Origin of the sequence: Klebsiella sp. WP4-W18-ESBL-05, from assembly GCF_014169075.1 — a bacterium.
In the GTDB taxonomy this organism is placed as follows: domain Bacteria; phylum Pseudomonadota; class Gammaproteobacteria; order Enterobacterales; family Enterobacteriaceae; genus Kluyvera; species Kluyvera ascorbata_B.
Window position 1 is genome coordinate 4,629,270 of record NZ_AP022057.1, and the last position, 115,343, is coordinate 4,744,612.

Genomic DNA, 115,343 nt, shown 5'->3' on the forward strand with positions numbered 1-115,343 from the left:
TCGCGCGCCCCGAAAGCCTGCCCGGAATGGGCCTCCACCGCGTAGGCAAAGCCGTCCAGCGCATAGGCTGTAAACGTCAGCATGGTCATCAGCACCGCGTTTACCGCCACCACGTCGCCGCCGAGGCGCGCACCGAAAACGGTCACCGCACCAAAGCACAGCTGTAACAGCAGGGAACGCAGCATAATGTCGCGGTTCAGCGCCAGCAGACGGCGAATGTTGCCGCGCCAGGCGTTTTTCAGCATCAGCCAACTGATGCCCCGCATCACCAGCACCTTGCGGACCATCACCAGCCCGACCAGCAGCGTGGCGTATTCGGCAAGCGCCGTCGCCAGCGCCGCCCCCTGTACGCTCATGTGCAGCCCCATCACCAGCCATAGGTCGAGCACGATATTCAGGACATTGCCCACCACCAGTAAAACAACCGGCGCACGAGCGTACTGTACGCCCAGCAGCCAGCCCAGCAGCACAAGGTTAGCCAGCGCCGCGGGGGCGCTGAGCCAGCGGATGGTCAGAAAACGCCGCGCCTGCTCCGGCACCTCGCCGCTGCCGCCAACGATGGAGAGCGCCAGATTGATCAGTGGCGTTTTCAGCAGAATAATCAGCAGCCCGGCCCCCAGCGCCAGCATGAGCGGCTGCACCAGCGCGCGAGCCAGCGCCTGCGGATCCTTCGCACCAAACGCCTGTGCCGTCAGACCGGTCGTGCTCATGCGCAAAAACAGCAGCAGCATAAACAGGAAGCTGGTCGCGGTCGCGCCAATCGCCACGCCGCCCAGATAAACAGGGCTATCGAGATGACCAATCACGGCGGTGTCCACCAGCCCGAGCAACGGGACGGTAATGTTGGAGAAAATCATGGGTAGCGCAAGGCGCCACAGGGCCTTATCGGCGGAGGTAAGTAGCGGCATGAGTGTCGACCAGAAAGGAAAAAGACGGCGATACGGGGCGTATCGCCGTCATGAGAAAGCGGGTGTTACAGCCATTCGCCGTTGCGAATAACGCCAACGGCCAGTCCTTCGATCGAGAAATTCTGCTGGCGCAGATCGACCACGATAGGTTTAAATTCGCTGTTTTCCGGCAGCAGTTCGACGACGTTACCCTGTTTTTTCAGGCGTTTCACCGTCACTTCTTCATCAATGCGCGCGACCACAACCTGGCCGTTACGCACGTCCTGCGTTTTATGCACGGCAAGGAGGTCGCCGTCCATAATACCGATGTCTTTCATCGACATGCCGCTGACGCGAAGCAGGAAGTCGGCGCTGGGTTTAAACAGCGAGGGATCGACCTGATAATGACCTTCGATATGCTGCTGCGCCAGCAACGGCTCACCCGCCGCGACGCGGCCCACCAGCGGCAGGCCCTCTTCTTCTTCCACCAGCAGGCGGATACCGCGAGAAGCGCCGGATACAATCTCAATGACACCTTTACGCGCCAGCGCTTTCAGGTGCTCTTCAGCCGCGTTCGGGGAACGGAACCCCAAGCGCTGAGCAATTTCCGCACGCGTCGGCGGCATGCCCGTCTGGCTGATATGATCCCGGATGAGATCAAACACCTCTTGCTGCCTGGTCGTTAACGCTTTCATTCCGCCCCCTGGGTGTATATACAGTTATGCTGTGAGTATATACAGCTAGTGTCTATTTTGAAACCATAAAACGCACGAAATCAGGCAGTTTTCACAGCTTTAGTGGAAATGCGCCCACAGCAGCATGCCCCAGGTGATCAGCGCGACAAAAATCGCCAGCAGCACCGCCGCCGACCCCATGTCTTTTGCCCGTCCGGACAGTTCGTGATACTCCGAGCCAATGCGATCGACTACGGCTTCCAGCGCACTATTGAGAATTTCCACTATCATCACCAACAGGACGGAACCGATAAGCAGCACGCGGGTAATCGCATCGACATCCAACCAGCAGGCGATGATAATCGCCAGCACCGACGCGACGCCCTCCTGGCGGAATGCGGCTTCGTTGATCCACGCCGCGCGAAATCCTTTCCAGGAATAGCCCGCTGCTTTGATGATTCGGGTGAGCCCGGTGGTATTATTGGCCATCTCAAGAACCTTTTTTGTTATTACGTCAATGACAATGCGAGTTATGCAGCGGTAGAACAGAAATTCTGCTGACTTTCTGATATTCTTGCCGCGCATTTGCATGATTAACCAGAGGCTTTACATCGTTTATGTCCGGCTGGCCACGAATTTACTACAAATTACTGAATTTACCATTAAGCGTACTGGTAAAAAGCAAGTCTATTCCGGCAGAACCTGCCCAGGAACTGGGGCTCGATACGTCGCGCCCGATTATGTACGTCCTGCCTTATAACTCTAAGGCCGACTTGCTGACGCTGCGCGCCCAGTGCCTGGCGCATGATTTACCCGATCCGCTTGAACCGTTGGAAATCGACGGCACTCTGCTGCCGCGCTACGTGTTTATTCACGGCGGCCCGCGCGTGTTCACTTACTACACGCCAAAGGAAGAGTCGATCAAGCTGTTCCACGACTATCTCGATCTGCACCGCAGCAATCCGGACCTGGATGTGCAAATGGTGCCGGTTTCCGTGATGTTCGGGCGCTCTCCGGGCCGCGAAAAAGGCGAGGAAAATCCGCCGCTGCGTATGCTCAACGGCTTCCAGAAATTCTTCGCCGTCTCCTGGCTTGGTCGCGATAGCTTCGTGCGCTTCTCGCCGTCTGTGTCGCTGCGCCGCATGGCCGACGAACACGGCACCGATAAAATCATCGCCCAGAAGCTAGCACGCGTTGCCCGCATGCACTTTGCCCGTCAGCGCCTGGCTGCGGTTGGCCCGCGCCTGCCGGCACGTCACGACCTGTTCAAAAAGCTGCTGGCTTCGAAAGCCATTGCGAAAGCGGTCGAAGATGAAGCGCGCAGCAAAAAAATCTCCCATGAAAAAGCACAGCAGAATGCGATTGCGCTAATGGAAGAAATTGCGGCCAACTTCTCCTACGAGATGATTCGCCTGACTGACCGTATCCTCAGCTTCACCTGGAACCGTCTATACCAGGGCATTAACGTCCATAACGCCGAGCGCGTACGCCAGCTGGCGCACGACGGCCATGAAATTGTCTATGTGCCCTGCCACCGTAGCCACATGGACTACCTGCTGCTCTCTTACGTGCTCTATCATCAGGGCCTGGTGCCGCCGCATATTGCCGCCGGTATCAACCTGAACTTCTGGCCAGCCGGTCCGATTTTCCGTCGTCTGGGCGCGTTCTTTATTCGCCGTACCTTTAAGGGTAACAAGCTTTACTCCACCGTGTTCCGTGAATACCTTGGCGAGCTGTTCAGCCGCGGCTATTCCGTCGAGTACTTCGTGGAAGGCGGGCGCTCGCGTACCGGCCGTCTGCTGGACCCGAAAACCGGCACCCTGTCGATGACCATTCAGGCGATGCTGCGCGGCGGTTCCCGACCTATCACCCTGGTGCCGATTTACATCGGCTACGAGCACGTGATGGAAGTGGGTACCTACGCCAAAGAGCTGCGCGGCGCGACGAAAGAAAAAGAGAGCCTGCCGCAGATGCTGCGCGGGCTGAGCAAGCTGCGCAACCTCGGCCAGGGCTATGTCAACTTCGGCGAACCGATGCCGCTGATGACCTACCTGAACCACCACGTGCCGGAATGGCGCGAGTCTATCGACCCAATCGAAGCCGTGCGTCCGGCATGGCTGACGCCGACCGTCAACAAGCTGGCAGGCGAGCTGATGGTGCGTATTAACAACGCCGGTGCGGCGAACGCGATGAACCTGTGCTGCACCGCGCTGCTGGCCTCGCGCCAGCGTTCGCTCACCCGCGAGCAGCTGACGCAGCAGGTAGAATGCTACCTGGCACTGATGCGCAATGCGCCGTATTCACCGGATGCCACCGCGCCGAAAGCCACCGCCAGCGAGCTTATCGACCATGCTCTGCAGATGAATAAGTTCGAAGTCGAGAAAGACACTATCGGCGACATCATTATTCTGCCGCGCGAGCAGGCGGTGCTGATGACCTATTACCGCAACAACATCGCGCACATGCTGATCATGCCGTCGCTGCTGGCGGCCATCATGACCCAGCATCGTGAGATCTCTCGCGAGCAGGTGCTGAGCATCATTGGTACGCTGTACCCGATGCTCAAAGCCGAGCTGTTCCTGCGCTGGGATCGCGAGGCGCTGCCGTCGGTGATGGACACCCTGATTGCCGAAATGGTCCGTCAGGAGCTGATTACCGAGCAGAACGGCAACCTGCGGATTAACGCTTCGCACTCCCGCACGCTGCAACTGCTGGCCGCTGGCGCACGCGAAACGCTGCAGCGCTATGCGATCACCTTCTGGCTGCTGAGCGGCAACCCGTCGATGAACCGCAGCACGCTGGAGAAAGAGAGCCGTACGCTGGCACAGCGTTTGTCGGTGCTGCACGGCATCAACTCGCCGGAGTTCTTTGATAAAGCGGTGTTCTCCTCGCTGGTGCTGACGCTCCGCGATGAGGGTTATATCAGCGACAGCGGTGACGCCGAGCCGGAAGAGACGATGAAGGTTTACCAGATGATGGCGGGCCTGATTACCTCGGACGTGCGCTTGACGATTGAGAGCGTAACGCAGGAAGAGGCGGCGCAGTAAAAACAAAAATCCCCGGTCAGAAAGCCGGGGATTTTTTTATCGCGTGGTGACCGAATGCCACGCCTGATGGCGCTGCGCTTATCAGGCCTACACACGCGAGTGGCAGCGTAGCCCGAATAAGGCGTTTACAGGCCGCATTTAAAACTGCCAGTAGCTCATCGCCAGGCCAATAAACAGCACCAGCCCCACGTAGTTATTGTTCATAAATGCCTGGAAGCACGGGCCGCGTTCGCGGTGGCGAATCAGCTTCTGTTGGTAGACAAACAGCGCACCGGCGATCAGAATTGACCAATAGAACGCCCAGTGTAGCCCGTTCAACCAGCCGATCGCGGCCATTAATACCAGCACACAGGCTTGCAGAATGCCAATAATCAGCCGGTCATTGTCACCGAACAGAATCGCCGTGGATTTGATACCGATTTTCACGTCATCGTCACGGTCTACCATCGCGTACTGCGTGTCGTAAGCCACCGCCCACAGAATATTCGCCAGCAGCATCAGCCAGCAGCTCAGCGGCAGCGTCTCGCTCACCGCCGCAAAGGCCATCGGAATTGACCAGCCAAATGCCGCGCCCAGCACCACCTGCGGCAGATGGGTATAACGTTTCATAAACGGGTAAACCCACGCCAGCGCCAGCGCCGCGATTGACAGTAAAATGGTCATCGCGTTGAGCGTCAGCACCAGCAGGAAGGAAAGCGCCACCAGCACGATAAACAGCGTACGGGCCTCTTTCTCCGTGACCGCCCCGCTCGGCAACGGTCGATTTGCCGTCCGTTTGACGTGACCGTCAAATTTACGATCCGCATAGTCGTTCACTACGCAGCCCGCGGCGCGCATCAGCCATACGCCCGCCACAAAGACCGCCAGGATCCACAGCGGCGGCACACCCGGCGAGGCGACCCACAGCGCCCACAGCGTCGGCCACAGCAGCAGCAGCGCGCCGATCGGTTTGTCCGTGCGCATCAGCCGATGGTAGGCCAGCAGCTTATTCTGCTTCAGACTCCACTCCATTCTTTTTTTCCTCTCAGTACAGCGGCGATGCCGGTAAAAACAGCTCGGTTAACAGCAGCGGTTTACCGCTTAAGCGGAGGCGGGAACGACGCCCCCACAGCGCATCATGACGACCTATCTCAATAAAATCTCGCGTCAGCGTTGACGACGTAAACAGGTAGCGACCCAGCGGCGTTTGCCCCAGGTTTTGCAGCGCCAGCTCCGGCCCGCAGAGGGTCGACTCTGGCACCACGGTGCGCCCGGCAAGCCACGGTTCACCGCCGACGCACAATAATATTTCCCGCAGCCAATAGCGAGCCTCTTCTGGCAGCAGATGCTGCTCAGCCGCCAGCGCGTCGCGGCTGACAAATTCTTCATTTAATAGCGTGACGCTGACGGGTTTCCCGAACTGCTCAAACCGTTTGGTCATGGAATCTTCCAGCATCAGCCAGTCGCGCTGAGCGGGTTCAAGCGGGGGAATGACGTCAAAATAGCGCAGCGCGCGTAGTTGCGTCAGTGCAGAGTGCGACATGCCTGTCTCTCCAATACAAAGCGTTTCGCCATTGTATCGCAGAAAGTCGCGTGAGGGGGTGCAGGAATGGTCAAATACGATCATTAGCGCAACAGCAGTGCAACAGTTTGCGTTGCGCGATAAAAAAGGTGCGCCCACAAGGGCACACCGAAAGGCTTCGCCTAAACATCAGCGCTGCGGGGAGAACTTACCCCTTGCCTTTTACAGCGCCGATAAAGGTGGAACGAGCAGATTTAGAGCCCAGGCGCTCGGCTTCATTCATCAGCTTGAGGGCTTTATCGATATCCCCTTTCGCTACCGCCTGTTTAATGCCGTTGTTGAAATAGCTTTCCGTATCATCCAGCATCGGTTCCGCCTTCGCCGCTGGCGCTGGCGCAGGTGCTGCAACTGGGGCTGCCGCTGGCGCGCTGTAGGCCGGTGCCGCCGTGTTGCCGACGGTGACCGGCGCCGGGCCGGAAGAGCCGAACAGCGGGCCAACCAGCACGCTGGAGCTGCTGTTGGTTTTCACTTTCAGCTTCACTAAGCCGTCGGTAATGTGTTTGGCTACCGGGTCCGGAATATCCGGTACGGCGTTACCGGTGCCTTTCGCGTAGGCTTTTGCCGGGTCCAGCAGAGTCGTGGTCTGCTGGAGATCTTTCTCGGTCGTAAAGACCAGGACATACAGCTTCTGCTGGCCCAGCGCTGGCGTCAGGCGCATCACCCCTTCCAGACGGTCGGCGCTCATCACGCCCGGTGCCTGGTAGGTGAAGTAGCTGCTAGGGAAGAAGGCAGAAGGCGTCATGTTCTGATCGAGAATCAGCACGTTTGGCGCAAATACGTTAGTTTGCTTGTTGACTTCACTGGTCAGGGTCAGCGTCAGTTCACCGATGTTAGCCGGGACGCTGTAGGCCGCCACGTTGCCGGTGATACCAGGAACGTTCAGGCTCTGACCGCCGGTCGCAAGCTGGGTGGACTGCACTTTGGATTGGTCGACCGGCGTCCAGGTCAGCTGCTGAAGCGCAGAGGTTGGAATCGTCGGGGCGGCGCTGGTGTTTTGTGGCACATAGTTGACGTCGGCGAGGCTGATGCCCGGGACGCTCGCCATTAATCCAGCAGATAAGCAGAGAGCAACGAGACTTTTTTTCATTTTCATTATGATGACCTCAGAATGCGGAGTTCTAGCGGTAGCCAGGCAATAGCGCGCTAAACCTCAAGGAACAGAGGGGCTTATGCCCCTCGTCGGTTGTTACGTCAGGTTAGTGCTGAATTACCACCAGATTTCCATCTGAGCACCGAAGGACCACTCATCGCTGTCGCCACGGCTGTAGGTTTTCGCGCTGGTATCTTTGTAAGCAATACCGTTGTCATAACCCCATTTCTCATCCCACTTCGCGTAGGTTGCGAACACGCGGATGGCCGGACGGGACCAGATGCTGTCGCCAGCCTGCCACTGTTGCGCCAGGGTGATTTTGTACTGGTTGTTGGTGTCGCCGGTACGCTGAGACTTCACGTTGTCGTAACCCACTTCCATCAGGGTACTCATGATTGGCGTCCATTTGTACATTGGACGAACGCCGACGGTCCACCACTTGGTGCCGTTACCGTCGTCACGGTCGATATTCTGGTACATACCGACGTACATCAGGTCAACTTTGTCGCCCAGGGAGATTGCGCCGTGGTCGAGGATACGCCACATGTCGCCATCGTTATTGATCTTGTTGTTTACAATACCGATTTCGGTATCTTTGTTGTAATCGTTACCGGTGAAGGAGCCTTGAGACTGGCCTTTACCCTGAGTGGTCATCGAGTCAGTTGCGTACTGAACAACAAACTTGTTGTAGCCTTTCAGCATGCTCTGAGTGTGTTCTGCAGTGAACATCCAGCCGTCTTTTGACGCGCCGTCAGCGAGGCTGTAGCCGTCGGTGTAGTTCGCACGACCGTAGTCAACGCCCAGCTCCAGCACGCCGTCCGGGTTGGTTTCCAGACCGGCTAAACGAACGTCAAACACGTCGTTGGCGGTATCTTTATAGTTCTTGTAGGTGTCGTTGCTGGTGAAGATGTAAGAACCACCGGCTTCCTGAGAACGGGTCGCTGCCAGAGACAGTTTACCGAAGCCCAGATCGACGTTTTCGATACCTGCACCAGGACCCGAGATATCCCAGTAGTAGAAGTCGATCATGTGAACGTCATGACGCTGGTAGAAACGCTTACCGGCCCAGATGGTGGAGCCTGGCAGCCAGTCGATCAGGTTTTTACCCTGGACGTTCGCTTCACGGAACGCTGGGTCAGTCGGTTCCCAGTCGTTCTGCTGTGCGACGGAGTAAGCCACGTTGGTGTCGAAGTAGAAGCTCTTATCGCCTTCTTTCCACACTTCCTGGCCTAATTTCAATTCGGCATAGGTTTCACATTCGTTACCCAGACGGTATTTACTTTGAGCACCGGTTGCCTGGAAACACTGTTGTTCGCCACCGCTACCCGTCCAGCCGATGCCGGAACGCGCGTAGCCATGAAAATCTACGGCCATTGCCTGAGCAGACATAATGCCTGCTGCGACGGCAACCGCCACGGGGAGTTTGCGCAGAGTAATCATCATTCTATCTCCTGAGATCATTGCTTTTCTTTTTTAACATTTCACCCCGTATCGCCTTATCGCTAGCGACGTGGGGGTTAGATGTTTGCTTTTTATGGGGCCTTTAAACGCCGGGCTCTTTATGCAGCCGACGACATGCGGTGCCATCCTCACGGAACAGATGACAGCGCTCTGGCGGCAAGCCAATGGCGAATGTGGCACCCTCTTCTACCAACACCACGTCGTTCTGGCGGTAAACCAGGTTCTGACGAATGGCGGGGATCTGGATATGAATTTGCGTTTCGTTGCCCAGCTGCTCGACAACATGCACCACGCCTTCCAGCGTCACATCGGCGATGTGGCTCGGCATCAGGTGCTCCGGGCGAATGCCCAGCGACATGTTGGCGCCAACCTGCACGTTGTTACTCTCAACCGGCAGCCAGATTTGCTGATGGTTTGGCAGCTCAACCTGGACCTGTTCGATGGCGGTGGCGGTGACTTTGACCGGCAGGAAGTTCATCTTCGGCGAACCAATAAAGCCCGCGACAAAGCGATCGGCCGGATAGTGATACAGCTCAAGCGGTTTACCGACCTGTGCAACGCGACCCGCGTCCAGCACCACGATTTTGTCGGCCAGGGTCATGGCTTCGACCTGATCGTGGGTCACGTAAATCATCGTGCGGCCCAGACGTTTATGCAGACGGGAGATTTCAATACGCATCTGTACGCGCAGCGCGGCGTCCAGGTTAGAAAGGGGTTCATCCAGCAGGAACACGCGCGGCTCGGCCACCAGCGTACGGCCGATAGCGACACGCTGACGCTGACCGCCGGACAGGGCCTTCGGTTTACGTTCCAACAGATGGGCTAATTGCAGAACTTCAGAAACCTGATTAACGCGCTGGTTGATCACTTCTTTTTTAGCGCCGGCCAGCTTCAGGCCAAAAGACATGTTCTCGGCAACGGATAAATGGGGGTACAGCGCATAAGACTGGAACACCATCCCCACGCCGCGTTCGGCGGGCGGAACATCGTTCATGCGGGTTTCACCGATGAACAGATCGCCGCTGGTGATGGTTTCGAGACCCGCGATCATACGCAGCAACGTCGATTTGCCGCAGCCGGACGGCCCGACAAACACCACGAACTCCCCTTCCTGGATATCGAGGTTGATATCTTTTGATACCACCACGTCGCCCCAGGCTTTCGTTACATTGCGTAGCTGTACGTTCGCCATGCCCTTCTCCCTCGTTACAACTTGTCACCAAACGACACATTCAAGATGAACCTGACTATGCAACACACATCATTGAGGTGAATCCTCCACCCCCCCTGTTTTTTATGGGGGAGGAGACGGGAGGATGAGAAGGCGCGCTCTGCCCCCGGCGGCGCAGCCTCCGAACGAAAATCGTGACGGGGCCGACAAAAAACGGCGCTTTTTTTTGTGCGCTGGGACTCATAACCGGGGTTTATGTTACAGCGATCACATTAATCACCCTCGGGGCGTAGAGGTCAGGAGGATGGAAAGGGGTTGCTAAAAAAGGAAACTCAACGACGTTAAACCACCTCTGTGTATCCACGAGTACATCACCTAGAAAGGACGGGATATATGAAAATCAAAACTGGCGCTCGCATCCTCGCGCTGTCCGCATTGACCACGATGATGTTTTCCGCCTCTGCTTTGGCAAAAATTGATGAGGGAAAGCTGGTTATCTGGATCAACGGCGACAAGGGCTATAACGGCCTGGCCGAGGTAGGTAAGAAATTCGAGAAAGATACGGGCATTAAAGTGACCGTAGAACATCCGGATAAGCTGGAAGAAAAATTCCCACAGGTTGCCGCAACCGGCGACGGCCCGGATATCATCTTCTGGGCGCATGACCGCTTTGGCGGCTACGCGCAGTCTGGTCTGCTGGCGGAAGTCACCCCGGACAAAGCCTTCCAGGACAAACTCTATCCGTTCACCTGGGACGCCGTACGCTACAACGGCAAGCTGATTGCTTACCCGATTGCGGTAGAAGCGCTCTCCCTGATTTACAACAAAGACCTCGTGCCTAACCCGCCGAAAACCTGGGAAGAAATTCCTGCGCTGGATAAAGCGCTGAAGGCGAAAGGTAAATCTGCGCTGATGTTTAACCTGCAAGAACCGTACTTCACCTGGCCGCTGATTGCCGCCGACGGTGGCTACGCGTTCAAATTTGAGAACGGCAAGTACGACGTCAAAGACGTGGGCGTGGACAACGCTGGCGCGAAAGCGGGCCTGACCTTCCTGGTTGACCTGATCAAAAACAAACACATGAACGCCGATACCGATTACTCCATTGCTGAAGCCGCCTTCAACAAAGGCGATACCGCGATGACCATCAACGGTCCGTGGGCGTGGTCAAACATCGACAAGAGCAAAATCAACTACGGCGTGACGCTGCTGCCAACCTTCAAAGGCAAGCCGTCTAAACCGTTCGTCGGTGTTCTGAGCGCCGGTATCAACGCCGCGAGCCCGAACAAAGAGCTGGCGAAAGAGTTCCTCGAAAACTACCTGCTGACCGACCAGGGCCTGGCAGAAGTGAACAAGGACAAGCCGCTGGGCGCCGTTGCGCTGAAATCCTTCCAGGATCAGTTAGCCAAAGACCCGCGTATCGCGGCCACTATGGATAACGCCCAGAAAGGCGAAATCATGCCGAACATCCCGCAGATGTCTGCATTCTGGTATGCCGTTCGTACCGCCGTTATCAACGCCGCCAGCGGTCGTCAGACCGTCGATGCTGCGCTGAAAGACGCGCAGGGTCGTATCACCAAGTAATGCTGTCGATGTGCCTGATGGCGCTTCGCTTATCAGGCCTACGGAGGATTGTAGGCCGGATAAGGCATTTATGCCGCCATCCGGCACTTCTCCGGCCAGGAAGTTTCACCGTTGTAGAGGAAGATCCCCATGGATGTCATTAAAAAGAATCATTGGTGGCAAAGCGACACGCTGAAATGGTCAGTGATTGGTCTGCTGGGCCTGCTGGTGGGTTACCTTGTAGTTTTAATGTACGCACAAGGGGAGTACCTGTTCGCCATCATGACGCTGATTTTAAGCTCAGCGGGCCTGTATATTTTTGCCAACCGTAAAACCTACGCCTGGCGCTACGTTTACCCTGGCATGGCCGGGATGGGGCTGTTCGTCCTGTTCCCGCTGATTTGTACCATCGCCATCGCCTTTACCAACTACAGCAGCACCAACCAGCTCACCTTCGAGCGCGCCCAGCAGGTACTGATGGACCGTTCTTATCAGGCGGGCAAAACCTATAACTTCACCCTCTTCCCGGCGGGCGATGAGTGGCAGCTGGCCCTCACCGACGGCGAAAGTGGTAAAAATTATCTGTCCGACGCTTTTAAAATTGGCGGCGAGCAGAAGCTGCAGTTAAAAGAAACCGACGCCCTGCCAACCGGCGAGCACGCGCCGCTGCGCGTCGTTACCCAGAACCGCCAGGCGCTGAATCAGCTCACCGCGGTACTGCCGGATGAAAGCAAAGTGACCATGAGCTCACTGCGCCAGTTCTCTGGCACCCAGCCGCTGTATACGCTGGCCGACGACGGCCTGCTGACCAACAACCAGAGCGGCGTCAAATATCGCCCTAACAGCGATATTGGTTTCTATCAGAGCGTTAACGCCGACGGCAGCTGGGGCAGCGAACAGCTGAGCCCGGGCTACACCGTCAGCATCGGCTGGGACAACTTCACCCGCGTCTTTACCGACGAGGGCATCCAGAAGCCGTTCTTCGCTATCTTCGTCTGGACCATCGTCTTCTCGGTGCTGACCGTTATTCTGACCGTGGCCGTTGGCATGGTGCTGGCCTGTCTGGTGCAATGGGAAGCGCTGAAGGGCAAAGCCATTTACCGCGTGCTGCTGATTCTGCCGTACGCCGTGCCGTCCTTTATCTCGATTCTGATTTTCAAAGGGCTGTTCAACCAGAGCTTTGGTGAAATCAACATGATGCTGAGCGCGCTGTTCGGTATCAAACCGGCCTGGTTCAGCGATCCGACCACCGCCCGCTCGATGATTGTTATCGTCAACACCTGGCTGGGTTACCCGTACATGATGATTCTGTGCATGGGCCTGCTGAAAGCGATTCCGGACGACCTGTACGAAGCCTCGGCAATGGATGGCGCCGGTCCGTTCCAGAACTTCTTTAAAATTACGTTCCCGATGCTGATTAAGCCGCTGACGCCGCTGATGATTGCCAGCTTCGCCTTTAACTTTAACAACTTCGTGCTGATTCAGCTGTTGACCAACGGCGGTCCGGATAGACTCGGCACCACCACACCGGCCGGCTATACCGACCTGCTCGTGAGCTACACCTACCGTATCGCCTTCGAAGGCGGCGGCGGTCAGGACTTCGGCCTGGCGGCGGCGATTGCCACGCTGATCTTCTTGCTGGTAGGGGCACTGGCTATCGTGAACCTGAAAGCCACGCGCATGAAGTTTGATTAAGGGAGACAACGAACATGGCTATGGTACAACCCAAATCTCAGAAACTGCGTCTCTTTACCACGCACCTGCTGCTGCTGATTTTCATCGCGGCGATTATGTTCCCGCTGCTGATGGTTATTGCTATCTCGCTGCGCGAAGGGAACTTCGCCACCGGCAGCCTGATCCCGGAAAAAATCTCCTGGGAGCACTGGAAGCTGGCGCTGGGCTTCAGCGTTGAGCACGCCGACGGTCGCGTCACGCCGCCACCGTTCCCGGTGCTGCTGTGGCTGTGGAACTCGGTGAAAATCGCCGGCATCACCGCCATCGGTATCGTGACGCTGTCCACGACCTGCGCCTACGCCTTTGCCCGTATGCGCTTCCCGGGCAAAGCGACGCTGCTGAAAGGCATGCTGATTTTCCAGATGTTCCCGGCGGTGCTGTCGCTGGTTGCCCTGTACGCGTTGTTTGACCGTCTGGGTCAGTACATTCCGTTTATCGGTCTGAACACCCACGGTGGCGTGATCTTCGCCTACCTCGGCGGTATTGCGCTGCACGTGTGGACGATTAAAGGCTATTTCGAAACGATCGACAGTTCGCTGGAAGAAGCAGCCTCACTGGACGGCGCGACGCCGTGGCAGGCTTTCCGCCTGGTACTGCTGCCGCTCTCCGTACCTATTCTGGCGGTGGTGTTTATCCTGTCGTTTATCGCCGCCATTACCGAAGTACCGGTTGCATCGCTCTTGCTGCGTGATGTGAACAGCTACACCCTGGCCGTGGGTATGCAGCAATACCTCAACCCACAAAACTATCTGTGGGGCGACTTTGCCGCAGCGGCTGTCCTTTCCGCCATCCCTATTACCGTCGTCTTCCTGCTCGCGCAGCGTTGGCTGGTAAACGGCCTCACGGCCGGCGGCGTGAAGGGCTAAGTTTCATCGTTAATGCCACTGTTATCATCCTCAACTTGTACGAACCCTAACTTGTGACTGTTTGGCGCTCTTCGGAGCGCCTCTTTTTTTGCCTGTCTATCGGAAGCTGGTCGGATACTTCAACGCCCCCGTCCGGCAACCTGCGCGATATTGCCCTATGGCGCTGCGCTTATCAGGCCTACTCGCGTTTGAGGCGCTTCGAGTTACACAACCACAGCGTAATCACCAGCAGCAGAATGGCGGCAGAATAAATCAGCACATCCAGCGGAGACTTATGGTCGACGATAATCAGCCGCACAATCGCGGTGATGCCAATATAGACAAAATAGCGCAGGGGAAAATGGAAGCCTGACTGAAAGTACTTCACAATCAGCGCGATAAATTCGAAATAGAGGAAGTAGACCACCAGCCCCTCCACCAGTTCGTACTTGCTGGTGCGCTCCGGCGCAAACAGTACATCGGCCAGATGTACCGTCTCTTTACCAAGAAAAACAATCAGGATCAGGCCCAGGCTGAGCAAGCCCAGGTTCAGGACGGTCTGCAAAATTGTGGAGATAAACTCTACGCGTGGGCGAGTCAGTGACATCATAGCAAGCACCTCTTTCGCTGGGCCGAGATCTTTGTATAGCGCAAAAGTGTGATCCAGATCTAGTTTTTCTGGTCAACTTTTCACCGCCATGCGGCCCGTCGTATCCGGTTATTCAAGCCCGGATCGGGTATCTGAGGCGGTACCTTGGTGCATTTTTGCGTGATAAACGGCTTAAAGAGAATAATTTTCTTTATATTGCCTCTGGCAAGGAAAAATAGAGTAAGTTTTTCCTCATAAAAGCACCTAAATTAACCTTATAAATAACAGGTTTATTTGGGGGCATCACCGCATGCGTTACGTCTCTCCTTCCCTTTTTATCCAGTGGCTCAAGCAAGAAGTTACGCCTGCATTAGGCTGCACCGAACCGGTGGCTATCGCATTTACCGCAGCCTATGCCGCCCGCTATCTGCCCGGCCCCTGCGAGCGCATCAGCGGATTTATTTCCGCCAATCTGTATAAAAACGCCATGGGCGTCACCATTCCTGGCACGACCGTTTCGGGCGTAAGCCTGGCCGCCGCCATTGGCGCCTTTGGCGGTCATGCTGATAAAGGCTTACGTGCGCTGGAAGGGATTACCGAGCACCACGTTGAATTAGCCAACGCGTTAATCAACACAGGCAACGTCACGATTAACGTGGAGGACACGTCCGATTTTATTCACCTCGACCTGACGCTGCTCGCCGCCGGGCAGTCCTGCCGCGTGGTGGTCAAAGGCACCCACACGAACGTGGTGGCGCTCTATCTGAACGATGAACCGCTGGCGCTGGAACAGCCTGACGGGAAGGCCGCGAACCCTCACGCGCTGCCAACCTTCAGCCTGCGGGACGCGTTCGATTTTATTACCGCAGCACCCGCGGAAGAGATCGCGTTTATCCTCGAAGCAGGCCGCCTGAACTCGGCGCTGTCGCAGGAAGGTAAACGCAAAAAATACGGTCTGAATATTAACGGCGCTTTCGCCGATGCGGTGAATAAAGGGCTGATGAGCAACGATCTGATGAGCAAAGTGATCATTGATACCGTTGCCGCCTCCGATGCCCGCATGGGCGGCGCACCGGTCATTGCGATGTCTAACTTCGGCTCCGGCAACCAGGGGATAACCGCGACGATGCCAGTCGTGACCGTCGCAAACCATCTCAATGCCGATGAAGACACTCTGGCGCGCGCGCTGGCCCTATCGCACCTGACGGCCATCTCCATCCACTCGCGCTATACCCGTCTGTCCGCGCTTTGCGCCGCCTCGACGGCGGCCATGGGCTCGGCGGCAGGCATGGCCTGGCTGTTCACCCGCGATCCCGATGTCATCAACGCCGCGATTACCAACATGGTTAGCGACATTACCGGCATGATTTGCGACGGCGCGTCTAATAGCTGTGCGATGAAAGTGTCTTCGGTGGTTTCCAGCGCCTTCAAAGCGGTGCTGATGGCAATGCAGAACAGCTGCGCCAGCGCTAACGACGGCATTGTATGCCGCGACGTAGAGCAAACCATCAATAATTTGTGCCGGCTGGTGGTTCACCCGATGACGCATACCGACAAAGAGATTATCAGCATTATGGTGGACAAGTCGTTTCCACGCGACGCCGTGCTCGTCGACAGCGTCGCGCATTGGACCCACGAGGCAGTCGTCAGCGGAAGTTCTGGCTCTTATCGCCGGTCATGTTGTACAGCTCGAACTGACGTCCCAGCATCTGACCACCGTCGCGCGTCAGCGGCGTCCAGCCAACGACCGCACGGCTGCGGGTTGGGCCGGAGGTGAAGAGATCCATCGGGATATTCACATAGACCCCTTTGGTGAACTGCCCTTCGCCATACTCATCCGCAGAGACGTTGGTAATGGTGGCGTATGCGCCAACCACAATGCCGCTGTCGAAGTGTTTCGAGATATCCAGCGTGCCGCCTTTATCTCCCGCCAGATACTGCCCGACGCTGGCTTTCACCAGCACATCCTGAGCAAACGACGGCGTCCAGTAGGCGGTCAGGTGCCCGGTCTTCACGCTGTAGTCGGTAAACTTCATCATGTCCTGCGCGCTGCGCCAGTCACGCTGCTTCACGTAGTTGGCGTTCAGGCCAAAGGCCCAGTTGCTGTCCACCGGACGATAGAGCACTTCCGCCCCCGCGCCGCCGTACATGGTTTCCAGATAGCCGCCGTAGACCTGGCCGTAGAAATCATTGCCCAGAGACTGGAAGTAGTTGGCCTGCAGGTTATTCACGTAGACATCGTTTTCCACGTATTCGCGGATGTGCGTACGCACGCGCGGCAGCGCCGAATCCTTCGGCGGGTTGGTGTAATTAAACTTGCCGTAGTTATTGGCGAGGTTAGCGAACAGGCTACCGCTGGTCAGCAGGTGGTCAGTCACCCACCAGTCAGCCGAGCCCATGACGCCGACCTGGTACATATAGAAACTTTCCGGCCCGCCGATCGACTGGCTCAGCACCGGATCGATATGGAAATCAAAGCGCGATTTGTCGATATACCAGCCCTGCTCGGTTTTATCCGGCACGATCGGCGCGACGCGTTTTTGCACCAGCGGCGTCTCCTGCCCCAGCGGCTCCCCGGCGAGATGCCGTTGCAGGCTTGCTACATCGGTTTCCGTGGTCACTTCCGGCAGATTCAGCCGCGTCTCGGTAATGCGGATCGTGCGGATCCCTTCCGGAAGATCGTTGGCGATGATCCGATTGGCGCGTTCGATCCCTTCCCGCGAATCACGATACTTCACCTGCTCACCGGTGACGTACAGCGTGTCGCCCTGCACCTGAATTTTCGGCGCCGCAAAGCCCGCGTTGTACTTAAGCTGGGTCAACTGGTTTGCCACTACCGAATGCTGGAGGATAGGGTCCTGCGGCTGAGGTCGATAGGTCGGGCGCGCGTTGTCGTTATAGGACGGACGCAGATCGTTAAAGTTGGTGCGCAGGGTAAAGCCGAACATCACCGTATTGCCACGTTCGTAGCTGAGGTTCACATCGGCCCAGTCGGCAACACGATAAATAGCGCCGACGTTAATTTTGCTCTTTTGATCGAGCTTGCCAGCAAAGTCCTGCTGGTAGTTGTTGCCTTCATACTCCAGCTTCAGGCGCAGCGGCTGCCACGGCGTCTGGTACTCAATACCGCCAAAGTAAGCCGCCGGGCCATGGAGCATCTGGCTGCCATCAACCGAGCCCGCTTTACGATAGCGATTATCGCGGTAGCAGTATTTGTCGCTGTAGGAGCAGAACGGGTTGGTGGCGTTACCGCTGGTGCCGAGATAGCCCCAGCCTAAGCCGAGAGTAAAGTCGAACGGCCCCCAGGCTTTGCTGGCAACAATATATTCCGAGTCAAACAGGCCGGTACCGCCAATGTCGCGCGCGCCGACCGCCACCTGCGGCATCCAGTAGCTCTCTTCCCACAGGCGCAGCTTCACGTCGAAGGCTTTATCTTTGTAGGTTTGCGAGCCGGAGAAGGCATCCACGCTGCTGTAGTCTTTGGTGCGCACATCGGTATAGCGCAGCGTGGTTTCCAGCCACGGGAAAAGCTGGGCAGAGGCGGAGTAATAGCGGTACTGATCGTTATCGCGATAGTTCAGGCTGAACTCGCCGTCGCGCGCCATGCGTGCCGTTGGGGTTTGCAGCAGGCCTACGCCGCCAAAGTCTGACTGCGAGGGGCCGATAGGGGCGGGAAACGTTTCCGCATGGCACGCCGCGCTAACCGACAGGGCCAGCAGGCTGTAAAGACAGGCTTTTTTCATTATTCAGGTCTCCGCTGCGACAGGGAGCGAAGGATTTCAGCGTTCAGCGCTTCGTATTTTTTCGTCCACAGTGAGTCGGCAAAGCCGACAAACAGAATGCTGCCGGGCATCGGTTCAACGTGCCGCTTATTCCAGTACGCCACCGGCGCTTTTTGCGTGCGCCCGTCCGGGTAAATCACCCAGGCGTAGCTGCGATCCGCGCCGCTGAGCAGGCTGATATCATCGAGATAGCTGGCCGCGTCGCGTCCCGGCGTGAAAGGGATTTTTCCCGGTTTATCCACCAGACCAACCAACGTGATGGTGGAAGGTTCACGCCCCAGCCACAGGGTGTAATGGCCTTCGAGCGGCGGGTTATTTTTGCTGCGGACCCGCACGGTGTCAGGGTCCAGCGGCACCAATAAGCGCCCGGTCACCGGGATGGCCTGCAGTTGGTTGCGCAGGGCATTTATCGCCCCCGCCTCGCTGCCGCCCTCATCCGCCGCAAGCGCGGCCAGTTCTGCCAGCAGCGCCTGATGTTCACGCTCGGCTTGAGCGGCGGCCAGCGGAGAGGTGATCGCCGCGCCGGGCCACCAGCTTCCCGCCAGCCTCGGTTGCCCGACCAGGTCGGCCAGTCGTTCGGCGTGGGTTAAAGTCAGCGGCTTTTCAACGCCCGCCATATGAACCTCGACGGTACCTGCCGCCTGGGCGGCAAAGGAGATAGCGCTTAGCATGGCGGCGATAATTAACGGTTTTTTCATGATTTCGCCGCCTTGATAAGCATGGTTTTTACCGGGAAGGTTCCTGCGCCGAGATATTGTTCTGACTGGCGAATTTGCCCTTCGCTGTCGACCCAGTAGCGGTTGCGCCAGCTCGCTTCAGAGGTAGTCACCTCCTCTTCCAGCACACGTACGGCGGTGTCCTGGCCTGACAGGGTCAGCGTATCGTTGCCGTCCCAGTGGAAGGTGGACGTGGCGGTGGCATAGCGCACCTGCTGATGCTCGGTCCAGCCCATGGTCCGCGTCCAGCGCGCGCCGTCGGTTATCTGGTTCGCGCGGGCCAGCGGGTCGTTGTCGAGATTATTCATCGTGAGCAGGTTGTCGCCCGCCAGCTTGGTTTTTACCAGGCGTCCATGCTGTGTCACCAGCATTGCCCGGTCCTGCGTCAGCCATTTCTGCTGACCTTCTTCGGAATACGCCAGCACCACGAAGATCTGCGGTCCGCCGTTAAGCTGCATATATTGGCTGGCGTATGGCATGGTCTGGATTTCGTCGTCGGTAAGCTGTACGCCCGACTCACCAGATACGCTTTGCCAAAGCGATTTCCCCAGTCCCTTGGTGCTGGGTGAACACGCCTGAAGCAACAGGCAAATAAGGGGAATAACAAGTCGCTTCACGACGCTTCTCCAGGGGCAAAATAACCACACCGAAGTGTGGTTAGGATTAACGTACCGTTTTTATTGAGTACGGGTGGTCGTTGTCGTACTGGTCGTGGTGGTGGTCCCGGTGTTGGAACCATCGCCGCCAGCCGCTGCCAGCGCCATACCGACCGCAGAACCTACGGTGCTGGCGCTGGTGGCGGTTGAACTCCCGGCCGACACTGACGTTGCTGCTGCACCAGCTGCTTCACCTGTTTCAATCGGTGCCGCGCTGGCGCTTGCCGCAGCAAACGCCGATATGGCAAAAATGCCATAGAGGATTTTCTTCATACGTATTCCCTTCATTAGATGAATGGATATGTACCTGAGAATATTCAGGCGTCATCGAGTATACACAACCAAATGAACGGAATTCGGTGATGGGAAATAAGGGGAGGTTTTTTCGGAAAATATGAAAATGAAAGATAAGAAAATAAAATATCAATAAATAACAGCGTGTTATCTATTAATTTAAGAATGGCAATATACGGTTAATCCGAAACATACATCTGGGATAGGTGATATTTAGGATTATGCTCAATATCAATATAATTCAGAAAATGAGGATATACGGAATTATCTGACAAAAAAATGCCGGCATTACGCCGGCATTGAGAATATATAACCTTACGCGCGCCAGGATTTATAACGGTTGATCAGACCGTTGGTGGAGCTATCGTGGCTGTCGATGGCGTTATCATCGTTCAGCTCCGGCAGGATGCGGTTAGCCAGCTGTTTACCCAGCTCTACGCCCCATTGGTCGAAGGTGAAGATGTTCAGGATAGCGCCCTGGGTGAAGATTTTGTGCTCGTACAGGGCAATCAGCGCACCCAGGCTGTACGGGGTAATTTCGCGCAGCAGGATGGAGTTGGTTGGACGGTTGCCTTCGAACACTTTGAACGGTACCACGTAGTCCAGGGTTGCTGGGTCTTTACCCTGGTCACGGTATTCCTGCTCAACCACTTCGCGAGATTTACCAAACGCCAGCGCTTCGGTCTGGGCAAAGAAGTTAGACAGCAGCTTCGGATGGTGGTCAGTCAGCGGGTTGTGGCTGATGGCCGGGGCGATGAAATCGCACGGAACGATTTTGGTCCCCTGGTGAATCAGCTGATAGAACGCGTGCTGGCCGTTGGTGCCCGGCTCACCCCAGATGATTGGGCCAGTCTGGTGTTCAACCTTGTTGCCGTTACGGTCAACGTACTTGCCGTTGGACTCCATGTTGCCCTGCTGGAAGTACGCGGCAAAGCGATGCATGTACTGGTCGTACGGCAGAATCGCTTCAGTTTCGGTACCGTAAAAATTGTTGTACCAGATGCCGATCAGCGCCAACAGTACCGGCAGGTTTTTCTCCGCCGGCGTGGTGGAGAAGTGCTTGTCCATCGCGTGCGCGCCGGAGAGCAGCTCAACGAAGTTGTCGTAACCCACGGACAGAATGATAGACAGACCAATCGCGGACCACAGAGAGTAGCGGCCGCCAACCCAGTCCCAGAACTCGAACATGTTGGCCGTATCGATACCGAATTCAGACACCGCTTTACCGTTGGTAGACAGCGCGGCGAAGTGTTTTGCCACGTGCTTCTGGTCGCCTGCGCTTGCCAGGAACCAGTCGCGCGCGCTGTGGGCGTTGGTCATGGTTTCCTGAGTGGTGAAGGTTTTAGACGCCACCAGGAACAGCGTGGTTTCCGGGTTCAGGTTTTTCAGCGCTTCGGCGATGTGGGTGCCATCGACGTTAGAAACGAAGTGCATGTTCAGGTGATTTTTGTACGGGCGCAGCGCTTCCGTCACCATGAAGGGGCCGAGGTCGGAGCCGCCGATACCGATGTTCACCACGTCAGTGATGGATTTGCCGGTGTAGCCTTTCCACTGACCGGAGATGATCGCTTCAGAGAAAGCTTTCATCTTCTCCAGCACGGCGTTCACTTCCGGCATCACGTCTTTGCCGTCAACGATAATCGGGGTATTGCTACGGTTACGCAGCGCCACGTGCAGCACGGCACGGTCTTCGGTGCGGTTGATCTTTTCGCCAGAGAACATGGACTTGATGGCACCGCTCAGATCGGTCTCTTTGGCCAGATCCAGCAGCTTAGCCAGGGTCTCTTCGGTGATGCGGTTTTTGGAGAAATCGACCAGCATCTGATCGTCGAAGGTGGCGGAAAACTTGCTGAAACGGTCGCCATCTTCGGCGAACAGTTGCGCAATGGTAACGTCCTTCATTTCATCGAAGTGTTTCTGTAGTGCCTGCCACGCAGCGGTCTGCGTTGGGTTAATGTTTTTCATTAGCAATACCCTTCTGATTTAAAAATCGTAACTGTCCTCGATTGTAGCGCCTGTCACAAAAAATTGTGATGGTTTTAATGTCATCCCCCTAAGGGATGAGAAAATTGCGCATAAAACAGACAAAAGTATAGCCTTCATAAGCCGCATTACTGTGGGGCTATGGCGCATGAAAAATCCGCATAACCCCAGCGTTGACAAGCGACCCGCTAACCCTTTATTTATAAATGTACTACCTGCGCATGCGCAGGCCAGAAGAGGCGCGTTGCCCAGGTATACGGTGTTGGAGGAACCCATCCTGTGAAAACACCTGAAGGGGAGCAACGCCGAGATGGCTGAACAACAGGTTACGTTCAACATCGGCTACAGGGGCTGAATCCCCTGGGTTGTCACCAGAAGCGTTCGCAGTCGGGCGTTTCGCAAGTGGTGGAGCACTTCTGGGTGAAATCGTAGTTGTTTATCGCTCTGCGCCCACCCGTCTTTCGCTCTTCCCTTGTGCCAAGGCTGAATAATAAAAATCCCCTGACACGAGGTTCATATGACAGCAGCAGTAGTCGTCGCCAAGTTTGGCGGTACCAGCGTAGCCGATTTTGACGCTATGAATCGTAGCGCCGATGTGGTGCTTTCCGACGCCAACGTGCGTCTCGTCGTGCTGTCTGCCTCCGCAGGCGTCACCAACCTGCTGGTTGCGCTGGCCGAAGGGCTGGAGCCAGCCGAACGCGTGGCTAAGCTGGACGCCATTCGCGCCATTCAGTACGCCGTGCTGGAACGGCTGGCAAACCCTGCCGTCATTCGCGATGAAATTGAACGCCTGCTGGAAAATCTCGCGACGCTGGCGGAAGCCGCCTGCGCAGAAACGTCTACCGCGCTGACCGACGAACTGGTGAGCCACGGCGAGCTGATGTCGACCTTATTATTCGTTGAAATTCTGCGTGAACGTCAGGTTCAGGCGCAGTGGTTCGACGTGCGTAAAGTCATGCGCACCAGCGACCGCTTTGGCCGCGCCGAGCCGGACGTGGCCGCGCTGGCCGAACTGGCCGCGCAGCAGTTAGCGCCACGTCTTGAAGAAGGCCTGGTGATCACTCAGGGCTTTATCGGCAGCGAAAGCAAGGGTCGTACCACCACGCTGGGCCGCGGCGGCAGCGATTACACCGCCGCCCTGCTTGGCGAAGCGCTGCACGCCACCCGCGTCGATATCTGGACCGATGTTCCCGGTATCTACACCACCGATCCGCGCGTGGTGCCTGCGGCGAAACGTATTGATGAAATTGCCTTTGAAGAGGCCGCCGAGCTGGCGACCTTCGGCGCGAAGGTTCTGCATCCGGCCACGTTGCTGCCAGCCGTACGCAGCGACATTCCTGTGTTTGTCGGCTCCAGTAAAGATCCCAAAGCGGGCGGCACGCTGGTGTGCAACGAAACCGCCAATCCGCCGCTGTTCCGCGCGCTGGCGCTGCGCCGTAAGCAAACGCTGCTGACGCTGCACAGCCTCAACATGCTGCACTCACGCGGCTTCCTCGCGGAGGTATTCGGCATCCTCGCACGCCATAATATTTCGGTGGATCTGATCACCACCTCAGAGGTCAGCGTCGCGCTGACGCTCGACACGACCGGCTCAACGTCAACCGGCGACACCCTGCTGACGCAGTCGCTGCTGATGGAACTGTCGGCGCTGTGCCGTGTGGAAGTCGAAGAAGGCCTGGCGCTGGTGGCGTTGATTGGCAACGACCTGTCCAAAGCCTGCGGCGTGGGTAAAGAGGTGTTCGGCGTACTGGAGCCGTTCAACATTCGAATGATTTGCTACGGCGCGTCCAGCCATAACCTGTGCTTCCTGGTGCCGGGTGCGGAAGCCGAGCAGGTGGTACAGAAGCTGCACCATAATTTGTTTGAGTGAGTAGACGTCAACGCCCGATGGTTCTTAGGCCATCGGGCATTTTCAGCGCATCACCGTATCATATAACAGTCTGTCCAGCGCCCGGACATCCCCTTCCCGGCTGTCTGGTAAGGTCGGTGGGATTTCTCCTCTCTCCAGTTCGCCGCGGATAAACGCATGTAACAATGGACAACGCGGACCATACTCAGCCTCACCTGACCGCTGTTTGCGCGCCAGCAATTCGTCGATTTCCTGACGCAATGGCGCATCCAGTTCACTTCCCGCCAGCAGCTCGGCAAAACGCATCGGCGGTACGCCCTTGCCTGCTTCCACCCAACGTACAGCCAGCAGCGGCCGAATGACGTAGAAGTACTTCTTCAATCGCACGTCGTCACCTTGCAGATAGCCACGGAAGTTTTTCCGCGCCATCGAGTAGTAGTGCCAGCGGGCACGTAGCGGAGAAAACCATTTGGGCACCAACGCTTTCAGCGCCGAAATGGTCACTTCATCCTGCTGATAGACCACCGGCGAATCCAGCCACTCGATAAGCGTCGGGTTTGCGCCTTTGAGTAACCCCAGCGCCTTGCGCCATTCCCAGCCGCACACGTCCAGCTCATCATCTATCGGCAGCTCGATAACATCGCGTGGCGCTTCGACCCGCAGATACCATTCAGGGGGATGAACATAGAGAAATCGCACGTCGTAATCGCTGTCCGGCGAAGCAAATCCCCAGCCACGGCTGCCGGACTCACAGGCATACAGCACCCTGACGCCATAGCGCTGCTCAACCTCTTTTAGCTGGCGCAATACCCGTTCGCGCATTGCGCCGTCCACTGTGTTGTCGCTCATTATTCTTATCCTTTTATGTTCACAAGACCGTGCAGCACCTGATCCAGGCCCCCGAACACCGAGATTTTATCGATGCGCTCAGCAACTCTTTCGAGGGTTTCCAGTTCTTTTAAGCGCAGCGCTACCGGGTTGTTTTCCATCACTTTTGCCGTATTTAACAGCGATCGCGTGGCGGCAGTCTCTTCACGACGTCGGATCACGTTGGCCTGGGCGGATTTTTCCGCTTCAACCAGTTGCGATAAAATAGCCTTCATATCGCCGGGCAGGACAATATCCTTCACCCCCAGTGAAGCCACCTCAATACCAAACGGCGTCATACGGGCTTTCACCTGCGCGCTCACCACTTCATCGATCACCTGCTTATCTTCCAGCAATTCGTCCAGCGTGCGCGTTCCCACCGCTTCACGCAGCGCAAACTGCAACTCTCGGTAAAGGTGATCCAGTGGTTTCGTCAGTTGACCAAATGCCAGCAGCACATCGCGATAACGCCAGTTCGCCGCCAGGTTTAAACGCAGGTTGACCTTATCTTTGGTCAGGATCTCCTGACCGCCAACCTCCAGCACCTGCAAACGGGTATCCACCACTTCCGCTTCAATCAGATGGTTTACCTTCCAGTATGCGGTTAGCCCCGGCGGCAACAGCGCCTGGGTTTCGCCATCAATTTTCAGTACACCGACGTGCCACGCCGGGATCTGCACCGTTAAGATAGCTTCGCGACCTTTCACCGCACCGCTGCGACGGGGCTGTAACACCGCGTTCATCACGTCAACAGGAACCAAAACCTGACGTGTATCCATCCGTACCAGCTTCAGCGCTTCATCGGCCTGCCAGTACAGACGGCGCGTTGCCGGTGGCAAAATTTCCTGCAAGACGCCGTTCACATACAGCGCACCTGCTTCAGTATCGGTTAAATCAGCTACCACACAGTACTGCTCCACCCATGTAGGCTGGAAGCGACGTAAATACTCCGCGAGCGCTTCCGGAATTTCGCTGCCATCGGTATTGATTACCAGAACGTCCGGAGTGTTAAACCATGGCAAACGGTGTTCACCTGCATCCAGTACCTGATAGTAATCACCCTGTCGGGATAACAGGCCAAGCTGGCCTTTACGAATAGTGATTTTTTTCATCATTTTTTATTCCTTATTGTGAGTCAGGCGCGGGTGCAGGGGCGAAGCGACAGGGGAATTCCCTTTTGCCTGTCACACGGCATCATTACCGGCAGCCTGTTCTGGAGCGTGCTAACTGCACATCACTCCGCTTTATTTCTATGATTAACAACCCGTTTTCATTCGGGGATGAAATTGGGAATCGAACCCACTGTGTGTCATCGGCTGACGGAACGCGCCCGGAAAACAGCCTGTACCGTTCCTGACGTGCCGGCGGGGTTTAACCCCCTGCGCTTTCAGCGTGATTGACGTAAGAGTTATTGCCAGAAGCGTGCCAGGAATTAAAACAGGCATATTTAATTTTTAATTAATTGATTTTTATAATTTTAATTATTAACGCCAATAATGGCGGTTGTCTCGACGGGTTAATTTTTTTATCTTTTATTCTCTTATTTATCTTTTTGGATAAACCATGAAGAAGCGACGGGTAGTGATTGGCGTATTGGGAACGGTGCTCGATAAGCGCGGCAAGCGGGCCAATCGGTTTAAGAAGTGGCGACCCACGGTTGGGCTATGCCAACAACCCGATTTCCCTGTCGACAGGCTGGAACTCCTCCACCAGCCACGCGATGAGAGCATGGCGCAACGGTTGATTGAAGACGTCGCGCTGCTTTCGCCGCACACCCAGGTTCGCCCGCATGCCGTCACCATTAACGATCCGTGGGACTTTGAAGAGGTCTACGCCGCGTTTCTCGACTTTGCCACGCATTATGAATTTGATACGGAAAACGAAGAGTATCTGGTGCACATCACCACCGGCACTCACGTGGCACAAATCTGCTGGTTTTTGCTGACGGAAGCGCGCTACCTGCCCGCCAGCCTGCTGCAAACCGGCCCGGCGCCACGCGGTTCATCCGATGAGGCCGTCGCCGCTGGCGTCTGCTCGGTTATCGATCTCGATTTAAGCCGCTACGCCACGCTCACCAGTCGTTTTCAGCGCGAACAGCAGCAGTCGGTCTCTTTTCTGAAAGCCGGGATTGATACGCACAACGCCACCTTCAATAAACTGATCGATCGCATTGAGCGGGTCGCTCTGCGTTCGACCGACCCGATCCTGCTCACCGGCCCTACCGGCGCGGGCAAATCCTTCCTCGCGAAACGCATTTTCCAGCTACGCCAGTCGCGGCATCTGGTAGCGGGAAAACTGGTGGCGGTTAACTGCGCGACCCTGCGCGGCGACAATGCGATGTCCACGCTGTTCGGTCACGTGAAGGGAGCCTTTACCGGTGCGCTCACGGCGCGTAGCGGATTACTGCGAGAGGCCAATGGCGGCGTGCTGTTTCTCGATGAGATCGCCGAATTAGGGCTGGATGAGCAGGCCATGCTACTCAAAGCAATTGAAGAAAAAACCTTTTTCCCGTTTGGGTCAGACAAAGAAGTACGCAGCGATTTTCAGCTGATTGCCGGCACCCATCGCGACATGCGGCAATGGGTCGCTGAAGGCCGTTTTCGCGAGGATCTCTACGCGCGTATCAACATGTGGTGCTTCGCCCTGCCCGGTCTGGCGCAGCGGCGGGAAGATATCGCGCCGAACGTCGAGTATGAGCTGCAACGTTTCTCCAGCAGCAAACAGACGCAAATCCGTTTCGATAAAGAAGCCCGCGCTTCCTATCTGGCATTTGCCTGCTCCCCACAGGCGCAATGGCGCGGCAACTTTCGCGAGCTAAGTTCATCCATCGCGCGCATGGCGACGCTTGCCGAACAAGGTCGCATCACCTTATCCCTTGTCGAAGAAGAGATTGCGCTGCTAAAGGAGAGTTGGCAGATAGCCACTCCGCAGCCTGAACTGAATATGGACATTGACCTGTTCGATCGCCGCCAGTTAGAAACGGTACTGGAAGTGTGCCGCCGCTGCGCGTCGCTGTCGGAAGCCGGACGCGAACTGTTTGCCGTCTCGCGGCAGAAAAAAGCCAATCCCAACGATGCAGACCGCCTGCGCAAATATCTCGCTCGTTTCGGGCTAAGCTGGGAAAATCTCCGCAGCGCAACATGAACATAATTTGTTTGAATAATATCCCATCACGCGATAAACAATAACTATAGCCGGGCTCGAACCCGGCTTTTTTATAACAACACAACATCTTTAAATCGCAAGGAATACAACATGCTCGCCGTTCTCACCCGGCTGTTCCCGCTTTGGGCGCTGCTGCTCTCCGTTATCGCTTATTTCACCCCCACGACCTTCACGCCGATTGGCCCGCTGGTCCCCTCGCTGCTGATGCTGATTATGTTCGGCATGGGCGTGCACCTGAAGATTGACGATTTCAAACGTGTGTTATCGCGCCCGGCGCCGGTGGCTGCGGGGATATTTCTGCATTACCTGGTGATGCCGCTTGCCGCCTGGCTGCTGGCGCTGATTTTCCATATGCCGCCGGAGCTTTCTGCCGGGATGGTGCTGGTCGGCAGCGTCGCCAGCGGCACGGCATCTAACGTGATGATCTATCTGGCGAAAGGTGACGTGGCGTTGTCCGTTACCATCTCGTCGGTCTCCACGCTGGTCGGCGTGATCGCGACGCCGCTGCTGACGCGCCTGTACGTTGATGCGCATATTCAGGTCGACGTGATGGGAATGCTGTTGAGTATATTGCAGATTGTGGTCATTCCGATTGCGCTGGGCCTGGTCATTCACCATCTGTTCCCCCGCGTGGTTAAAGCGGTCGAGCCTTTCCTGCCCGCCTTTTCCATGGTGTGCATTCTGGCCATCATCAGCGCCGTGGTAGCCGGTTCTGCTGCGCATATCGCATCGGTAGGGTTTGTGGTGATTATCGCGGTCATTCTGCATAACACAATCGGTCTGCTCGGCGGCTATTGGGGCGGACGGCTGTTCGGCTTTGATGAGTCGACCTGCCGCACGCTGGCGATTGAAGTCGGCATGCAAAACTCTGGCCTCGCGACAGCGCTGGGTAAAATCTACTTCGGCCCGCTGGCCGCACTGCCTGGCGCGCTGTTCTCAGTGTGGCATAACCTGTCGGGATCGCTGCTGGCGGGATACTGGTCAGGAAAGCCAATCGAAGATAAAAAAGACAAATAACGCTCGAGAGTCGGCCCGATAAGCGGAGCGCCATCGGGCTAAATAACGCACCTTGCCGGATGGCGGCGTCAACGCCTTATCCGGCCTACAAAGATTTGCCCCTTTGCCGTACACTGGGTTAACTATCCGATTGAGGGCACTCCCTATGGCACTCCCCCGCATTACGCAAAAAGAGATGACCGAGCGCGAACAGCGCGAGCTGAAAACCCTGCTCGACCGCGCGCGCATCGCACATGGCCGCCCGTTGACGAACGCGGAAACTAACGGCGTGAAAAAGGAGTACATCGATAAGCTGATGGTACAGCGCGAAGCGGAAGCGAAAAAAGCCCGCCAGTTAAAGAAACAGCAGGCTTATAAACCGGATACCGAGAGTTCATTTTCCTGGTCGGCGAACACGCCGACACGCGGCAGGCGTTAACGCCCTTTCTTTTTCCGCCCCGGTGCGGTGAAACGTTTACCGTTGCCCGCCGGGCGCGCCGGTTTCTCGCTGGTTTTTTCCATCTTCACCACCGGGCGTTTGATCCCCGCGGTTTTCGGCTTGGCCTTGGCTTTTGGTTTCGCCTCGGAAGAGGAGTTCTCAATCAGCTTAAACAGGTCAATCAGCTCATCGTCCGTCAGATCGCGCCACTCGCCCAGCGGGATACCCGTGAGGCTCACGTTCATAATGCGCGTACGCTCAAGCTTCGTGACTTCATAGCCAAAGTGTTCACACATGCGGCGAATCTGGCGATTCAGCCCCTGCACGAGGGTAATACGGAAGACAAACGGCGCTTCTTTCTTCACTTTGCACTTTTTGGTCACGGTGCCGAGAATCGGTACGCCCGCGCCCATGCCGCGAATAAACTCATCGGTGACCGGCTTATCAACCGTGACCAGATACTCTTTTTCGTGGTCGTTGCCGGCGCGCAGAATCTTATTCACCAGATCGCCGTGGTTGGTGAGAAAAATCAGCCCCTGGGAGTCTTTGTCCAGACGGCCTATCGGGAAGACGCGTTTGCTGTGGTTAACAAAATCCACAATGTTATCGCGCTCGCCGTCTTCGGTCGTGCTGACGATGCCGACAGGTTTATTCAGCGCAATCAGCACTAAATCATCCGCTTCACGCGGCTCAATCAACCGACCGTTGACCTTCACAACGTCGCCCGGCATAACCTGGTCGCCAATGGTGGCGCGTTTACCGTTGATAAAGACGTTGCCCTGTTCGATAAAGCGATCCGCTTCGCGACGCGAACAGATACCGCTTTCGCTGATGTATTTATTTAATCGGGTTGATGAGTCTGGCAGCATAAATTCTCCTTTGGCAGCGGAATATACCTTACCTTACGGGTGAGAAAAAATAGTCCGTCGCAAATCGTTGTACATATCACGCCAGATTTGCACAAACGTGCAATTACCCAACCGAGAATATCGAGCAAATACGCTTGAACTCCTTATACAGCGGCGCTATACCAGATCCATACCCTGACCACGACGTTTTGCACATATGTGCAGGAGCCCCTTCGATGGAAAACAGCAACGATATCCGTCTTATCGTGAAAATTGCTCAGCTCTACTATGAACAGGAGATGACGCAGGCGCAAATTGCGCAGTCGCTGGGGATTTATCGCACCACCATCAGCCGCCTGCTCAAACGCGGGCGCGAGCTGGGGGTGGTGACTATCGCCATTAACTATGACTACAACGACAGCCTGTGGTTAGAAGAGCAGCTTAAACAGATATTTGGCCTGAAGGAGGCCGCCGTCGCCCCGCAGGAAGCCGAGCTCGGAGCCTATGGCGCACCGCTGGTGGAGCGCCTGCTCTCGGCTAACGCCATCATTGGCTTCGGCTGGGGTCGCGCGGTCAGCATGCTGGTCGAGGCCCTCCCCACCGCCAGCCAGCCGCGCCAACATGTCTGTGTTCCGATCGTCGGAGGACCGTCGGGCAAGCTGCCGAGCCGTTACCACGTCAACACGCTCACCTACGCTGCCGCTGAACGTCTGAAGGCGGAGTCTTATCTCGCGGACTTTCCGGCCCTGCTGGATAACCCGACGATTCGCAACGGCATCATGCAGTCACAGCATTATCAAACGCTGGCGGGCTACTGGCAGAAGCTCGACGTCGCGCTGGTGGGCATCGGCTCGCCGGCGATTCGTCATGGTGCCAACTGGCAGGCATTTTACGGTAACGCGCAAAGCGATGAACTGATTGCCCGCGGGGTGGCTGGCGACATCTGCTCACGCTTTTTCGATAGCGATGGCGCAACGGTGCTCACCGACATGCACGAGAAAACGCTTTCTATCCCGCTCTCCACGCTACGCCAGGCACGTGACATCGTTGGCATTGCGGCCGGAGAAGAGAAGTACGACGCCATTCTTGGCGCGCTGCGCGGTAAACACATCAACACACTGGTGACCGACCGGGCCACCGCTGACTATTTAGTACGAGGACACGCTCATGATTAACCGTGATACCCAACTGTGCATGTCGCTGGCCGGACGCCCCGGCAACTTCGGCACCCGTTTCCATAATTTTCTGTATGAAAAGCTGGCACTTAACTTTATCTATAAGGCGTTTACCACCCAGGATATTGAAGCCGCAGTGAAAGGCGTACGCGCCCTGGGTATTCGTGGCTGCGCGGTCTCTATGCCGTTTAAAGAGAGCTGCATGCCGTTTCTGGATGCTATCGATCCGTCGGCAAACGTCATCGACTCAGTGAATACTATCGTCAATGACGATGGCCACCTCACCGGATTCAATACCGACTACATCGCGGTGAAAAGCCTGATCGCCAGCCATCGTCTGGATACCTCTGCCCGGGTAATGATTCAGGGTAGTGGCGGCATGGGCAAAGCGGTGATTGCCGCTTTCCGCGACGCGGGATTTAGCGATGTCATTATTGCGGCTCGTAATGAGGTTAACGGCACGGCGTTAGCAAAACAGTACGGCTTCCGGTGGCAGCCACGGCCGGAAGCTGAGGGTATCGACATTCTGGTTAACGTCACGCCTATCGGTATGGCGGGCGGTAAAGAGAGCACGCAGCTTGCTTACAGTGAAGCCATGGTGACACGCGCCAGCGTGGTCTTCGACGTGGTGGCTTTGCCCGCAGAAACGCCGGTGATTCAACTCGCCCAACGCCTGGGGAAAAAGACGATTAGCGGTGCTGAAGTGATTGCCCTCCAGGCGGTGGAGCAGTTTGTCATGTATACCGGCGTGCGCCCGGACGATGCGCTGATTGCAGAGGCAGCGGCGTTTGCCAGAGCGGGGTAACGCGCATCAAAGATGCGTCTGCCGGAGGCGTAGCCAAAGCTCACTTTCAGCACACCGCCTGCAACACCGTGAACTGCATCAGTAAGCTGACCGGTACAGGATGATAACATGCCGCCCTGATTGATAGTTTTCTGATTAATAGGAGAAATGATGGACTTACTTCTGCTGAGTAACTCAACGCTGCCGGGCAAAGCCTGGCTGGAACACGCGCTGCCGTTAATTGAGGCACGGCTGAACGGCCGCCGCCGCGCGGTGTTTATTCCCTTTGCTGGCGTCACGCAGACCTGGGATGAGTACACGGCAAAAACCGCTGCCGTGCTGGCTCCGCTGGGCGTGTCGGTCACCGGCATTCATACCGTGGCGGACCCGGTATCGGCAATTGAAAACGCCGAACTGATCATTGTCGGCGGCGGCAATACCTTCCAGTTGCTTAAAGAGAGCCGTCAACGCGGCCTGCTGGCGCCAATTGTTGACGTGGTCAAACGCGGCGCGCTGTATATCGGTTGGAGCGCAGGGGCGAATCTGGCCTGCCCGACCATTCGGACCACCAACGATATGCCCATTGTCGATCCGCAGGGCTTTGATGCACTGGGCCTGTTCCCGCTGCAGATTAACCCCCACTTCACCAACGCGCTGCCTGAAGGTCATAAGGGTGAAACCCGTGAACAGCGTATTCGCGAGCTGCTGGTCGTCGCGCCAGAATTAACGGTGATTGGGCTGCCGGAGGGCAACTGGATTGAGGTCGCGCAGGGTCATGCCACGCTCGGCGGGCCAAACACCACCTACGTGTTTACCGCCGGAGAAGACGCGATCGCGCTGGAAGCCGGCCACCGCTTCTAAACGCTATTGCCGGATAGCGGCGCGATAGCCTTATCCGGCCTGCAGTGAACGCGACCTGCAGGGCGGATAAGCGCAGCGCTATCCGGCGCGGATTCCGTTAGTAATCATCGCGCTCGTCGTCTTCGTCCGGCTGCTCCAGCACGCTGTAGGCCACCGAACAGAACAGCGAGTTCAGCCGCTGCATATCCCCCAGCAGCGCCAGATGCAGGGTACTGGTCTCAATACTCTGCACGTTCTGCTGATGCAGTCGATCGACGTGCGCATGCGCATAGCGGCGGTTCATGATACGGAAACGGTGCTTGCTGCGGCGCAGACGGCGGGCGCTGGTCATGTCGCCGGAGAAGAAGACCGACATTGCCAGCTGCAGGTTTCCGAGCAGCAGTTCGTACAGCGCGTCCAGTTCTTTAAGGCCTTCTACGGAAAACGCGCGGCGCGCAGCCAGCGATTTATCGGCAATTTCGCTGCCCATTCGCTCAATAATATCCGACGCCTGCTCCAGGTTGAGCGACATCTCGATAATCTCCGCCCAGCGGCGAGACTCCTCTTCCGCCAGTTCATCCTTCGGCATTCGCGCCAGATAGAGCTTGATGGCGGTGTAGAGCACGTTGATATCGTCCGCCTGCTTGCGCAGGTTTTTCTCTTCGCGCGGCTCGCCGTTCATCACCTTTTTGAGCCCTTCCAGCATCTGCTCGGTGGCATCGCCGATGCGCAGGGTTTCGCGCGCGGCATTGGCCAGCGCCAGCGTAGGGGTGTCGAGCGCGGTCACGTCCAGATGCTTCGGCTTCAGGCTGCCCTCCAGCTCTGGTTCATCGCGGATCATACGTTTACACAAACGCGCCATCGGTTCGGCGAACGGTACCATCGCCACGCAGCGAATCAGGTTGTAGAAGACGTGGAAATAGATAACCAGCTCTGATTCCGCCAGCGGAAGCTTGTGCAGCGTGTCGGCCAGCACGTGAACGAACGGCAGAATCAGCAGGCTGCCCACCAGCTTAAACAGCAGGCTTCCCAGCGCCACACGGCGCGCGGCGGCGTTGGCGGCGCTGTTGTTGAGCATCGCCAGCAGGCCGGAACCGAGGTTGGCGCCAATCACCAGACACAGCGCAACCGGGAAGGAAATCACACCAGCGGTGGTCAATGTCGCGGTCAGCAGCACGGCGGCCAGGCTGGAATAACTGATGATGGCGAACACCGCGCCAATCAGCGCATCCAGCAGAATATCGCCGGTCAGCGAGGCGAAGATCACCTGCACGCCGTTGGCCTGGGTGATCGGCGTGACCGCCTGAACGATCAGCTCCAGCGCCAGTAGTATCAGGCCAAGGCCGATGCCGACGCGGCCAAGCTGGCCTTCTCGGGTTTGTTTACGACCCAGGAAGAAGGTCACGCCGATAAAAATCAGCAGCGGCGACAGCCACGAAAGATCGAATGTCAGGATTCGCGCCATCAGCGCGGTCCCGACGTCGGCCCCGAGCACGATAACCAATGCTGGCGTCAGCGCGACAAGGTCCTGAGCAACAAACGACGTCACCAGCATGGTGGTGGCGTTGCTGCTCTGCACCAGCGCCGTCACGCCAATACCCGCGCAGAAAGCGAGCGGCTTTTTCTCTACGCTACGGCTCAGTACGGTACGCAGGCGCGCGCCGAAGACGCGCATCACGCCGGTACGGACGATATGGGTTCCCCACACCAGCAGGGCGACGGCGGAAAGCAGGTGTAGCAGCGTTAACACGGAATCGGGTTCTCCTTATTGTTATAGGTTCCAGAGGCAAGCGGTGTTGGCATCATGCCTGATGGCGCTGCGCTTATCAGGCCTACAAACCCGTAGTACCTTTATCAGGCCGACAGAATTTCCCCGTAGGCCGGATAAGGCGTTTACGCCGCCATCCGGCAAGCCGCGCAGGCGAGCCTCCTTTCAGTATAAGGGTTTACGCGCCAGAAAGAGACAGGGCGCTCATTGAGCGCCCTGTTTGTTGTAAGGAAAGATGACGATTTTGTGAATTAATCGGCATCGTAGCCGAGGTTTGGCGCCAGCCAGCGTTCCACTTCCGCCACGCTCATTCCTTTACGCTGCGCGTAGTCTTCCACCTGATCGCGTTGAATTTGCGCCACGGCGTAGTACTTGCTGTCCGGATGACTGAAGTACCAGCCAGAGACGGACGCTCCGGGCCACATGGCGAAGGATTCCGTCAGCTTCATGCCGGTGTGTTTTTCGACATCCAGCAATTCCCAGATAGTGCCCTTCTCGGTGTGCTCCGGGCAGGCCGGGTAGCCCGGCGCCGGGCGAATCCCCTGGTAGTTTTCACGGATCAGCTCGTCGTTACTCAGGTTTTCGTTCGGTGCATAGCCCCAGTAAACCTTACGCACGCGCTCATGCAGATACTCGGCAAAGGCTTCCGCCAGACGGTCGGCAATCGCTTTCACCATGATCTTGTTGTAGTCGTCGTGCTGCGCTTCAAACGCCTCGGCCAGCGCATCTTCTTCCAGGCCGCCGGTCACGGCGAAAGCACCAATATAGTCGGCTTTGCCCGAGGTTTTCGGCGCCACAAAGTCAGACAGGCAGTAGTTAGCAAAGCCGACTTTCTCGGTCTGCTGGCGCAGATGGCGGCTGACGGTCAGCACATGGGTACGCGTTTCGTCGCGATAGATTTCCACGTCATCGCCCACGCGGTTGGCCGGGAACAACCCGACGACACCACGAGGGTTGAGGGTTTTCTCGGCGCTGAGCTGATCCAGCATGTCGTTCGCGTCTTTGAACAGGCGCTTCGCCTCTTCACCCACAACTTCGTCTTCAAGGATGCGCGGGAACTTGCCGGCCAGCGACCAGGTCATAAAGAACGGCGTCCAGTCGATGTAGTTGCGCAGGGTTTCAATGCTGGCTTCCACTTCCTGCACGCCCAAACGGTGCGCCACCGGCGGCGTGTAGCTGTCCCAGTCAAACGCCAGATCGTTTTCACGCGCGGCAGCCAGCGTCACCGGCGGGGTACGCGGTTTCTTACGCCCGTGTTGGATACGCACGGTTTCGTACTCTTTACGCGTGCGCGCGACAAAGTCATCGTGCTGGGTGTCAGAGAGCAGCGCGGCGACGACGCCAACGGTACGCGAGGCGTTCTGCACGTAAACCGTCGGGCCGCTGTAGTTCTGCTCAATTTTCACCGCCGTGTGCGCTTTCGAGGTCGTCGCGCCGCCAATCAGCAGTGGAATGGTAAAGCCCTGGCGCTCCATCTCTTTCGCCACGTTAACCATTTCGTCCAGCGACGGAGTAATCAGCCCGGACAGGCCAATCAAATCCGCATTGACCTCTTTGGCGGTTTTGAGAATTTTGTCCGCCGGCACCATCACGCCAAGGTCGATGATTTCGTAGTTATTACACTGCAGCACCACGCCGACGATGTTTTTGCCGATGTCGTGCACATCGCCTTTCACCGTCGCGATGACCATTTTGCCGTTGCTGGAGCCTTTCTCTTTGCTGGCCTCAATGTACGGCTCAAGATAGGCCACCGCCTGTTTCATCACGCGGGCGGATTTCACCACCTGCGGCAGGAACATTTTGCCCTCGCCGAACAGGTCGCCGACCACGTTCATGCCGTCCATTAGCGGCCCTTCAATCACCTCGATAGGGCGCGCGGCCTGCTGGCGAGCCTCTTCAGTATCCAGCTCAATAAATTCGGTTATGCCTTTCACCAGCGAGTATTCGAGGCGTTTTTTCACGTCCCAACTGCGCCATTCGGCCTGCTGTGCGTTTGCGCTGTCGTCGGTTTTGCTGCCGCGATATTTCTCGGCCAGCTCCAGCAGACGTTCGGTGCCATCGTCACGACGGTTAAGGATCACATCTTCAACCGCATCGCGCAGCTCGGCGGGCAGGTCGTCATAGATAGCCAGCTGCCCGGCGTTGACGATCCCCATATCCATGCCGTTGCGAATGGCGTAGTAGAGGAACACCGCGTGAATGGCTTCACGAACCGGATCGTTACCACGGAACGAGAACGACACGTTGGAGACACCACCGGAGATCAGCGCGTGCGGCAGTTCGCGTTTGATGTCTTCACAGGCACCGATAAAGTCCTGCGCGTAGTTGTTGTGCTCTTCAATGCCGGTTGCCACGGCAAAGATGTTCGGGTCGAAGATGATGTCTTCCGGCGGGAAGCCGACTTCTTCGGTCAGAATTTTGTACGCCCGGCGGCAAATCTCAATTTTACGCGCGCGGGTATCGGCCTGGCCGACTTCATCAAAGGCCATCACCACCACTGCCGCACCGTAGCGACGTACTTTTTTCGCATGCTCGATAAACGGTTCAATGCCCTCTTTCATCGAGATGGAGTTGACGATGCCTTTGCCCTGAATGCACTTCAGCCCTTTTTCGATGACGTCCCATTTTGAGGAGTCGATCATAATCGGCACGCGGGCAATGTCCGGCTCACCGGCAATCAGGTTAAGGAAACGCACCATCGCCGCTTCGGCGTCGAGCATCCCCTCATCCATGTTGATATCGATAATCTGTGCGCCGCTTTCCACCTGCTGGCGGGCGACGTCCAGCGCTTCGCTGTATTTCTCTTCTTTGATCAGGCGCTTAAACTTCGCGGAGCCGGTAACGTTGGTCCGTTCGCCGACGTTCACAAACAGGCTGTCGTCGCCAATGTTCAGCGGTTCGAGGCCAGACAGGCGGCAGGCCACCGGGATTTCCGGCAGTTTGCGCGGCGGCAAGCCATCAACCGCGCGGCTCATCGCGGCGATGTGTTCCGGCGTGGTGCCGCAGCAGCCGCCGACCACGTTGAGGAAGCCTGCTTCCGCCCATTCGCGAATTTGTGTCGCCATGGTGTCGGCATCGAGATCGTATTCGCCAAAGGCGTTCGGCAGCCCGGCGTTCGGGTGCGCGGTAACGTAGCATTCGGCAATGCGCGACAGCTCCTGCACATACTGGCGCAGCTCGTCCGGGCCTAAAGCGCAGTTCAGACCAAAAGTCAGTGCATCGGCGTGGCGCAGCGAGTTGTAAAACGCTTCGGTGGTTTGACCGGAGAGCGTGCGGCCAGAGGCGTCGGTGATGGTGCCGGAAATCATGATCGGCAGGTCGACGCCCAGCGCTTCAAACTCTTCTTTAACGGCAAACACCGCCGCTTTGGCGTTGAGGGTGTCAAAGACGGTTTCAATCAGGATCAGGTCGCTACCGCCTTCCACCAGCGCTTTGGTGGATTCGCGATACGCTGCCACCAGTTGATCGAAGGTGATGTTACGGTAGGCCGGATCGTTGACGTCCGGTGAAATAGAAGCCGTGCGGTTAGTCGGGCCAAGCACGCCCGCAACGTAGCGCGGTTTATTCGGCGTACGTGCGGTCCATTCGTCTGCCGCCGCGCGCGCCAGCTTCGCCGCCGCAAAGTTGATTTCCGCCGACAGGGATTCCATCTGGTAATCCGCCATGGCGATGGTCGTCGAGTTAAAGGTATTGGTTTCGATGATATCCGCACCCGCCTCGAAGTAGGCGTTGTGGATAGCCGAAATCACCTCCGGCTTGCTGAGTACCAGCAGGTCGTTGTTACCCTTCAGGTCGCAGGGCCAGTCGGCAAAGCGTTCACCGCGAAAATCCTGCTCGCTTAAACGATAGCCCTGGATCATGGTGCCCATGCCCCCGTCCAGAACCAGGATACGTTCATTTAACTGCCGACGTAATTGTTCAACTTTGCTGCTCACACGCACTCCCGACCACGCTCAACGAAACCCAGAAAAAAGGTAATAAAGCATACTGGCATAAACTGGGGTGGCGGAAAAGGAAACAACCGTCTACATGAGACATGTTCAGCATGACTCATCGGAGCAGTAGAATCGGAGGTTGTATTATAATCAATAAAAACGAAAACTATTTCCACGATACAGAAAGGAGTTGCGATGGTCGCCAACGTTCCTGCTAAACGCGGTAGAAAACCCGCCCCTGCTACCGCCGCCGCCGCAACAGGCCAGGTGCAGTCGCTGACGCGCGGCCTGAAGCTGCTGGAGTGGATTGCCGAATCACATAGCAGCGTGGCGCTGACCGAACTTGCGCAGCAGGCCGGGCTTCCCAATTCCACTACCCACCGTCTGCTGACGACCATGCAGCAGCTTGGCTTCGTGCGTCAGGTCGGGGAACTGGGCCACTGGGCGGTAGGCGCGCACGCCTTTATCGTCGGCAGCAGTTTTCTGCAAAGCCGCAACCTGCTGGCGATTGTCCACCCCATTCTGCGTCAGCTGATGGAAGATTCCGGCGAGACGGTTAACCTGGCGGTACTCGATAAGAGCGACCATCAGGCCATCATTATCGATCAGGTGCAGTGTACGCAGCTGATGCGGATGTCCGCGCCGATTGGCGGTAAGCTGCCGATGCACGCCTCCGGCGCGGGTAAAGCGTTTTTATCCCAGCTGAGTGAAGAGCAGGTCACCGGGCTGCTGCACCGTAAAGGCCTGCACGCCTACACCCACGCCACGCTGGTGTCGCCGGTACATCTGAAGGACGACCTGGCCCAGACGCGCAAGCGTGGCTATTCGTTTGATGATGAAGAACATGCGCTGGGGCTGCGCTGCGTGGCGTCTTGCATTTACGACGAGCACCGCGAACCGTTTGCGGCCATCTCCATTTCCGGGCCGATTTCGCGCATTACCGACGACCGGGTCACCGAGTTTGGCGCAATGGTGATTAAGGCGGCGAAAGAGGTGACGCTGGCGTACGGCGGCATTAAATAAACAAAATGCCCCTGAGGGGGCATTTTCGGCAGGCCTGATAAGCGTAGCGCCATCAGGCAGAACGGCGCGCATTGCCGGATGGTGGCGCAAGCGCCTTATCCGGCCGACGGTCGAGTTCATAACGCACGCTAAACCGCTGGCGGCGGCGGTAGGCGTAAACGTCCTCTACATGCCCATTCTTGATACGCGTCTGCAGGCCACGCCAATAGTCAGCGCTGAATAGTTCGGCGTGCATCTCTTCAAACAGCGGCCCGATACGCGGGTCGGCGCACAGCCAGTGGCGAAACTCTTCCGGGAAGACATCGCCCGGCGAGACGCTGTACCACGGTTCGCTGGCCAGTTCGTCTTCCGGGTAGCGCGGCGGCGGGATCGTGCGGAAATTTACCTCTGTCATATAGCAAATTTCATCGTAGTCGTAGAACACCACGCGCCCGTGCCGGGTGACGCCAAAGTTCTTAAACAGCATGTCACCGGGAAAAATATTGGCCGCAGCGAGCTGGCGAATGGCATTGCCATACTCTTCAATTGCATCGCGCAGCAGCTGCCCTTCAACCTGCTCCAGCCAGAGATTAAGCGGCACCATCCGCCGCTCAATATACAGATGGCTGATCGCGATTTTATCCCCCATATCGACGATTTTCGCCGGTGCTTCCTGCAATAACAGCGCCATCAGCGCCGGATCTATCTGCCGCTTATCCAGCACGAAGTTTTCAAACTCCTGGGTATCCGCCATCCGCCCCACGCGGTCATGCTCTTTGACCAACTGGTAGCAGGCGCGGACGTGCGCGGCGGTCATCTCTTTTTGCGGCGCAAAACGGTCTTTAATGACTTTAAACACGCGATCAAAACCCGGCAGCGTGAACACCAGCATCACCATACCGCGAATGCCCGGCGCTTCAATAAACCGCTCGTCGGTGCTGGCGATATAGGTCAGGTATTCGCGATAGCTTTCGGTTTTGGCATGTTTCTGACAGCCAATGGCCATATACAGCTCGGCGGTGGTTTTGCCAGGCAGGATTTCACGCAGCCACTCCACCAGTGCGGCGGGCAGCGGTGCGTAAACCATAAAATAGGAGCGCGCGAAGCCGAAGACAATACTGGCCTCTTCGGTCGTCGTCAGGCAGGTATCAACAAACAGCTCCCCTTCATCGGTACGATGAATGGGGATCAGGAACGGTAGCGTGCCAGAGGGGGTAATGAGCTTGCCGATAAGCCAGGCCGCTTTGTTACGATAAAACAGCTCGTTCGCAATGTGCAGGTGGGACTGACGCAGGGTTTCTGCGTCCAGCGTTTCGCCGAGGTGCGCCATGATATACCCGACGTCGCGAGATTTATTCTGCCACGGCAGGCGCAGCGGCAGATCACTCAGCATTTTGAAAATCACCGCTTCCCAACCAGCATCGGGAAAGAAGTCTTTCGCCAGCGGCCGGGGGATCGCCCGAAAGCGGCGCTCCGGCTGCGAACTGAAAATAAATAACCGCTCGGGACTTAACGAGCGGTGGTCAAATAACCGGCAATACACGGAGTTAAAAAAGCTCTCCGCAATCTCGAAGCGCGGGTAATCCGGTAGCAAACGGGTGTACTGCGCCTTGACGCGAAGCAGGACATCCGCGTCGGTACTTTTGCCATCGGTGATGCAGCGCAGCTGTTCGACCACCAACCCCACGTGATGGTCATACAGATGAATTCGGCTTTTCATCGCCTGCTGTACGGCGTGCCAGTCGGCCTGTTCAAAACGCTGCTGTGCGCCGGAGGTAACTTCCAGAAAACGCCCGTACTGGGCATCAAATCCCTGCAAAATGGTCTGCGCAATCAGTAATTCCAGGCCTCGCGTCATCATTATTCCCCATCCGGCATAGAGTCATGCCGGATGGCGCATTCGCTTATCCGGCCTACATATCGTTGTAGGCCCGGTAAGCGCTGCGCCACCGGGCATTAATCAGAACTGCGACTCTTCGGTTGAACCGGTCAGCGCGGTCACCGAGGAGGTTCCGCCCTGAATAATGGTGGTGACATTATCGAAGTAGCCGGTGCCCACCTCCTGCTGGTGAGAAACAAAGGTGTAGCCATCTTTCGCCGCCGCGAACTCTGCCTGCTGAACCTTTTCAACGTAGTGCTTCATCCCTTCGCCCTGCGCGTAGGCGTGCGCCAGGTCGAACATGTTGAACCACATGCTGTGGATACCGGCCAGTGTGATGAACTGGTATTTGTAGCCCATGTCAGACAGCTGCTGCTGGAAGCTGGCGATGGTTTTGTCGTCCAACTTTTTCTGCCAGTTGAACGACGGCGAGCAGTTGTAGGCCAGCAGTTTGCCAGGGTATTTCGCGTGGATAGCATCGGCAAAGCGCTTCGCCAGTTCCAGGTCCGGCGTGGAGGTTTCACACCACACCAGGTCAGCATAGGGTGCGTACGCCAGGCCACGGCTAATCGCCTGCTCAATGCCTGCGCGAGTACGGTAGAAACCTTCACTGGTGCGCTCGCCGGTAATGAAGTCGCTATCGTACGGGTCGCAGTCGGAGGTGATAAGGTCCGCCGCGTCGGCATCGGTACGGGCAATCAGCAGGGTCGGTACGCCCATGACATCAGCCGCCAGGCGCGCGGCGACCAGTTTCTGAACCGCTTCCTGCGTGGGGACCAGCACCTTGCCGCCCATATGACCGCATTTCTTCACTGACGCCAGCTGATCTTCGAAGTGCACTGCCGCTGCACCGGCCGCAATCATCGATTTCATCAGTTCAAAGGCGTTCAGCACGCCGCCAAAACCCGCTTCTGCATCGGCGACGATCGGCAGGAAGTAATCCACATAGCGCGGATCGTTCGGCTCAATACCGTTTGCCCACTGGATCTGATCCGCACGACGAAAAGTGTTATTGATCCGATCGACCACCGCGGGCACCGAGTTGGCCGGGTAGAGCGATTGATCCGGGTACATGCTGGAAGCGAGGTTCGCATCTGCCGCCACCTGCCAGCCGGAAAGATACACGGCTTCAATACCGGCCTTCGCCTGCTGTAAGGCCTGACCACCGGTCAGCGCGCCGAGGCTGTTCACATAGCCTTTCTTCGATTCACCGTGCAGCAGACGCCACATTCTGGCCGCGCCCAGCTGTGCCAGCGTACATTCCGGATTAACGGAACCGCGCAGCTTCACCACTTCTTCTGCGCTGTACGGGCGCTTGATGCCTTCCCAACGCGGCTGTGTCCATTCTTGTTGTAATTCTTCGATTTGTTGAGTACGGGTTTTCATGTGCAGATGCTCCATATTGTTATGTGGTGAATGAGTTACGCCAGCAGGCGGTAGCCCGGCAGAGTTAAGAAGTCGATGAGTTCATCAGAGGTGGTGATCTGCTCCATCAGGCGCGCCGCATCGTCGAAGCGTCCGCCGTTGAAGCGGGCTTCGCCCAGTTCGTCTTTAATCACCTGCAGTTCTTCCGCCAGCATCTGGCGGAACAGCGGCTTGGTCACCGGTTTACCGTTGCTGAGAGTTTTCTGATGATGGATCCACTGCCAGATGGAGGTACGCGAGATTTCAGCGGTCGCCGCATCTTCCATCAGGCCATAAATCGGTACGCAGCCGTTGCCGGAAATCCACGCTTCGATGTACTGCACCGCAACGCGAATATTGGCGCGCATCCCCTCTTCGGTTCGCTCACCGTCGCACGGCGCCAGCAGCTGTTCAGCGGTTATCGGCGCATCATCGGCGCGGGAAACGCTGAGCTGATTTTGACGATTGCCCAGCACCTCGTTAAACACGGCCATGGCGGTATCCGCCAGCCCCGGGTGGGCCACCCAGGTGCCGTCGTGACCGTTGTTGGCCTCCAGCGCTTTATCGGCTTTGACTTTATTCAGCACCTGCGCATTACGCTCAGCGTCTTTGTTCGGGATAAACGCCGCCATGCCGCCCATCGCAAACGCGCCGCGCTTGTGGCAGGTTTTAATCAGCAGTCGTGAATAGGCGCTGAGGAAGGGTTTATCCATCGTGACCACTTGGCGGTCCGGCAGCACGCGATCCGGGTGGTTCTTCAGCGTTTTGATGTAGCTGAAGATGTAGTCCCAGCGCCCGCAGTTCAGACCAACAATATGGTCACGCAGGGCGTGCAGAATTTCGTCCATCTGGAAGACGGCAGGCAGCGTTTCAATCAGCAGCGTAGCCTTGATGGTGCCGCGCGGCAGGTTGAAACGGTCTTCGGTATAGCAGAAGACATCATTCCACCAGGCGGCTTCCTGCCAGGCCTGCGTTTTCGGCAGGTAGAAATAAGGGCCGCTGCCTTTTGCCAGCAGCGCTTTGTGGTTGTGGAAGAAATACAGCGCAAAATCGAACAGGCTGCCCGGGATCGCTTCGCCGCGCCAGGTCACGTGCTTTTCGGGCAGATGAAGGCCACGCACGCGGCAAACCAGCACCGCCGGGTTCGGTTGAAGCTGATAGATTTTGCCCGCTTCGTTGGTATAGCTGATGGTGCCGTTGACGGCGTCGCGCAGGTTGATCTGCCCTTCAATCACCTTGTTCCAGTCCGGAGCCAGTGAGTCTTCAAAATCAGCCATGAACACTTTCACGTTGGCGTTCAGGGCATTGATCACCATTTTGCGTTCAACGGGCCCGGTAATTTCAACGCGACGATCCTGCAGGTCGGCAGGAATGCCGCGCACCTGCCAGTTACCTTCACGAATGGAAGCTGTTTCCGAAATAAAATCAGGAAGTTTGCCGTCGTCAATATCCTGCTGCTGCTGAATACGTGCGGCCAGCAGTTTATTGCGCTTTGGCGTAAATCGAGTCACCAGTTCGGTCAGAAACTCCACCGCTTCCGCCGTCAAAACCTGCTTTTCCTGCTCGCCAGAAGGCTTCAGAAAAGCCAGTTCATCGGTTGTTGTGGCCTGTTGTGTCATGGTGCAGCTCCTCATTAGTGATCCGAATAGTTTCCCCGACTGATGAACGGACGATCGTTGCGTCGTTTTCGCTCAATGTTTTTAAGCCTAATCGCAAAAAATAAAAAATCAAAAACGATTTCCATTTTTAATTAAAATTAATCGCAACATATTGATTGGATTGAATTTAAAAATTCATATTTATGTGGGGTAGTTTTCGAAAACAAAAAAGGCACCCGAAGGTGCCTGTTTAAGAATGCTGAAACGCTTTAGGATCGTGAAGAGTAGCGGATCAATCCAGCGTGGGGTTCATATTCCGCAGATCGTACGGTGTGATCTGGTAGACGTAGTAGTTGAGCCAGTTCGCAAACAGCAAATTGCCATGGCTGCGCCAGGTGGCATGCGGTTTGTTTTGCGGGTCATCTTTCGGAAAGTAGTTATAGGGGACCTGTGGGTCCAGACCCGCATCCACGTCGCGGAAAAACTCGCTCGCCAGCGTATGTGCGTCGTACTCCGGATGACCGGTAACGAAGGCAATACGTTTATCTTTACTGGCAAACAGGTAAGCATCACCCTCCGCAGTTTCTGCAAGAATTTCCAGGTCGGTAAAATCGCGAATCAGTTTCGCCGGGAAGTCCGCGTAGCGAGAATGCGGCGCCAGGAAAGTATCATCAAATCCGCGAGTCAGCAGGGCATGTGGATGAAGAATATGATGCTCATAGACGCCGGAAAGTTTATCGTCGCGAGTTTGCTTTGGTATTCCGTAGAGAATATTGAGTGCGGCCTGTACAGCCCAACAGACAAAGAGCGTCGAGGTGACGTGATCTTTTGCCCACTCCAGCACCTGCTGGATCTGCGGCCAGTAGGCGACGTCGTTAAACTCAACCAGGCCGAGCGGCGCGCCGGTGACGATCAGACCATCGAAATTCTGGTCGCGAATGTCGTCGAAATTACAGTAAAAGTTGTTCAAATGCTCGGTTGGCGTATTACGCGATTCACGCGCATCGATGCGCAGCAGCTGGATGTCCAACTGTAGCGGCGAGTTTGATAGCAAGCGTAAGAACTGGTTTTCTGTCTCTATCTTCTTCGGCATCAGGTTCAGGATCAGCACCTTCAGAGGACGAATTTCCTGACCTGTAGCACGCGATGTCGTCATTACAAAGACGTTCTCATCACGCAAGAAATTGACGGCTGGTAGCTCGTCCTGCACCCGAATCGGCATAACCTTATTACCTCACAGCATACGTATAAACGTTTAGACATCCAGACAGCTAACGATACCCAGAATTCAACAAAATGTCGAGCCTGCATGTTCAAGGTGAGAAAGTTTCAATTACCCTGCGGTAGAATGCGGAAACGATTCTGAGAGGGATATTAAAGTGATTATACGACGTTCAGTGCACCATGAAGGCGAACAGCTGATCGCGATCTGGTGCCGTTCGGTTGATGCCACGCATCATTTTCTTTCCGCGCAGGACAGAACAGCGATTGAAACACAGGTACGCGCGTTTTTGCCCGGTGCCCCGCTATGGGTGGCTGCGAATGCTAATGATACGCCGGTAGCATTTATGCTGCTGTCAGAGCATCACCTGGAGGCGCTGTTTGTCGATCCTGATGTGCGTGGTAGCGGTGTTGGGCGTCAACTGGTTGAACATGCGCTGTCGCTGATTGCCGATTTAACGACGGATGTGAACGAGCAGAATGCGCAGGCCTTAGGGTTCTATCAGAGGATGGGATTTGATGTTACCGGGCGATCGGAGACGGATGACCATGGCCGGCCTTATCCGCTACTGCATTTGCGTCACAAACTGTAGGTCCGTAGGCCGGATAAGGCGAGGCCGCCGTCCGGCAATATCCACAATGCCGCATCCCACAAAACGCAGACGCAAAAAAGCCCATCCGTCAGGATGGGCTTCTTCACTTAATTGATGCCTGGCAGTTCCCTACTCTCGCATGGGGAGACCCCACACTACCATCGGCGCTACGGCGTTTCACTTCTGAGTTCGGCATGGGGTCAGGTGGGACCACCGCGCTACGGCCGCCAGGCAAATTCTGTTATTAACCCGCTTTTCGCCGGTCAATGTAATCTGTAATCAATGCTGAAAATCGTCTCAATTTCGCCAAAACATCTTCGGCGTTGTAAGGTTAAGCCTCACGGTTCATTAGTATCGGTTAGCTCAATGTATCGCTACACTTACACACCCGACCTATCAACGTCATCGTCTTTAACGTTCCTTCAGGACTCTCAAGGAGTCAGGGAGAACTCATCTCGGGGCAAGTTTCGTGCTTAGATGCTTTCAGCACTTATCTCTTCCGCATTTAGCTACCGGGCAATGCCATTGGCATGACAACCCGAACACCAGTGATGCGTCCACTCCGGTCCTCTCGTACTAGGAGCAGCCCCCCTCAATTCTCCAGCGCCCACGGCAGATAGGGACCGAACTGTCTCACGACGTTCTAAACCCAGCTCGCGTACCACTTTAAATGGCGAACAGCCATACCCTTGGGACCTACTTCAGCCCCAGGATGTGATGAGCCGACATCGAGGTGCCAAACACCGCCGTCGATATGAACTCTTGGGCGGTATCAGCCTGTTATCCCCGGAGTACCTTTTATCCGTTGAGCGATGGCCCTTCCATTCAGAACCACCGGATCACTAAGACCTGCTTTCGCACCTGCTCGAGCCGTCACTCTCGCAGTCAAGCTAGCTTATGCCTTTGCACTAACCTCCTGATGTCCGACCAGGATTAGCTAACCTTCGTGCTCCTCCGTTACTCTTTAGGAGGAGACCGCCCCAGTCAAACTACCCACCAGACACTGTCCGCAACCCGGATTACGGGTCTACGTTAGAACACCAGCCATTAAAGGGTGGTATTTCAAGGTTGGCTCCACACGAACTGGCGTCCGCGCTTCAAAGCCTCCCACCTATCCTACACATCAAGGACCAGTGTTCAGTGTCAAGCTATAGTAAAGGTTCACGGGGTCTTTCCGTCTTGCCGCGGGTACACTGCATCTTCACAGCGAGTTCAATTTCACTGAGTCTCGGGTGGAGACAGCCTGGCCATCATTACGCCATTCGTGCAGGTCGGAACTTACCCGACAAGGAATTTCGCTACCTTAGGACCGTTATAGTTACGGCCGCCGTTTACCGGGGCTTCGATCAAGAGCTTCGCGTTGCCGCTAACCCCATCAATTAACCTTCCGGCACCGGGCAGGCGTCACACCGTATACGTCCACTTTCGTGTTTGCACAGTGCTGTGTTTTTAATAAACAGTTGCAGCCAGCTGGTATCTTCGACTGATTTCAGCTCCATGGGTAAACCACTTCACCTACATATCAGCGTGCCTTCTCCCGAAGTTACGGCACCATTTTGCCTAGTTCCTTCACCCGAGTTCTCTCAAGCGCCTTGGTATTCTCTACCTGACCACCTGTGTCGGTTTGGGGTACGATTTGATGTTACCTGATGCTTAGAGGCTTTTCCTGGAAGCAGGGCATTTGTTACTTCAGTACCGTAGTACCTCGTCATCACACCTCAGCGTTAAAAAGAGTCCGGATTTACCTAAACTCTCCGCCTACATGCTTAAACCGGGACAACCGTCGCCCGGCTAACATAGCCTTCTCCGTCCCCCCTTCGCAGTAACACCAAGTACAGGAATATTAACCTGTTTCCCATCGACTACGCCTTTCGGCCTCGCCTTAGGGGTCGACTCACCCTGCCCCGATTAACGTTGGACAGGAACCCTTGGTCTTCCGGCGTGCGGGTTTTTCACCCGCATTATCGTTACTTATGTCAGCATTCGCACTTCTGATACCTCCAGCACCCCTCACAGGACACCTTCAACGGCTTACAGAACGCTCCCCTACCCAACAACACATAGTGTCGCTGCCGCAGCTTCGGTGCACAGTTTAGCCCCGTTACATCTTCCGCGCAGGCCGACTCGACCAGTGAGCTATTACGCTTTCTTTAAATGATGGCTGCTTCTAAGCCAACATCCTGGCTGTCTGAGCCTTCCCACATCGTTTCCCACTTAACTGTGACTTTGGGACCTTAGCTGGCGGTCTGGGTTGTTTCCCTCTTCACGACGGACGTTAGCACCCGCCGTGTGTCTCCCGTGATAACATTCTTCGGTATTCGCAGTTTGCATCGGGTTGGTAAGTCGGGATGACCCCCTAGCCGAAACAGTGCTCTACCCCCGAAGATGAATTCACGAGGCGCTACCTAAATAGCTTTCGGGGAGAACCAGCTATCTCCCGGTTTGATTGGCCTTTCACCCCCAGCCACAAGTCATCCGCTAATTTTTCAACATTAGTCGGTTCGGTCCTCCAGTTAGTGTTACCCAACCTTCAACCTGCCCATGGCTAGATCACCGGGTTTCGGGTCTATACCCTGCAACTTAACGCCCAGTTAAGACTCGGTTTCCCTTCGGCTCCCCTATACGGTTAACCTTGCTACAGAATATAAGTCGCTGACCCATTATACAAAAGGTACGCAGTCACCCCATAAAGAGGCTCCCACTGCTTGTACGTACACGGTTTCAGGTTCTTTTTCACTCCCCTCGCCGGGGTTCTTTTCGCCTTTCCCTCACGGTACTGGTTCACTATCGGTCAGTCAGGAGTATTTAGCCTTGGAGGATGGTCCCCCCATATTCAGACAGGATACCACGTGTCCCGCCCTACTCTTCGAGTTCACAACCTGTGCATTTTGGTGTACGGGACTATCACCCTGTACCGTCGGACTTTCCAGACCGTTCCACTAACACACAAGCTGATTCAGACTCTGGGCTGCTCCCCGTTCGCTCGCCGCTACTGGGGGAATCTCGGTTGATTTCTTTTCCTCGGGGTACTTAGATGTTTCAGTTCCCCCGGTTCGCTTCATTACGCTATGTATTCACGTAATGATAGTGTGACGAATCACACTGGGTTTCCCCATTCGGAAATCGCCGGTTATAACGGTTCATATCACCTTACCGACGCTTATCGCAGATTAGCACGTCCTTCATCGCCTCTGACTGCCAGGGCATCCACCGTGTACGCTTAGTCGCTTAACCTCACAACCCGAAGATGTTTCGTAAAACACCATCGTGTTGCGAAAATTTGAGAGACTCGAACACACCGCTTATCTGTTCTTATTACGGAGAACAGACACAGTGTGTCGTTTCAATTTTCAGCTTGATCCAGATTTTTAAAGAGCAAATATCTCAAACGTCACCCGAAGGTAAGTTTTGAGATATTGGGGTCGGCGACTTTCACTCACACTAACCAGCAAGTGGCGTCCCCTAGGGGATTCGAACCCCTGTTACCGCCGTGAAAGGGCGGTGTCCTGGGCCTCTAGACGAAGGGGACACTGAAGTCTCAATCGCAAGACGCCTTGCTATTTACTTTTCATCAGACAATCTGTGTGAGCACTTCAAAGAACGCTTCTTTAAGGTAAGGAGGTGATCCAACCGCAGGTTCCCCTACGGTTACCTTGTTACGACTTCACCCCAGTCATGAATCACAAAGTGGTAAGCGCCCTCCCGAAGGTTAAGCTACCTACTTCTTTTGCAACCCACTCCCATGGTGTGACGGGCGGTGTGTACAAGGCCCGGGAACGTATTCACCGTAGCATTCTGATCTACGATTACTAGCGATTCCGACTTCATGGAGTCGAGTTGCAGACTCCAATCCGGACTACGACATACTTTATGAGGTCCGCTTGCTCTCGCGAGGTCGCTTCTCTTTGTATATGCCATTGTAGCACGTGTGTAGCCCTACTCGTAAGGGCCATGATGACTTGACGTCATCCCCACCTTCCTCCAGTTTATCACTGGCAGTCTCCTTTGAGTTCCCGGCCGAACCGCTGGCAACAAAGGATAAGGGTTGCGCTCGTTGCGGGACTTAACCCAACATTTCACAACACGAGCTGACGACAGCCATGCAGCACCTGTCTCAGAGTTCCCGAAGGCACCAAAGCATCTCTGCTAAGTTCTCTGGATGTCAAGAGTAGGTAAGGTTCTTCGCGTTGCATCGAATTAAACCACATGCTCCACCGCTTGTGCGGGCCCCCGTCAATTCATTTGAGTTTTAACCTTGCGGCCGTACTCCCCAGGCGGTCTATTTAACGCGTTAGCTCCGGAAGCCACTCCTCAAGGGAACAACCTCCAAATAGACATCGTTTACGGCGTGGACTACCAGGGTATCTAATCCTGTTTGCTCCCCACGCTTTCGCACCTGAGCGTCAGTCTTCGTCCAGGGGGCCGCCTTCGCCACCGGTATTCCTCCAGATCTCTACGCATTTCACCGCTACACCTGGAATTCTACCCCCCTCTACGAGACTCAAGCTTGCCAGTTTCAAATGCAGTTCCCAGGTTGAGCCCGGGGATTTCACATCTGACTTAACAAACCGCCTGCGTGCGCTTTACGCCCAGTAATTCCGATTAACGCTTGCACCCTCCGTATTACCGCGGCTGCTGGCACGGAGTTAGCCGGTGCTTCTTCTGCGAGTAACGTCAATCACTAAGGTTATTAACCTTAATGCCTTCCTCCTCGCTGAAAGTACTTTACAACCCGAAGGCCTTCTTCATACACGCGGCATGGCTGCATCAGGCTTGCGCCCATTGTGCAATATTCCCCACTGCTGCCTCCCGTAGGAGTCTGGACCATGTCTCAGTTCCAGTGTGGCTGGTCATCCTCTCAGACCAGCTAGGGATCGTCGCCTAGGTGAGCCGTTACCCCACCTACTAGCTAATCCCATCTGGGCACATCCGATGGTGTGAGGCCCGAAGGTCCCCCACTTTGGTCTTGCGACGTTATGCGGTATTAGCTACCGTTTCCAGTAGTTATCCCCCTCCATCGGGCAGTTTCCCAGACATTACTCACCCGTCCGCCACTCGTCACCCGAGAGCAAGCTCTCTGTGCTACCGTTCGACTTGCATGTGTTAGGCCTGCCGCCAGCGTTCAATCTGAGCCATGATCAAACTCTTCAATTTAAGTTTGATGCTCGTGAATTAAACTTCGTAATGAATTACGTGTTCACTCAGAGACTTGGTATTCATTTTTCGTCTTGCGACGTTAAGAATCCGTATCTTCGAGTGCCCACACAGATTGTCTGATAAATTGTTAAAGAGCAGTGCAACACGGCTTTCGCTCACTGTTGCGAGGTGGCGTATATTACGCTTTCCTCTTTCAGAGTCAACCCTGATTTTCAGGATTTTTTCTCTTCAACCTAACCGGCTAGTTGCTGTGAAGTGATTCACATCCGCCGTGTCGATGGAGGCGCATTATAGGGAGTTTCCCTGAGGCCGCAACCCTTAAATTGCAGAAAAATGACTGACTGCTGCATTCCACAGCAGAACCCCGCCTTATACCCATTTACACACAGAGTTATCCACAAAAATAAGGATCTCTTTCGAGAGTCACCTGGTTTTATCCCTCATCTATAGAGATGAAATAATGGAATTGAGGTAAAGAGAAAAATTCGCGAGCGTTGCGCAAACGTTTTCGTTACAATGCCCCCGCAAAACAAGGATGCCCCGTAAGGGGCGTTAGCTGAGTTTTTAGCCAAGAATTCACCTAACGCTCTCTGTAATAGTCAAATCCAGGGGATTTACCATGCAACAACGTCGTCCAGTCCGCCGCGCTCTGCTCAGTGTTTCTGACAAGGCCGGTATCATCGAATTCGCCCAGGCACTTTCCGCACGTGGTGTGGAGCTGCTGTCTACAGGTGGCACTGCGCGCCTGTTAGCAGAGAAAGGTCTGCCGGTAACCGAAGTTTCCGATTACACCGGTTTCCCGGAAATGATGGATGGACGCGTGAAGACCCTGCATCCGAAGGTCCACGGCGGCATCCTCGGTCGTCGCGGCCAGGATGATGCCATTATGGAACAACACCACATTACTCCTATCGATATGGTTGTCGTTAACCTGTATCCGTTCGCCGAGACCGTCGCACGCGAAGGCTGCTCGCTGGAAGATGCAGTAGAGAACATCGATATCGGCGGCCCGACCATGGTGCGCTCCGCCGCGAAGAATCATAAAGATGTGGCTATCGTTGTGAAGAGCAGCGACTACGACGCCATTATTAAAGAGATGGATGCCAACGACGGTTCTCTGACCCTCGACACCCGTTTCGATCTCGCGATTAAAGCCTTCGAACACACCGCCGCTTACGACAGCATGATTGCCAACTACTTCGGTAGCATGGTTCCGGCTTACCACGGCGAAAGCAAAGAAGCCGCCGGTCGCTTCCCACGTACGCTGAACCTGAACTTCATTAAGAAGCAGGATATGCGCTACGGCGAGAACAGCCACCAGCAGGCTGCCTTCTATATAGAAGAGAATGTTAAAGAAGCCTCCGTTGCCACTGCGCAGCAGGTACAGGGCAAAGCACTTTCCTACAACAACATCGCCGATACCGATGCGGCGCTGGAGTGCGTGAAAGAATTCAACGAGCCAGCCTGTGTGATCGTTAAGCACGCTAACCCGTGTGGCGTAGCAGTAAGTACCTCTATTCTCGACGCTTACGACCGTGCCTACAAAACCGACCCGACCTCCGCGTTCGGCGGCATCATCGCCTTTAACCGCGAGCTGGATGCTGAAACCGCGCAGGCGATCATCTCCCGCCAGTTCGTGGAAGTGATCATCGCGCCATCCGCCACCGAAGAAGCACTGAACATTACCGCTGCCAAGCAGAACGTTCGCGTGCTGGTCTGCGGCCAATGGGCGCAGCGCGTTCCGGGCCTGGACTTCAAGCGCGTGAACGGCGGCCTGCTGGTTCAGGACCGTGACCTGGGTATGGTGAGCGAAGCTGAACTACGCGTAGTGACCAAACGCCAGCCGACCGAGCATGAGCTGCGCGATGCGCTGTTCTGCTGGAAAGTGGCGAAGTTCGTTAAATCCAACGCCATCGTTTATGCCAAAGGCAATATGACCATCGGTATTGGCGCAGGCCAGATGAGCCGCGTTTACTCCGCGAAAATCGCCGGGATCAAAGCGGCCGACGAAGGCCTGGAAGTGAAAGGTTCTTCTATGGCTTCCGACGCTTTCTTCCCGTTCCGCGACGGGATTGATGCCGCTGCTGCTGCCGGTGTGACCTGCGTTATCCAGCCGGGTGGTTCTATTCGCGATGACGAAGTGATTGCCGCCGCCAATGAACACGGCATTGCGATGGTATTTACCGACATGCGCCACTTCCGCCATTAATCCACGGAGCAGACGATGAAAGTATTAGTGATTGGCAACGGCGGGCGCGAGCACGCCCTGGCGTGGAAAGCGGCGCAGTCGCCAAAAGTCGAAACGGTATTTGTCGCCCCGGGCAATGCGGGCACCGCGCTGGAACCCACGCTGCAAAACGTGGCCATCGGCGTAACCGATATTCCAGCGCTGCTGGCCTTTGCCCAGAACGAGAAGATCGATCTGACCATCGTTGGCCCGGAAGCGCCGCTGGTGATTGGCGTGGTTGATGCCTTCCGCGCCGCCGGTCTGAAAATCTTCGGCCCAACCGAAGGCGCCGCGCAGCTGGAAGGCTCTAAAGCCTTCACCAAAGATTTCCTCGCGCGCCACCAGATCCCAACGGCGGAGTACCAGAACTTCACCGAAATCGAACCTGCGCTGGCTTACCTGCGCGAGAAAGGCGCGCCGATCGTTATCAAAGCCGATGGCCTGGCCGCCGGTAAAGGCGTTATCGTGGCGATGACGCTGGAGGAAGCCGAAGCCGCGGTTCATGACATGCTGGCCGGCAACGCGTTTGGCGACGCGGGCCACCGCATCGTGATTGAAGAGTTCCTCGACGGTGAAGAAGCGAGCTTTATTGTCATGGTCGACGGTGAGCACGTGCTGCCGATGGCCACCAGCCAGGACCACAAGCGCGTGGGCAATGGCGATACCGGCCCGAACACCGGTGGGATGGGTGCCTACTCCCCTGCTCCGGTAGTGACTGACGAAGTCCACCAGCGCACCATGGAACGCATCATCTGGCCAACGGTGAAAGGCATGGCGGCGGAAGGTAACACCTATACCGGTTTCCTGTACGCGGGCCTGATGATCGACAATCAGGGCAACCCGAAGGTTATCGAGTTTAACTGCCGCTTCGGCGATCCGGAAACCCAGCCGATCATGCTGCGCATGAAGTCCGATCTGGTGGAGCTGTGCCTCGCCGCCTGTGACGGCAAGCTGGATGAGAAAACCTCCGAGTGGGACGAACGCGCCTCGCTGGGCGTGGTCATTGCCGCCGGAGGTTATCCGGGTAATTACAATACCGGCGATGAGATCCACGGTCTGCCGCTGGAAGACGTCGCTGACGGTAAAGTGTTCCACGCGGGTACCAAACTGTCTGCTGACGATCGCGTGCTGACCAACGGCGGTCGCGTGCTGTGCGCCACCGCGCTGGGCAACACCGTGGCGGAAGCGCAGAAACGCGCCTACGCCCTGATGACCGACATCCGCTGGGACGGCAGCTTCAGCCGTAACGACATCGGCTGGCGCGCCATCGAACGTGAGCAAAACTAACGGCTGAGCTTAGCCAGCAGCGTTTTGCGCGTAATACCTAACTGACGGGCGGCTTCGGTTTTATTGCCGCCCGTTTTTTCCAGCGCCGCCAGAATCACCTCTTTTTCAACTTCCACCAGCGGCTGAATGACGTCATCAGCCGATGAGCATGCCGGAACCGGCGTCCCGACAATCGCCAGCGGCAGCTCGCGCTCAGAAATATACTCTCCCGTCAGCAGCACAACCGCCCGCTCCACCGCGTTTTCCAGCTCGCGGATATTTCCCGGCCAGTCATAGTGAATCAGCAAATCCATCGCCTGCGGGGTAAAGCCCTGTACCGACTTACGGTTTCGTTCGCCGTAGCGCCGCAGAAAATGATGTGCCAGCTGAGGAATATCCTCACGGCGCTGGCGCAGCGGCGGCATCTCGATGGCGACCACGTTCAGGCGGTAGTAGAGATCCTGGCGAAAGCGCCCGGCATTCACCTCTTCAGCCAGGTCTCGATGGGTAGCGGCAATCAGCCGTACATCGACGGAAAGGGTCTGATTGCTGCCAACGCGCTGCACCTCACGCTCCTGGATAGCCCGCAGCAGGCGCACCTGCATCAGCGGCGAAATATCGCCAATCTCATCAAGAAACAGCGTGCCACCGTCGGCTTCGACAAAACGCCCTTCCCGGCGTTTATCAGCGCCGGTAAATGCGCCCTTCTCGTGGCCAAACAGTTCCGATTCCAGCAGCGACTCATTGAGCGCCGCGCAGTTCAGCGTCACCAGCGGCTTATCGCCGCGCAGGCTGAGGGCATGCAACGCGCGCGCCACCAGCTCTTTACCGGTGCCCGATTCGCCGTGAATGAGCACCGTCGCATCCGACGGCGCCACCAGCGCAATATTGTGTAACAGCGCCCGCATGGCCGGGCTATCGCCCACCATGCCAGACTGCGGCGCAGATTCCACCGCCGCGCTTTCCGGCTGGCGTGTGTGTGCTAAAGCCGCTACCAGCGTCTGCTGCAGGCTATCGAAATCGAGCGGTTTCACCAGGTAATCCAGCGCACCGGACTTGAGCGCCTCAACCGCTGTCCCCACGCTAGAGTAGGCGGTCATGATCAGCACCGGAATCGACGGGTTGTAGGCTTTAATCTCTTTCAGCGTTTCAATGCCGTCCATTTCCGCCATGCGGATGTCGCAGAGCACCAGATCGAACACCCGCTCGCGTACCTGCACCAACGCCTGTCGCCCGTTATGGGCCAGCGACACTTCATATCCCCAGCCCCGCAGCAGCGCCTGTAAGATTGTGCAGTGACTGGTGTCGTCATCGACCACCAGAATCGTCACGTTCTCTGCCGTCATCCTTGTTCATCCTTTTGTTGCCCGTTGGCCGGCAGGTAGAGGGTAAACGTCGCGCCCTTGCCTGGCGCGCTCGTCACCTGAATCGTTCCGCCGTGTTGCTCAACAATATTCTGTACCACCGCCAGCCCGAGCCCGGTACCGTCGGCTTTGGTCGTGAAGTATGGCGTGAAAATGGCCTGTTTTTGTTCTTCCGTCATCCCTTTGCCGCTGTCCGTGACGCTCAACATCACCCGCCCGTCGCCCGCCTCGCTAAGCGCTACCGTAATCGAGCCATCGCGGCCAATGGACTGAATGGCGTTAAGATAAAGGTTCAGCAGCACCTGGTTGAGCCTGTCCGGGTCGGCCTGAATACGGCACAAGCCAGGTTGAGCGCTAAAATTCAGCGTTACTGCCCGGCTTAGCGCATCCTGGCTGACCAGCTGAAGCGAATGGGCAACCACTTCATTTAAATCCACTGGCTGCCATTTTAAATGTGCAGGCTTCACCAGCTCCAGCAGCTCGCTCACCACCCGATTCAGGCGATCGGCCTCTTTCGCCATCACCTGCGCCAGCTCGTGCGACTCGCCGCCTGCCGGGGTTCGCTCGGCAAAATACTTCGCTAACCCTTTAATGGATGAAAGCGGGTTACGAATTTCATGCGCGACCCCGGCCGCCAGATGCCCCAGCGCCACCAGCTTTTCTCGACGGTGGGTGGCGTCCTGTAGCAGCCGCTGCGAACGCTGATAACGACGAAACCAGAAGCGGGCAAGAAGCGTCGCCAGCATCACCAGCGCGGCGGCGCACAGCATCACGACCATATTACGCAGCCCGCGCGCGCGCTCGGCGTCGAGCTCGCGGGCATCAAAAGCGATAAAAATAATCTGCGGCACTTCGGCCGACTCCCGGCGCGTCATCATGCGCATATGATGGCCACGGGCCGGATCGAGCGGGCGAAACTGGCGATAAATTTCCAGCGCGGGCTCCGGCGCCGCAATGCGTCGCCAGCGTGTCTGCTCACCCGCCTGCAGCGCGCGCATCTCATCCGGGGTATAGCGAATTTTCCCCACCTGCTCGGGATCGCTATGGGCCATCACCTTCCCCTGCTCGTCGACAACGGCAAACCACAGCACCCCAGGCTGCCAGGCCATCTCCTCCAGCATGGCCTGCAGTTGGGCGTGATGCATACGCATTCCCATGCCAACGCGGGTGCCGGACTCCAGAGCACGAATCAGCACGCTGCCTTTTTCCAGCAGCGTTTGCTGGGCGGCGGCGTTCTCGCGGCCATAGTCACGCACGATCAGCGCGGAGAACAGACATACCACCAGCACAATCACGCCGGTCAGCAGCCAGCTCAGGCCCGTAGCAATCGTATCCCTGGATAATCGTATTGGGTTCATGGGGCTTCCTTGGTTTTTGCGTTGCTATCCCTCAGCAGAAATCATGCCATCTTTCCGCGCCCGCAGCCCGGCCAGCGCGCACAAATGGGCGAGTTAAACGGGTAAAAATGACTCGCCTGGATACACAATGCGGGTCATTTTTACTCGCCGATCGCAAGCCATCGAGGCCCGCGCCGCAGTGTGCGGGCGATGACAAGCTGGCACAGAAGATGCAATGACTAAGATGACCACACTACAGGAGAATTCACCATGAAACGGAACAAGAATCTGGCTTTTGCACTCTTCGCTTTTGCCGCACTGACCTTCACCAGCGGCGCGGCGCTCGCGGGCCCCCATCACTGGAACAATAATGCCGGCAACGGCGGTGGCTACAGTCAACTAACCGATGCGCAGCAGGCGACCGCCCAGAAGCTGCACAACGATTTCTACAACCAGACCAGCGCGCTGCGCCAGCAGTTGACCTCAAAGCGCTATGAGTACAACGCGCTGCTGACGGCAGAGAAACCCGATAGCGCGAAAATTGAAGCGGTCGCGCAGGAGATGGAAGGCTTAAGCCAGAAGCTGGATCAGCAGCGGGTGAAGTTTGATGTTGCGATGGCACAGGCCGGTATTCCCCGCCACGGCGGCGCAGGCGATGGCTGCCGGGGCGGCGGGTACAGCGGCGGCGGGCATAGGGGTGGCATGCACCGCGGGTAAGGCTCAGAAGCTTTTTTCTGTCGGCTGCCAGGTACAGTAGTCTTCATTCGCCACCAGCAGCAGCTGGGAGCCTTCCGGGGCTTCCAGCCAGGCGATGCTGACCTCGGCGGAAGAGCGGCTCTGACGGCTGGCAATATGCCCTAACGCGCGGGCATCGAAGTCGGGTTTTACCGTCTCGCCTTCGCAGGTCGTTACCGATAAATCGGCGTGCCAACGCCCCTGACGCAGCACCACTTTCCCCAGCCGCAGCGCGTCGCTGGTCTGGCGGATCTGTTCGGCGCGATAGCGATAGAGCGCCACCTGGTCGCTGGAGAGCTGCTGCTTCTGCCCGTCGACTTCACGCTGCATAAAGCTCAGTTCGCCGTTACGGTCGAAGCGGGCGCGAATATGTTCGGCAGGTTTGCCGTAGATGTTCAGTTCAATCAGCTGCAGCATGTCGTTCTGCCAACGGTACTCGCTGGTTGAGGTGCTGCCACTGTGCCACGGGCTAAATGCGGCAAGCAGGTGCGTTTCGCCGCCGCTATCTTTACGCCAGATGCGCACCGCGCCCTGGGTATCCGCATAGCCGCTAGCGGTAAAGGGAGGCAGCGCGCTGTTGTGGCTACAGGCGGTCAGCAATAAGACACCCGCAAGCCCCGCAAAACGGCGCCAGATGAACGAAAGGGGCGAAACCGCCCCTTCTTTAAAACTGTTCACTGCCACGCAGCCTTACTTAACAGCGTCTTTCAGTGCTTTGCCAGAAACAAATGCCGGCACGTTAGCTGCAGCGATTTTGATTTCTTTACCGGTCTGCGGGTTGCGGCCAGTACGCTCAGCGCGGTGGTTCACTTTGAAGGTACCGAAACCAACCAGTTGTACAGCATCGCCTTCTTTCAGAGACTCAGTAATAGCAGCCAGGGTGGATTCCAGAGCAGCTTTAGCCTGGGTTTTAGACAGTTCAGCCTTGTCCGCAATTACATCAATCAGTTGAGTCTTGTTCATAAGTTATCCTTACAATGTGTTTATCGCTTGCTAAGCATCGAGTGCGACGAAAATGCCAGAAAAGCACTCTCCTGCATACACGCACCGATAGCCACTTTTTTTCGCCCTCCAAATGTAGACCAGACGGGGGGCAGATGTGAAGCCTTCAGGCGTGACAATTCAGGCGGTAAATCACGTTTTATTGTCTCATTGCTGAAAAATTATACCAATATTGCTTTCAGCGGCCTCTCGGAGGTCTGCGCGCAGCCCTTTAATCAGTTCAATATCGCGTTCTTCACATTCGGCCAAAAGGCGGAAAATCTCCCACTGAATGTCCCATTCCTGCTCTACAGCGGGGTTCAAACGCAGCTCTTCATCGGTCATTTCGCGACCGGCCTGGGTCATTTCCAGCATGGCGACGGTGGTAATCGAACTCTTACTGACTTCAATCGCATGTTCGAGCGTTTCACCGCTCAGACGCGAATGTATTAATTCGCTCAATGCAACACAGGCATCGATCGCCGGATAGACGCCGTACATGTCGTAGTCGTCTGCCGCCGGAATCGCCTCTTCCAGCTTTTCAAGCTGGCTGTCGAAGTTTACCTTCGCGTCTTTGACCGTCAGGGTTTCCCAGATGAGATCGAGAATGCGGCGGTACAGCTGTGGCTCACCAAATTCCGACTCTTTGCAGAACATGGCGTAGTTCGGGTACATGCGTTCGCACAGGCAAGCCATAAAGGTGACGTGCTGCCAGCTTTCCAGCTTCTCCAGACGCAGATGAATCGGGTTTTGTAACATGATGAGCTCTCAAATACGGAAATTAGACGCAGTTTACCCGATATGGGGCATTTTTGCTGCAAGCCGCGTAAAAGCCGGGCGTTCAGATGCCACCGCATCTGCCCAGCGCGTAGGTTCCGGCAGGCGATAGCCGTTCATGCAGCGTTGTACCCACGCCAGCGCGCTATCCAGACTCACGCGGTGGCCCGTGGAGATAAACAACGGGTTACAGCGCGCTTTGCTGCGCCAGACCCATGCCAGCTGTTCGCCTTTATCCAGCAACGGCGCTAACGCTCCGGGTTCGGCAGCGAGCGGCTCAAACTGGCCGCACAAGCGTTTCTTCGCCACGCCAATCGTCGGCACGTCCACCAGCAGGCCAAAATGGCTGGCGACGCCCAGACGGCGCGGGTGAGAGATGCCGTGACCGTCAACGAACAGCAGATCGGGCTTGTGCGAGAGCTGCTGCCAGGCGGCCATCAACGCGGGAGTTTCACGAAAGGAGAGAAAGCCTGGAATGTAAGGCATGGTCGTGGCGATACGCGCCACCTGGTATTCAACCAGCTCCAGCGAAGGGTATTTCAGCAAAACCATCGCGGCCCGCGTCACTTCGCCGCCCTGCTCAAAGCCCACGTCCGCCCCGCCGATCAGATCCGGCGGATCGTTTTGCAGGCGATCCTCACGGATCGCTGAAGAGGCCAGTTCAAGCTGCTGCGCGCGCAGCGACGCGAGATCCATTAGCGGTGATACGGCGCCGACAGACGGTGCACCGCTTCAACAAAGACGCCCGCGTGTTCCGGCGGTACGTCCTGATGAATGCCGTGGCCCAGATTGAAGACGTGGCCTTCGCCTTGACCAAAACCGGCCAGAATCGTCGCCACTTCTTCTTCAATGCGGGCCGCTGGCGCATACAGCATAGACGGGTCCATATTGCCCTGCAGCGCCACTTTGTGGCCTACGCGGCGACGCGCATCGGCGATATCGGTCGTCCAGTCGAGGCCCAGTGCGTCACAGCCGGTTTCCGCCATCGCTTCCAGCCACTGACCGCCGCCCTTGGTGAACAGCGTCACCGGCACGCGGCGGCCGTCGTTTTCACGCAGTAAGCCATCGACAATTTTGTGCATGTAGTACAGAGAGAACTGCTGATAATCGCGGCCGGTCAACACCCCGCCCCAGGTGTCAAAAATCATCACCGACTGCGCGCCAGCTTTGATCTGCGCGTTCAGGTACAGCGTGACGCTCTGCGCCAGCTTATCCAGCAGCAGATGCAGCGCCTGCGGATCGGCATACATCATCTTTTTAATCACGGTGAAGGCTTTGCTGCTACCGCCTTCCACCATGTAGGTCGCCAGCGTCCACGGGCTGCCGGAAAAGCCGATCAACGGGACTTCACCCTTCAGCTCACGGCGGATGGTGCGCACCGCGTTCATGACGTAGCCCAGCTCACCCTCCGGATCCGGAATCGGCAGCTTTTCCACATCAACTTTGCGGGTGATGGGCGAGGTAAAGCGCGGACCTTCCCCGGCTTCGAAGTACAGCCCCAGCCCCATTGCATCGGGAATGGTCAGAATATCCGAGAAGAGGATCGCCGCATCCAGCGGGAAGCGGCGCAGCGGCTGCAGCGTTACCTCGCAGGCCAGCTCTGCGTTTTTACACAGCGACATAAAGTCCCCAGCCTGCGCGCGCGTAGCTTTGTACTCCGGTAAATAGCGGCCCGCCTGGCGCATCATCCATACCGGGGTCACATCAACGGGCTGGCGCAGCAGCGCACGCAGATAACGATCGTTCTTCAGTTCGGTCATTTTTACATTCCTTTAGCGTTGATGCGCCCATTGTAACATGTCAGTCGTAGTCGGCCCGACACATTGCCACCGTATCTTCAATCAGCCGACGCGCCACGGTGCCCGGCGGCGGTAAAAGCGGAAGGTCGTCATAGCGATACCAGTTGGCATTGAGCAGCTCTTTCGGGTCGATGACGATGTCGCCGCTGTCGTATTCCGCCATAAACGCCGTCATCAGCGACTGCGGGAACGGCCACGGCTGCGAGGTAATGTAGCGCAGGTTTTTCACCGTGATGCCGCTCTCTTCCATCACTTCACGCGCAACCGCCTGCTCTAAGGTTTCGCCCACTTCAACAAAACCGGCCAGCACGGTATGCACGCCGTTGCGATGGCGAACGTGCTGGGCCAGCAGAATGGAATCATCACGACGAATAGCAACAATAATGCAGGGGGCGATTTGCGGGTAGTAGCGTTCGCGGCAGTGGCTGCACAGCATCGCCCATTCTGTTTTACTTGGGTGCATTGTGTGACCGCAGTAGCCGCAGAATTTATGCGAGCGGTAAAACTCCGCCAGCTGCACGCCGCGCCCGGCCAACTGGAACAGCCCAACGTCCTGATCCAACACCTGGCGAACCGACCCCATATCATGACGGCGCGCCTGCTGAACCAGCCAGACCGGCTCCCCTTGCCATTCACCAATCCGCAGTGCGCGCTGACCCACAAGATCGAAATTTACCGCTTCGCCATATGGTAATTCGCCTGCCGGCAGCCATAATTTTTGTTCGTGACTAACGATCCACCAGCCGCGATCCGATTTTTCAATTATACGATCCATATCTCTTGCGCTACCTTTGCTTCACAGGCATGTTATTAACATAATATTTACATATTGACGTGAGCAGATTTTCACTTACCGATGCGGGAGTCAACCTATGTTAAACCAGTTAGAGAGCCTGACAGAGCGTGTAAAAGGACACCATAGACTGGTCGACCGCTGGCTGAATATTCGTAAGCACCTGCTCGTGGCTTACTACAATCTGGTTGGCCTTAAGCCTGGCAAAGAATCGTTCATGCGTCTTAACGAGAAAGCGCTGGATGACTTTTGTCAGCGTCTGGTCGATTATCTTTCTGCCGGTCATTTCAGTATTTATGAACGCATTATCCATAAAATGGAAGGCGAGAGTCCGCTTTTAAACGCCGGAAAAATCTGGCCGCTGCTGGATGCTAACACCCAGCAAATTATGGACTACTACGATTCCACGCTGGAAAACGCCATCGACCAGGATAACGTTTATGCCTTCCAGCAGGCGCTGTCTGATATTGGCGAAGCGCTGGAGGCACGTTTTTTACTGGAAGATCAGCTCATCATGCTGACGTTTAATGCGCTCGATGGGGGCGAAATGAAACGCCCGGCTTGAGATTTACTGCATTAACGAGTAGTTTACATTCATTACCTCTCATCTGAGGTTACTTCTTGTCGGAGTGCCCAGTGCGCAAGCACGGGCTGAGACCGTTAATTCGGGATCCGCGGAACCTGATCAGGTTAAGACCTGCGAAGGGAACAAGAGTCAATCTACAACCGTATCGCCCCTGGGCGATCGCCTCTCTTGCTTCATCCGTCGTCTGACAAGCCACGTCCTTACTTTTTTGGAATGAGCTATGTCTGCCACTACTAAACCATCACGCCGCGAACAGCGCGCGCAAGCCCAACACTTTATCGATACCCTGGAAGGGACCGCCTTCCCTAACTCAAAACGCATTTATATTACCGGTTCGCAGCCGGATATCCGCATTCCGATGCGCGAAATCCAGCTGAGCCCGACGCTGATTGGCGGCAGCAAAGACAACCCGCAATTTGAAGACAACGAAGCCGTGCCGGTGTACGACACCTCCGGGCCGTATGGCGATCCTGACGTGGCGATTAACGTCCAGCAGGGCCTGGCGAAACTGCGCCAGCCGTGGATTGCGGCGCGTAACGACAGCGAAGAATTAGACGACCGCAGCTCCGCTTACACCAAAGAGCGCCTGGCCGACGATGGCCTGGACGGGCTGCGTTTCAGCGGCCTGCTGACGCCAAAGCGCGCCAAAGCCGGAAAGCGCGTGACCCAGTTGCACTACGCCCGTCAGGGGATCGTCACGCCGGAGATGGAGTTTATCGCCATCCGTGAAAACATGGGCCGCGAGCGTATTCGTAGTGAAGTACTGCGCCACCAGCATCCGGGGATGAACTTTGGCGCTCGTCTACCGGAAAATATCACCCCGGAATTCGTGCGTGATGAAGTCGCTGCGGGCCGGGCGATTATTCCCGCCAACATCAACCACCCGGAATCCGAGCCGATGATCATCGGCCGCAACTTCCTGGTGAAGGTGAATGCCAACATCGGTAACTCGGCGGTCACTTCCTCTATCGAAGAAGAGGTCGAAAAACTGGTGTGGTCGACCCGCTGGGGCGCAGATACGGTGATGGACCTCTCCACCGGTCGCTATATTCACGAAACCCGCGAGTGGATCCTGCGTAACAGCCCGGTGCCGATCGGCACCGTACCGATCTACCAGGCGCTGGAGAAGGTCAACGGGATCGCCGAAGATCTCACCTGGGAAGCGTTCCGCGATACGTTGCTGGAACAGGCCGAACAGGGCGTCGACTACTTCACTATCCATGCCGGCGTACTGCTGCGCTACGTGCCGATGACCGCTAAACGCCTGACCGGAATTGTCTCGCGCGGCGGTTCAATTATGGCGAAATGGTGCCTCTCGCATCACAAAGAAAACTTCCTGTTTGAACATTTCCGCGAAATTTGTGAAATCTGCGCCGCCTACGACGTCTCGCTCTCTCTCGGTGACGGCCTGCGCCCGGGTTCGATTCAGGATGCCAACGACGAAGCGCAGTTCTCCGAACTGCATACGCTGGGCGAGCTGACCAAAATCGCCTGGGAATACGACGTGCAGGTGATGATTGAAGGCCCAGGGCATGTGCCGATGCATATGATCCAACGCAACATGACCGAAGAGCTGGAGAGCTGCCACGAAGCGCCGTTCTACACCTTAGGGCCGTTGACGACAGATATCGCGCCGGGCTATGACCACTTCACCTCCGGCATTGGCGCGGCGATGATCGGCTGGTTTGGCTGCGCGATGCTGTGCTACGTGACGCCAAAAGAGCACCTCGGCCTGCCGAACAAAGAAGACGTGAAGCAAGGGCTGATTACCTACAAGATTGCCGCTCACGCCGCCGACCTGGCGAAGGGGCACCCGGGCGCGCAGATCCGCGACAACGCGATGTCGAAAGCGCGCTTCGAATTCCGCTGGGAAGACCAGTTTAACCTCGCACTCGACCCGTTCACCGCCCGCGCCTACCACGATGAAACCCTGCCACAGGAGTCCGGCAAGGTCGCCCATTTCTGCTCCATGTGCGGGCCGAAGTTCTGCTCGATGAAAATCAGCCAGGAAGTACGCGACTACGCCGCCGCGCAGACTATTGAAGTGGGAATGGCAGATATGTCGGAGAACTTCCGCGCCAAAGGCGGTGAAATCTACCTCAAAAAAGAGGAGGCATAATGTACCAGCCTGATTTCCCGACCGTGCCGTTCCGCCTCGGGCTTTACCCGGTGGTGGACAGCGTGGCGTGGATTGAACGCCTGCTGCAGGCGGGCGTACGCACGATCCAACTGCGCATTAAAGATAAGCGTGATGAAGAGGTCGAAGCCGACGTCATGGCCGCCATTGAATTGGGGCGTCGCTATGACGCCCGCCTGTTTATCAACGACTACTGGCGGCTGGCGATTAAGCACAACGCTTACGGCGTGCATCTGGGCCAGGAAGACCTTGAAACCACCGATCTGAAGGCGATTCAGGCGGCGGGGCTACGCCTGGGTGTCTCCACTCACGATGATATGGAGATCGACATCGCGCTGGCGGCTAAGCCTTCTTATATCGCACTCGGCCACGTTTTCCCCACGCAAACCAAGCAGATGCCTTCCGCTCCGCAGGGGCTGACGCAGCTGGCAAGTCATATTGAACGACTGGCAGATTACCCGACCGTCGCCATTGGCGGCATCAGCCTGGAACGTGCGCCCGCAGTGCTGGCAACCGGCGTCGGCAGCATTGCCGTGGTCAGCGCCATTACCCAGGCGGCTGACTGGCAGGCAGCCACAGCGCAGCTGCTCGACATAGCGGGAGTCGGCGATGAATGACCGCGACTTTATGCGTTACAGCCGGCAGATCCTGCTCGGCGATATCGCGATTGAGGGCCAACAAAAGCTGCTCGACAGCCATGTACTGATTGTCGGTCTGGGCGGATTAGGCTCGCCTGCCGCGCTGTATCTGGCGGGAGCGGGCGTCGGCACGCTGACGCTGGCGGACGATGACGACGTTCATCTGAGCAATCTGCAACGGCAAATATTGTTCACCACCGACGACATTGCTCGCCCGAAAGCGCTGGCGGCGGAATGCCATCTGGCGCGTCTTAACCCGGACAGCGAGCTGGTCGTCCTTGAGCAGCGGCTGACGGGCGATGCGCTGCGGCACGCTGTCGAGCGGGCCGACGTGGTGCTCGACTGTACCGACAACATGGCCACGCGTCAGGAAATTAACGCCGCCTGCGTGTCGCTGAATACGCCTTTGGTGACCGCCAGCGCCGTCGGTTTCGGCGGCCAGTTGATGGTGCTCACGCCACCGTGGGAACAAGGTTGTTACCGCTGCCTGTGGCCGGATGATGTCGAACCTGAGCGCAACTGCCGTACCGCCGGTATCGTCGGCCCGGTTGTCGGCGTGATGGGCACCTTGCAGGCGCTGGAAGCCATCAAACTGCTTAGCGGCATTGCGACGCCCAGCGGCGAGTTACGCCTGTTTGACGGTAAAACCAGCCAGTGGCGCAGCCTTGCGCTGCGTCGGGCCAATGGCTGCCCGGTATGCGGAGGGCAACATGCAGATTCAGTTCAATGATGAGCCGATGCAGTGCGCCGAGGGACAAACCGTCAGCGGGCTGCTCACCGAGCTTAATCAGCTTAAACCGGGCGCGGCGCTGGCGCTCAATCAGCAGATCCTGCCGCGCGAGCAGTGGCAGCAGCAAATCGTGCAGGAAGGCGACCAGATCCTGCTTTTTCAGGTTATTGCAGGGGGTTGATATGTTACGTATTGCCGACAAAACGTTTGATTCACATCTGTTCACCGGTACCGGAAAATTTGCCTCATCGCAGCTGATGGTCGAGGCGATTCGCGCCTCCGGCAGCCAGCTGGTGACGCTGGCCATGAAGCGCGTGGATTTGCGCCAGCATAACGATGCCATTCTGGCCCCGCTTATCGACGCGGGCGTGACGCTGCTGCCTAACACCTCCGGAGCGAAAACCGCTGAAGAGGCGATTTTCGCCGCCCAACTGGCGCGTGAAGCGCTGGGCACAAACTGGCTGAAATTAGAAATCCACCCGGATGCCCGCTGGCTATTGCCGGACCCAATTGAAACGCTAAAAGCCGCCGAAGCGCTGGTGAAACAGGGCGTTGTGGTGCTGCCCTACTGCGGCGCGGATCCGGTACTGTGCAAGCGGCTGGAAGACGTGGGCTGCGCGGCGGTGATGCCGCTCGGCGCGCCTATCGGCTCTAACCAGGGGCTGGAAACCAAAGCGATGCTGGAGATTATTATCCAGCAGGCGACCGTGCCGGTGGTGGTTGATGCAGGCATCGGCGTGCCCAGCCACGCCACGCAGGCGCTGGAAATGGGCGCCGACGCGGTGCTGGTCAACACGGCGATTGCCGTGGCGGACGATCCGGTGATGATGGCCACCGCTTTCCGTCTGGCGGTTGAAGCGGGCCTTCTGGCGCGCCAGGCCGTCCCCGGCAGCAAAAGCTCGCTCGCGCAGGCCACCAGCCCGTTGACGGGATTTCTGGAGGCACTGGCATGAATACCTTCACCGACCGCTGGCGACAGCTGGAGTGGGACGACATCCGCCTGCGTATCAACGGGAAAACCGCCGCTGACGTGGAACGCGCCCTCAACGCTTCGCAGCTTAGCCGCGATGATTTGATGGCGCTGCTCTCGCCTGCCGCCGCCGACTATCTGGAGCCGCTGGCACAGCGGGCGCAGAAGCTCACCCGTCAGCGCTTTGGCAACACCGTGAGCTTTTACGTTCCGCTGTATCTCTCAAATCTCTGCGCCAACGACTGCACCTACTGCGGTTTCTCAATGAGCAACCGTATCAAGCGTAAAACGCTGGATAACGCAGAAATTGCTCGGGAGTGCACGGCCATCCGTGAGCTGGGTTTTGAGCATCTGCTGCTGGTCACCGGTGAACATCAGGCAAAAGTCGGGATGGACTATTTTCGCCGCCACCTTCCGGCTATTCGCCGACAGTTTGCGTCACTGCACATGGAAGTTCAGCCGCTGGCGACCGAGGAATACGCCGAGCTGAAGGCGCTGGGGCTGGATGGCGTGATGGTTTATCAGGAGACCTATCACGAAGGAATGTACGCTCAGCATCACCTGAAAGGCAAAAAGCAGGACTTTTTCTGGCGTCTCGATACGCCGGACCGTTTGGGCCTGGCAGGCATGGATAAAATTGGCCTCGGTGCGCTGATAGGCCTGTCTGACAGCTGGCGGGTCGACTGTTTTATGGTCGCCGAGCACCTGATGTGGCTTCAGCAGCGCTACTGGAAAAGCCGCTATTCAATCTCCTTCCCGCGTCTGCGGCCCTGCGCGGGCGGCATCGAGCCGGCATCGCTGATGGATGAACGGCAGCTGGTACAGACGATTTGCGCCTTTCGTCTGTTCTCACCGGATACCGAACTATCGCTGTCCACCCGCGAGTCTCCCTGGTTCCGTGACCGCGTGATCCCGCTAGCCATCAATAACGTCAGCGCCTTTTCCAAAACCCAGCCCGGCGGCTACGCCGACGATCGCCCGGAACTGGAACAGTTCTCGCCGCACGATGCCAGAACCCCTGCCGAAGTCGCCAACGCGTTAACCGCGCGCGGGCTACAGCCGGTATGGAAAGACTGGGACAGTTGGCTCGGACGAAGCGCACCGCGCTAAAAGTGAGCTACACTGATTCAGGGCGACGTGCTTCAAGCGCCGCCCTTCACCCAATCCTAACAAACGAATATTTCATAAAAAACGGTATTTACTAGCAATTTAATCTATACATATAGATTAAATACTCATGTTTACATCGATAAAGTATAATTATTGAGTCATAAATATGTGTATACGATTGCGGTACCTGCTCTCTCTGGTTTTCTGCAATTCACTCCGGGAATGGAAACCATGATGAGTTCTCACAGCAGGCGGCTGTCGTTTACAGCGCCTATTTTTATCAGTTTTGCCGGCATCATCCTGTGCTTTGTGATTATTGCCACGCTGGTCACTATCATTCAACGCAATGATATTATTCGTGATTATCACAGTATTAACCGCAATTTCACCCATAACCTTGCGGTCAATTACACGGAATCCATTCTGCATGAAAACGATTATATTCTGGGGCGTGCGACAACCTTTTTAGCCCGTAATGATGAGCTGAACAGACTCGTCAATATCGACCCCGAGCAAGGGCTGCAATCCATGATGCAGCTGCTGTCCATGATGCCCACCGTCTCTTCGCTGTCGATCGCCGATACGCAAGGCCATTACCTGCGCGCACCGCAGGCGATTGAGCGCCCGAATGCGCCGGTTTTTGATGCCTCAACCCGCCCGTGGTTCGTGCATCAGGGCGATGTCGGGATCTTCAGCCGCTATACCCAGCCCTACACCGATTTCTTCACGCAGCAACAGACCGTGACGCTGGCAAAACCGGTTATTTCGACCGACGGCAAACTAAAAGGCACGCTGGCGTTCCACTTTGATCTCACCGCCATGAGCCATACGCTGCGGCAGATGCGCTCGCCGGTGCAAGGCGAGTTCTTCATCGTCAACCGCCAGGGACAGGCGCTGCTGCATCCGGACAGCGGCAAGCTGTTCCAGACGGTCGTGTCTGAACAACTGCTTAACGGCATGACCGCTGGCGAAGGAGAAGTGTTCGATAAACCCAGTCGTACCTGGTATTACTACTATTCCTTCACCAACCCTGACTGGTTTGTGATCTATAAAGTTTCCGGCCATACCCTCAGCATGCTGGCGCAGCATGAAAGTATCATCATCTCGTGGGGCTTCGCGCTGGCAGGTCTGATTATCATTACCTTCGGCCTGTACCTGCGGCACGCCTCACGCGGCATCCTGATGAATATCATTAACGCCATCAAGACAGGTGATACCCAACGAGCGCCGGGCCTGGAGGTGATGCTGCATAAAGCGATTGAGACGAATAAAGCGCGCGAGCGGGCCTACGTGCGCCAGGCGACCGTCGACTCGCTGACCGGCTGTAAGAACCGCTGGGCCTTCGATACCGACATCGCTAAGCTGATGAACGAGCGACAGTCGTTCGCACTCGCGCTGGTCGATATCGATAACTTCAAATCCATTAACGATACCTGGGGTCATCTGAGCGGGGATATTGTCCTGCGCAGCGTTGCCCGTGAAGGGATCGCTATCCTGCAGGCACATGGTCTATCGTTGTATCGCTACGGTGGCGAAGAGTTTGCGGTTATTTTCACCGCCGAACACGTTGCCGAAGCCGCCGCCCTGCTGGAGCTATGGCGGTTGAACGTGGCTAACCGGTCATGGCGTGAAGAAGGCCTGCATGTCACCTTCAGCGCCGGGCTGGGCGAATGGCATATGGAGACGTTGGATCACCTGGTCTCGAGCGTTGACGAAGCGCTTTATCGCGCCAAACGCCAGGGGAAAAATCGCATCGAACGTACCTCAACCTCCTGACTTTCCCCCTCGATAACGAAAGACCCGCGCCGCGGGTATTTTTGTCTTTGCGCCACGCTAAAAAATGTAACCGGTTTCAGACTTTTGCGACAATCTTTGTGATGCCTTACACACAATCGCTGCAAAGCGGTTGTTGATCGTTTCAGCTCGCGATAAACATGGTTAATCACGGGTCATGAGGGAGCATTATGAAGAATATCGTTTTATGCTGCGCTGCAGGTATGTCCACCAGCATGCTGGTTCAACGCATGAAGGACGCAGCTCAGAAAAAAGGGGTTGAAGTCTCAATTAAAGCCGTACCGGTGGCCGAATTCAAAGCGAATATCAACGAGGCAGACATCGTTCTGCTCGGCCCACAGGTCAAGTATGAGCAGGCTAAGCTACAGGCGCTGGCCGACCCGCTGGGCAAGAAAGTCGCGGTCATCGATATGATGGATTACGGCATGATGAAAGGCGATGTCGTGCTTGAGAAAGCCCTTAAGTTAATGGAGTGAGGAAGACGTGGAAGATTTAGAATCAATCATCATGGAACTGCTGGTGAACGCCGGTGCCGCACGTAGCTCCGCATTAACCGCGCTGCAGCTCGCGCGTAAGGGTGACTTCGAAGGCGCAGAAAAAGCGATGGAAGAGTCCCGCGAGTTCGTGAAGCTGGCACACGGTATCCAGACGCAGCTGATCGGCATCGACGAAGGCACGGGCAAGCTGCCGGTTAACCTGATTACCGTTCATTCTCAGGATCACCTGATGAATGCGATGGTTATCCAGGATCTGGCCACCGACATGATTGAACTGTACCGCCGTATTCCTCTGGTGAGCTAAACGCACGATGACGGAATAAAAAAGGCACCCACCAGGGTGCCTTTTGCATTTGTAGCATTTGTAGGCCGGATAAGGCGAAGCCGCCATCCGGCAATTACGGAGCAGCAATAAAAAAGGCCACTCCGAAGAGTGGCCTTTTCAACTTATCGCACTAGCGTGAACGATTAGTCGTTGTCGGAACCGCCCAGACCTGCGTTCAGCAGCTCTGCCAGGCTCGCGGTCGCTTCTTCAGCGCTAACCTGCGGCGCGACAGAAACTTCACCCGCCGCGCGGCGACGGATGCGATCCTGGTGGTACGCATAACCGGTACCGGCCGGGATCAGACGACCCACGATAACGTTCTCTTTCAGACCGCGCAGTTCGTCGCGTTTGCCCGCAACGGCTGCTTCGGTCAGCACGCGAGTGGTCTCCTGGAACGAGGCCGCAGAGATGAACGACTCGGTTGCCAGAGACGCTTTGGTAATACCCAGCAGATCGCGGGAGAAGGTTGCACCCACTTTGCCGTTCGCTTCCAGTTCGCGGTTAGCAATCTTGACGCGGGAGTATTCAACCTGCTCGCCTTCCAGGAAGTCGGAGCTACCCGCGCTTTCGATGGTGGCTTTACGCAGCATCTGACGAACGATAACTTCGATGTGCTTATCGTTAATCTTAACGCCTTGCAGACGGTATACGTCCTGCACTTCGTTAACGATGTAACGAGTTACAGCATGTACGCCACGCAGACGCAGGATGTCGTGCGGTGCTTCCGGACCGTCGGAAACCACGTCACCACGTTCTACACGTTCACCTTCGAACACGTTGAGCTGACGCCATTTCGGAATCATCTCTTCGTACGGATCGCTACCGTCTACCGGGGTGATAACCAGACGACGTTTACCTTTGGTTTCTTTACCGAAGGAAATGATACCGCTGATTTCAGCCAGGATTGCCGGCTCTTTCGGACGACGTGCTTCGAACAGGTCGGCAACGCGCGGCAGACCACCGGTGATGTCCTTGGTACCGCCGGATTCCTGCGGAACACGGGCCAGGGTGTCACCAGAACTGATCTGAACGCCATCGTCCAGCTGAACAATCGCTTTGCCCGGCAGGAAGTACTGAGCAGGCATATCGGTGCCTGGGATCAGAACGTCGTTGCCCTGGGCATCAACAATTTTCAGCGCCGGACGCAGGTCTTTACCACCGGCAGTACGCTCTGCAGAATCCAGAACCACCAGAGAAGACAGGCCGGTCAGCTCGTCGGTCTGACGAGTAATGGTCTGGCCGTCGATCATGTCAGTGAAGCGAACAAAACCGCTTACTTCGGTGATAACCGGCATGGTGTGCGGATCCCAGTTTGCAACGGTTTCGCCGCCGGCAACCTGTTCGCCATCACCTTTCGCCATAACAGAGCCGTAAGGCACTTTATAGCTCTCTTTGGTACGACCGAATTCGTCGATCAGCTTCAGCTCGGTGTTACGGGAAGTGATAACCAGTTTACCGCTGGAGTTCACAACCGACTTCGCGTTGCTGAGCTTAATGCTACCTTTGTTTTTCACCTGGATGCTGGATTCAGCAGCCGCACGAGATGCCGCACCACCGATGTGGAACGTACGCATCGTCAGCTGTGTACCCGGCTCACCGATGGACTGTGCCGCGATAACGCCGATAGCCTCACCTTTGTTGATGATGTGGCCACGCGCCAGGTCACGACCGTAGCAGTGCGCACATACACCAAAGTCGGTGTCACAGGATACAACGGAACGTACTTTGACGGAGTCAACGGAGTTGGTTTCCAGCAGGTCACACCACTGTTCGTTCAGCAGGGTGTTGCGTGGAACCAGGATATCCGCCGTACCCGGCTTCAGAACGTCTTCAGCGGTTACACGACCCAGTACGCGATCGCGCAGCGGCTCTTTAACGTCACCACCCTCGATAACCGGGGTCATGGTGATGCCTTCCAGCGTGCCGCAATCGTCTTCAGTAACAACCAGGTCCTGTGCCACGTCAACCAGACGACGCGTCAGATAACCGGAGTTCGCTGTTTTCAGTGCGGTATCCGCCAGACCTTTACGCGCACCGTGGGTGGAGATGAAGTACTGGAGTACGTTCAGACCTTCACGGAAGTTCGCGGTGATTGGCGTTTCGATGATGGAACCATCCGGCTTCGCCATCAGACCACGCATACCTGCCAGCTGACGAATCTGTGCTGCAGAACCACGCGCACCGGAGTCGGCCATCATGTAGATGCTGTTAAAGGAAACCTGCTGCTCTTCTTCGCCGTTACGGTTAATCACGGTTTCAGTTTGCAGGTTGTCCATCATCGCTTTGGATACACGATCGTTCGCCGCGGCCCAGATATCGATAACTTTGTTATAGCGTTCGCCCGCGGTAACCAGACCAGACTGGAACTGCTCCTGGATCTCAGCAACTTCGGCTTCCGCTTCAGAGATGATCTCGTATTTCTTCTCTGGGATAACCATGTCATCGATACCAACAGACGCACCAGAACGGGCTGCATACGCAAAGCCGGTGTACATGGTCTGGTCAGCAAAGATAACGGTCGGTTTCAGGCCCAGAATGCGGTAACAGGTGTTCAGCATTTTGGAGATCGCTTTTTTACCCAGCGGCTGGTTCACGATAGTGAACGGCAGACCTTTAGGTACGATCATCCACAGAATGGCACGACCAACGGTAGTGTCTTTCAGCGTGGTTTTGGCTACGAACTCGCCGTTCTCGTCTTTTTCGTATTCAGTGATACGAACTTTAACGCGAGCGTGCAGTTCAGCCTGGCCAGAGCGGTACAGACGTTCCGCTTCTTTCGGGCCAGTCAGCACCATGCCTTCGCCTTTGGCATTGATTTTGTCACGGGTCATGTAGTACAGACCCAATACCACGTCCTGAGACGGAACGATGATTGGCTCGCCGTTCGCTGGAGACAAGATGTTGTTGGTAGACATCATCAGCGCACGCGCTTCCAGCTGGGCTTCCAGCGTCAGCGGTACGTGAACAGCCATCTGGTCACCATCGAAGTCGGCGTTATATGCCGCACAAACCAGCGGGTGCAGCTGGATAGCTTTACCTTCGATCAGTACCGGTTCAAACGCCTGGATGCCCAGACGGTGCAGTGTTGGTGCACGGTTCAGCATGACCGGGTGTTCGCGGATCACTTCGTCCAGGATATCCCAAACGACAGCTTCTTCGCGCTCAACCATTTTCTTCGCGGCTTTGATGGTGGTGGCCAGGCCACGCAGTTCCAGTTTGCCGTAGATGAATGGTTTGAACAGCTCCAGTGCCATTTTCTTAGGCAGACCGCACTGATGCAGACGCAGGTATGGACCTACGGTGATGACAGAACGACCGGAGTAGTCAACACGCTTACCGAGCAGGTTCTGACGGAAACGACCCTGTTTACCTTTGATCATGTCGGCCAAAGATTTCAGAGGACGTTTGTTAGAACCGGTGATCGCACGACCGCGACGACCGTTATCCAGCAGGGCGTCGACCGCTTCCTGCAGCATACGTTTTTCGTTGCGAACGATGATGTCCGGCGCAGCCAGATCCAGCAGACGTTTCAGACGGTTGTTACGGTTAATGACGCGACGATACAGATCGTTCAGATCCGACGTTGCGAAACGACCACCATCCAGCGGAACCAGCGGACGCAGATCTGGCGGCAGAACCGGCAGAACGGTCAGGATCATCCACTCTGGTTTGTTACCAGACTGTACGAACGCTTCCAGCAGCTTGATACGCTTGGTCAGCTTTTTACGCTTGGTTTCGGAGTTGGTTTCGTTCAGCTCTTCGCGCAGAGTTTCACACTCTTGCTCCAGATCCATGCTTTTCAGCAGGGCCTGGATAGCTTCCGCACCCATCTTCGCGTCGAATTCGTCACCGAACTCTTCCAGCGCGTCCAGATACTGCTCTTCAGTCAGGATCTGTTGACGTTCCAGGTTGGTCATACCGCCTTCGATAACCACATAAGATTCGAAGTACAGTACGCGTTCGATATCACGCAGTGGCATATCGAGCAGCAGACCGATACGGGACGGCAGCGATTTCAGGAACCAGATGTGGGCAGTCGGACATGCCAGCTCGATGTGGCCCATGCGCTCACGACGCACTTTGGTTTGGGTCACTTCAACGCCGCACTTCTCACAGATCACACCGCGGTGTTTCAGGCGCTTGTACTTACCGCACAGGCACTCGTAATCTTTTACCGGCCCAAAGATACGGGCGCAGAAAAGGCCGTCACGCTCAGGTTTGAACGTACGGTAGTTGATGGTTTCCGGCTTTTTAACTTCACCGAAAGACCATGAACGGATCATGTCTGGCGAAGCCAGAGCAATTTTGATCGCATCAAACTCTTCGGTTTTAGTCTGCGCTTTCAGAAACTTTAATAAATCTTTCACGGATTTGCTCCCGTCGGAGTTAGCACAATCCACTGCCGGGGGTTACCCCGGCAGCAGTGACCTGTTTGAGCGAGGATTACTCGTCTTCCAGTTCGATGTTGATGCCCAGCGAGCGGATTTCTTTCAACAGTACGTTGAAGGATTCCGGCATGCCCGGTTCCATCTGATGGTTGCCATCTACGATGTTCTTATACATCTTAGTACGGCCGTTCACGTCATCAGACTTAACGGTGAGCATTTCCTGCAGGGTGTAGGCGGCGCCGTATGCTTCCAGCGCCCACACTTCCATCTCCCCGAAGCGCTGACCACCGAACTGCGCCTTACCACCCAGCGGCTGCTGAGTAACCAGGCTGTAAGAACCGGTAGAACGCGCGTGCATTTTGTCGTCGACCAGGTGGTTCAGTTTCAGCATGTACATGTAACCTACGGTTACCTGACGCTCGAACTGTTCACCGGTACGGCCGTCGAACAGGGTAATCTGACCAGAAGATGGCAGACCGCCCAGTTGCAGCAGTTCTTTAATTTCCGCTTCTTTCGCACCGTCGAATACCGGCGTTGCAATTGGCATACCTTTCTTCAGGTTTTCAGCCAGACGCAGCACTTCATCATCGGTGAAGGTGTTCAGGTCGACTTTCTGACGAACGTCGGTACCCAGATCGTAAGCACGCTGGATGAATTCGCGCAGTTTCGCGACTTCCTGCTGCTGTTTCAGCATGGCGTTGATCTTATCGCCGATACCTTTCGCAGCCATACCCAGGTGGGTTTCAAGGATCTGACCGATGTTCATACGCGATGGTACGCCCAGCGGGTTCAGTACGATATCTACCGGCGTACCGTTAGCATCGTGCGGCATATCTTCGATCGGGTTGATCTTAGAAATTACACCCTTGTTACCGTGACGACCTGCCATTTTGTCACCAGGCTGGATACGGCGTTTAACGGCCAGGTATACCTTAACAATCTTCAGCACACCCGGTGCCAGATCGTCGCCTTGGGTGATTTTGCGGCGTTTCGCTTCGAGTTTTTTCTCAAACTCGTGCTTCAGTTCGTCGTACTGTTCAGCCAGCTGTTCCAGCTGATTCTGTTTCTCTTCGTCGGTCAGGCCGAGTTCTAACCAGCGATCGCGCGGCAGCTTGTCGAGCTTCTCAGCTTCAACACCACCGGCAACCAGCACAGCGTAGATACGGCTGAACAGGCCAGCTTCGAGGATCTGCAGTTCTTCAGACAGGTCTTTCTTAGCCTGCTTCAGCTGCATCTCTTCGATTTCCAGCGCACGTTTGTCTTTTTCTACGCCATCGCGAGTAAAGACCTGAACGTCGATAACAGTACCGGAAACGCTGTTTGGTACGCGCAGGGAAGAGTCTTTAACGTCAGACGCTTTCTCACCGAAGATTGCACGCAGCAGCTTCTCTTCTGGGGTCAGCTGGGTTTCACCTTTCGGCGTTACCTTACCAACCAGAATGTCGCCACCGGTGACTTCTGCACCAATGTAAACGATACCGGATTCATCCAGTTTGGAGAGCGCAGCTTCACCCACGTTAGGGATGTCAGCGGTGATCTCTTCTGGCCCCAGCTTGGTGTCACGGGACACACACGCCAGTTCCTGAATGTGGATGGTGGTGAAACGGTCTTCCTGAACAACACGCTCGGATACGAGGATGGAGTCTTCGAAGTTGTAACCGTTCCATGGCATGAATGCCACGCGCATGTTCTGACCCAGCGCCAGTTCACCCAAGTCGGTGGACGGGCCATCTGCCAGCACGTCGCCGCGCTCGATTGGCTCACCCAGAGACACGCAAGGCATCTGGTTAATACAGGTGTTCTGGTTAGAACGGGTGTATTTGGTCAGGTTGTAGATGTCGATACCCGCTTCGCCCGGATACATCTCGTCTTCGTTAACTTTGATAACGATACGGGATGCGTCGACGTACTGAACGGTACCGCCACGCTTAGCAACTGCAGTAACACCGGAGTCAACGGCAACAGCACGTTCCATACCGGTACCAACCAGCGGCTTATCAGCACGCAGAGTTGGAACGGCCTGACGTTGCATGTTCGCACCCATCAATGCACGGTTGGCGTCATCGTGTTCCAGGAACGGGATCAGGGACGCACCGACGGATACCACCTGCTGGGTGGATACGTCCATGTAGTCAACCTGGTCACGGCTGAACAGGCTGGATTCGCCTTTGCTACGGCAAGTTACCAGGTCTTCTACAAAGTGGCCTTCGTCATCCAGGTTGGAGTTCGCCTGAGCGATAACGTAGTTGCCTTCTTCGATAGCAGACAGGTAATGAATTTCGTCGGTGACAACACCGTCGGTCACTTTACGGTACGGAGTCTCAAGGAAGCCGTATTCGTTAGTCTGTGCGTACACGGACAGGGAGTTGATCAGACCGATGTTCGGACCTTCAGGCGTTTCGATTGGACATACGCGACCGTAGTGAGTCGGGTGTACGTCTCGAACTTCGAAGCCTGCGCGTTCACGGGTCAGACCGCCCGGGCCGAGTGCGGAGATACGACGTTTGTGCGTAATCTCAGACAGCGGGTTGTTCTGGTCCATAAACTGAGACAGCTGGCTGGAGCCGAAGAACTCTTTCACTGCCGCGGAAATCGGCTTAGCGTTGATCATATCCTGAGGCATCAGGGTATCGAGATCGCCCAGAGACAGACGCTCTTTCACCGCACGCTCAACACGTACCAGGCCAACGCGGAATTGGTTTTCCGCCATTTCGCCTACGGAACGGATACGACGGTTGCCGAGGTGGTCGATATCATCGACTTCGCCTTTACCGTTACGGATATCGATGAGCTTCTTCATCACTTCGATGATGTCATCTTTGCTCAGGATACCGGAACCTTCGATCTCGTCACGCAGCAGAGAACGGTTGAACTTCATACGACCAACCGCAGACAGGTCATAGCGGTCTTCGGAGAAGAACAGGTTCTCAAACAGGCTTTCAGCCGCTTCACGAGTCGGCGGCTCACCCGGGCGCATCATACGGTAGATTTCTACCAGCGCGCTCAGGCGATCGTTAGTTGGGTCGACACGAATCGTTTCAGAAATGTACGCACCGTGGTCCAGATCGTTGGTGAACAGCGTTTCGATACGCTTGTGGCCAGACTGGCTCAGCTTAGCCAGCAGATCCAGGCTCAGCTCCATGTTCGCCGGGCAGATCAGCTCGCCGGTGGATTCGTCAACGTAGTCTTTAGAAGCGACTTTGCCAGCGATGTACTCAACCGGAACTTCGATATGTTTGATATCGTCTTTTTCCAGCTGGCGAATGTGGCGCGCGGTAATACGGCGACCTTTTTCAACGTACACTTTACCGTTGGCTTCGATATCAAACGACGCAGTTTCGCCACGCAGACGCTCTGGAATCAGCTCCATCTGCAGCTTGTTGTCGCGAATCTCGAAAACGACTTTCTCAAAGAACAGGTCAAGGATCTGCTCAGTGGTGTAGTTCAGCGCACGCAGAATGATGGTCGCAGGCAGTTTACGGCGACGGTCGATACGTACGAACAGGTTGTCCTTCGGATCGAATTCGAAGTCCAGCCAGGAACCACGGTAAGGAATGATGCGCGCGTTATACAGCACTTTACCCGAAGAGTGGGTTTTACCTTTATCGGAGTCAAAGAAGACGCCTGGGCTACGGTGCAGCTGAGAAACGATAACACGCTCAGTACCGTTGATAACAAAGGTACCGTTGTCGGTCATGAGCGGAATTTCGCCCATGTAGACTTCTTGTTCTTTAATGTCTTTTACGGTGCCTTCCGGCGCTTCGCGCTCGTAGATCACCAGACGCAGTTTGACGCGCAGCGGTGCGGAATAGGTCACGCCACGGATCTGACATTCCTGAACGTCAAAGACAGGCTCGCCCAGACGGTAGCTGACGTATTGCAGCTCGGAATTACCGCTGTAGCTTTTAATCGGGAATACGGAACGGAAAGCCGCTTCCAGACCATACTGGCCTTCAGGATCTTGCTCGATAAACTTCTGGAACGAGTCAAGCTGGATAGAAAGGAGATATGGGACATCCAGTACTTGCGGACGTTTACCAAAATCCTTACGAATACGTTTTTTCTCGGTATAGGAGTAAACCATAGGGTTCCTCAGCTCGCTGACAAGTCGACGCATCTGTCCATGGGCAGACAGTTTGTGCAACACTATTTTGTTGACCGGAAAATGGAACACTTTCCGCAATACCTGTTGCTATCACGCTTAAACCATTTCATTGCGATTTACACAGAGCGAGCACCCTGTCGCAATATATTAAGTCGTCGATAGAAACGTGCATTGTCAGGACAACCAGTAGTCAAACAGTGTGAAATGCTACTGGCGCCATACAGCGCAAAATGGCTGGTGACTAAAAAGTCACCAGCCATCGGCCTGATTTCTCAGGCTTCAACTAGAAAAGTTGGCTTATTTAACTTCAACTTCAGCGCCAGCTTCTTCCAGAGATTTTTTCAGTGCTTCAGCGTCATCTTTGCTCACGCCTTCTTTCAGAGCGGCCGGAGCAGATTCTACCAGGTCTTTAGCTTCTTTCAGACCCAGGCCAGTTGCGCCACGTACTGCTTTGATGACAGCAACTTTGTTAGCGCCAGCAGCTTTCAGAATTACGTCGAATTCAGTTTTTTCTTCAGCAGCTTCAGCCGGGCCAGCAGCTACAGCTACAGCAGCAGCAGCAGAAACACCGAATTTTTCTTCCATTGCAGAAATCAGTTCTACAACGTCCATTACGGACATAGCTGCAACTGCTTCAATGATTTGATCTTTAGTGATAGACATTTAAATTGTTCCTGAAAATCAGAATAAGTTTATACGTAAGCAAATACTTTACAAAGACAACTGCGATTAAGCAGCTTCTTTCGCATCGCGTACAGCAGCCAGAGTGCGAACCAGTTTGCCAGCCGAAGCTTCTTTCATGGTTGCCATCAGGCGTGCAATTGCTTCTTCGTAGGTCGGCAGAGTTGCCAGGCGATCGATCTGCGATGCCGGGATTAACTCACCTTCAAAGGCTGCGGCTTTGACCTCAAATTTTGCATTCGCTTTCGCGAACTCTTTGAACAGACGAGCAGCAGCGCCCGGGTGTTCCATAGAGTATGCAATCAGGGTCGGACCAACAAACGTGTCTTTCAGGCACTCGAACTGAGTACCTTCAACGACGCGGCGCAGCAGGGTGTTACGAACAACACGCATGTATACGCCAGCTTCACGACCTGCTTTACGCAGTTCAGTCATTTTGTCTACAGTTACGCCACGGGAATCCGCAACTACTGCAGACAGCGCGCCTTTGGCTACTTCGCTGACTTCAGCAACAATCGCTTGTTTGTCTTGAAGATTTAAAGCCATTAGCTTTGCTCCTGGATGTTTGCCAGAGCTTATGCTCTGGAACTCACTTCACTCTACTCAACGAGAAGAGCGTCTTAATACGGTGAGCAGAAACAAGCCAAAGAGTACTTTAAAAAAATAATCTTAGCGTTCTGTCACCGTCTACGCAGGGGATTAAGTTTCTTGCGAAACACCTGCGGTCTTCGACGGAGGCCTGGATAGGCCAGGCTCCAACGAACAAATCTTTTAGCCGCTAACTTTTGTTAGCAAACGTGGGGGTAAGATTGTAGACAAAATCACCGCCCACGTAAAGGCATTAGTTTGCAGCAGCGCTCAGGCCAGCCTGGTCAACTGCAACACCTGCACCCATGGTGGTGGAGATGCTAACTTTCTTGATGTACACGCCTTTCGCCTGAGTCGGTTTTGCTTTTTTCAGCGCAACCAGCAGAGCTTCCAGGTTTTCTTTCAGTTTGTCAGCGTCAAAGTCCACTTTACCGATGGTGGTGTGGATGATGCCGTTTTTGTCGTTACGATAACGAACCTGACCTGCTTTAGCGTTCTTAACCGCTTCAGCAACGTTAGGGGTTACGGTACCAACTTTCGGGTTTGGCATCAGGCCGCGCGGGCCCAGAACCTGGCCCAGCTGACCAACAACGCGCATTGCATCCGGGGAAGCAATAACAACGTCGAAGTTCATTTCGCCTTTTTTGATCAGGTCAGCCAGATCTTCCATACCTACCAGCTCAGCGCCAGCAGCTTTAGCTGCTTCAGCGTTCGGGCCCTGGGTAAATACGGCAACGCGAACAGAACGGCCAGTACCGTGCGGCAGTACAGTTGCACCACGTACGTTCTGGTCAGATTTACGAGCGTCGATGCCGAGGTTAACGGCAACGTCAACGCTTTCGTTGAATTTAGCAGTAGCCAGTTCTTTCAGCAGAGAGATAGCTTCGTTGATGTCGTACTGTTTGGTCGCATCAACTTTCTCACGGATCACACGCATGCGCTTGGTCAGTTTAGCCATTTCTTAGTCCTCCACTACCAGGCCCATGGAACGTGCAGTACCTTCGATGGAGCGAGTCATCGCTTCAATGTCGGCACCAGTCATGTCGGCAGCTTTGGTCTGCGCGATTTCCTGCAGCTGAGCGCGGGAAATTTTACCTACTTTGTCTTTGTTCGGCTTACCGGAACCAGACTTAATACCAGCCGCTTTCTTCAGCAGTACTGCTGCCGGAGGCGTTTTGGTAATGAAGGTGAAAGAACGGTCAGCGTAAACGGTGATAACAACCGGGATCGGCAGACCTTTTTCGATGGAATCAGTCTTCGCGTTGAACGCTTTGCAGAATTCCATGATGTTAACACCCTGTTGACCCAGAGCAGGACCAACCGGCGGACTCGGGTTTGCCATACCAGCTGCAACCTGCAGCTTGACGTAGGCCTGGACTTTCTTAGCCATTCTAAAATCCTCTAATTGGGTAATAGCGCCTCAAGGAGGCTCCCCGTGAATAAAAATCGCTTTACAGGCCGTGGCCCATAAAAACAAAAGGCGCGAAATTGTATGTCAATTTCGCGCCCTATGCAACGATTAGATCGATGCTTTTTTGATCGCAGTCTTACGCTTTCTCAACCTGAGCGAAGTCCAGCTCTACCGGGGTCGCACGACCGAAGATAGAAACGGACACTTTCAGGCGGGACTTCTCGTAATCCACTTCTTCGACCACGCCGTTGAAGTCAGCAAACGGACCGTCGTTAACGCGAACCATTTCACCCGGCTCAAACAGTGTTTTCGGACGCGGCTTATCGCCAACCTGCTGCAGACGGTTCATGATGGCATCGACTTCTTTATCGCTGATTGGCGCCGGACGGTCAGAGGTACCGCCGATGAAGCCCATGACGCGCGGAACGCTACGCACCAGGTGCCAGCTTGCGTCGTTCATCACCATCTGAACGAGCACGTAGCCCGGGAAGAATTTACGTTCGCTTTTGCGACGCTGGCCGCCACGGATTTCGACCACTTCTTCGGTCGGCACCATGACTTCGCCAAACAGCTCTTCCATATTATGTAATTTGATATGCTCGCGCAGCGAAGTCGCTACACGACCTTCAAAACCGGAAAACGCCTGAACGACGTACCAACGCTTTTTAGGTGCTTCAGACATCTTAGAACCTCAGGCCAGTGATAAAGGATACCAGGCGAACCAGAATACCATCCAGTCCCCACAGGATCAGTGACATTACCGCAGTGACCGCAGCAACGATCAGCGTAGTGTGCAGCGTTTCCTGGCGAGTCGGCCAAATCACCTTACGAACTTCCGTTCTCGCTTCACGAGCAAACGCAACGGTCGCTTTGCCTTTCGTCGTCAACAGCGCGACACCACCCGCTGCAGCAATAATAATTACTACGGCCAGCGCACGCAGCGGCAGCATCATGTCGCGATAAAGGTAGTTACCCACAATTGCTACAATCAGCAATACGGCAACAACGACCCACTTCATCGCTTCCAGGCCGCGCCCGCTCCCTTGAGCTTCGGTATTCGCACTCATAAACCAACCTGTCAGAAGTATTCTACAAACATTTCCACCCCGCGATTGCGAGGCGATCCAAACCGAAATAAGTTTCGGACTAAACGCCCTCTACAGAGCCTGTCTCAGCAATGATTATGGCAAAGATAATCACTGATGAGCCAGGTTCTGGTTCGACAGCGTACAAAAAGGGCATCAAATGATGCCCTTTTATTGCGCATTGCGTCAAATGTTATCAGCAATTAGCTCATTACTTTGGCAACAACGCCCGCGCCAACGGTACGACCGCCTTCACGGATTGCGAAACGCAGACCATCGTCCATCGCGATCGGGTGGATCAGGGTAACAACCATTTTGATGTTGTCGCCCGGCATGACCATCTCTACGCCTTCCGGCAGTTCGATGGTGCCAGTCACGTCAGTCGTACGGAAGTAGAACTGCGGACGGTAGCCTTTGAAGAACGGAGTATGACGGCCGCCTTCGTCTTTGGACAGGATGTACACTTCAGATTCGAACTTGGTGTGCGGCTTGATAGAACCCGGCTTAGCCAGTACCTGACCACGTTCGATTTCTTCACGTTTGATACCACGCAGCAGAACACCAACGTTCTCACCCGCACGGCCTTCGTCCAGCAGTTTGCGGAACATTTCAACGCCGGTACAGGTAGACTTAGCGGTGTCTTTGATACCAACGATTTCAACTTCTTCGCCAACTTTGATGATACCGCGTTCTACACGACCGGTAACAACGGTACCACGACCGGAGATGGAGAATACGTCTTCGATCGGCAGCAGGAACGGCTTATCGATAGCACGTTCTGGTTCCGGAATGTAAGAATCCAGGAAGCCAGCCAGTTCGATGATTTTCGCTTCCCACTCAGCGTCGCCTTCCAGCGCTTTCAGAGCAGAACCACGAACGATCGGCGTGTCGTCGCCCGGGAAATCGTACTGAGACAGAAGTTCACGAACTTCCATTTCTACCAGTTCCAGCAGCTCTTCGTCATCAACCATGTCGCATTTGTTCAGGAACACGATGATGTACGGAACGCCTACCTGACGACCCAGCAGGATGTGCTCACGAGTCTGCGGCATCGGGCCGTCAGTCGCAGCAACAACCAGGATCGCGCCATCCATCTGCGCAGCACCGGTGATCATGTTTTTAACATAGTCGGCGTGGCCCGGGCAGTCTACGTGTGCGTAGTGACGAGTCGGGGTGTCATATTCAACGTGAGAAGTGTTGATGGTGATACCACGCGCTTTTTCTTCCGGCGCGTTATCGATCTGGTCGAATGCACGAGCAGCACCGCCGTAGGTTTTAGCCAGTACGGTAGTGATTGCAGCGGTCAGGGTAGTTTTACCATGGTCAACGTGGCCGATAGTACCGACGTTGACGTGCGGTTTGGTACGTTCAAATTTTTCTTTAGACATCGATAGTCCCTCTAATACACGGATAAATCGGTGATATCACCACATCAACCAGACAAAACGCCTGAATTGTTGAATGCTTGAATTTGAACAGAGAGAAACGGGAGGGAGAAGAGAAGTGGTGCTGATACCCAGAGTCGAACTGGGGACCTCACCCTTACCAAGGGTGCGCTCTACCAACTGAGCCATATCAGCACGTCTGGAGCGGGCAGCGGGAATCGAACCCGCATCATCAGCTTGGAAGGCTGAGGTAATAGCCATTATACGATGCCCGCATCCTAAAACTCGGCTACCCAGTTCTTTCTGTGCCAAAGGAAAGAGATTTCTCCCTTTCCTTTGTTTGAGTTAGTTATTTTACCAACCAACTCTGGCCTCGCAATGCTTAGCCTGAAAGTGGTGGTGGGGGAAGGATTCGAACCTTCGAAGTCTGTGACGGCAGATTTACAGTCTGCTCCCTTTGGCCGCTCGGGAACCCCACCTGATGGTGCCGACTACCGGAATCGAACTGGTGACCTACTGATTACAAGTCAGTTGCTCTACCTACTGAGCTAAGTCGGCATCAAGTAGCGCGCATTCTAGGGAGACATGCGGCGACATGCAACTAAAAATTTGCATAAAATGTTCTATCGCTCACGTTTTGTGCGTTCGCGCGTAAAAACTCAGCAAAATGGCGTTTTGCCGGCTAAAAATAGCACAATAATTCGCCCCTATTCGTACCGTTAGCCCCTATTTCGGGAGCCACACAGCGTCGAGACTTCGGTCAGCAGCCGCTTCATAGCAATAAAGCGATATCACCTACGCTTCTTCATTGTCACTTCAACCTTACTCAGGAAAACAGCATCCGTAACAAAGAGCGGTGTTTTCTCACGAAAGCACGACTAATTTGGATTTTTTCTTCTTTTTCTCTTCCACCTGGTGTTAACCTCCTGCCCATTGTCCTGATTAACTGAATGTGAAGCGTCGCGTGCAGTCAGCGTGGTAGCCAGAACATGCTTATGAGAAAACAAGAGCAAACGTTAATGACACCTTATCTACAGTTCAATCGTAGCCAGTGGGCGGCGCTGCGCGATTCAGTGCCAATGACCCTGACTGAGGGCGAAATTACGCGCTTAAAAGGTATCAACGAAGATCTGTCGCTGGAGGAAGTGGCGGAGATCTATTTGCCTTTGTCACGTCTACTGAACTTCTATATTAGTTCTAACCTGCGCCGCCAGGCGGTGCTGGAACAGTTCCTCGGCACCAACGGCCAACGCATTCCCTACATCATTAGCATCGCCGGCAGCGTGGCGGTAGGTAAAAGCACGACCGCCCGCGTACTGCAGGCGCTGCTCAGCCGCTGGCCCGAGCATCGTCGCGTTGAGCTGATCACCACCGACGGTTTCCTGCACCCTAACGAAGTGCTGAAAGAACGTGGGCTGATGAAGAAAAAGGGTTTTCCGCAGTCATATGATATGCATCGACTGGTCAAGTTCGTTTCTGACCTGAAGTCAGGCGTGCCGAACGTCACCGCCCCGGTCTATTCACATCTGATCTATGATGTGATCCCCGATGGCGATAAGACGGTCACCCACCCGGATATTTTAATTCTCGAAGGGTTAAATGTACTGCAAAGCGGGATGGATTATCCGCACGATCCACATCATGTATTTGTTTCCGACTTCGTTGATTTTTCTATATATGTTGACGCTCCGGAAAAATTATTACAGTCGTGGTACATCAATCGTTTCCTGAAATTCCGTGAAGGGGCCTTTACCGATCCGGATTCTTATTTCCACAATTACGCACAGCTTTCAAAAGAAGAGGCAATTAACGTTGCCACCTCGCTGTGGAACGAAATTAACCTTCGGAATTTAAACGAAAATATTCTTCCAACGCGCGAGCGAGCAAGTCTTATTTTGACAAAAAGCGCGAACCATTCCGTTGAGCAGGTGCGTTTGCGGAAATAAATCGAATAAAAAATAGGGAGCCGAAGCTCCCTATTTTATTCTGCGCTGCGTAGCGATATTTCGCCGCCCATCCAGGGTTTTATCACCCCATCTTGCTCAAGTAATAATGCCCCCTGAGCATCGATGCCTCGAGAAATACCGAAGATTTCTTTATCACCAATAATGAGTTTTACCGGTCGATTAATAAAGTTATCTAACTTATCCCAACGTGAGAGATAAGGTGCCAGACCTTCCTGTTCAAAGACCTGCAGCGCATGATGCAGTTCGTTAATCAGGCGCGCGGCCAGCACGTTACGATCGATGGTGATCCCCGCTTCCTGCAAGTTGATCCAGCCCTGGTTAATCACATCATTTTCAACCCGACGCATGACAAGGTTGATGCCCGCGCCAATAACGATTTGTGCAGCATCGCCGGTTTTCCCCGTTAGTTCAACGAGTATCCCCGATAATTTACGGTCATTCAGATAAAGGTCGTTCGGCCATTTCACTCGGACTTTATCCGCACCAAGATCCTGAAGCACTTCCGCCATCACAATGCCAATTACCAGACTCAGACCAATCGCGGCGGCTGGCCCCTGCTCTAATCGCCAGTACATAGAGAGATAGAGGTTAGCACCAAACGGCGAGAACCACTTACGTCCACGGCGGCCGCGGCCTGCCTGCTGGTATTCAGCCACGCAGGCATCGCCGGACTTCAGCTCGCCGATGCGATCCAGCAGATACTGGTTGGTTGAATCAATCACCGGAAGAACGGCAACGTCGCCATAATCAACCGCGCTGCGAATACGCTGCGTATCCAGCAGTTGGATCGGTTCCGGCAGACTATAGCCTTTACCAGGCACGGTAAAGACATCAACGCCCCAATCGCGCAGGGTCTGGATATGTTTATTAATCGCCGCGCGGCTCATTCCCAGCATCTCACCCAGCTGCTCTCCGGAGTGAAAATCACCGTCGGCCAGCAAAGAGATAAGGGTTAATGGCACCGTATTATCTTTCATTGAATCACCTCAACTGCGTTCACTTCACCCGCGTGGCCAATAAAGCGTACCTCTGGCTCCAGCCAGACGTTAAATTTGTCACCTACCTGATGACGGACATAGTGTGCCAGTTTTACGACATCATCACTTTGCGCATTGTCGATATTGACCAGTACCAGCGCCTGCTGCTGGTGAACCGCAGCGCCTCCCTCAACGTGGCCTTTTAGCTGACACTGATCGATAAGCCAGCCGGCAGCCAACTTAACGCTGCCATCCGTCTGCGGATAATGAGGTGCCTTAGGGAAGTTTGCCAACAGCGTTTGTGCATATTCCGCGCTGACAACCGGGTTTTTAAAGAAGCTACCCGCATTACCATTCACTTTGGGATCCGGCAGCTTGGTCATACGCATATGACAGACTGAATCGAAAACCTCACGCGGGGTGACGGTTTGCGGATCCAGGCGGGTAAGATCGCCGTAGGTTAATACCGGCTGCCACTCTTTAGCCAGGCGGAAGCCAACGGCAACAATTGCGAAGCGGTCCTGATAAGCATGTTTAAAGATGCTATCGCGGTAGCCAAACTGACACTCTTCAGCGGTGAGGCGTCTATGCTCACCGGTGGCCAGCTCAATGCAGTCGACGTATTCGCAAACGTGCCGCAACTCGACGCCATAAGCGCCGATGTTCTGAATGGGGGACGAGCCTGCGCAACCGGGGATCAGCGCCAGATTTTCCAGCCCGGGCATATCGTTATCCAGCGCGTAGCGAACCAGCTGATGCCAGTTTTCGCCGGCACCTACATGCAGATGCCAGGCATCAGCGGTTTCACTGACGTCGATACCTTTCAGGCGATTAAGGATCACGGTACCAGAATAATCTTCCAGAAACAGGACGTTGCTTCCTTCACCCAGGATCATCACCGGCAGCCCGTCGCGGGTTGCTTGCTGCCAGGCGCTGAGTAGTTGTTGTTCATTTTCAGCGCTTACGATGTGCTTTGCACAATGGTCAATGCCGAAGGTATTCCAGGGTTTTAAGGAGTAGGTCATGGCTGCTTTCCTGATGCTAAATCGGCGATAGTTTACCGTATCTGCGTGGGGAAGGCTTGCGGTTATATGGAGCAGGAGGACATCTGGCAATGTAGAAAGCGTGGGCCGGATAAGGCGAAGCCGCCATCCGGCAATATCCACAATGCCGCATCCCACAAAGCGCAGACGCAAAAAAGCCCATCCGTCAGGATGGGCTTCTTCACTTAATTGATGCCTGGCAGTTCCCTACTCTCGCATGGGGAGACCCCACACTACCATCGGCGCTACGGCGTTTCACTTCTGAGTTCGGCATGGGGTCAGGTGGGACCACCGCGCTACGGCCGCCAGGCAAATTCTGTTATTAACCCGCTTTTCGCCGGTCAATGTAATCTGTAATCAATGCTGAAAATCGTCTCAATTTCGCCAAAACATCTTCGGCGTTGTAAGGTTAAGCCTCACGGTTCATTAGTATCGGTTAGCTCAATGTATCGCTACACTTACACACCCGACCTATCAACGTCATCGTCTTTAACGTTCCTTCAGGACTCTCAAGGAGTCAGGGAGAACTCATCTCGGGGCAAGTTTCGTGCTTAGATGCTTTCAGCACTTATCTCTTCCGCATTTAGCTACCGGGCAATGCCATTGGCATGACAACCCGAACACCAGTGATGCGTCCACTCCGGTCCTCTCGTACTAGGAGCAGCCCCCCTCAATTCTCCAGCGCCCACGGCAGATAGGGACCGAACTGTCTCACGACGTTCTAAACCCAGCTCGCGTACCACTTTAAATGGCGAACAGCCATACCCTTGGGACCTACTTCAGCCCCAGGATGTGATGAGCCGACATCGAGGTGCCAAACACCGCCGTCGATATGAACTCTTGGGCGGTATCAGCCTGTTATCCCCGGAGTACCTTTTATCCGTTGAGCGATGGCCCTTCCATTCAGAACCACCGGATCACTAAGACCTGCTTTCGCACCTGCTCGAGCCGTCACTCTCGCAGTCAAGCTAGCTTATGCCTTTGCACTAACCTCCTGATGTCCGACCAGGATTAGCTAACCTTCGTGCTCCTCCGTTACTCTTTAGGAGGAGACCGCCCCAGTCAAACTACCCACCAGACACTGTCCGCAACCCGGATTACGGGTCTACGTTAGAACACCAGCCATTAAAGGGTGGTATTTCAAGGTTGGCTCCACACGAACTGGCGTCCGCGCTTCAAAGCCTCCCACCTATCCTACACATCAAGGACCAGTGTTCAGTGTCAAGCTATAGTAAAGGTTCACGGGGTCTTTCCGTCTTGCCGCGGGTACACTGCATCTTCACAGCGAGTTCAATTTCACTGAGTCTCGGGTGGAGACAGCCTGGCCATCATTACGCCATTCGTGCAGGTCGGAACTTACCCGACAAGGAATTTCGCTACCTTAGGACCGTTATAGTTACGGCCGCCGTTTACCGGGGCTTCGATCAAGAGCTTCGCGTTGCCGCTAACCCCATCAATTAACCTTCCGGCACCGGGCAGGCGTCACACCGTATACGTCCACTTTCGTGTTTGCACAGTGCTGTGTTTTTAATAAACAGTTGCAGCCAGCTGGTATCTTCGACTGATTTCAGCTCCATGGGTAAACCACTTCACCTACATATCAGCGTGCCTTCTCCCGAAGTTACGGCACCATTTTGCCTAGTTCCTTCACCCGAGTTCTCTCAAGCGCCTTGGTATTCTCTACCTGACCACCTGTGTCGGTTTGGGGTACGATTTGATGTTACCTGATGCTTAGAGGCTTTTCCTGGAAGCAGGGCATTTGTTACTTCAGTACCGTAGTACCTCGTCATCACACCTCAGCGTTAAAAAGAGTCCGGATTTACCTAAACTTCCCGCCTACATGCTTAAACCGGGACAACCGTCGCCCGGCTAACATAGCCTTCTCCGTCCCCCCTTCGCAGTAACACCAAGTACAGGAATATTAACCTGTTTCCCATCGACTACGCCTTTCGGCCTCGCCTTAGGGGTCGACTCACCCTGCCCCGATTAACGTTGGACAGGAACCCTTGGTCTTCCGGCGTGCGGGTTTTTCACCCGCATTATCGTTACTTATGTCAGCATTCGCACTTCTGATACCTCCAGCACCCCTCACAGGACACCTTCAACGGCTTACAGAACGCTCCCCTACCCAACAACACATAGTGTCGCTGCCGCAGCTTCGGTGCACAGTTTAGCCCCGTTACATCTTCCGCGCAGGCCGACTCGACCAGTGAGCTATTACGCTTTCTTTAAATGATGGCTGCTTCTAAGCCAACATCCTGGCTGTCTGAGCCTTCCCACATCGTTTCCCACTTAACTGTGACTTTGGGACCTTAGCTGGCGGTCTGGGTTGTTTCCCTCTTCACGACGGACGTTAGCACCCGCCGTGTGTCTCCCGTGATAACATTCTTCGGTATTCGCAGTTTGCATCGGGTTGGTAAGTCGGGATGACCCCCTAGCCGAAACAGTGCTCTACCCCGAAGATGAATTCACGAGGCGCTACCTAAATAGCTTTCGGGGAGAACCAGCTATCTCCCGGTTTGATTGGCCTTTCACCCCCAGCCACAAGTCATCCGCTAATTTTTCAACATTAGTCGGTTCGGTCCTCCAGTTAGTGTTACCCAACCTTCAACCTGCCCATGGCTAGATCACCGGGTTTCGGGTCTATACCCTGCAACTTAACGCCCAGTTAAGACTCGGTTTCCCTTCGGCTCCCCTATACGGTTAACCTTGCTACAGAATATAAGTCGCTGACCCATTATACAAAAGGTACGCAGTCACCCCATAAAGAGGCTCCCACTGCTTGTACGTACACGGTTTCAGGTTCTTTTTCACTCCCCTCGCCGGGGTTCTTTTCGCCTTTCCCTCACGGTACTGGTTCACTATCGGTCAGTCAGGAGTATTTAGCCTTGGAGGATGGTCCCCCCATATTCAGACAGGATACCACGTGTCCCGCCCTACTCTTCGAGTTCACAACCTGTGCATTTTGGTGTACGGGACTATCACCCTGTACCGTCGGACTTTCCAGACCGTTCCACTAACACACAAGCTGATTCAGACTCTGGGCTGCTCCCCGTTCGCTCGCCGCTACTGGGGGAATCTCGGTTGATTTCTTTTCCTCGGGGTACTTAGATGTTTCAGTTCCCCCGGTTCGCTTCATTACGCTATGTATTCACGTAATGATAGTGTGACGAATCACACTGGGTTTCCCCATTCGGAAATCGCCGGTTATAACGGTTCATATCACCTTACCGACGCTTATCGCAGATTAGCACGTCCTTCATCGCCTCTGACTGCCAGGGCATCCACCGTGTACGCTTAGTCGCTTAACCTCACAACCCGAAGATGTTTCGTAAAACACCATCGTGTTGCGAAAATTTGAGAGACTCGAACACACCGCTTATCTGTTCTTATTACGGAGAACAGACACAGTGTGTCGTTTCAATTTTCAGCTTGATCCAGATTTTTAAAGAGCAAATATCTCAAACGTCACCCGAAGGTAAGTTTTGAGATATTGGGGTCGGCGACTTTCACTCACACTAACCAGCAAGTGGCGTCCCCTAGGGGATTCGAACCCCTGTTACCGCCGTGAAAGGGCGGTGTCCTGGGCCTCTAGACGAAGGGGACACTGAAGTCTCAATCGCAAGACGCCTTGCTATTTACTTTTCATCAGACAATCTGTGTGAGCACTTCAAAGAACGCTTCTTTAAGGTAAGGAGGTGATCCAACCGCAGGTTCCCCTACGGTTACCTTGTTACGACTTCACCCCAGTCATGAATCACAAAGTGGTAAGCGCCCTCCCGAAGGTTAAGCTACCTACTTCTTTTGCAACCCACTCCCATGGTGTGACGGGCGGTGTGTACAAGGCCCGGGAACGTATTCACCGTAGCATTCTGATCTACGATTACTAGCGATTCCGACTTCATGGAGTCGAGTTGCAGACTCCAATCCGGACTACGACATACTTTATGAGGTCCGCTTGCTCTCGCGAGGTCGCTTCTCTTTGTATATGCCATTGTAGCACGTGTGTAGCCCTACTCGTAAGGGCCATGATGACTTGACGTCATCCCCACCTTCCTCCAGTTTATCACTGGCAGTCTCCTTTGAGTTCCCGGCCGAACCGCTGGCAACAAAGGATAAGGGTTGCGCTCGTTGCGGGACTTAACCCAACATTTCACAACACGAGCTGACGACAGCCATGCAGCACCTGTCTCAGAGTTCCCGAAGGCACCAAAGCATCTCTGCTAAGTTCTCTGGATGTCAAGAGTAGGTAAGGTTCTTCGCGTTGCATCGAATTAAACCACATGCTCCACCGCTTGTGCGGGCCCCCGTCAATTCATTTGAGTTTTAACCTTGCGGCCGTACTCCCCAGGCGGTCTATTTAACGCGTTAGCTCCGGAAGCCACTCCTCAAGGGAACAACCTCCAAATAGACATCGTTTACGGCGTGGACTACCAGGGTATCTAATCCTGTTTGCTCCCCACGCTTTCGCACCTGAGCGTCAGTCTTCGTCCAGGGGGCCGCCTTCGCCACCGGTATTCCTCCAGATCTCTACGCATTTCACCGCTACACCTGGAATTCTACCCCCCTCTACGAGACTCAAGCTTGCCAGTTTCAAATGCAGTTCCCAGGTTGAGCCCGGGGATTTCACATCTGACTTAACAAACCGCCTGCGTGCGCTTTACGCCCAGTAATTCCGATTAACGCTTGCACCCTCCGTATTACCGCGGCTGCTGGCACGGAGTTAGCCGGTGCTTCTTCTGCGAGTAACGTCAATCACTAAGGTTATTAACCTTAATGCCTTCCTCCTCGCTGAAAGTACTTTACAACCCGAAGGCCTTCTTCATACACGCGGCATGGCTGCATCAGGCTTGCGCCCATTGTGCAATATTCCCCACTGCTGCCTCCCGTAGGAGTCTGGACCGTGTCTCAGTTCCAGTGTGGCTGGTCATCCTCTCAGACCAGCTAGGGATCGTCGCCTAGGTGAGCCGTTACCCCACCTACTAGCTAATCCCATCTGGGCACATCCGATGGTGTGAGGCCCGAAGGTCCCCCACTTTGGTCTTGCGACGTTATGCGGTATTAGCTACCGTTTCCAGTAGTTATCCCCCTCCATCGGGCAGTTTCCCAGACATTACTCACCCGTCCGCCACTCGTCACCCGAGAGCAAGCTCTCTGTGCTACCGTTCGACTTGCATGTGTTAGGCCTGCCGCCAGCGTTCAATCTGAGCCATGATCAAACTCTTCAATTTAAGTTTGATGCTCGTGAATTAAACTTCGTAATGAATTACGTGTTCACTCAGAGACTTGGTATTCATTTTTCGTCTTGCGACGTTAAGAATCCGTATCTTCGAGTGCCCACACAGATTGTCTGATAAATTGTTAAAGAGCAGTGCAACACGGCTTTCGCTCACTGTTGCGAGGTGGCGTATATTACGCTTTCCTCTTTCAGAGTCAAGCGTTTAATTTCGCTTTTCTCTGCCGAGATTCTCAGGAGAACCTCGCTGACCCGGCGGCTTGTTTGCCGTTGTTCCGTCTCAGTGGGGCCGCATTATAGGGAGAAAATGAGAACCCGCAAGCATAAATATTAAAAAACTTTTTGTTCGCTCACTTTCCAGGCAATCAGCCGAATTAGCGCCCTATTTGCGCGAAAGTTGCGCGATTTCCTTAGCAAACGCGGACACCTGCTCCCAGTCGGTATATACCACTTCTTTGCGTGTATCCGTTTCCCCGCCGGTCATCTTCATTATCAGACGGATCATAAAGCGGTCGAACCAGCCGTAGCGCGGATAACGTAAGGCGCCCGCAAATACCGCACAGGCATCCGGCTGCCATGGAGAACGCAGCAGGAACTTACGCGTGTAGCTATTGGTCTGCGGCGAACGCTTCTCTGGCTTACGCGCAACCAGGTTTACCGCAAAGAAAGCGCCAGGGATCGCCTGCAGCGCGGCCGCATGCTTTTTCACAAAACGGTCAAGCGCGGGATGAAAATGCCCATAGCGAATGGAAGCGCCGATAATCACCCGGTCATACTGCGCCCAGTCCACGCTATCCGTACGGTGTAAGTCCACCATCGCCGTCTCGACATCAAGCTCGCTCAGCTGCGAGCAAAGATGGGCGGCAATTTCGCGCGTCTGCCCATCACGGGTAGAAAAGAGCATTAATGTTTTCAACGCTAACTCCTGTTATTCGCGCCAGAATGTCGGGGTAAAGAGCACCAGTAAGGTGAAGACCTCCAGACGACCAAACAGCATGTTCGCGATCAGGATCCACTTCGCCACCGGGTTCATGCTGGCAAAGTTATCCGCTACCACGCCCAGCCCTGGCCCGAGGTTGTTCAGCGTCGCCACAACCGAGGCAAACGCCGAGAAGTCATCCACGCCGGTGGCGATAATCGCCAGCATGCTGACAATAAACACCAGCGCATAGGCAGAGAAGAATCCCCATACCGCTTCAAGAATACGTTCCGGCAGCGCACGGTTGCCGAGCTTGATGCTATACACCGCGTTCGGGTGGACCAGACGCTTCAGCTCACGGTTCCCCTGTTTGAACAGCAGCAGAATACGAATGACCTTCAGGCCACCACCGGTGGAACCGGCGCAGCCGCCAATAAAGGCGGAACACAGCAGCAGTACCGGCAGGAATAACGGCCAGCGCGCAATACTGTCGGTGGTGAACCCAGCGGTCGTCGCCATTGATACCACCTGAAAGAACGCCTGGTTAAGCGTGGTCACCGCCGATGCATAAATATTGTGGAACCACAGCACCAGCGTACAGATCACCACCAGCGTCAGTTGCACACCGATAAACATGCGGAACTCCGGATCGCGCCAGTACACCTTCAGGCTACGTCCGCTTAATAAAGAGAAGTGCAGGCCGTAGTTACAGCCGGAGATCAGCAGGAAGACCGCAATAATGGTATTGATGGTTGGACTATTAAAGAAGCCCACGCTCGCATCATGGGTAGAGAAGCCGCCGATGGCGATGGTAGCAAAGCTATGGCCGATGGCGTCAAACGCCGGCATTCCGGCGAACCAGAGGGCCAGCGCGCAGGCAACGGTGAGCAGCACATAAATAAGCCATAGGGTTTTCGCCGTTTCGGCAATACGCGGGCGCATTTTATTATCTTTCAGCGGCCCGGGCATTTCCGCCCGATACAGCTGCATCCCACCGACGCCGAGGATAGGGAGAATCGCCACCGCCAGCACAATGATCCCCATCCCACCAAACCACTGCAGCATCTGCCGGTAGAAGAGTATCGCGTGAGGCAATGAGTCCAGCCCCACCAGCGTGGTCGCACCGGTCGTGGTTAACCCCGAGAACGATTCAAAGAACGCATCGGTTACCGTGAGGTTAGGCTGTTCAGAGAAGATAAACGGCAGCGCACCCACGCTGCCCAGCACGGTCCAGAACAGGACAACAATCAGAAATCCTTCACGCGATTTCAGTTCGCCCTTCTCCCGGCGGTTCGGCCACCACAGCAGCGAACCAATCGCTAGCGCCACGAAGAATGTCTGGGTAAATGCGCGCCCGGCGCCATCGCGGTAAATCAGAGCCACTAAACCCGGCAGGATCATCGTCCCCGAGAATAAGATGACCAGAAGTCCAACAATTCGAGTAATGGCACGAAAATGCATTTCCGGCGCGTCCTTTGATAATCTAAAAAGTCAGGAGGGGGATTATTCGTCAATCGCTAACAAATGCAATGAACCACGACTAAAATCCGCCAGCTTTGCGGAAAAATCAGGCACTTTTGCCTGCGGAAGCGCCACACGGAGCATAACGGACGCCTGATAGTCGCTGTCCACGATCTGGCCGGCATACTGCCCAACCAGCGCCTCAACGCCCGCCAACTGCCCGTATTCGCATAACAGAGTATATTCGGTTAGCGGCGTTTTGATCTGCGTAGTCAGTAGATTAAGCGCCTGCTGAACTCCGCCACCGTAGGCCTTCACCAACCCTCCGGTGCCTAAAAGGATACCGCCGTAGTAGCGCACCACCACGGCGGTAATTTCGCCAACGCCGCTGCCCATCAGCTGCGCCAGCATCGGCTTACCGGCCGTGCCAGCGGGTTCACCATCATCAGAGAAACCTAGCTGCTGCGAATCGTCCGGCCTGCCCGCGACCCACGCCACGCAGTGGTGGCGGGCATCAGGGTGCTCGGCGCGAATCGACTCAACAAATGCTTTGGCCGCTTCCACGCCGTCGGTATGTGCCAACAGCGTGATAAAACGACTCTTTTTGATCTCTTCAACGAAGGTGACCGGCTCGGCCGGTATTCGCCAGCTTTCCATTACGCCAGTTTCAGATCGCGCGTCATGTTTTCGATATTGTTCTCGTGGATCACCACGTTATCTTCAATACGAATACCGCCGAACGGCTTCAACGCTTCAATTTTCTTCCAGTTGAAATGTTTGCTGTACTGGCCTTCGCGCCACGGCGCCAGCAGGGACTCAATAAAGTAGAAGCCCGGCTCGATGGTCAAGACCATGCCCGGCTGCAGTACGCGAGTACAGCGCAGGTACGGGTATTTAGACGGTGCAGCCAGATGCGTCCCGCTATCATCCTGCATAAAGCCGGCGACGTCGTGCACCTGCAGGCCCAGAGGGTGACCAATACCGTGCGGCATAAACGGCCCGGTCAGATCGTTCTCAACCATCGCTTCTTCGCTCATATCAGTGACGATCTGGTGCTTACGCAGCAGTTTGGCAATCCGCTGATGGAACTGAATGTGATAATCAACATAGCTGGTGCCGGCCTTCATGGTCGCAATCAGCGCCAGCTGCTCGGCATTCACATCTTTTACCAGATGCGCATAGTCGTTATCGCTGTGTGCCGACCAGGTGCGGGTCAGGTCGGCCGCATAACCGTTGTACTCCGCCCCCGCATCCAGCAGGAAGCTGCGTATTTCTGACGGCACGCGGTGATCCAGCTTGGTGTAGTGCAGTACGGAAGCATGTTCATTCAGCGCCACAATGTTGCTGTATGGAACATCGGTATCGCGATGGCCCGTCGCCGTCAGATACGCCAGATTGATATCAAACTCGCTCATGCCTGAACGGAATGCCTCTTCCGCCGCACGGTGGCCGTTAACCGCCATCTTCTGCGCTTCACGCATGCACCCCAGCTCGTAATCGGTTTTATAGGCGCGATAGTAGTGCAGGTAATCAATCACCCCTTTGGGGTTGATGTTGTTTGCCGCAATGCCGAGCCCCAGCGCACGCTCCGGAACCGGACCGATATAGCCAATATTGCCGCGGGCCGCCGGCAGTTGGCTACCAATGCCATCCGCTTTCGGCAGCGCGATCACCTCAACGTCTTCCGTCCAGAACGACGTTGGCAGCGGCTCTACGTTGTGCCAGTAGTCTACCGGCAGGTAAAACCACAGCTTGGGTTTATTCACCCCATCCACCAGCAGCCAGCAGTTTGGCACCTGGGTCACCGGTACCCATGCTTTGAACTGCGGGTTGACTTTAAACGGGTACGGGTGGTCATCCAGAAAAACATTCATCAGCTCGCCAGAGTGGATAAGCAGCGCATCAAGCTTAAAACGCTCAAGTGCGTTACGCGCCCGCTCTTGTAAGGTAACAATATGATTTTTATAGAGTGCGGCCAGTGATTCCATTATTTACCCTTCTGAATTTATTGCCCTTTAGTCTCCGCATAGTAGCACACCTCACCCACCCTGCGTGATTTCCCCCGGACGTGATCCGACCAGCAAATATTTAAAGTCTTATTTGCATTTATTTAACACAAAATACACACTCGAGTTTATCTGGTATGACCAGATCATATTGCTGGATTCAGGAGACTGACATGCTCTACAAAGGCGACACCCTGTACCTCAACTGGCTAGAAGATGGCATTGCCGAACTGGTGTTCGATGCCCCTGGCTCAGTGAACAAACTCGATACCGCAACCGTAGCCAGCCTCGGCAAGGCGCTCGACGTCCTCGAAAAACAAAAAGAGCTGAAGGGGCTGCTGCTGCGCTCCGAGAAGGCGGCCTTTATTGTCGGCGCGGATATCACCGAATTCCTTTCGCTGTTCCTGGTACCTGAAGAACAGTTCAGCCAGTGGCTGCATTTCGCGAACAGCGTATTTAACCGTCTGGAAGACCTGCCGGTACCGACGATTTCCGCCGTCAACGGCTATGCGCTGGGCGGCGGCTGCGAATGCGTGCTGGCCACCGACTATCGCCTGGCGACCCCGGATCTGCGCATCGGTCTGCCGGAAACCAAGCTCGGTATTATGCCTGGCTTCGGCGGCTCCGTTCGTCTGCCGCGCCTACTGGGCGCTGATAGCGCGCTGGAAATCATTGCCGCCGGTAAAGACGTCAGCGCAGAACAGGCGCTGAAAATTGGCCTGGTTGACGGCGTCGTTAAACCCGAAAAACTGTTCGATGGCGCGCTGGCAGTACTGCGTCAGGCTATCAACGGCGACCTGGACTGGAAAGCGAAGCGTCAGCCGAAGCTTGAGCCGCTCAAGCTCAGCAAGATTGAAGCCACCATGAGCTTTACCATCGCCAAGGGCATGGTGATGCAAACGGCGGGTAAACACTATCCGGCGCCAATCACCGCGGTGAAAACCATTGAAGCGGCAGCACGCTTTGGCCGCGAAGAAGCGCTGAATCTTGAAAACAAAAGTTTTGTTCCACTGGCCCATTCTAATGAAGCCCGTGCGCTGGTCGGTATTTTCCTCAACGACCAATTCGTCAAAGGTCAGGCGAAGAAACTGACCAAAAACACCGAACCGCCGAAACATGCCGCCGTGATTGGCGCAGGCATCATGGGTGGCGGGATCGCTTACCAGTCCGCCTGGAAGGGCGTGCCGGTGATCATGAAGGATATCAGCGAAAAATCGCTGACTCTCGGCATGACAGAAGCCAGCAAGCTGCTCAACAAACAGCTCGAACGCGGCAAAATTGACGGCCTGAAGCTGGCTGGCGTCATCGCCACTATTCAGCCCACGCTGGACTACGCCGGTTTCGATCGCGTTGATGTCGTTGTCGAAGCCGTGGTGGAAAACCCGAAGGTAAAAAAAGCGGTGCTCGCGGAAACCGAGCAGAAGGTGCGCCCGGACACCGTGCTGGCATCGAACACCTCGACCATTCCTATCAGCGAGCTGGCCGACGCGCTGGAGCGCCCGGAAAACTTCTGCGGTATGCACTTCTTTAACCCGGTGCACCGTATGCCGCTGGTCGAGATCATTCGCGGCAAGAAAACCGCCGACAGCACCATTGCGAAAGTAGTCGCCTGGGCCAGCAAAATGGGCAAAACGCCGATCGTGGTTAACGACTGCCCGGGGTTCTTCGTCAACCGCGTACTGTTCCCGTACTTTGCCGGCTTCAGCCAGCTGCTGCGCGATGGCGCCGACTTCCGCAAAGTGGATAAGGTCATGGAGAAACAGTTCGGCTGGCCAATGGGGCCGGCCTATCTGCTCGATGTGGTCGGGATTGATACCGCGCACCATGCACAAGCGGTAATGGCCGCCGGTTTCCCGCAGCGGATGCAGAAAGATTACCGTGACGCCATCGATGCGCTATTTGAAGCCAGCCGTTTTGGTCAGAAAAACGGTCTTGGTTTCTGGCGCTATAAAGCCGACAACAAGGGTAAACCGAAGAAAGAAGAAGATGCCGCAGTAGACAGCCTGCTGGCCGATGTCAGCCAGCCGAAGCGCGACTTCAGCGATGAAGAGATTATCGCCCGTATGATGATCCCGATGGTCAACGAAGTGGTGCGTTGTCTGGAAGAAGGCATTATCGCCAGTCCGGCAGAAGCGGATATGGCGCTGGTCTATGGCCTGGGCTTCCCTCCGTTCCACGGCGGTGCGTTCCGCTGGCTGGATACGCTCGGCAGCGCGAAGTATCTCGATATGGCGCAGCAGTATCAGCATCTTGGGCCGCTGTATGAAGTTCCGGCAGGCTTGCGCGATAAAGCGCGCCATAACGAAGCGTATTATCCCCCGGTTGAGCCAGCCCGCCCGGCTGGTGAGCTGAAAACGGCTTAAGGAGTCACGATGGAACAGGTTGTTATTGTTGATGCAATTCGTACCCCGATGGGCCGTTCCAAAGGGGGCGCATTCCGCAACGTGCGCGCCGAGGATCTCTCCGCGCATCTGATGCGCAGCCTGCTGGCGCGCAACCCGGCGCTGGAAGCGGCGGCTCTCGACGACATTTACTGGGGCTGCGTACAGCAGACGCTGGAGCAGGGCTTCAACATTGCCCGCAACGCGTCGCTGCTGGCAGAAATCCCGCATTCGGTTCCGGCTGTCACCGTGAACCGTCTGTGTGGTTCTTCGATGCAGGCGCTGCACGACGCTGCGCGCATGATTATGACCGGCGATGCGCAGGTCTGCCTGGTGGGCGGCGTAGAACATATGGGCCACGTGCCGATGAGCCACGGCGTTGATTTCCATCCGGGCATGAGCCGCAACGTGGCGAAAGCGGCGGGGATGATGGGCCTGACCGCTGAGATGCTCTCACGCATGCACGGCATCAGCCGCGAAATGCAGGATGCCTTCGCCGCACGCTCCCACGCGCGCGCCTGGGCCGCCACACAGTCCGGCGCCTTTAAGAATGAAATCATTCCCACCGGCGGTCACGACGCAGACGGCGTGCTGAAGCAGTTTAACTACGATGAAGTGATCCGTCCGGAAACGACCGTTGAAGCGCTCGCGACGCTGAAACCGGCATTTGACCCGGTCACCGGCACGGTCACCGCGGGTTCGTCATCCGCACTCTCCGACGGCGCATCCGCCATGCTGGTGATGAGCGAAAGCCGCGCCCGCGAACTGGGGTTAACGCCGCGTGCGCGTATTCGCTCAATGGCGGTCGTTGGCTGCGACCCGTCGATCATGGGCTATGGTCCGGTTCCGGCGTCGAAGCTGGCGCTGAAAAAAGCGGGCCTGAGCACCAGCGATATCGGTTTGTTTGAGATGAACGAAGCGTTTGCCGCGCAGATCCTACCGTGTATTAAGGATCTGGGGCTGATGGAGCAGATCGACGAGAAGATCAACCTCAACGGCGGCGCGATCGCACTGGGTCACCCGTTAGGCTGTTCCGGTACGCGTATCAGCACCACGCTGCTTAATCTGATGGAGCGCAAAGACGTGCAGTTTGGTCTGGCGACGATGTGCATTGGCTTAGGTCAGGGGATCGCGACGGTTATCGAGCGCGTATAAAAGAACGCCCCGGCGAACAAGGCCGGGGCGAACCATACTGTAGGCCGGATAGAACGCGCCCGCGTCACCATCCGGCGTCTTTGCCGGGGGCGCTTCGCTTGCCCGGCCGACAATAACCAACAACACAGTTTAGTTGCCGTTCTTCCCGCCTGTCAGGGGCGGGTTTTTTATTGCCTATCAGATAAAGGCAAACGCATCGCCAAACAGACGATCTTCACGCGCCTGACGCTCGTTGCAGAACAGGTCACGGGCGATTTTCGCCATTTCAAAACGCCCGGCAATATAGATATCGTGTTCGGCCAGCGTGCCATAATCCTGAAGCACCGCCGTGAGCACGGTGCCTGAACGCCCGCGCCACTCCTCTTCCGGCTGCTCCACCACCGGCACCACGCGCAGGTTCGGATGATTAACCGACAGCGCCTCCAGCTCGGACAGGTCGTAGAGATGCTTCTCTTCACGGCCACCCCAATAGATAGCGACGTCGCGATTCGGATTACGCGCCAGCGCGGTCAGCAGAATAGAACGCACGTAGGAGAAGCCGGTACCGCCGGCAATCAGCACCAGCGGGCGATCGTCTTCCTCACGCAGCCAGGCTTCGCCGTGCGGAATATCCACCACCACTTCGCGGTCTTTCAGAATGCGGTCCATAACGGCCATGGCGTACAGGTTCAGCTCAGAAGCGCCGATGTGCAGCTCGATAAACGCCTGTTCATCCGGCGTAGAGGCCATAGAGAACGGACGCTTGTCGCGCTCATCCATCACCACCATCAGATACTGCCCGGCACGAAATGAGAAGGCAGCTTCGGGTACTAAACGAACGCGGTATACCGTATCAGTAATGGCATCCACCGAGGTCACTTTACAGCTTAAGGTTGTCATGCGCTCCCTCTGTCGGGTCTTCTTCCCCATCCTCACTCATGCTGTCGCCACGAGGGCCACGGCATAAGCCTTCCGGGGTGGGTTATCATTTATTGTCGGGAAAAATGGCCAGCTCGTCCCAGATCTCATCAATACGCGCCGTAACGGCGGGATCTTTCTTGATTGGACGGCCCCATTCGCGCTGGGTTTCCCCAGGCCATTTGTTGGTGGCGTCCAGCCCCATTTTCGACCCCAGGCCGGAAACCGGCGAGGCGAAGTCCAGATAATCGATCGGCGTGTTCTCTACCAGCACCGTATCCCGCGCGGGATCCATGCGGGTAGTGATCGCCCATATCACATCGTTCCAGTCGCGTGCGTTAACGTCATCATCGCAGACAATCACGAATTTTGTGTACATAAACTGGCGTAAAAACGACCATACGCCCATCATTACGCGTTTTGCGTGCCCCGCATACTGTTTTTTCATGGTGACAACGGCAAGGCGATAAGAACACCCTTCCGGCGGCAGGTAGAAATCGACAATCTCCGGGAACTGTTTTTGCAGAATCGGAACGAAAACTTCGTTCAGCGCTACGCCCAGCACCGCTGGCTCATCCGGTGGGCGTCCAGTATACGTGGAGTGGTAGATAGCGTCTTCGCGCTGAGTAATATGGGTGACGGTAAAGACCGGGAAGTTATCCACCTCGTTATAGTAGCCAGTATGATCACCATACGGGCCTTCTGGTGCCATCTCGCCCGGTTCAATGTAGCCTTCCAGCACAATTTCGGCGCTGGCCGGCACTTCCAGATCGTTAGACACACACTTCACAACTTCGGTTTTTGTGCCGCGCAGCAGCCCGGCAAACGCATATTCAGAAAGCGTATCCGGCACCGGGGTCACAGCCCCCAGAATCGTGGCCGGATCGGCTCCCAACGCTACTGACACCGGATAACGTTCACCGGGGTGCGCAGCACACCACTCCTGGAAATCTAACGCGCCGCCGCGATGCGACAGCCAGCGCATAATCAGTTTGTTTTTGCCAATCACCTGCTGGCGATAAATGCCCAGATTCTGCCGTTCTTTGTGCGGGCCGCGGGTAACCGTCAGCCCCCAGGTAATCAGCGGTGCCGCATCTTCCGGCCAGCAGGTCATCACCGGTATGCGCGAGAGATCGACATCGTCGCCGGTCATAATTTTTTGCTGACAAGGTGCGCCCCGCAGGCGTTTGGTTGGCATATTCAGCACCTGCTTGAACTGCGGCAGCTTGTCAAACAGATCGCGGAAGCCCTTAGGCGGCTCCGGCTCTTTCAGAAAGGCTAATAGCTTACCCACTTCACGCAGCGCGCTGACATCTTCCTGCCCCATCCCCATCGCCACGCGACGCGGCGTGCCGAACAGGTTGCAAAGCACCGGCATGTCATAACCTTTGGGATTCTCAAACAGGAGCGCAGGCCCACCGGCACGCAGCGTGCGGTCAGCAATTTCGGTCATTTCCAGATGGGGATCAACCGGGAGGCTAATACGTTTTAGTTCGCCCTGCTGTTCGAGTAACGTCAGAAAGTCGCGTAGGTCATGGTATTTCATGGGGTAATTATTGGCCTCCTGGTAAGCGCCCTAGTATACGGCGAATGGTCCTTTGATGCTGTATTTTTGTTAAATTAGCGTGAATTAAAGCTGTAACAATCAACATCGCGATCTGGCTGCACTTTTGTTATGCTTCCGCGCTAACAAGTGGAAAGAGTGATTATGCAAGCCTGGTATTTACTGTACTGCAAACGCGGGCAACTTCAGCGTGCCCAGGAACATCTTGAGAGACAGGCGGTCAACTGCCTGACGCCGATGATCACCCTGGAAAAAATGGTGCGCGGTAAGCGCACGTCAGTCAGTGAGCCGCTGTTCCCGAACTATCTGTTCGTGGAGTTTGACCCGGAAGTCATCCACACCACCACGATTAACGCCACCCGCGGCGTTAGCCATTTTGTCCGTTTTGGCGCGCGCCCGGCCACGGTACCATCATCGGTGATCCATCAGCTTTCTATCTACCAGCCTGAAGATATCACTGACCCGGAAACGCCTTATCCCGGCGATTGCGTGGTGATTACCGAAGGCGCGTTCGAAGGGCTGAAGGCTATTTTTGCCGAGCCCGACGGCGAAGCACGCTCAATGCTGTTGCTGAACCTGCTGAATAAACAGGTTAAGCAAAGCGTCAAAAATACCGACTTCCGTAAAGCCTGAACTAAAAATCGATATTAAACAGCCTTCTGGCGTTGTTGTCCGTGACGGCTTCCAGCCATTGTGCCTCTTCTGCACGCCACTCGGCCACGCGCGCCAGAATATGGGTGACAAACGCAGGCTCGTTACGGCGTGAAGCCGGTTTCAGTGCCATGTCACGCGGCAGCAGGTACGGCGCATCGGTCTCCAGCAGCAGGCGATCGGCCGGAATCATCGGCAACAGCTCGCGCAGCGCCAGCCCGCGGCGCTCGTCGCAAACCCAACCGGTAATACCGATCAGCAGCCCGCGATCCAGGCAGGCCTGTGCTTCCTCGCGCGTGCCGGTGAAGCAGTGCAGCACCGCACCCGGCAGATGGTCGAGCCACGGTTCCAGCAGCGTCAGAAAACGTTCATGGGCGTCACGACAGTGCAGAAAAACTGGTATTCCCAGTTCGGCGGCTATCGCTAGCTGGGCGCTAAAGGCGACTTCCTGCTCCGCGGGCGTTGAGAAGTTGCGGTTAAAGTCCAGACCACACTCCCCCACCGCCACGACTTGAGGCTTGTTCAGCAGCGCATAAATAACCTCTGCCACCGCCGGCGACCAGCTGCTGCTATCATGCGGATGCACGCCTGCGGTTGACCAACAGCCCGTAAAGCGTTCTGCCAGCCGCTGCGCCTCTTCGCTCTCGTGACGGTTGGTGCCGGTCAGCAGCATGCCATGCACGCCGGCGGCGAGCGCTCGGGCGACGACCTCATCGCGATCGCGGGCGAACTGTGAACTGGTCAGATTGACCCCGATATCAAACATCATGGCTCCCATACGACAACCGCCCTGGCGGGCGGTTGGTGATTATTCTTCAGTGTGTTCCGCTTCCGCGTCTTCATCACGCGTGAGCCGCTTCCCGGCGTAGAAGCGGGAGAAGAACACGCCCACTTCAAACAGGCAGTACATCGGGATAGCCAGCAGCGTCTGCGAGAATACGTCCGGCGGCGTCAACAGCATACCGACCACGAACGCGCCGACCAGCACGTACGGGCGCTTCTTACGCAGGTCATCCGGCGTGGTCACGCCAACCCAGCAGAGCAGTACGATAGCGACCGGCACCTCAAACGACACGCCGAAGGCAATGAACAGCGACATGACGAAGTCGAGGTAGCTCTTAATGTCGGTGGAGACGAGCACGCCCTCCGGCGCCGTGTGCGTCAGGAAGCCAAAGGCCAGCGGAAACACCACAAAGTACGCAAACGCCATGCCGATGTAAAACAGCAGGGTGCTGGAAATCAGCAGCGGCACCACCAGACGGCGCTCATGTTTGTACAACGCTGGCGCCACGAACGCCCAGACCTGGTACAAAATCACCGGCGCAGAAAGGATCAGCGAAACCATAAAGGTCAGCTTGATCGGGGTGAAGAACGGCGATGCGACGTCGGTGGCGATCATCGTCGCGCCGACCGGCATTTGTTTGATCAGCGGTGCGGAAACCAGCTGATAGATATCATTGGCGAAGTAAACCAACGCCAGAAAAATGACGATGACCGCAATAATGCAGTTGAGCAGGCGCTTGCGCAGCTCAATCAAATGAGCGATCAGCGGTTGGGTATCTTCTACGCTCATGTTTACGATTTATCACTCGATGCGGGGGTGGATTCAGGCGCAGCGGCCGCAGAAATGTGCTCTTTCTCTGCCGGTTTAACCCGCTCGGCTTCCTCGGCCGGTGCGTCGACAGGCTTCGCCGTCGCGCCCTCAGTGGACGCCGGCTGAGACTCAGCGGCCTGCGGAGGCTCGGCAGTCTTATCCTTTGCCACTGGGTTATGAATGGTATTGGCCTCGTCACTCGCCTTTTCAGGGTCGTTAATCGAGTAAGACCGCTTCATCGACTCTGCCGCTTCACGCAGTTCGTCCATGGAAGCCTTCAGCTCAGGCGTCAGGCTATCCAGACTCGCTTTCTCCACTTTTTTCAGGCTGTCCTGAAACTCCTGGAGTTTAAGCTCCTGCGTCAGTTCGTTTTGCACGGTGGTCGCCAGCGAGCGCAGCGCCCGAATCCAGCCCACCACCGTTTTCACCGCCACCGGTAAACGTTTTGGCCCTAAAACAATCAGGCCAATCACGAACACCAGCAGCAGTTCACTGAAACCAATATCAAACACGCATTACACCTGCTCGTTGTCGTGGCGTTTCGCTTCGTCTTTCTTCGCACTTTCCTGCTTATCAGTAATTGATTTTGCAGTGAAATCTGCATCCTGGTCTGCTTTAGGCTTGCTATCGTCTTCATCACTCATCGCTTTCTTAAAGCCTTTGATGGACGCACCTAAGTCAGATCCCAGCGAGCTCAGCTTTTTAGTCCCGAAAAGCAGAACCACGATAACGACGATAATCAGCAAGTGCCAAATACTAATACCACCCATACAAGTTCCTCTGATAGATGATGAAATAATCAGCGCGCATTATACGTTATGCAGCACCCTGTTAGCGACGCATAATTCAGCGCGTCTTCCGCCACCCTGCGAGCCATACCACCAGCCCTCCAGCCATAAGCCACGCGGGTGTCAGCCCCCATTCCGGGCGTTGAATCAGTAATACTGTACCGCTCAGGAGTAAAACCGCGCCTATACCAAAGAGATAGCGCGACTGCCCCTGACGGGTACGGTGCGTCGCCATTTCCTGAGAAAGCTTCTCCAGGCTCACCTGTACCTGCTTGCTCTGACGCAGGCTGTCGTACACCAGTTCAGGCAGCTCCGGCATTTTTTCGATCCAGAACGGCGCTTTATCCTTCAGCGCGCGGAACAGTGCCGGAATACCGACCTGATCTTTGATCCACGACTCAAGGAATGGTTTTGCCGTCTTCCATAAATCTAACTGAGGATAGAGCTGACGTCCTACCCCTTCTACGTAAAGTAATGTCTTTTGCAGTAACACAAGCTGTGGCTGTACTTCCATGTTGAAGCGCCGCGCGGTGTTAAACAGGTTCAGCAACACGTGACCAAAAGAGATTTCTGCCAGCGGCTTTTCAAAGATGGGTTCGCAGACGGTACGAATGGCAAACTCGAACTCCTCAACGTTCGTGTCCGGCGGTACCCAGCCGGAATCAACGTGCAGCTCGGCCACTTTACGGTAGTCGCGATTAAAGAAAGCGATAAAGTTTTCAGCCAGATAGCGTTTATCGTCTTTATTCAATGAACCAACGATGCCGCAATCGATGCCAATATACTGCGGGTCTTCCGGATGTTCATAGCTGACAAAAATATTGCCTGGATGCATGTCGGCATGGAAGAAGCTGTCGCGGAATACCTGGGTGAAAAACACCTGCACGCCGCGCTCGGCAAGCAGCTTCATGTTGGTATTCTGCTTCTCAAGCGTTTCGATATCCGACACCGGGATGCCGTAGATACGCTCCATCACCAGCATGTCGACACGACAATAATCTGAATACACTTCCGGCACGTACAGCATCGGGCTGTTTTCAAAGTTACGCCTTAGCTGGATGGCGTTTGCCGCTTCACGCAGCAGGTTCAGCTCGTCGATCAGCGTTTTTTCATAGTCGCGCACCACTTCTAACGGGCGCAGGCGACGGCCGTCCGGCAGCAGGCGGGGAACCCAGCGCGCCAGGCGGTAAATCAGCTTCATGTCCGCTTTAATCACCGGCAGGATATCCGGGCGGATAACCTTAATCACCACCTCTTTGCCGTTTTCTTTTAAACGCGCGGTATGCACCTGGGCAATGGAGGCAGAGGCCAGCGGCTCAATATCAAAATCGTCAAACCAGCTTTCCACAGGAATATCGCCCATGGATCTTTCAATCTGCTGTTTTGCCAGCTTTCCGTCAAACGGCGCCACGCGGTCCTGCAGCATGATGAGCTGATCGGCAATCTGAGGAGGGAAAAGGTCGCGGCGGGTAGAGAGCATTTGCCCGAATTTAATCCATACCGGGCCAAGCTCCTGTAGCGCCAGGCGCAGACGCTCGCCCAGCGGCTTATCCTTGTGGCGGTTCGGCATCCAGAACAGCAGCCGACGCCCCATACGCAGCGGCAGCGTGATGCGCATTTTGGGTATGAGCTCATCAAGCCCGTAGCTCAAAAAGGTGCGGATGATAAAGTACAGGCGCCGTAATTCTCCTGGCGTCATTTCCCCTCCAGTTTTTCCAACCGTTTGGTCAGCGCCGCAAGCTCACGCTCGACCGCCGCCGTCTCTTCCGCAAACCAGGCAACTTCCAGGGCACCCGGCGCCAGACGCCACTCTTCGGTCAGCGTTTCAGCCACATAGCGCTGCTGACGCGCCAGACCGTGCTGTAAGCACTTCGCCCCGCCGCGCAGCAGTTTGCTGACGCCCTCGGCGGCGATATCGCCGGTATAGGGCGCAAGCAGCTCGGCCGGGTCAAACTCGGCAAGATCGGCCAGCGATACCAGGTTTTGTACCACCTGGAGATCGCCCTGCACTTCCAAATCGTTATTGCGGATAAGAGCGGTCAACTGCTGGCGATTGCGCAGCTGTGGTAACACGCTGAGGCGGGTGATGACGGTGCAATCAGCCTCGCCTTCCCACGCGCCCAGCACGTCGACCTGACGCTCGCTGAAGACCAGCACCAGCGGCGAGGAAAATTCTTTGAGCTCAATGCGCAGTACTTTCCCGATAAGGCGCTGACGGGCAGGCTTTAACGCTTTTTCGCGCCACAGCAGCGCGTTAATAGCGGTCTCGATGCTGCCGGTCATTAAGGGTTTTAAAGGCATACGGCCCCCCACTTATCAGAATTTATAGCCGCGGTGCAGCGCGACAATCCCTGCCGTCAGGTTGTAGTAGTCAACGTTTTCCAGCCCGGCGTTCTGCATCATCGCTTTCAGTGTGTCCTGATCCGGATGCATACGAATAGACTCCGCCAGATAGCGATAGCTGTCTGCGTCATTGGCCACCGCTTCACCGATACGCGGCAGAATGTGGAACGAATAGGCATCGTAGGCCTTACTCAGCGGGTCGAAAACCGGTTTGGAGAACTCGAGCACCAGCAGGCGTCCACCCGGTTTCAGCACGCGGTACATAGAGCGCAGCGCTTTGTCTTTGTCGGTGACGTTGCGCAGGCCGAAGGAGATAGTGATCAGATCGAAGGTGTTATCCGGGAACGGCAGCGCTTCTGCGTTCGCCTGAACATATTCCACGTTGCCCACCACGCCGATGTTACGCAGCTTTTCGCGCCCCATTTTCAGCATGGATTCGTTAATATCCGCCAGCACAACGCGGCCGGTTTCACCGACCATACGCGAGAATTTTGCCGTCAGGTCGCCGGTACCGCCCGCCAGATCGAGGACCGTCTGTCCACGGCGCACGCCGCTGCAATCAATGGTAAAACGCTTCCATAGACGATGAATACCGAATGACATCAGGTCATTCATGACATCGTATTTTGCGGCGACAGAATGGAATACATGCGCCACCATGTCTTCTTTCTGAGATTTGGCGATTGTCTGAAAGCCAAAGTGCGTCGTTTCTTGTGAATCCTCAACCATCTCTATGCCTGCTTATCAAGAAAATGTTCATGGAGTGTAACAGATTGGGCGCAATTGCCCTACGATTCCACCCCGTTACGAAATCCGCTGCGCGGCCGGGTTAGCGGCGTTCTGCGGCTAACGAATTGTCATCATTGGAGTCCGTGTCGTCGCGCAGACGAAAATCATCGTCCTGCGCCGTAGCCTGCTCGACCAAATCCGGATTAATCTCGCGCTTCACCTCAACGCCAAGATGGCGGAAGGCTTCCGCCTGCGTGAGCAGATTGCCGCGCCCGGTAGTGAGTTTTTTCATCGCCTGGCGGTAGTTATCCTGCGCTTTATCGAGACTCTGGCCAATAGCCGACATGTCATCCACGAAGAGCCGCATTTTGTCATATAAGCGGCTGGCGCGTTCAGCAATATGTTGCGCATTGCGGCTCTGATGTTCATAGCGCCACAGGTTGGCAATCGTACGCAGCGCCACCAGCAGCGTGGTGGGGCTAACCAGCATAATGTTATTTTTCAGCGCCTCGCTGATAAGTTCGGGCTGGCGATCCAGGGCCAACAGAAACGCCGGCTCAACGGGGATAAACATCAGCACATAGTCCAGCGAACGCAGACCCGGCAGCTGCTGATAATCTTTACGCCCCAGCTGGCGGATATGATTACGTACCGCTGCGATATGCTCCTGCAGCGCCGCTTCGCGGGTGTAGTCATCGTCGGCGTTAAAGTAGCGCTCGTAGGCCACCAGGGTCATTTTGGCATCCACCACCACGTCTTTACGGTGCGGCAGGCGGACGATCACGTCCGGCTGCATGCGTGAATGACTATCGGTCGCGATACTCACCTGGGTTTCGTATTCGTGCCCTTCGCGCAGGCCAGAGGCCTCCAGCACGCGGGTCAGCACCACCTCACCCCAGTTGCCCTGGGTTTTATTGTCGCCTTTCAGCGCCCGCGTCAGATTGACCGCTTCCTGCGCCATCTGCGCGTTCAACTGCTGAAGATTGCGAATTTCATGCGCCAGGGTATGACGCTCGCGCGCCTCCTGGCCGAAGCTTTCCTGCACCTGACGGCGAAAACCATCGAGCTGCTCGCGCAGCGGCGTGAGCAGGCCGTGCAGACTCTGCCGGTTCTGTTCATCCACGCGGCGGTTGCTTTGCTCGAAGATACGGTTGGCAAGGTTTTCAAACTGCTCGCTCAGTCGCTGCTCGCTGTTAAGCATCAGGCGATATTTTTCATCGCCGTGCTGGCGGGTGGTTTCCAGCAGCGTGGTCACCTCGCGCAGGTCGACCTCTAGCGACGAGTTGATTTCCCGCAGGTTGCGTAGCTCGTTATTCAGCAGCTCGCACTCTTCGCGCCAGTGGGCATTCTGGGCTATCTGCTGTTTCGCCGCGCTCAGTTCGCCGTAAATATCACGCTCTTCCGCCAGCCGTTCTGCCCGCTGCTGCGCCACGCGATAGCTCGCCGCCAGCCAGCCAATCACCATGCCCGCAAGCGCTACCAGCGCATAAATCACCACGGCAATATCCACAATGCCCCCTGCCTAAACCGGTTATCTGCAAAAAATAGAATTGTGCTGTATAAACGTCCAGTTTTAAAGCAGTTTCCTGCGAGCGTCCACGCAAAAAGAAAAAGGCCGAACGAGTCGGCCTTTTGTCGGGGGAAAACCAGAATTACAGCAGACGGCGCGCCGCTTCCACCACGATTTTCACCGCGTGGCTTTCGGTCTGCTTCATGGTCTCTGCATTCGGAATTTCCTGCTGGGTGCGGTTGACGATAACGCCCGCCACCATCCCGGCACGCAGACCCTGGCTTGAACACATGGTCAGCAGCGTAGCGGATTCCATTTCGTAGTTCATCACGCCCATTGACTGCCACTCTTCCATGGAGCCTTTGAAGTTTCTTACTACGCGGCCAGAGAAGGTGTCATAGCGCTCCTGGCCAGGATAGAAGGTATCAGAAGACGCCGTTACGCCCACGTGGGTGGTCGCGCCAACGGCTTTTGCGGCTTCAACCAGCGCGGTAGTACAGGCGAAATCGGCAACCGCCGGGTATTCCATCGGCGCAAAGTGCAGGCTTGCACCGTCCAGACGGACCGATGCGGTGGTGACCAGAACGTCACCGACGTTGATATTTGGCTGGATAGCGCCCGTTGTACCGACACGCAGGAAGGTACGAATACCGAGCTGTGCCAGCTCTTCTACGGCGATAGAGGTTGATGGGCCACCGATACCGGTTGAGCACACGATAACCGGCTTGCCGTCGAGTTCAGCACGCCAGGAGGTAAATTCACGATGCGATGCCAGTTTGACCGGCTTTTCCATCAGCGCGGCGATCTTTTCCACACGCTCCGGGTCACCGGGGACGATAGCTAACGTCGCCCCTTGTAGGTCGTTTTTAGTGAGGCCGAGATGAAAAACATCAGACTTGGACATAAAGAACTCCTCTGTGGTTCAGTTTTGTCAGAAGAAGCAAAAATGTACTTTATAGAAGACCATGACTCTTTTTCGTGACTACAATCACTAAGAACTAAAATTATTACATTCAATTCCACTTAATTAGTGATTTACATCACATTAACAAGTTATTGTTAATTCCTGCTGCACAAAAATACGTCGCATTGAGGCACTGTTATTTGGCTATGCGTTTATTTAAAAGGGTACGGAGAATGCCATGACAACCAACAAACAACCTGGATTTGCCCCTGCTGCTTCACCTCATGCCTCAACAACCGTTCATACGCCCGGAGAGGCCATTACGGCGGGTGAAACCTCTATTCCGTCACAGGGCGATATGCTGCCAGCCTATCACGCGCGGCCAAAGCACAGCGATGCGCCGCTACCGGTAATCATCGTAGTGCAGGAGATTTTTGGCGTCCATGAACACATCCGCGATATCTGCCGCCGGCTGGCGCTGGAAGGGTATCTGGCCATCGCCCCGGAGCTCTATTTCCGCGAGGGCGATCCGAATGATTATGATGACATCCCCTCGCTGTTCAGCGGCCTGGTGACCAAAGTTCCCGATGCGCAGGTGCTGGCCGATCTCGACCACGTCGCCAGCTGGGCGGCCCGCAACGGCGGCGATGCCAACCGCCTGGCGATCACCGGCTTCTGCTGGGGCGGGCGCATTACGTGGCTGTACGCCGCGCACAACCCGCAGTTGAAAGCGGCCGTCGCCTGGTACGGTCGTCTGACGGGAGACAAAACGCTGAATAGCCCTAAACATCCGGTCGATATCGCCGTCGATCTCAATGCGCCGGTGCTAGGTCTGTACGGCGGTGAAGATACCGGTATTTCACTCGATTCGGTGGAAACCATGCGTCAGGCGCTGCGGGCAGCAAACGCCAAAGCGGAAATCGTGGTTTATCCAGATGCGGGCCATGCCTTCAACGCTGACTACCGCCCGAGCTATCACGAGGAGTCGGCGAAAGACGGCTGGCAGCGCATGCTGGCGTGGTTCGCACAGTACAACGGCAAGAAAGGCTAACATTTCAGTAAAAAGAAAACGGAGGCAACCGCCTCCGTTTTTTTATCCCTGACGCAAATTCTGCGCCGCCTTCACCATATTTGCCAACGCCGCTCGCGTTTCCGGCCAGCCGCGCGTCTTCAGGCCGCAGTCCGGGTTTACCCACAAGCGCTCCGCCGGAATACGCTGCGCCGCTTTCTTCAACAGCGCTTCAATCCACTCCACGCTCGGGACGTTCGGCGAGTGAATATCGTAGACACCCGGCCCGATCTCGTTTGGATAATCGAACGCCTCAAACGACTCCAGCAGCTCCATGTCGGAACGCGAGGTTTCGATAGTAATCACATCAGCATCAAGCGCGGCAATGGAATCCATAATGTCGTTGAACTCGCAGTAACACATATGGGTGTGGATCTGGGTTTCATCCTTCGCCACTGCGGCGTTGATACGGAAGGCCTCCACGCCCCACGCCAGATAGGCAGCCCAATCACTGCGACGCAGCGGCAGCCCTTCACGCAGCGCCGGTTCATCAATCTGGATAATACCAATCCCCGCCGCCTCGAGATCTGCCACTTCGTCGCGCAGCGCCAGCGCAATTTGTTTGGCGATGGTTTCGCGGGTCACATCTTCGCGTGGGAACGACCAGCAAAGAATGGTCACTGGGCCAGTCAACATCCCTTTTACCGGTTTGTCGGTCAGCGTCTGCGCGTACTTCGCCCACTCCACGGTTATCGGTTCCGGGCGGCTTACGTCGCCAATCACCACTGGCGGCTTCACGCAGCGGGAGCCATAGCTCTGCACCCAGCCATTCTGGGTGAAGACGAAGCCGTCCAGGTGCTCCCCAAAGTACTCCACCATGTCATTACGCTCGGCTTCGCCGTGCACCAGTACGTCGAGGCCCAGACG

89 protein-coding genes, 6 tRNA genes, 6 rRNA genes, 3 pseudogenes and 2 riboswitches (2 of these 106 cut by a window edge) are annotated in these 115,343 nt (G+C 55.6%); of the genes and pseudogenes, 34 read left to right on the forward strand and 70 right to left on the reverse strand.

Translation table 11 applies throughout. The features are described 5' to 3' along the window. The 3 genes from dinF to H7R58_RS22100 form a co-directional block, all read right to left on the reverse strand. Positions 1-908, reverse strand: the 5' portion of a protein-coding gene (gene dinF / locus H7R58_RS22090) for an MATE family efflux transporter DinF (protein WP_182934531.1). It extends 412 nt beyond the left edge of the window; the window shows 908 of its 1,320 coding nt (coding positions 1-908); the start codon lies at positions 906-908; its stop codon lies off the left edge, out of view. Positions 909-973: 65 nt separating this feature from the next. Continuing rightward, a complete protein-coding gene (gene lexA / locus H7R58_RS22095) occupies positions 974-1,582 on the reverse strand; it encodes a transcriptional repressor LexA (RefSeq protein WP_064546646.1) in 609 nt (202 codons plus the stop codon). 99 nt (positions 1,583-1,681) lie between these two features. Further along, positions 1,682-2,050, reverse strand: coding sequence for a diacylglycerol kinase (locus tag H7R58_RS22100; RefSeq protein WP_106928585.1), 369 nt, complete (start codon positions 2,048-2,050; stop codon positions 1,682-1,684). Between the two features lie 128 nt (positions 2,051-2,178). On the opposite strand from H7R58_RS22100, the gene plsB reads away from it, so the two are divergent. Further along, positions 2,179-4,608 carry a glycerol-3-phosphate 1-O-acyltransferase PlsB gene (gene plsB, locus H7R58_RS22105; RefSeq protein ID WP_106928587.1) on the forward strand — a complete coding sequence of 810 codons (2,430 nt, stop codon included), beginning with the start codon at positions 2,179-2,181 and terminating at the stop codon, positions 4,606-4,608. 138 nt (positions 4,609-4,746) lie between these two features. Here plsB and ubiA read toward each other — a convergent pair whose 3' ends face one another. The 5 genes from ubiA to malK all read right to left on the reverse strand — a co-directional run bounded on the left by ubiA (position 4,747) and on the right by malK (position 9,912). Further along, the gene (ubiA, locus tag H7R58_RS22110; protein WP_182929643.1) at positions 4,747-5,619 is read right to left on the reverse strand and encodes a 4-hydroxybenzoate octaprenyltransferase; all 873 of its coding nucleotides are present in this window, start codon (positions 5,617-5,619) and stop codon (positions 4,747-4,749) included. 13 nt (positions 5,620-5,632) lie between these two features. Then, positions 5,633-6,130 carry a chorismate lyase gene (gene ubiC, locus H7R58_RS22115; RefSeq protein WP_182929644.1) on the reverse strand — a complete coding sequence of 166 codons (498 nt, stop codon included), beginning with the start codon at positions 6,128-6,130 and terminating at the stop codon, positions 5,633-5,635. Positions 6,131-6,317: 187 nt separating this feature from the next. Further along, positions 6,318-7,262, reverse strand: coding sequence for a maltose operon protein MalM (gene malM / locus H7R58_RS22120; RefSeq protein WP_182929645.1), 945 nt, complete (start codon positions 7,260-7,262; stop codon positions 6,318-6,320). Between the two features lie 114 nt (positions 7,263-7,376). Continuing rightward, positions 7,377-8,702, reverse strand: coding sequence for a maltoporin (locus H7R58_RS22125; RefSeq protein WP_182929646.1), 1,326 nt, complete (start codon positions 8,700-8,702; stop codon positions 7,377-7,379). Between the two features lie 100 nt (positions 8,703-8,802). Further along, positions 8,803-9,912 (reverse strand): maltose/maltodextrin ABC transporter ATP-binding protein MalK, encoded by a 1,110-nt coding sequence (malK, locus tag H7R58_RS22130; RefSeq protein ID WP_106928597.1) that lies wholly within the window; start codon positions 9,910-9,912, stop codon positions 8,803-8,805. A 372-nt stretch (positions 9,913-10,284) separates the two neighbouring features. On the opposite strand from malK, the gene malE reads away from it, so the two are divergent. From malE to malG, 4 genes and pseudogenes are all read left to right on the forward strand, one after another. Continuing rightward, the gene (malE, locus tag H7R58_RS22135; protein WP_106928598.1) at positions 10,285-11,475 is read left to right on the forward strand and encodes a maltose/maltodextrin ABC transporter substrate-binding protein MalE; all 1,191 of its coding nucleotides are present in this window, start codon (positions 10,285-10,287) and stop codon (positions 11,473-11,475) included. A gap of 10 nt (positions 11,476-11,485) precedes the next feature. Further along, positions 11,486-11,650, forward strand: a pseudogene (locus H7R58_RS25675) (hypothetical protein); the annotation flags it as partial. Continuing rightward, positions 11,605-13,149: a maltose ABC transporter permease MalF gene (malF, locus tag H7R58_RS22140; protein WP_106928600.1), complete on the forward strand. Its 1,545-nt coding sequence runs from the start codon at positions 11,605-11,607 to the stop codon at positions 13,147-13,149. The pseudogene H7R58_RS25675 and the gene malF, both read left to right, overlap by 46 nt. Before the next feature lie 14 nt (positions 13,150-13,163). Continuing rightward, the gene (malG, locus tag H7R58_RS22145; protein WP_106928603.1) at positions 13,164-14,054 is read left to right on the forward strand and encodes a maltose ABC transporter permease MalG; all 891 of its coding nucleotides are present in this window, start codon (positions 13,164-13,166) and stop codon (positions 14,052-14,054) included. 178 nt (positions 14,055-14,232) lie between these two features. On the opposite strand, the gene psiE is transcribed toward malG, so the two are convergent. Next, positions 14,233-14,643: a phosphate-starvation-inducible protein PsiE gene (psiE, locus tag H7R58_RS22150; protein ID WP_182929648.1), complete on the reverse strand. Its 411-nt coding sequence runs from the start codon at positions 14,641-14,643 to the stop codon at positions 14,233-14,235. A 289-nt stretch (positions 14,644-14,932) separates the two neighbouring features. On the opposite strand from psiE, the pseudogene H7R58_RS22155 reads away from it, so the two are divergent. Continuing rightward, a pseudogene (locus tag H7R58_RS22155) lies at positions 14,933-16,207 on the forward strand (serine dehydratase subunit alpha family protein); the annotation flags it as partial. 61 nt (positions 16,208-16,268) lie between these two features. Here H7R58_RS22155 and H7R58_RS22160 read toward each other — a convergent pair. From H7R58_RS22160 to pgi, 5 genes are all read right to left on the reverse strand, one after another. Beyond that, the gene (locus H7R58_RS22160) at positions 16,269-18,365 is read right to left on the reverse strand and encodes a YjbH domain-containing protein (RefSeq protein ID WP_182929649.1); all 2,097 of its coding nucleotides are present in this window, start codon (positions 18,363-18,365) and stop codon (positions 16,269-16,271) included. Next, positions 18,365-19,102: a capsule biosynthesis GfcC family protein gene (locus H7R58_RS22165; protein ID WP_182929650.1), complete on the reverse strand. Its 738-nt coding sequence runs from the start codon at positions 19,100-19,102 to the stop codon at positions 18,365-18,367. Before H7R58_RS22165 ends, H7R58_RS22160 begins: the two co-directional genes overlap by 1 nt. After that, on the reverse strand, positions 19,099-19,737 hold the full coding sequence (locus H7R58_RS22170) for a YjbF family lipoprotein (protein ID WP_182929651.1): 639 nt from the start codon (positions 19,735-19,737) through the stop codon (positions 19,099-19,101). Before H7R58_RS22170 ends, H7R58_RS22165 begins: the two co-directional genes overlap by 4 nt. Before the next feature lie 60 nt (positions 19,738-19,797). Continuing rightward, positions 19,798-20,049, reverse strand: coding sequence for an exopolysaccharide production protein YjbE (yjbE, locus tag H7R58_RS22175; RefSeq protein ID WP_035895200.1), 252 nt, complete (start codon positions 20,047-20,049; stop codon positions 19,798-19,800). A 336-nt stretch (positions 20,050-20,385) separates the two neighbouring features. Next, the gene (gene pgi / locus H7R58_RS22180; protein ID WP_182929652.1) at positions 20,386-22,035 is read right to left on the reverse strand and encodes a glucose-6-phosphate isomerase; all 1,650 of its coding nucleotides are present in this window, start codon (positions 22,033-22,035) and stop codon (positions 20,386-20,388) included. A 244-nt stretch (positions 22,036-22,279) separates the two neighbouring features. Further along, a riboswitch (Lysine riboswitch) is annotated at positions 22,280-22,477 on the forward strand. 93 nt (positions 22,478-22,570) lie between these two features. On the opposite strand from pgi, the gene lysC reads away from it, so the two are divergent. Next, positions 22,571-23,923 (forward strand): lysine-sensitive aspartokinase 3, encoded by a 1,353-nt coding sequence (gene lysC, locus H7R58_RS22185; protein WP_106928615.1) that lies wholly within the window; start codon positions 22,571-22,573, stop codon positions 23,921-23,923. A 42-nt stretch (positions 23,924-23,965) separates the two neighbouring features. Here lysC and H7R58_RS22190 read toward each other — a convergent pair whose 3' ends face one another. Together H7R58_RS22190 and H7R58_RS22195 are read right to left on the reverse strand one after the other, a co-directional pair. After that, entirely contained in the window at positions 23,966-24,751 is a 786-nt protein-coding gene (locus H7R58_RS22190; protein ID WP_182929653.1) for a nucleotidyltransferase domain-containing protein, read from the reverse strand. 5 nt (positions 24,752-24,756) lie between these two features. Next, positions 24,757-25,884 (reverse strand): slipin family protein, encoded by a 1,128-nt coding sequence (locus H7R58_RS22195; RefSeq protein ID WP_182929654.1) that lies wholly within the window; start codon positions 25,882-25,884, stop codon positions 24,757-24,759. Between the two features lie 448 nt (positions 25,885-26,332). Here H7R58_RS22195 and rtcR point away from each other — a divergent pair, with 448 nt between their 5' ends. The 3 genes from rtcR (at position 26,333) to H7R58_RS22210 (ending at position 29,369) form a co-directional block, all read left to right on the forward strand. Then, positions 26,333-27,913 carry an RNA repair transcriptional activator RtcR gene (gene rtcR / locus H7R58_RS22200; RefSeq protein WP_182929655.1) on the forward strand — a complete coding sequence of 527 codons (1,581 nt, stop codon included), beginning with the start codon at positions 26,333-26,335 and terminating at the stop codon, positions 27,911-27,913. A 111-nt stretch (positions 27,914-28,024) separates the two neighbouring features. After that, on the forward strand, positions 28,025-28,951 hold the full coding sequence (panS, locus tag H7R58_RS22205; RefSeq protein WP_182929656.1) for a ketopantoate/pantoate/pantothenate transporter PanS: 927 nt from the start codon (positions 28,025-28,027) through the stop codon (positions 28,949-28,951). A 145-nt stretch (positions 28,952-29,096) separates the two neighbouring features. Then, a complete protein-coding gene (locus H7R58_RS22210) occupies positions 29,097-29,369 on the forward strand; it encodes a YjbD family protein (RefSeq protein ID WP_106928625.1) in 273 nt (90 codons plus the stop codon). On the opposite strand, the gene rluF is transcribed toward H7R58_RS22210, so the two are convergent. Further along, the gene (rluF, locus tag H7R58_RS22215) at positions 29,366-30,238 is read right to left on the reverse strand and encodes a 23S rRNA pseudouridine(2604) synthase RluF (RefSeq protein ID WP_182929657.1); all 873 of its coding nucleotides are present in this window, start codon (positions 30,236-30,238) and stop codon (positions 29,366-29,368) included. The two genes, H7R58_RS22210 and rluF, sit on opposite strands and share 4 nt — an antisense overlap. Positions 30,239-30,453: 215 nt before the next feature. Here rluF and H7R58_RS22220 point away from each other — a divergent pair, with 215 nt between their 5' ends. From H7R58_RS22220 to pepE, 3 genes are all read left to right on the forward strand, one after another. Next, the gene (locus H7R58_RS22220) at positions 30,454-31,392 is read left to right on the forward strand and encodes a sugar-binding transcriptional regulator (protein ID WP_182929658.1); all 939 of its coding nucleotides are present in this window, start codon (positions 30,454-30,456) and stop codon (positions 31,390-31,392) included. After that, positions 31,385-32,197, forward strand: a complete 813-nt coding sequence (locus tag H7R58_RS22225) for a shikimate 5-dehydrogenase (RefSeq protein WP_106928631.1) — start codon at positions 31,385-31,387, stop codon at positions 32,195-32,197. Before H7R58_RS22220 ends, H7R58_RS22225 begins: the two co-directional genes overlap by 8 nt. A gap of 150 nt (positions 32,198-32,347) precedes the next feature. Next, the gene (gene pepE / locus H7R58_RS22230; protein ID WP_182930680.1) at positions 32,348-33,037 is read left to right on the forward strand and encodes a dipeptidase PepE; all 690 of its coding nucleotides are present in this window, start codon (positions 32,348-32,350) and stop codon (positions 33,035-33,037) included. Between the two features lie 97 nt (positions 33,038-33,134). On the opposite strand, the gene H7R58_RS22235 is transcribed toward pepE, so the two are convergent. Continuing rightward, complete coding sequence (locus H7R58_RS22235) at positions 33,135-34,766, reverse strand: Na/Pi cotransporter family protein (RefSeq protein WP_106928635.1); 1,632 nt, start codon at positions 34,764-34,766, stop codon at positions 33,135-33,137. Positions 34,767-34,817: 51 nt separating this feature from the next. On the opposite strand from H7R58_RS22235, the pseudogene H7R58_RS25680 reads away from it, so the two are divergent. Beyond that, positions 34,818-34,995 (forward strand): annotated as a pseudogene (locus H7R58_RS25680) (hypothetical protein); the annotation flags it as partial. Positions 34,996-35,035: 40 nt separating this feature from the next. Here the strand turns inward: H7R58_RS25680 and metH are convergent. Beyond that, the gene (metH, locus tag H7R58_RS22240) at positions 35,036-38,719 is read right to left on the reverse strand and encodes a methionine synthase (RefSeq protein ID WP_182929659.1); all 3,684 of its coding nucleotides are present in this window, start codon (positions 38,717-38,719) and stop codon (positions 35,036-35,038) included. A gap of 195 nt (positions 38,720-38,914) precedes the next feature. Here metH and iclR point away from each other — a divergent pair, with 195 nt between their 5' ends. Continuing rightward, complete coding sequence (gene iclR, locus H7R58_RS22245; RefSeq protein WP_182929660.1) at positions 38,915-39,742, forward strand: glyoxylate bypass operon transcriptional repressor IclR; 828 nt, start codon at positions 38,915-38,917, stop codon at positions 39,740-39,742. Between the two features lie 52 nt (positions 39,743-39,794). On the opposite strand, the gene aceK is transcribed toward iclR, so the two are convergent. The 4 genes from aceK to metA form a co-directional block, all read right to left on the reverse strand. Continuing rightward, positions 39,795-41,579, reverse strand: coding sequence for a bifunctional isocitrate dehydrogenase kinase/phosphatase (gene aceK / locus H7R58_RS22250; protein ID WP_106928659.1), 1,785 nt, complete (start codon positions 41,577-41,579; stop codon positions 39,795-39,797). 102 nt (positions 41,580-41,681) lie between these two features. Beyond that, a complete protein-coding gene (gene aceA / locus H7R58_RS22255) occupies positions 41,682-42,986 on the reverse strand; it encodes an isocitrate lyase (RefSeq protein ID WP_182929661.1) in 1,305 nt (434 codons plus the stop codon). Between the two features lie 35 nt (positions 42,987-43,021). Beyond that, the gene (gene aceB / locus H7R58_RS22260; protein ID WP_182934532.1) at positions 43,022-44,623 is read right to left on the reverse strand and encodes a malate synthase A; all 1,602 of its coding nucleotides are present in this window, start codon (positions 44,621-44,623) and stop codon (positions 43,022-43,024) included. Between the two features lie 271 nt (positions 44,624-44,894). After that, complete coding sequence (gene metA, locus H7R58_RS22265; RefSeq protein WP_106928645.1) at positions 44,895-45,824, reverse strand: homoserine O-acetyltransferase MetA; 930 nt, start codon at positions 45,822-45,824, stop codon at positions 44,895-44,897. A gap of 151 nt (positions 45,825-45,975) precedes the next feature. On the opposite strand from metA, the gene H7R58_RS22270 reads away from it, so the two are divergent. After that, positions 45,976-46,416, forward strand: coding sequence for an acetyltransferase (locus H7R58_RS22270; RefSeq protein WP_182930681.1), 441 nt, complete (start codon positions 45,976-45,978; stop codon positions 46,414-46,416). 116 nt (positions 46,417-46,532) lie between these two features. Here H7R58_RS22270 and rrf (H7R58_RS22275) read toward each other — a convergent pair. From rrf (H7R58_RS22275) to H7R58_RS22290, 4 genes are all read right to left on the reverse strand, one after another. Beyond that, a 5S ribosomal RNA gene (rrf, locus tag H7R58_RS22275) occupies positions 46,533-46,648 on the reverse strand. 95 nt (positions 46,649-46,743) lie between these two features. Continuing rightward, positions 46,744-49,650: ribosomal RNA gene (locus tag H7R58_RS22280) — 23S ribosomal RNA — on the reverse strand. A gap of 219 nt (positions 49,651-49,869) precedes the next feature. Beyond that, positions 49,870-49,945: transfer RNA gene (locus tag H7R58_RS22285), tRNA-Glu, on the reverse strand. An 85-nt stretch (positions 49,946-50,030) separates the two neighbouring features. Next, positions 50,031-51,570, reverse strand: a 16S ribosomal RNA gene (locus H7R58_RS22290). The 16S, 23S and 5S rRNA genes sit together here with 1 tRNA gene alongside, the layout of an rRNA operon. Positions 51,571-52,192: 622 nt before the next feature. On the opposite strand from H7R58_RS22290, the gene purH reads away from it, so the two are divergent. Together purH and purD are read left to right on the forward strand one after the other, a co-directional pair. Then, complete coding sequence (gene purH / locus H7R58_RS22295) at positions 52,193-53,782, forward strand: bifunctional phosphoribosylaminoimidazolecarboxamide formyltransferase/IMP cyclohydrolase (RefSeq protein WP_182929663.1); 1,590 nt, start codon at positions 52,193-52,195, stop codon at positions 53,780-53,782. A 15-nt stretch (positions 53,783-53,797) separates the two neighbouring features. Beyond that, positions 53,798-55,087, forward strand: a complete 1,290-nt coding sequence (gene purD, locus H7R58_RS22300; protein ID WP_182929664.1) for a phosphoribosylamine--glycine ligase — start codon at positions 53,798-53,800, stop codon at positions 55,085-55,087. Here the strand turns inward: purD and zraR are convergent. Continuing rightward, positions 55,084-56,412, reverse strand: coding sequence for a sigma-54-dependent response regulator transcription factor ZraR (gene zraR / locus H7R58_RS22305; protein WP_182929665.1), 1,329 nt, complete (start codon positions 56,410-56,412; stop codon positions 55,084-55,086). The genes purD and zraR overlap by 4 nt on opposite strands. Further along, positions 56,409-57,788, reverse strand: coding sequence for a two-component system sensor histidine kinase ZraS (gene zraS, locus H7R58_RS22310; protein WP_182929666.1), 1,380 nt, complete (start codon positions 57,786-57,788; stop codon positions 56,409-56,411). The genes zraR and zraS overlap by 4 nt, the downstream gene beginning before the upstream one ends. Positions 57,789-58,037: 249 nt before the next feature. Here zraS and zraP point away from each other — a divergent pair, with 249 nt between their 5' ends. Then, entirely contained in the window at positions 58,038-58,484 is a 447-nt protein-coding gene (gene zraP / locus H7R58_RS22315; RefSeq protein WP_106930747.1) for a zinc resistance sensor/chaperone ZraP, read from the forward strand. Positions 58,485-58,487: 3 nt separating this feature from the next. Here the strand turns inward: zraP and H7R58_RS22320 are convergent, their stop codons facing one another. The 6 genes from H7R58_RS22320 to nudC all read right to left on the reverse strand — a co-directional run bounded on the left by H7R58_RS22320 (position 58,488) and on the right by nudC (position 62,834). Next, complete coding sequence (locus H7R58_RS22320) at positions 58,488-59,180, reverse strand: DUF1481 domain-containing protein (protein WP_106930775.1); 693 nt, start codon at positions 59,178-59,180, stop codon at positions 58,488-58,490. A 12-nt stretch (positions 59,181-59,192) separates the two neighbouring features. Next, the gene (hupA, locus tag H7R58_RS22325) at positions 59,193-59,465 is read right to left on the reverse strand and encodes a nucleoid-associated protein HU-alpha (RefSeq protein WP_001044509.1); all 273 of its coding nucleotides are present in this window, start codon (positions 59,463-59,465) and stop codon (positions 59,193-59,195) included. A 186-nt stretch (positions 59,466-59,651) separates the two neighbouring features. Beyond that, entirely contained in the window at positions 59,652-60,242 is a 591-nt protein-coding gene (locus H7R58_RS22330) for a YjaG family protein (protein WP_106930749.1), read from the reverse strand. Between the two features lie 33 nt (positions 60,243-60,275). Further along, positions 60,276-60,956, reverse strand: coding sequence for a deoxyribonuclease V (gene nfi / locus H7R58_RS22335; protein ID WP_106930751.1), 681 nt, complete (start codon positions 60,954-60,956; stop codon positions 60,276-60,278). After that, positions 60,956-62,020 (reverse strand): uroporphyrinogen decarboxylase, encoded by a 1,065-nt coding sequence (hemE, locus tag H7R58_RS22340; RefSeq protein ID WP_182929668.1) that lies wholly within the window; start codon positions 62,018-62,020, stop codon positions 60,956-60,958. Before hemE ends, nfi begins: the two co-directional genes overlap by 1 nt. A 40-nt stretch (positions 62,021-62,060) precedes the next feature. Beyond that, positions 62,061-62,834 (reverse strand): NAD(+) diphosphatase, encoded by a 774-nt coding sequence (gene nudC / locus H7R58_RS22345; RefSeq protein ID WP_106930755.1) that lies wholly within the window; start codon positions 62,832-62,834, stop codon positions 62,061-62,063. Positions 62,835-62,931: 97 nt separating this feature from the next. On the opposite strand from nudC, the gene rsd reads away from it, so the two are divergent. The 10 genes from rsd to H7R58_RS22395 all read left to right on the forward strand — a co-directional run bounded on the left by rsd (position 62,932) and on the right by H7R58_RS22395 (position 71,618). Further along, positions 62,932-63,417, forward strand: a complete 486-nt coding sequence (rsd, locus tag H7R58_RS22350; protein ID WP_106930757.1) for a sigma D regulator — start codon at positions 62,932-62,934, stop codon at positions 63,415-63,417. A 50-nt stretch (positions 63,418-63,467) separates the two neighbouring features. Further along, positions 63,468-63,577, forward strand: a riboswitch (TPP riboswitch). 81 nt (positions 63,578-63,658) lie between these two features. After that, positions 63,659-65,557, forward strand: a complete 1,899-nt coding sequence (gene thiC, locus H7R58_RS22355) for a phosphomethylpyrimidine synthase ThiC (protein WP_182934533.1) — start codon at positions 63,659-63,661, stop codon at positions 65,555-65,557. Beyond that, the gene (gene thiE, locus H7R58_RS22360) at positions 65,557-66,192 is read left to right on the forward strand and encodes a thiamine phosphate synthase (protein ID WP_003845327.1); all 636 of its coding nucleotides are present in this window, start codon (positions 65,557-65,559) and stop codon (positions 66,190-66,192) included. The genes thiC and thiE overlap by 1 nt, the downstream gene beginning before the upstream one ends. Further along, positions 66,185-66,943, forward strand: a complete 759-nt coding sequence (locus H7R58_RS22365; RefSeq protein WP_182929670.1) for a HesA/MoeB/ThiF family protein — start codon at positions 66,185-66,187, stop codon at positions 66,941-66,943. The genes thiE and H7R58_RS22365 overlap by 8 nt, the downstream gene beginning before the upstream one ends. Beyond that, complete coding sequence (gene thiS / locus H7R58_RS22370) at positions 66,924-67,124, forward strand: sulfur carrier protein ThiS (protein WP_003033088.1); 201 nt, start codon at positions 66,924-66,926, stop codon at positions 67,122-67,124. Before H7R58_RS22365 ends, thiS begins: the two co-directional genes overlap by 20 nt. A gap of 1 nt (position 67,125) precedes the next feature. After that, positions 67,126-67,896, forward strand: a complete 771-nt coding sequence (thiG, locus tag H7R58_RS22375; RefSeq protein WP_182929671.1) for a thiazole synthase — start codon at positions 67,126-67,128, stop codon at positions 67,894-67,896. Next, complete coding sequence (gene thiH, locus H7R58_RS22380; protein ID WP_182929672.1) at positions 67,893-69,023, forward strand: 2-iminoacetate synthase ThiH; 1,131 nt, start codon at positions 67,893-67,895, stop codon at positions 69,021-69,023. The genes thiG and thiH overlap by 4 nt, the downstream gene beginning before the upstream one ends. Before the next feature lie 234 nt (positions 69,024-69,257). Further along, positions 69,258-70,799 (forward strand): sensor domain-containing diguanylate cyclase, encoded by a 1,542-nt coding sequence (locus H7R58_RS22385; RefSeq protein WP_106930765.1) that lies wholly within the window; start codon positions 69,258-69,260, stop codon positions 70,797-70,799. 188 nt (positions 70,800-70,987) lie between these two features. Further along, entirely contained in the window at positions 70,988-71,293 is a 306-nt protein-coding gene (locus H7R58_RS22390; protein WP_064546542.1) for a PTS sugar transporter subunit IIB, read from the forward strand. A gap of 7 nt (positions 71,294-71,300) precedes the next feature. Next, positions 71,301-71,618: a PTS lactose/cellobiose transporter subunit IIA gene (locus H7R58_RS22395; RefSeq protein ID WP_035895909.1), complete on the forward strand. Its 318-nt coding sequence runs from the start codon at positions 71,301-71,303 to the stop codon at positions 71,616-71,618. A 164-nt stretch (positions 71,619-71,782) separates the two neighbouring features. On the opposite strand, the gene rpoC is transcribed toward H7R58_RS22395, so the two are convergent. The 13 genes from rpoC to H7R58_RS22460 form a co-directional block, all read right to left on the reverse strand. Next, a complete protein-coding gene (gene rpoC / locus H7R58_RS22400; protein WP_106930767.1) occupies positions 71,783-76,006 on the reverse strand; it encodes a DNA-directed RNA polymerase subunit beta' in 4,224 nt (1,407 codons plus the stop codon). A 76-nt stretch (positions 76,007-76,082) separates the two neighbouring features. Next, the gene (gene rpoB, locus H7R58_RS22405) at positions 76,083-80,111 is read right to left on the reverse strand and encodes a DNA-directed RNA polymerase subunit beta (RefSeq protein ID WP_106930769.1); all 4,029 of its coding nucleotides are present in this window, start codon (positions 80,109-80,111) and stop codon (positions 76,083-76,085) included. Positions 80,112-80,429: 318 nt separating this feature from the next. Then, the gene (gene rplL, locus H7R58_RS22410) at positions 80,430-80,795 is read right to left on the reverse strand and encodes a 50S ribosomal protein L7/L12 (protein WP_006176746.1); all 366 of its coding nucleotides are present in this window, start codon (positions 80,793-80,795) and stop codon (positions 80,430-80,432) included. 66 nt (positions 80,796-80,861) lie between these two features. After that, positions 80,862-81,359 (reverse strand): 50S ribosomal protein L10, encoded by a 498-nt coding sequence (gene rplJ, locus H7R58_RS22415; protein ID WP_001207203.1) that lies wholly within the window; start codon positions 81,357-81,359, stop codon positions 80,862-80,864. Positions 81,360-81,654: 295 nt separating this feature from the next. After that, a complete protein-coding gene (gene rplA / locus H7R58_RS22420; protein ID WP_106930771.1) occupies positions 81,655-82,359 on the reverse strand; it encodes a 50S ribosomal protein L1 in 705 nt (234 codons plus the stop codon). 3 nt (positions 82,360-82,362) lie between these two features. Beyond that, positions 82,363-82,791, reverse strand: a complete 429-nt coding sequence (gene rplK / locus H7R58_RS22425; RefSeq protein ID WP_012133815.1) for a 50S ribosomal protein L11 — start codon at positions 82,789-82,791, stop codon at positions 82,363-82,365. A 157-nt stretch (positions 82,792-82,948) separates the two neighbouring features. Further along, positions 82,949-83,494: a transcription termination/antitermination protein NusG gene (gene nusG / locus H7R58_RS22430; protein WP_003862341.1), complete on the reverse strand. Its 546-nt coding sequence runs from the start codon at positions 83,492-83,494 to the stop codon at positions 82,949-82,951. A gap of 1 nt (position 83,495) precedes the next feature. Then, positions 83,496-83,879: a preprotein translocase subunit SecE gene (secE, locus tag H7R58_RS22435; RefSeq protein ID WP_064546531.1), complete on the reverse strand. Its 384-nt coding sequence runs from the start codon at positions 83,877-83,879 to the stop codon at positions 83,496-83,498. Positions 83,880-84,100: 221 nt separating this feature from the next. After that, on the reverse strand, positions 84,101-85,285 hold the full coding sequence (gene tuf, locus H7R58_RS22440) for an elongation factor Tu (RefSeq protein ID WP_047407352.1): 1,185 nt from the start codon (positions 85,283-85,285) through the stop codon (positions 84,101-84,103). A 116-nt stretch (positions 85,286-85,401) separates the two neighbouring features. Further along, positions 85,402-85,477: transfer RNA gene (locus tag H7R58_RS22445), tRNA-Thr, on the reverse strand. 5 nt (positions 85,478-85,482) lie between these two features. Further along, positions 85,483-85,557: transfer RNA gene (locus H7R58_RS22450), tRNA-Gly, on the reverse strand. A 119-nt stretch (positions 85,558-85,676) separates the two neighbouring features. Then, positions 85,677-85,761: transfer RNA gene (locus tag H7R58_RS22455), tRNA-Tyr, on the reverse strand. Between the two features lie 3 nt (positions 85,762-85,764). Continuing rightward, positions 85,765-85,840, reverse strand: a tRNA-Thr gene (locus tag H7R58_RS22460). A gap of 437 nt (positions 85,841-86,277) precedes the next feature. On the opposite strand from H7R58_RS22460, the gene coaA reads away from it, so the two are divergent. Beyond that, positions 86,278-87,228 carry a type I pantothenate kinase gene (gene coaA, locus H7R58_RS22465; RefSeq protein WP_065358485.1) on the forward strand — a complete coding sequence of 317 codons (951 nt, stop codon included), beginning with the start codon at positions 86,278-86,280 and terminating at the stop codon, positions 87,226-87,228. A gap of 35 nt (positions 87,229-87,263) precedes the next feature. Here coaA and birA read toward each other — a convergent pair whose 3' ends face one another. The 10 genes from birA to pepQ all read right to left on the reverse strand — a co-directional run bounded on the left by birA (position 87,264) and on the right by pepQ (position 98,873). Next, positions 87,264-88,226 (reverse strand): bifunctional biotin--[acetyl-CoA-carboxylase] ligase/biotin operon repressor BirA, encoded by a 963-nt coding sequence (gene birA, locus H7R58_RS22470; RefSeq protein ID WP_182929673.1) that lies wholly within the window; start codon positions 88,224-88,226, stop codon positions 87,264-87,266. Beyond that, on the reverse strand, positions 88,223-89,251 hold the full coding sequence (murB, locus tag H7R58_RS22475) for a UDP-N-acetylmuramate dehydrogenase (RefSeq protein WP_182929674.1): 1,029 nt from the start codon (positions 89,249-89,251) through the stop codon (positions 88,223-88,225). Before murB ends, birA begins: the two co-directional genes overlap by 4 nt. A 212-nt stretch (positions 89,252-89,463) precedes the next feature. Continuing rightward, positions 89,464-89,579, reverse strand: a 5S ribosomal RNA gene (gene rrf, locus H7R58_RS22480). Positions 89,580-89,674: 95 nt separating this feature from the next. Beyond that, positions 89,675-92,580 (reverse strand): 23S ribosomal RNA (locus H7R58_RS22485). 219 nt (positions 92,581-92,799) lie between these two features. Beyond that, positions 92,800-92,875 (reverse strand) — tRNA-Glu (locus H7R58_RS22490). An 85-nt stretch (positions 92,876-92,960) separates the two neighbouring features. Next, positions 92,961-94,500, reverse strand: a 16S ribosomal RNA gene (locus tag H7R58_RS22495). Positions 94,501-94,887: 387 nt separating this feature from the next. Further along, positions 94,888-95,421, reverse strand: coding sequence for a menaquinone-dependent protoporphyrinogen IX dehydrogenase (gene hemG / locus H7R58_RS22500; RefSeq protein WP_106929926.1), 534 nt, complete (start codon positions 95,419-95,421; stop codon positions 94,888-94,890). 12 nt (positions 95,422-95,433) lie between these two features. Then, entirely contained in the window at positions 95,434-96,885 is a 1,452-nt protein-coding gene (gene trkH, locus H7R58_RS22505) for a Trk system potassium transporter TrkH (RefSeq protein ID WP_106929924.1), read from the reverse strand. 42 nt (positions 96,886-96,927) lie between these two features. Next, the gene (locus tag H7R58_RS22510) at positions 96,928-97,542 is read right to left on the reverse strand and encodes an IMPACT family protein (RefSeq protein WP_182929675.1); all 615 of its coding nucleotides are present in this window, start codon (positions 97,540-97,542) and stop codon (positions 96,928-96,930) included. After that, a complete protein-coding gene (gene pepQ / locus H7R58_RS22515) occupies positions 97,542-98,873 on the reverse strand; it encodes a Xaa-Pro dipeptidase (protein ID WP_182929676.1) in 1,332 nt (443 codons plus the stop codon). Before pepQ ends, H7R58_RS22510 begins: the two co-directional genes overlap by 1 nt. Before the next feature lie 191 nt (positions 98,874-99,064). On the opposite strand from pepQ, the gene fadB reads away from it, so the two are divergent. Both fadB and fadA read left to right on the forward strand, forming a co-directional pair. After that, complete coding sequence (fadB, locus tag H7R58_RS22520; RefSeq protein ID WP_182929677.1) at positions 99,065-101,254, forward strand: fatty acid oxidation complex subunit alpha FadB; 2,190 nt, start codon at positions 99,065-99,067, stop codon at positions 101,252-101,254. Positions 101,255-101,263: 9 nt separating this feature from the next. After that, on the forward strand, positions 101,264-102,427 hold the full coding sequence (gene fadA / locus H7R58_RS22525) for an acetyl-CoA C-acyltransferase FadA (RefSeq protein ID WP_182929678.1): 1,164 nt from the start codon (positions 101,264-101,266) through the stop codon (positions 102,425-102,427). 177 nt (positions 102,428-102,604) lie between these two features. Here the strand turns inward: fadA and fre are convergent, their stop codons facing one another. Beyond that, positions 102,605-103,306 (reverse strand): NAD(P)H-flavin reductase, encoded by a 702-nt coding sequence (fre, locus tag H7R58_RS22530; RefSeq protein WP_182929679.1) that lies wholly within the window; start codon positions 103,304-103,306, stop codon positions 102,605-102,607. Positions 103,307-103,391: 85 nt separating this feature from the next. Then, positions 103,392-104,870, reverse strand: a complete 1,479-nt coding sequence (gene ubiD / locus H7R58_RS22535) for a 4-hydroxy-3-polyprenylbenzoate decarboxylase (protein WP_106929910.1) — start codon at positions 104,868-104,870, stop codon at positions 103,392-103,394. Positions 104,871-105,032: 162 nt separating this feature from the next. On the opposite strand from ubiD, the gene rfaH reads away from it, so the two are divergent. Continuing rightward, on the forward strand, positions 105,033-105,521 hold the full coding sequence (rfaH, locus tag H7R58_RS22540) for a transcription/translation regulatory transformer protein RfaH (RefSeq protein WP_106929908.1): 489 nt from the start codon (positions 105,033-105,035) through the stop codon (positions 105,519-105,521). 1 nt (position 105,522) lies between these two features. Here rfaH and tatD read toward each other — a convergent pair whose 3' ends face one another. The 9 genes from tatD to udp all read right to left on the reverse strand — a co-directional run bounded on the left by tatD (position 105,523) and on the right by udp (position 113,407). Continuing rightward, positions 105,523-106,317: a 3'-5' ssDNA/RNA exonuclease TatD gene (gene tatD, locus H7R58_RS22545; protein ID WP_182929680.1), complete on the reverse strand. Its 795-nt coding sequence runs from the start codon at positions 106,315-106,317 to the stop codon at positions 105,523-105,525. A gap of 30 nt (positions 106,318-106,347) precedes the next feature. Further along, positions 106,348-107,112, reverse strand: coding sequence for a Sec-independent protein translocase subunit TatC (gene tatC / locus H7R58_RS22550; protein ID WP_106929904.1), 765 nt, complete (start codon positions 107,110-107,112; stop codon positions 106,348-106,350). Positions 107,113-107,114: 2 nt separating this feature from the next. After that, complete coding sequence (gene tatB, locus H7R58_RS22555) at positions 107,115-107,645, reverse strand: Sec-independent protein translocase protein TatB (RefSeq protein ID WP_182929681.1); 531 nt, start codon at positions 107,643-107,645, stop codon at positions 107,115-107,117. 3 nt (positions 107,646-107,648) lie between these two features. Continuing rightward, the gene (tatA, locus tag H7R58_RS22560) at positions 107,649-107,903 is read right to left on the reverse strand and encodes a Sec-independent protein translocase subunit TatA (protein ID WP_182934534.1); all 255 of its coding nucleotides are present in this window, start codon (positions 107,901-107,903) and stop codon (positions 107,649-107,651) included. Positions 107,904-107,979: 76 nt separating this feature from the next. After that, positions 107,980-109,620: a ubiquinone biosynthesis regulatory protein kinase UbiB gene (gene ubiB, locus H7R58_RS22565; protein WP_106929898.1), complete on the reverse strand. Its 1,641-nt coding sequence runs from the start codon at positions 109,618-109,620 to the stop codon at positions 107,980-107,982. Further along, entirely contained in the window at positions 109,617-110,222 is a 606-nt protein-coding gene (gene ubiJ, locus H7R58_RS22570) for a ubiquinone biosynthesis protein UbiJ (protein ID WP_106929896.1), read from the reverse strand. Before ubiJ ends, ubiB begins: the two co-directional genes overlap by 4 nt. A gap of 15 nt (positions 110,223-110,237) precedes the next feature. Beyond that, positions 110,238-110,993, reverse strand: a complete 756-nt coding sequence (ubiE, locus tag H7R58_RS22575; RefSeq protein ID WP_182929682.1) for a bifunctional demethylmenaquinone methyltransferase/2-methoxy-6-polyprenyl-1,4-benzoquinol methylase UbiE — start codon at positions 110,991-110,993, stop codon at positions 110,238-110,240. Between the two features lie 100 nt (positions 110,994-111,093). Next, positions 111,094-112,458: a DNA recombination protein RmuC gene (gene rmuC, locus H7R58_RS22580; protein WP_413774322.1), complete on the reverse strand. Its 1,365-nt coding sequence runs from the start codon at positions 112,456-112,458 to the stop codon at positions 111,094-111,096. A 187-nt stretch (positions 112,459-112,645) separates the two neighbouring features. Next, complete coding sequence (gene udp, locus H7R58_RS22585) at positions 112,646-113,407, reverse strand: uridine phosphorylase (RefSeq protein ID WP_182929684.1); 762 nt, start codon at positions 113,405-113,407, stop codon at positions 112,646-112,648. A gap of 238 nt (positions 113,408-113,645) precedes the next feature. Between udp and H7R58_RS22590 the strand changes: the two genes are divergently transcribed. After that, positions 113,646-114,458: a dienelactone hydrolase family protein gene (locus tag H7R58_RS22590; protein WP_106929888.1), complete on the forward strand. Its 813-nt coding sequence runs from the start codon at positions 113,646-113,648 to the stop codon at positions 114,456-114,458. Between the two features lie 42 nt (positions 114,459-114,500). Here the strand turns inward: H7R58_RS22590 and metE are convergent, their stop codons facing one another. After that, on the reverse strand, positions 114,501-115,343 hold the 3' portion of the coding sequence (metE, locus tag H7R58_RS22595; RefSeq protein ID WP_106929932.1) for a 5-methyltetrahydropteroyltriglutamate--homocysteine S-methyltransferase. Its footprint extends 1,419 nt past the window's final position; only the last 843 of its 2,262 coding nucleotides appear in the window; the start codon falls outside the window, past its right edge; it ends in the stop codon at positions 114,501-114,503.

Bases quoted from the DNA above. Each gene is read 5' to 3' on its own strand.
- lexA (WP_064546646.1), bottom strand. From the start codon at position 1,582: ATGAAAGCGTTAACGACCAGGCAGCAAGAGGTGTTTGATCTCATCCGG.
- H7R58_RS22100 (WP_106928585.1), bottom strand. From the start codon at position 2,050: ATGGCCAATAATACCACCGGGCTCACCCGAATCATCAAAGCAGCGGGC.
- plsB (WP_106928587.1), top strand. From the start codon at position 2,179: ATGTCCGGCTGGCCACGAATTTACTACAAATTACTGAATTTACCATTA.
- ubiA (WP_182929643.1), bottom strand. From the start codon at position 5,619: ATGGAGTGGAGTCTGAAGCAGAATAAGCTGCTGGCCTACCATCGGCTG.
- ubiC (WP_182929644.1), bottom strand. From the start codon at position 6,130: ATGTCGCACTCTGCACTGACGCAACTACGCGCGCTGCGCTATTTTGAC.
- malM (WP_182929645.1), bottom strand. From the start codon at position 7,262: ATGAAAATGAAAAAAAGTCTCGTTGCTCTCTGCTTATCTGCTGGATTA.
- H7R58_RS22125 (WP_182929646.1), bottom strand. From the start codon at position 8,702: ATGATGATTACTCTGCGCAAACTCCCCGTGGCGGTTGCCGTCGCAGCA.
- malK (WP_106928597.1), bottom strand. From the start codon at position 9,912: ATGGCGAACGTACAGCTACGCAATGTAACGAAAGCCTGGGGCGACGTG.
- malE (WP_106928598.1), top strand. From the start codon at position 10,285: ATGAAAATCAAAACTGGCGCTCGCATCCTCGCGCTGTCCGCATTGACC.
- malF (WP_106928600.1), top strand. From the start codon at position 11,605: ATGGATGTCATTAAAAAGAATCATTGGTGGCAAAGCGACACGCTGAAA.
- malG (WP_106928603.1), top strand. From the start codon at position 13,164: ATGGCTATGGTACAACCCAAATCTCAGAAACTGCGTCTCTTTACCACG.
- psiE (WP_182929648.1), bottom strand. From the start codon at position 14,643: ATGATGTCACTGACTCGCCCACGCGTAGAGTTTATCTCCACAATTTTG.
- H7R58_RS22160 (WP_182929649.1), bottom strand. From the start codon at position 18,365: ATGAAAAAAGCCTGTCTTTACAGCCTGCTGGCCCTGTCGGTTAGCGCG.
- H7R58_RS22165 (WP_182929650.1), bottom strand. From the start codon at position 19,102: ATGAAAAAACCGTTAATTATCGCCGCCATGCTAAGCGCTATCTCCTTT.
- yjbE (WP_035895200.1), bottom strand. From the start codon at position 20,049: ATGAAGAAAATCCTCTATGGCATTTTTGCCATATCGGCGTTTGCTGCG.
- pgi (WP_182929652.1), bottom strand. From the start codon at position 22,035: ATGAAAAACATTAACCCAACGCAGACCGCTGCGTGGCAGGCACTACAG.
- lysC (WP_106928615.1), top strand. From the start codon at position 22,571: ATGACAGCAGCAGTAGTCGTCGCCAAGTTTGGCGGTACCAGCGTAGCC.
- H7R58_RS22190 (WP_182929653.1), bottom strand. From the start codon at position 24,751: ATGAGCGACAACACAGTGGACGGCGCAATGCGCGAACGGGTATTGCGC.
- H7R58_RS22195 (WP_182929654.1), bottom strand. From the start codon at position 25,884: ATGATGAAAAAAATCACTATTCGTAAAGGCCAGCTTGGCCTGTTATCC.
- rtcR (WP_182929655.1), top strand. From the start codon at position 26,333: ATGAAGAAGCGACGGGTAGTGATTGGCGTATTGGGAACGGTGCTCGAT.
- panS (WP_182929656.1), top strand. From the start codon at position 28,025: ATGCTCGCCGTTCTCACCCGGCTGTTCCCGCTTTGGGCGCTGCTGCTC.
- H7R58_RS22210 (WP_106928625.1), top strand. From the start codon at position 29,097: ATGGCACTCCCCCGCATTACGCAAAAAGAGATGACCGAGCGCGAACAG.
- rluF (WP_182929657.1), bottom strand. From the start codon at position 30,238: ATGCTGCCAGACTCATCAACCCGATTAAATAAATACATCAGCGAAAGC.
- H7R58_RS22220 (WP_182929658.1), top strand. From the start codon at position 30,454: ATGGAAAACAGCAACGATATCCGTCTTATCGTGAAAATTGCTCAGCTC.
- H7R58_RS22225 (WP_106928631.1), top strand. From the start codon at position 31,385: ATGATTAACCGTGATACCCAACTGTGCATGTCGCTGGCCGGACGCCCC.
- pepE (WP_182930680.1), top strand. From the start codon at position 32,348: ATGGACTTACTTCTGCTGAGTAACTCAACGCTGCCGGGCAAAGCCTGG.
- iclR (WP_182929660.1), top strand. From the start codon at position 38,915: ATGGTCGCCAACGTTCCTGCTAAACGCGGTAGAAAACCCGCCCCTGCT.
- aceK (WP_106928659.1), bottom strand. From the start codon at position 41,579: ATGACGCGAGGCCTGGAATTACTGATTGCGCAGACCATTTTGCAGGGA.
- aceA (WP_182929661.1), bottom strand. From the start codon at position 42,986: ATGAAAACCCGTACTCAACAAATCGAAGAATTACAACAAGAATGGACA.
- aceB (WP_182934532.1), bottom strand. From the start codon at position 44,623: ATGACACAACAGGCCACAACAACCGATGAACTGGCTTTTCTGAAGCCT.
- metA (WP_106928645.1), bottom strand. From the start codon at position 45,824: ATGCCGATTCGGGTGCAGGACGAGCTACCAGCCGTCAATTTCTTGCGT.
- purH (WP_182929663.1), top strand. From the start codon at position 52,193: ATGCAACAACGTCGTCCAGTCCGCCGCGCTCTGCTCAGTGTTTCTGAC.
- purD (WP_182929664.1), top strand. From the start codon at position 53,798: ATGAAAGTATTAGTGATTGGCAACGGCGGGCGCGAGCACGCCCTGGCG.
- zraR (WP_182929665.1), bottom strand. From the start codon at position 56,412: ATGACGGCAGAGAACGTGACGATTCTGGTGGTCGATGACGACACCAGT.
- zraS (WP_182929666.1), bottom strand. From the start codon at position 57,788: ATGAACCCAATACGATTATCCAGGGATACGATTGCTACGGGCCTGAGC.
- zraP (WP_106930747.1), top strand. From the start codon at position 58,038: ATGAAACGGAACAAGAATCTGGCTTTTGCACTCTTCGCTTTTGCCGCA.
- hupA (WP_001044509.1), bottom strand. From the start codon at position 59,465: ATGAACAAGACTCAACTGATTGATGTAATTGCGGACAAGGCTGAACTG.
- H7R58_RS22330 (WP_106930749.1), bottom strand. From the start codon at position 60,242: ATGTTACAAAACCCGATTCATCTGCGTCTGGAGAAGCTGGAAAGCTGG.
- nfi (WP_106930751.1), bottom strand. From the start codon at position 60,956: ATGGATCTCGCGTCGCTGCGCGCGCAGCAGCTTGAACTGGCCTCTTCA.
- hemE (WP_182929668.1), bottom strand. From the start codon at position 62,020: ATGACCGAACTGAAGAACGATCGTTATCTGCGTGCGCTGCTGCGCCAG.
- nudC (WP_106930755.1), bottom strand. From the start codon at position 62,834: ATGGATCGTATAATTGAAAAATCGGATCGCGGCTGGTGGATCGTTAGT.
- rsd (WP_106930757.1), top strand. From the start codon at position 62,932: ATGTTAAACCAGTTAGAGAGCCTGACAGAGCGTGTAAAAGGACACCAT.
- thiC (WP_182934533.1), top strand. From the start codon at position 63,659: ATGTCTGCCACTACTAAACCATCACGCCGCGAACAGCGCGCGCAAGCC.
- thiE (WP_003845327.1), top strand. From the start codon at position 65,557: ATGTACCAGCCTGATTTCCCGACCGTGCCGTTCCGCCTCGGGCTTTAC.
- H7R58_RS22365 (WP_182929670.1), top strand. From the start codon at position 66,185: ATGAATGACCGCGACTTTATGCGTTACAGCCGGCAGATCCTGCTCGGC.
- thiS (WP_003033088.1), top strand. From the start codon at position 66,924: ATGCAGATTCAGTTCAATGATGAGCCGATGCAGTGCGCCGAGGGACAA.
- thiG (WP_182929671.1), top strand. From the start codon at position 67,126: ATGTTACGTATTGCCGACAAAACGTTTGATTCACATCTGTTCACCGGT.
- thiH (WP_182929672.1), top strand. From the start codon at position 67,893: ATGAATACCTTCACCGACCGCTGGCGACAGCTGGAGTGGGACGACATC.
- H7R58_RS22385 (WP_106930765.1), top strand. From the start codon at position 69,258: ATGAGTTCTCACAGCAGGCGGCTGTCGTTTACAGCGCCTATTTTTATC.
- H7R58_RS22390 (WP_064546542.1), top strand. From the start codon at position 70,988: ATGAAGAATATCGTTTTATGCTGCGCTGCAGGTATGTCCACCAGCATG.
- rpoB (WP_106930769.1), bottom strand. From the start codon at position 80,111: ATGGTTTACTCCTATACCGAGAAAAAACGTATTCGTAAGGATTTTGGT.
- rplL (WP_006176746.1), bottom strand. From the start codon at position 80,795: ATGTCTATCACTAAAGATCAAATCATTGAAGCAGTTGCAGCTATGTCC.
- rplJ (WP_001207203.1), bottom strand. From the start codon at position 81,359: ATGGCTTTAAATCTTCAAGACAAACAAGCGATTGTTGCTGAAGTCAGC.
- rplA (WP_106930771.1), bottom strand. From the start codon at position 82,359: ATGGCTAAACTGACCAAGCGCATGCGTGTGATCCGTGAGAAAGTTGAT.
- rplK (WP_012133815.1), bottom strand. From the start codon at position 82,791: ATGGCTAAGAAAGTCCAGGCCTACGTCAAGCTGCAGGTTGCAGCTGGT.
- nusG (WP_003862341.1), bottom strand. From the start codon at position 83,494: ATGTCTGAAGCACCTAAAAAGCGTTGGTACGTCGTTCAGGCGTTTTCC.
- secE (WP_064546531.1), bottom strand. From the start codon at position 83,879: ATGAGTGCGAATACCGAAGCTCAAGGGAGCGGGCGCGGCCTGGAAGCG.
- tuf (WP_047407352.1), bottom strand. From the start codon at position 85,285: ATGTCTAAAGAAAAATTTGAACGTACCAAACCGCACGTCAACGTCGGT.
- coaA (WP_065358485.1), top strand. From the start codon at position 86,278: ATGAGAAAACAAGAGCAAACGTTAATGACACCTTATCTACAGTTCAAT.
- birA (WP_182929673.1), bottom strand. From the start codon at position 88,226: ATGAAAGATAATACGGTGCCATTAACCCTTATCTCTTTGCTGGCCGAC.
- murB (WP_182929674.1), bottom strand. From the start codon at position 89,251: ATGACCTACTCCTTAAAACCCTGGAATACCTTCGGCATTGACCATTGT.
- trkH (WP_106929924.1), bottom strand. From the start codon at position 96,885: ATGCATTTTCGTGCCATTACTCGAATTGTTGGACTTCTGGTCATCTTA.
- H7R58_RS22510 (WP_182929675.1), bottom strand. From the start codon at position 97,542: ATGGAAAGCTGGCGAATACCGGCCGAGCCGGTCACCTTCGTTGAAGAG.
- pepQ (WP_182929676.1), bottom strand. From the start codon at position 98,873: ATGGAATCACTGGCCGCACTCTATAAAAATCATATTGTTACCTTACAA.
- fadB (WP_182929677.1), top strand. From the start codon at position 99,065: ATGCTCTACAAAGGCGACACCCTGTACCTCAACTGGCTAGAAGATGGC.
- fadA (WP_182929678.1), top strand. From the start codon at position 101,264: ATGGAACAGGTTGTTATTGTTGATGCAATTCGTACCCCGATGGGCCGT.
- fre (WP_182929679.1), bottom strand. From the start codon at position 103,306: ATGACAACCTTAAGCTGTAAAGTGACCTCGGTGGATGCCATTACTGAT.
- ubiD (WP_106929910.1), bottom strand. From the start codon at position 104,870: ATGAAATACCATGACCTACGCGACTTTCTGACGTTACTCGAACAGCAG.
- rfaH (WP_106929908.1), top strand. From the start codon at position 105,033: ATGCAAGCCTGGTATTTACTGTACTGCAAACGCGGGCAACTTCAGCGT.
- tatD (WP_182929680.1), bottom strand. From the start codon at position 106,317: ATGGGAGCCATGATGTTTGATATCGGGGTCAATCTGACCAGTTCACAG.
- tatC (WP_106929904.1), bottom strand. From the start codon at position 107,112: ATGAGCGTAGAAGATACCCAACCGCTGATCGCTCATTTGATTGAGCTG.
- tatA (WP_182934534.1), bottom strand. From the start codon at position 107,903: ATGGGTGGTATTAGTATTTGGCACTTGCTGATTATCGTCGTTATCGTG.
- ubiB (WP_106929898.1), bottom strand. From the start codon at position 109,620: ATGACGCCAGGAGAATTACGGCGCCTGTACTTTATCATCCGCACCTTT.
- ubiJ (WP_106929896.1), bottom strand. From the start codon at position 110,222: ATGCCTTTAAAACCCTTAATGACCGGCAGCATCGAGACCGCTATTAAC.
- ubiE (WP_182929682.1), bottom strand. From the start codon at position 110,993: ATGGTTGAGGATTCACAAGAAACGACGCACTTTGGCTTTCAGACAATC.
- rmuC (WP_413774322.1), bottom strand. From the start codon at position 112,458: ATGGTGATTGGCTGGCTGGCGGCGAGCTATCGCGTGGCGCAGCAGCGG.
- udp (WP_182929684.1), bottom strand. From the start codon at position 113,407: ATGTCCAAGTCTGATGTTTTTCATCTCGGCCTCACTAAAAACGACCTA.
- H7R58_RS22590 (WP_106929888.1), top strand. From the start codon at position 113,646: ATGACAACCAACAAACAACCTGGATTTGCCCCTGCTGCTTCACCTCAT.